The sequence below is a fragment of the Acinetobacter sp. V91_7 genome (assembly GCF_031799075.1).
Lineage (GTDB): Bacteria > Pseudomonadota > Gammaproteobacteria > Pseudomonadales > Moraxellaceae > Acinetobacter > Acinetobacter calcoaceticus.
Genome location: NZ_JAVQNT010000041.1, coordinates 57,672 through 148,912 on the forward strand (window position 1 = coordinate 57,672; position 91,241 = coordinate 148,912).

A 91,241-nucleotide genomic window follows, 5' to 3' on the forward strand; every position below is an offset into this window, starting at 1 on the left:
AGGCTCTAGCCACCGTATCGGAGGCAACTGTTGGTCGCACGGAATGGGTTCCAGCGGATTGTGAAGTTGCCAAGCTCTGCGATGATGACTGCGCAGCAGATACATTCTGCGAATCAGACGTTTTTTCCGGTTGGATGGGCGCAGACTTGTGTTCAGGTGCAGCCGGTTTTTGCGAATCATCTTCAAAATCGTCCCAACTAAGGATAGACATTTTTGTTCTCTCTTCGTTGTGTATATCTATATTTGACATCTCTTAAACGAAGATGTCCCTACTATACGCTTTTAATGTGTAAACAAAATTAAGTTTTATTGAGGTATGACCAAATTTTGGGCCTTTGGTCTCTACTCCCTACTACTTATTTTGCTTACGCTGTTGCTTACGTATTGTGAAAAATGCGTAAACCAGTGGCATATAAAAGAAAAGAAAGGCAAAGATTAAAACTCCAACACCAAGCATATAGTTATGGCTGAGATGAGAAAGCATAATCTTTACCTCTTGTAAAATTGCTCTTTAGTGAAAAAGAGCAATTTTATTGAATGTTATTGGCAAGCTTCACAATCAGGATTGTCGATTGAACAAGCCATTGGAACTGGAGCTGCTTGGGTAAAACCATCTTCTTCAACTGCTTCAGGCTTTTTCGCTTCTACAACAGGGGCAGCAACCGGAGCAGCTTCAACAGTCGCAGGTTTAACTGCGTTTAAAGCACCTGTGTTAATTGTAGATTTTTCAGCAGAAGTTGCACCTAAAGCTCGGAGGTAGTAAGTCGTCTTAAGACCACGTAACCATGCCATCTTATAAGTGATGTCAAGTTTCTTACCGTTTGCACCAGCAATGTAAAGGTTAAGCGACTGAGCTTGATCGATCCATTTTTGACGGCGTGATGCAGCATCAACGATCCAGCGTGTGTCTACTTCAAACGCAGTAGCAAAGATTGCTTTTAATTCTTCAGGAATACGAGCAATTTTTTGTACTGAACCTTCGAAGTGTTTCAAGTCATTAACCATCACTGTGTCCCAAAGACCACGTTCTTTTAATGCGCGAACGAGGTATGGGTTAATTACAGTGAATTCACCAGACAAGTTAGATTTCACATATAAGTTCTGGAATGTTGGCTCAATTGATTGAGAAACACCACAAATGTTAGAGATGGTTGCAGTAGGAGCAATCGCCATCACATTTGAGTTACGCATACCGTCTTTTTGAACTTTGGCACGTAAAGTGTCCCAGTCTAAACGTTGAGTACGGTCAACTTCGAACATACGCTCTGGACGAGATTTCGCAACAATTTCTAAAGAGTCGATTGGGAGGATACCTTGATCCCACAATGAACCTTTGAATGTTGAGTAAGCACCACGTTCAACAGCCAAGTTGCTTGAAGTTTCAATCGCGTAGTAGCTAATCACTTCCATTGATTCATCAGCAAAATCAATAGCAGCGTCTGAACCGTAAGCGATGTTCATTTCATATAGAGCATCTTGGAAGCCCATGATACCCATACCCACAGGGCGGTGTTTCAAGTTCGAGTTTTTCGCTTGTGGTACAGCGTAGTAGTTAATGTCGATAACGTTATCGAGCATGCGTACTGCTGTTTTAATTGTGCGAGCTAACTTCTCACGGTCTAACACACCACCTTGAACGTGTTGTACAAGGTTGATCGAGCCCAAGTTACATACTGCAATTTCGTCTTGATTTGTGTTCAAGGTAATTTCAGTACATAAGTTAGATGAGTGAACTACACCAACATGTTGTTGTGGTGAACGTAAGTTACATACATCTTTGAATGTAATCCACGGGTGACCAGTTTCAAACAACATAGAAAGCATTTTGCGCCATAAGTCTTTAGCACGTACTTTCTTGTGTAGCATGTTTGTTTCTTTGGCTACAGACTCATAGTAAGCATAACGCTCAGCAAATTCAGCACCAGTTAAGTCGTGCAAGTCTGGAGTTTCAGAAGGCGTAAATAATGTCCATTCACCATCTTCAAATACACGTTGCATAAACAAGTCTGGAACCCAGTTCGCAGTGTTCATGTCATGTGTACGGCGACGGTCATCACCTGTATTTTTACGAAGTTCTAAAAACTCTTCGATGTCTAAGTGCCAAGTTTCTAAGTATGCACACACTGCACCTTTACGCTTACCACCTTGGTTTACTGCAACAGCTGTATCGTTCGCAACTTTCAAGAATGGAACTACACCCTGAGACTTACCGTTTGTACCCTTAATGTAAGAGTTCAATGCGCGTACAGGTGTCCAGTCATTACCTAGACCGCCAGCCCATTTAGAAAGCATTGCGTTGTCACGCATTGCGCCATAAATGTCATAAAGGTCATCGCCAATCGTTGTTAAGTAACAACTAGAAAGCTGTGGACGTAACGTACCTGAGTTAAACAAGGTAGGCGTAGAAGCCATGTAGTCGAAGCTAGACAATAAGTTATAGAACTCGATTGCACGTTCTTCTTTATTTTGCTCATTTAACGTAAGACCCATCGACACACGCATAAAGAATAATTGCGGTAATTCGAAGCGAACGCCGTTTGAGTGAATGAAGTAACGGTCAAATAAAGTCTGTAAACCTAAATAGGTAAACTGATTAGAGCGTTCTGGTTGAATTGCTGCTGCAAGTTTCTCTAAATCGAAATCAAGCAAGTCTGGTGAAAGCAAATCAAGTTCTACACCTTTTTTCAAAAAGGCTTCGAGTGCAGTGTTTTCAGGAGTATCTGTAGGTAAGCCTAAGAACGCTAAACCGGTGCTCACTAATTCACTAGAAAGCAAACGTGCAGTCACGTAAGTATAGTTTGGTTCTTGTTCAATACGAGTACGTGTTGCCATCATCATCGTAGTGGCAATATCAGTCTCTTTTACGCCGTTATATAAGTTTTTAACGGTTTCATCGACAATAGCCTGAACGTCAATACCTTCCAAACCTTCGGCTGCTTTAGCTACAGTTGCTTGCAATGCACTTAAATCAAGTGGCTGAAGCTGACCGTTTGCATCGGTAACTTGTAACGTAGGATGGTGGTTTGAGTTCGTTTGCTGACGAGCAGTCGTACGTTGTTCGCGGTAAATTACGTAAGCGCGGGCAACTTTCTGTTCTCCAGTACGCATTAAAGCAAGCTCAACCTGATCTTGAATTTCTTCAATATGGATCGTACCGCCTGATGGTAAACGGCGAGTGAAAGTATTTAATACCATTTCCGTCAGTTGGGTAATACGGTCGTGAATACGGCTTGAATCCGAACTCTGTTGACCTTCCACAGCAAGAAAAGCTTTACCAATCGCAACAGAAATTTTCTCTGCATCAAATGCAGCAACATCTCCAGTGCGTTTGATCACCTGAATTTGACCGGGAGTCGAAGTAATTACGCTCATGCCAGCATAGCTCCATTGTCACTTTTGTTATGTTTATAGACCGTTTGAACCGAGCAAAAAGTATGCCACGATGTTTGAGGGATAAACACAAGACTTAGTAGTTAAAGTTTATTTTGAACACAAGATACGGGATTTTTCATAGCAGATCAATCTTGACTTTTTAGTAATTTTTTATCTGTATGATTTGATGGGAGATAGCATAGCAAAGCTATCAAAAAACACTTATAGATAACTTTGTGGATAACTCAAAAAACAAGCACTTAAATACAATTAAAGTAGTTAAAGAAATAATTTGTTTAATATTCATACATTGGAAATATGAATAGAATATGAAATTTAATAACAATAACTAAATGTTAAAAACACGAGAAAATTCAAAGGTTAATAAAATGCAACAAAACATGGTTGTCATGTATCAGTTTGGTGAACGCCTACTTGTTTACAATGTAAACGTGTGTATATTGCAAATGATAAACGAATGTATCTGCAAGATTTTTAAGATGCATGTAATGAGATTTATAGGGGCAATGATATGAGCCAAGAAGAAAAGTTACCAAAGATTCTGATCGTTGAAGACGACGAGCGTTTAGCACGATTAACTCAAGAGTATTTAATCCGCAACGGCTTGGAAGTTGGTGTAGAAACTGATGGTAACCGTGCAATTCGTCGTATTATTAGTGAACAACCAGATCTAGTGGTCTTGGATGTCATGTTGCCGGGTGCTGATGGCTTAACCGTTTGCCGTGAAGTTCGTCCACATTATCATCAACCGATTCTTATGTTGACTGCACGTACAGAAGATATGGATCAGGTACTTGGCCTTGAAATGGGAGCGGATGACTATGTCGCTAAACCAGTTCAGCCACGCGTACTTTTAGCGCGTATCCGTGCGTTATTACGTCGCACAGATAAAACTGTAGAAGACGAAGTTGCACAACGTATCGAGTTTGATGACCTTGTGATTGATAATGGCGGCCGTTCAGTAACGTTGCATGGTGAGCTTGTTGATTTCACTAGTGCAGAATATGACCTATTATGGTTGCTTGCATCAAATGCTGGCCGTATCTTATCGCGTGAAGATATCTTCGAACGTTTACGCGGTATTGAATACGATGGTCAGGACCGTTCAATCGATGTCCGTATCTCACGTATTCGTCCAAAAATTGGCGATGATCCTGAAAATCCAAAGCGTATTAAAACAGTACGTAGTAAAGGTTACTTGTTCGTTAAAGAAACCAATGGGTTATAAGATCTGCATAAACTTCCTATAAGGTTGGTCGAGTGTTTAAACACAGCATATTCCTGCGAATATATGCGGGACTGGTAATTCTTGTTGTTTTGGTTGCCGTTTTTGGTTATTTGCTTGTACAAATCATCAATTATCAACGGGCACAAGAATACCGAGAGTCTTTAACTGATGGTATTTCTTATGTCATTAGTGAGGGAGTCGCTCGACAACCGGGGAAGCAACAAAAAATAGACTGGGTTTCAGATGCATCGGATTTATTGGAACTTCCAATTTACTACACTGATGCGAGCAAGGTTGAGTTATCTCGTACCGAGAAAAAACGGATTGAAGCTCAAAAATCTGTTGTCCGTTACGATGCCAGTAATAGTATTGCGTATATTATTATTGGCTTGCGTGATGATCCTCAGCACTATTTATCCATAAAAGTTGACAAAATTAGTGAGCGCCAAATGAAGGCTCTCCCTATTTTTGTACTTGATTATCTAATGTTTTATCCGGGGCAAGAACAAGAATACCTTGCCAAGATTCAAAAACATTTTTCATATCCAATTAATATCTATAATATTCAAGATGTTAATCTGGATTCTGAGCAAATTGGCCGTTTACGCCAAGACCAAAGTGTCATGTTGTACAAAGATAGTGCAACAATGCGTGGCACGACCATTTCGATCGTATCTCCAATACCAAATCATCCTGCACAAGTTCTGGTTCTTGGGCCAGTTCCGATGTTTAACTGGATGCCTTTACAGCTTTCAGCAGGAATTACCTTATTTAGCCTATTCTTACTGAGTTTAGGTGTTTATGGTCTTATCTTGCCGTTAGAACGTAAAATTCGCCAAGTCCGTTATGCGTTAAACCGTATGAAGTCTGGTGATCTGTCATTGCGTGTTCCTATTGAAGGAAGTGACGAAATGGCAAACTTGGCATCAAGTTATAACAACATGTCTGATCATATTCAGCGTTTAATCGAGGCTCAGCGAGAGTTGATGAGAGCAGTATCTCATGAATTGAGAACACCAGTTGCCCGTATACGCTTTGGTACAGAAATGTTGGCAGAAGAAGACGATTACAACCATCGTATGCATCAGGTTGATATGATTGATAAAGATATTGAGGCGCTCAATACCTTAATTGATGAAATCATGACTTATGCAAAACTAGAGCAGGGTACACCTTCATTAGATTTTGCTGAAATTGCTCTATTCGATGTATTGGATCAGGTTGCGGTAGAAACCGAAGCTTTAAAAACGCAAAAAGAAATTGAACTTGTTGCTCCCCCTGTTTATTTGAAAGTAGATGCAGAGCGTCGTTATTTACATCGGGTTGTTCAAAACTTGGTAGGTAACGCTGTTCGTTATTGTGATAACAAAGTTCGAATTACAGGTGGTGTTCACAGCGACGGCATGGCCTTTGTTTGTGTTGAAGATGATGGCGCCGGAATTCCGGAACAAGATCGTCAAAGAGTGTTTGAAGCCTTTGCTCGTTTAGATGATAGCCGTACTCGTGCGTCGGGTGGCTATGGTTTAGGCTTGTCTATTGTCAGCCGTATTGCTTATTGGTTCGGTGGTGAAATTAAAGTAGATGAAAGTCCTACATTAGGTGGAGCTCGCTTTATCATGACATGGCCTGCAAAACGCTTTAAACAACCTCCTTTGAAAGCCAATAAAAAAGCACCTACATAAAGGTGCTTTTTTATTGCATTATTTATAATCGAGTTGCATCCGGTTCCAAAATAGGTTTTCCGCTTCTTAAGCTGCTCAACGCATCGGAATTAAAGTCGATCAGTAATGAATTATTTTTTGCATCGATCTGGTATTTTTGAATAAGAGGTTGATCTCCGTTAAGCGTTTCTATTTTATATTCATCCGCAATATGCAAAATACCTTCTAGGTTTGTTGTGGTTGACGCAAAATCCTGCCTAAATATTTCATAGACATCTCGCAAGTCAAAAATTGCATTGTTAGCATCTGGATGTTTGTGAATATAGCTTTCTATATGTCGCACAAGTAACTGCGCAAACAAGTAGTAGTTTGGTTTATGCGTATATTCTAGAGTCATGCATTTTTCTCCTTATTATCTGTTATTAGCATACATGGCAAAATATAGGATATTGTATAAAATTCATTACACTAGATGATTAAATGAAAACCTATAAAGATATAAAGACCCGATTACGCCCTTGGCGTTTTGCTTGATATAAAGCGTCATCTGCTTCTTTAAATAAATTTTCAATCGCTCTATGAGAAGATGGGGAATATAAACTTATGCCAATACTCACTTGAATGAAAATTGGTAATTTCCCATAAATATAAATCGGTTGCTGACTAATTTTAATTCGTATTTGCTCTGCAAGGTCAAAAGCACTCTCCTTGGTTGTATCTGCAATAAAAATTGCAAATTCTTCACCGCCAAAGCGGCCCAATAAGTCATGAGGATGCAAAATATTTTGAATAGTGGTGACACAAGTCTGTAGGGCACGGTCGCCTATTTGATGGCCGTAGTTGTCATTAACGTGTTTGAAATGGTCTACATCAAGCATGAAAAATGCTGAGGTTTTATTTTCCTTGTATACCTTTTCTTGAAGTAATCTGACCGACTGCAAAAACTGGCGTCGGGTGAGACTAGAGGTTAGCTCGTCATGTGCAATTGCATGTTGAAGCTTTTGAATTAACTCTGAATGCAAAACACTAATACTAGAGACGGTAAGAGGTGCAATCGTCATCATGATTAAACCAATACGAATTGAGATGGTATTGCTTAAATATTCGTTCGGATAGGGTAGGAGGTAATGTCCAGAGACATGATAGATAATATAGGCGCTGGTAAAGGTCGTAATGAGTGCAACAATAATAGGTTTATAGCGAATAGCGCACCAGATGAGTGCGGCAATCGGGTAGAGGAGCGAACCAGGGCCAGAATCATAATAACTGGCGGCAATAGAAATAATGACAGCCAAAAAAGGTAATAGGTCAATCGCTTGTAAGCCACGATTTCTCGAAAAGTAATGCTTTACCTGACTGTATTGAGGTAGGTTCAAGATGATAGGTAAAAGAAGTAGGGCATTTTGTAGTTCTGAAGTGAACCAGTAACCGAATTCATCCCACAAATTACCAAGCATAAATTTAGTATTAAACATAGGCACAAAAGTTGCTGCAAACAATGCGCCTGCTATGCTACCTATCCCACATAGACCAAATAAAAAGAGGTAGGAATAGCCTCGATAGGCCGCTTTAATATGCTGATTAAAAAACATATAGAGGGCAAGGGTAGTAACAACATAAATAAAATTTGACGTTGTTAAAACGAGTGTGAGAGCAAATGGAGTACCCTGAAATAGGTCAGCAATAACATAACCTATGTAGGCACCTAAAAACGTGCTGGGTCGACGTGTGCCCGGAAAGCGAATGAGTAGACCGAGCAAAACAGAATTGGCTGGCCAAAAGAACGCCAGAAAACTTAAAGGACGAGATGCGATGCCAATAAAACAACATACCGTAATAATGAAGCCAAACAGGAGAAAAAATTTTAAAGAAGAGGGAAATGAAAATTCACGAAGTGAGTCTGGCATCAGCTGCCCTTAATGATAAACACTCTTATCCAAGAGTAATAAAATATTATGTATGACTAAACATTCATCATAATTCAGAGGGGAAGTTGAATACAATAAAAAACAAACTAATATTATAAAAAAGTAAGTTATAAAAACTTAATGGTCGATGGACTATGTAATTATTCTAAAATTAAAAAATGAAAAAAATCATCATAAACAAAAAAACTATTAAATAAACCGATTATGCGTGGTGAAACCCCCCTTACAACCCATAGAAGAATAGTTTTGTTTAGAAAATCATCCGAAAGACTAAGACGCTTCAACTAGCATGCGAAATTAGAAATCAGGTACAATTGGCGGGATTAATTTTGTGTTTGGTGTATTTGAAGGCCAATACATACATTCTTTGTTAAATAATAGGCCTGCCAGGAGTTATCCCCGCATGAGTGCCATTACTCCATACGACTGGGCGATTATCGCCTTCGTGATCGGCGTTACATTTCTTTGCGTCTTTATGCTCACAGTTCCCTTACTCCTCGGGGGGAAATCGTGGGGGCGTGCTAAGCAAGAGCAGTTTGAATCGGGTGTCGTGAGTGCTGGTGGCGCTCGCATTCGCCTGTCTGCAAAGTTCTATTTAGTTGCAATTTTCTTTGTTGTCTTCGACTTAGAGGCACTTTACCTCTATGCATGGTCTACTTCTGTGCGTGAAGTAGGGTGGTTGGGATATACCACTGTCGTGATCTTTGTCGTTGATTTATTGATTGCGCTTGTTTATGCCTTCTCTGTAGGTGCTTTAAGTTGGTCACCAGCAGATCGCCGTAAATCAGCAGGTGAGGTGATTAAAATCGGTTCACCAACAATGAACATTGCTGAAATTACACGCTTTAACTCTATTGAAGAGCTCGTAACTGACCCTACAGGCCAGATTCCAGCTCAATCATCAGGTCGTGTTAAGTCAAAAACTACACCTGCATTGTCATCTGAAAAGGAGTAAGTCGGGATGAAATATACTCTGACCCGCGCGAATCCGGATGCTGATCAATACCCATTGCAAGAACGTCAAATCGTGACAGATCCACTAGAAGAGGAAGTGAATAAAAACGTATTCATGACTCGTTTAGAGGATGTCTTGCATACAGCAGTAAACTGGGGGCGTAAAAACTCCTTGTGGCCATTTAACTTTGGTACCTCATGTTGTTACGTTGAATATGCAACGACCTTAACAGGTGTGCATGACTTGTCACGTTTCGGCGCAGAGGTTATCCGTGCTTCACCTCGTCAAGCTGACTTGATGATTGTTGCCGGAACCTGTTTCGTAAAAATGGCACCAGTTATTCAGCGTCTATATGAACAGATGTTAGAGCCTAAATGGGTCATCTCGATGGGTGCTTGTGCAAACTCTGGAGGTATGTACGACATCTATTCAGTAGTACAAGGTGTAGACAAAATTATTCCTGTTGACGTGTACGTCCCAGGTTGTCCACCTCGTCCTGAAGCATTAATTCAAGCTTTAATGCTTTTACAAGACCAGATTCAATTAGAGCGACGCCCGCTTTCTGCCGTGATCGGTGATGATCTTCAGCCAGTGTATAAGCCAAAGATGATGCCAGAACGTGACCGTAAGAATGCGCAGCGTATTGCCGTTAAAAACTTACGCTCTATGGATGAGATTAAATAATTTTTTGACGGTGCTTTGACATATCTAACCGATATGTTCATCGAGAAAATTGACAGAATTTGTATTAAATAGGAAGCCAAGCCAATGGCTGAAACTGACATTGCTATGCCAGAGTCAACACCAGTTGATTCACGCCCAGCATTTGCAATCGTAGAAGAACTCAAAACCAAATTTGGTGAGAACTTTTACGTGCAGGCGACTTTTGAAGAGTTTCCAACAGTCTGGGTTGAGCGCGCACGCGTGCAAGAAGTCCTTATGTTCCTACGTAAAGTGGAACGTCCATATGTAATGCTGTTTGACTTATCTGCGATGGATGAGCGTTTACGTGTTCATCGTGATGGTTTACCAGCATCTGACTTCACTGTGTTCTATCATTTATTATCGCTTGAGCGTAATAGTGACATTCGTATCAAGGTTGCCTTGAACGAAAATGATCTTAACCTTCCGACAGCGACCAATATCTGGCCAAATGCCAACTGGTATGAACGTGAAGCTTACGATATGTTCGGTATCAATTTCGAAGGGCATCCAATGCTCCGTCGTATCTTGTTGCCAACGTACTGGGAAGGTCATCCGCTTCGTAAAGAATATTCAGCACGTGCGACAGAATATACGCCGTACATGCAAGACAAAGCGAAACAAGACTTTGAACAAGAGCACTTACGTTTTGTGCCAGAAGACTGGGGTCTTAAGCGTGGTAACGCTGACGAAGATTTCATGTTCTTGAACTTGGGTCCTAACCATCCATCTGCACATGGTGCGTTCCGTGTTGTATTGCAGTTAGATGGCGAAGAAGTGAAGGACTGTGTTCCTGATATCGGTTATCACCACCGTGGTGTGGAAAAGATGGCTGAACGTCAAACATGGCATTCTTTCATTCCTTATACAGACCGTGTGGACTACTTAGGTGGTTGTGCTCAGAACATGCCGTATGTGATGGCTGTAGAGCAAATGGCAGGAATCAAAGTTCCTGAACGTGCTCAAGTCATTCGTGTCATGTTGAACGAATTGTTCCGTATTAATAACCACTTGTTGTTCTGTGGTACAGCAATTCAGGATGCCGGTGGTATGACACCAGTATTCTATATGTTCGCAGACCGTCAAAAAGTTTACGACATTGTTGAAGCAATTACGGGTTACCGTATGCATCCAGCATGGTTCCGTATTGGTGGTACAGCGCACGATCTTCCAAATAACTGGCAAAAACTTGTTAAAGAATTGCTAGAGTGGATGCCTAAGCGCTTAAATGAGTACTACACAGCAGCATTGAAAAACTCTGTGTTTATTGGTCGTACGCGTAACGTTGCACAATACGATGCCAAGTCTGCACTCGCATGGGGTGTGACAGGTACTGGTTTACGTGCGACAGGTATCGATTTTGACGTTCGTAAATATCGTCCATACAGTGGCTATGAAAACTTCGATTTTGATGTGCCAGTTGAGTATGAAGGCGATGCATATGCACGTGTACTCGTTCACTTCCGTGAAATTACTGAGTCGTTAAAAATTATTCAACAGTGTTTGGATAACATGCCTTCTGGTCCATATAAAGCGGATCATCCATTGGCTGTTCCACCACCGAAAGATAAGACATTACAAGATATTGAAACCTTGATTACGCATTTCTTGAGCGTTTCATGGGGTCCTGTCATGCCAGCGGGCGAGTCATCATTTATGACTGAAGTGGTTAAAGGTGCAAGTACGTATTACTTGACTTCAGATAAATCGACGATGAGTTATCGTACTCGTATTCGTACACCGACGTTTACTCACTTACAGCAAATGCCTGCAGTGATTAACGGCAGTTTGGTATCTGACTTAATCATTTATCTGGCGACCATTGACGTGGTTATGGCTGACGTGGATCGCTAAGAGGTAACACATAATGATGATTTTGACTGATAAAAAGCCACGTGTGAATGTTGAAGGGATTTTGACTGCGGAAGAAATTCACGACATCGAACATCACATTGGTCACTATCCATACCCTCGTGCAGCCTCTTTGGATGCATTGAAGTGTGTACAACGCCGTAATGGTTGGGTAGATGACGCTCAAATGAATGCCATCGCACAGTTATTGTCGATGAGTGTTGCTGATTTGGAAGGTGTTGCAACATTTTACAACCGTATCTATCGCCACCCGGTAGGTCGTCACGTGATTTTGCTTTGTGACTCAATTGCTTGCTTCTTAATGGGTGCAGAAACACTTGCTGAAGCATTCCAGCGCGAATTAGGAATTCAGTATGGTCAAACGACACCAGACGGTCGTTTTACACTGCTTCCAATTTGCTGCTTAGGCAACTGCGACAAAGGCCCAACTTTAATGATTGATGAAGATACTCACGGTTTAGTCGAAGTGACATCAATTAAACAGTTATTGGAGAAGTATGTATGAATACTGAACCAAAACCAATTTATGGCGACGGTAATCCGGAAACTCATCCGCTCACTTGGCGTTTAAGTAAACGTGAAGAAGTTCGTGGTGCTGATGATTACGAAGCACTTGAAGGTTATGCTGGCTTTAAAAAAGCATTAGGCATGAAACCTGCTGAAGTGTTAGACGTCATTAAAGCTGCAACTGTAAAAGGTCGTGGTGGTGCGGGTTTCCCAGCGGGTATTAAATGGTCATTAATGGCACCAAATGATGGTGGTCCACGTTATTTGATCTGTAATGCCGACGAAATGGAGCCGGGTACTTTTAAAGACCGTTTGTTGATGGAAAAACTTCCACATCAATTGATCGAAGGTATGTTGATTGCGGGTTATACCTTAGAGGCAACTCAAGGTTATATCTTTATCCGTGGTGAATATATTGAGGCAGCTCAATACTTAAATGAAGCATTAGAACAGATTCGTGCTAAAGGTTATTTAGGCGAAAACATTTTAGGTTCTGGCTGGAATTTTGACTTGCATGTACATACGGGTGCAGGGCGTTATATCTGTGGTGAAGAAACTGCATTGATTAACTCGCTCGAAGGCCGTCGTGCAAACCCACGTACCAAGCCACCATTCCCGCAAGTTGCAGGGGCATGGGGTCGTCCAACAATTGTGAACAACGTTGAAACTTATAACAACTTGCCAGCAATTATGCTTCGTGGTCCAGAGTGGTATATCGGTTTATCAGCAGGTAAATCAAAAGATCCAGGCACTAAAATTTATGGTGCATCAGGTAAAGTAAAATTCCCGGGTCTTTGGGAATTGCCATTTGGTACAACTGCACGTGAAGTGATTGAAGATCATGCTGGTGGTATGCGTGAGGGCTTAAAGCTCAAAGCATGGTTACCGGGTGGTGCTTCAACTGACTTTTTACCGGCTGATACCATTGATTTACCAATGGATGCAGACACGATTATGAAAGCAGGTTCTCGTTTGGGAACATGTTTATTGATGGTGGTTGACGAAACTCAATGTATGGTATCGCTCACTCGTAACTTAGAAGAGTTCTTTGCGCGCGAATCATGTGGTTTCTGTACACCATGTCGTGATGGTTTGCCATGGGCTGTTAAAGCGCTTAAAGCACTTGAAGTAGGTGAAGGTAAGAAAGAAGATATCGATCATTTACAAGAATTGACTCGTAAATTATGGATTGGTAAAACTTTCTGTGCCCACGCACCAGGTGCGATGGAGCCGCTTATGGGCGCACTCAAACATTTCCGTGGTGAGTTTGAAGCGAAAGTGACGACTCGTCCTGTCGTGCAAACCAGCAACGTAGAACAAGCTTAAGGAATTCGACTTATGGCTACAATTCATGTCGATGGAAAATCGTATGAAGTCAACGGCTCGGAAAACTTGCTACAAGCATGTTTGAGTCTGGGCATCGACATCCCATATTTTTGTTGGCATCCATCCTTAGGTTCGGTTGGTTCTTGCCGTCAATGTGCTGTTACGCAATATGCGAATCCAGAAGATACGCGTGGTCGTTTGGTCATGTCATGCATGACACCAGCATCTGACAATACCTATATCTCGATTGAAGACAAAGAAGCAACAGATTTCCGTGCATCTATTGTTGAATTTTTGATGACGAATCACCCGCACGACTGTCCAGTCTGTGAAGAAGGTGGTCACTGTCATTTACAAGATATGACTGTGATGACTGGTCATGACCGTCGTCGCTACCGTTTTACAAAACGTACGCATTACAACCAAGAACTCGGCTCATTCATTGCACATGAAATGAACCGCTGTATTGCTTGTTACCGTTGTGTTCGTTACTACAACGACTATGCAGGTGGTACGGACTTTGGTGTGTATGCCAATGCATCTCGTGTTTACTTTGGTCGTCCAGAATCAGGTACTTTAGAATCTGAATTCTCGGGTAACTTGACTGAAGTATGTCCAACAGGTGTATTCACTGATAAGACTCATTCAGAGCGTTATAACCGTAAATGGGACATGCAGTATGCACCAAGCGTGTGTCAAGGCTGTTCTTCTGGTTGTAACATTTCTCCGGGTGAGCGTTATGGTGAAATCCGTCGTGTAGAAAACCGTTTCAATGGTTCGGTTAACCAATACTTCCTTTGTGACAAAGGTCGTTTTGGCACAGGTTATGTAAACCGTGCAGACCGTCCACGTCAGCCTCAGTTCCGTAACAGTGAAACTGTTGCAACTGTTTCTGTCGATCAAGCTTTAGATCAAACGATTGCGAAGCTTCAAGGCAAAAAAGTTTTGGGTATCGGTTCTCCGCGCGCAAGCTTGGAATCGAACTATGCATTACGTGAGCTTGTAGGTCAGGCAAATTACTCAACTGGTGTTGCACAAAAAGAGCAAAAACTTGTTGAACTTGCTGCATCTATCATGCAAACCGAGGGTATTTACAACCCGAACATGCGTGAAATCGAAAGCTATGATGCTGTCTTGATTTTAGGTGAAGACCTGACTCAAACTGCACCACGTATGGCCTTGTCAGTTCGTCAAGCTGCGAAAAACAAAGCTCGTGAAATGGCTGCAAAAACACGTACCCCAGACTGGTTAGCTGAGCCTGTACAACGTATTGGTCAAGAAGCAAAATCTCCGATCTATATCTTGGCTGCAACTCAAACTCGTCTTGCCGATGTTGCAACTGGTGAAGTTGTTGCTTCTCCAAATGACATTGCTCGTTTAGGTTTTGCAGTAGCTGCGGCAGTGAAAGGCGAAACAGTGAATGGTTTAGATGACGATGCAAAAGCATTTGCTCAAACCATTGCTGATACGTTAAAAGCAGCAAACAAGCCATTAATCATTGCGGGTACTAGCTTGCAAGATGCTTCTATTATGGAAGCTGCGGCTGAGTTGACTCAGAACTTAGGTTCTAAAGCTGGTTTAAGTCTTGTGGTTCCTGAAGTGAACTCGATGGGCTTGGCATTGTTTGGTGGCTTAAGCCTCGAACAAGCATTTGCTCAAGACTACGACACACTTGTTATTGTTGAAAATGACTTGTTCCGTCGCTTACCTGCTGTACAAGTGCAGGCTGCACTTGATAAAGCTGAAACAGTAATTGTGCTTGATCACAGTGAAACTGAAACTGTGAAACAGGCTGATATTGTACTTTCAGCAGCAAGCTTTGCGGAAGGTGACGGTACTGTTGTAAGCCAAGAAGGTCGTGCACAGCGTTTCTATCAAGTTTACGATCCAAGTTACTACAAACCTGAATATGCAATTAAAGAATCATGGCGTTGGTTACATGCCATTGAAACTGGCATTAAAGGTAAAGGCGTAGACTGGACATTGCTTGATGATGTGATTGAAAGCATCGTAAAAAATGTACCAGTACTTGAAGCTATTCAAGATGTGGCGCCTGATGCAGGTTACCGTGTACATGGTTTGAAAATTGCACGTGAACCACGTCGTTATTCAGGTCGTACAGCAATGCGTGCGCCGTTATCGGTTCATGAGCCTAAACAGCCTACAGATCTAGATTCAGCATTAACATTCTCAATGGAAGGTTATGTTGGTCCGCAAAAAGCATCATCATTAGTACCATTTGCATGGGCTCCGGGCTGGAACTCTCCACAATCTTGGAACAAATACCAAGATGAAGTGGGTGGTCACTTAAAAGGTGGTGATTCTGGTGTTCGTTTATTCGATCGCTTGGCAAAACGCCCTGCACGTAGCTATGTTGCTCCAGTAGCGGTAGTTGCAAACCCTGAAAGTTTCCGTTTAGTACCAATGCATCATATTTTTGGTTCTGGTGAATTCACTACTAAAACACCTGCAATGGAAACTCGTATTCCAGAAGCTATGTTTGCAGTGGGCGAACAAGATGCAAGTCGTTTGAACCTTCAAGAAGGTCAACGCATTACAGTAAAAGCAGGCGAAACCAGTGTGAGCTTGCCTGTACAAGTAATTGAATATTTACCTACAGGTTATATTGGTTACCCAGTTGGTTTAGCACCAATGGTGTCACTAGCTGAGCCTGTTTCAGTGGCTTTAGGAGTGTAATTCATGAATCAAGAAATTATACGTCAAACGCCACTTTGGGCTGAGAACTGGCCAATTGCTTATGCTGTAGTTCAAGCAGTTGTGATTTTGCTTGTGGTTGTTTTAGTTGCCGCGTTGATGTCTTTTATTGAACGTCGTTTGCTTGCCTTGTGGCAAGACCGTTATGGTCCAAACCGTGTTGGTCCTGGTGGTATGTTCCAGATCGTTGCCGACATGCTCAAGATCATGTTCAAAGAAGACTGGACACCAAAATTTGCTGACAAGCTTACATTCCGTTTAGCACCAGCTGTTGCAATGGCAACAGCGGTTCTTTCATTCATGGTTATCCCGGTGAGTCCTTCACTGGGTGTTGCCGACATGAGTATCGGTTTGTTGTTCTTCATGGCAATGGCTGGTATTGCAGTCTATGCAGTATTGTTTGGTGGCTGGGCTTCAAATAACAAATACTCATTGCTTGGTGGTTTACGTTCAGCTGCTCAAACCATTTCTTATGAAGTGTTCTTGGGTATCTCATTGATGGGTGTAGTTGCAATTGCAGGCTCATTTAACCTTCGTGAAATTGTTGAAGCACAACGCGATGTTTGGTTCGTCATTCCACAATTCTTAGGTTTCTTGATTTTTGTGGTTGCTGGTGTTGCGGTAACTCACCGTCATCCATTTGACCAACCAGAAGCAGAACAAGAATTGGCTGAAGGTTACCATGTTGAATATGGTGGTATGAAATGGGGTATGTTCTTCGTTGCTGAATATGTCAACGTGGTACTTATTTCTGCATTGATCGTAACTTTATTCTTCGGTGGCTGGTTAGCGCCATTCAATTTAGAAATTCCATTTGTTCCGCCAGTATTCTGGTTTGTGATTAAAACAGCATTCTTTGTAATGATGTTTGTTTTGGCTCGTGGTTCTTTAATGCGTCCACGTTATGACCAAGTCATGAACTTTGGTTGGAAAATTTGTTTGCCATTGGCGTTGGTCAACTTGTTAGTGACTGGTGCTGTGATTCTGATGAATCAGGCCTAGGACAGCAGGGAGTACAAAATGTATAAATTTCTAGCTGGATTCGGATCGATTGTACGTTCGTTATTTATGGTATTTAGCCATGTAACGCGTAAACGTGACACGATTTTATATCCAGAAGTACCGGCTGAACAGATTGTGCCGCCACGCTTTCGTGGTCGTATTGTGTTGACGCGCGACCCAGATGGCGAAGAGCGTTGTGTGGCATGTAACCTATGTGCGGTTGCGTGTCCAGTTGGCTGTATCTCATTACAAAAAGCAGAAACAGAAGATGGACGTTGGTATCCGGAATTTTTCCGTATCAACTTTTCACGCTGTATTTTCTGCGGTATGTGTGAAGAAGCTTGTCCAACAACTGCGATTCAGATGACACCAGATTTCGAACTTGGTGAATATGTACGTCAAGACTTGGTTTATGAGAAAGAAAACTTACTCATTTCAGGTCCGGGTAAATACCCAGACTACAACTTCTACCGTGTAGCTGGTATGGCGATTAACGGTAAAGAGAAAGGTCAGGCGCAAAAAGAAAGTGCACCAATCGATGTACGGAGTCTATTACCATGATGTGGCCGTTTTATTTGATGGCACTCGTGGCCATCGTTTCTACGGTTCGTGTAGTGACTAACACGAACCCTGTACACGCTTTACTTAGTCTAATTGTTTCATTGCTTGCTGTTGCTGGTATTTTCATGATCGTGGGGGCGCCTTTTGCAGGTGCTCTTGAAATCATTGTTTATGCCGGAGCAATTATGGTTCTGTTTGTCTTCGTGGTGATGATGCTAAATTTGGGTCAACACACTGTAGAACAAGAACGTAAATGGCTTTCTTCAGATGCTTGGGCATATCCAGCACTCATGAGTTTCTTACTCGGCTTGCTTTTGGTTTGGATGCTTGGTGGTGAATACACCACAATTTCAGCACCACTTGGGGCACAAGTGATTGGACCAAAAGTAGTTGGTCAAGCACTCTTTACTCACTATTTACTATTGGTTGAAGTTGCCGCGATGTTATTGCTAGCAGCCCTTGTTGCAGCATACCACTTAGGTAAACGTGAACCAGGTGCAGAAGAGGAAAAAGAATAATGGGCCAGATTCCTTTAGAACATGGTTTGATTGTTGCAACCATCCTTTTTGCACTCGGTTTTTACGGTGTAATGGTGCGACGCAACCTATTATTTATGTTAATGAGCCTTGAGGTCATGATGAATGCTGCTGCATTGGCATTTGTTCTTGCGGGTAGCGTATGGGCACAACCAGATGGACAAGTGATGTTCATTCTGATTTTGACCCTTGCAGCAGCAGAGGCATGTATCGGTCTTGCGATTGTCCTTCAGTTCTATCATCGCTTCCATCATTTGGATGTGGATGCTGCTAGTGAGATGCGCGGATGAGTTATTTATATCTAACAGTATTATTTCCGCTAATCGGTTTTATTTTATTGGCGGCAGGACGAGACAAACTCTCTGAAAATGTTGCAGCAATTATTGGTGTGGGTTCTGTAGGTTTATCTGCATTATTTGCATTGATTGCTGGAATGGCATTTACCACAAGTGGTCAGCAAGTTTTTGTTCAAAATCTGTGGACATGGTTCAATGTTGGCGGTTTTGCGCCGGGCATTAGCTTACATTTAGATGGCTTATCTTTACTCATGATGGGCATGGTTACGGGTGTTGGTTTCTTAATCCACATCTTTGCATCATGGTACATGCGTGGTGAAGAAGGTTATGCGCGCTTCTTCTCTTATTTCAACCTGTTTGTTGCCAGCATGCTTGTGCTTGTATTAGGCGACAACTTGGCGTTGTTATTCTTAGGGTGGGAAGGCGTAGGTCTTTGCTCTTATTTGCTTATCGGTTTCTATTATGCAAACCCTGCAAATGGTTGGGCTGCGATCAAAGCATTTACAGTTACCCGCGTAGGTGACGTATTCTTACTTATTGCTTTATTCTTGCTTTACCAACAATTTGGTACGTTGAATACTCAGTACATCGTTGAACACGCAGCAGAAGTAATGACGAAGAGTTCGTCACTTACGATCTGGACTGCATTAATGTTGTTCTTGGGTGCGGCTGGTAAATCTGCTCAAATTCCATTACAAACATGGTTGGCAGATGCAATGGCAGGTCCAACACCTGTTTCTGCATTAATCCACGCTGCAACAATGGTAACGGCTGGTGTGTATTTATGCTGCCGTCTATTCAGCGTATTTGAACTTGCGCCTGAAGTGATGCAATTCATTTCGGTAACAGGTGCCGTGACTTTGCTAGTTGCAGGTTTTGCCGCACTCGTTCAAACAGACATCAAACGTATCTTGGCTTACTCAACAATGAGTCAGCTTGGCTATATGTTTATGGCTGTAGGTGCTGAAGCTTATCAAGCTGGCTTGTTCCACATGTTGGCTCACGCATTCTTTAAGGCATTATTATTCTTGTCTTCTGGTGCGGTGATTCTGGCTTACCACCACGAGCAAAACATTTTCAAAATGGGTGGCTTGTTCAAACGTAACAAATTCCTGTTTGCTTGTTTCGCGATCGGTGGCGGTGCATTAGCAGCGATTCCATTCTTGACGATTGGCTTCTTCTCTAAAGATGCGATTCTTGGTGAAGTTTGGGTACAAGGCCAATCAGTTGCTTTATACCACACCTTATATTGGGTGGGTGTAGCAGGTGCATTCCTTACTTCGATTTATACATTCCGTTTAATCTGGGTTGTATTCTTTGGTCAAGAAAACACGCCTTACCATGAAATTAAAGGTGCAACGTACTGGGCTCCATTGGGCATTTTAGCTGTACTGTCTACTTTTGTTGGTGCCGTATTAAAAGCACCTGTAGCTGGTATTCTTAATACTGCAAAAATTCCTGAATTCCATGTGGCTGAACAATTTGTAGAAGGCATGCATGGGGCAGAGCATTTAGCAGTAGGCATTGCGCTAGTTGGTCTAGTTGTTGGTATAGCATTATTTACATTTGCTTATGGTGCCGTGAAATCATTTGCTCAAACAAGTTTGGGTGCAGGTCTGGCGCATATTTGCCGTACTGCTTTTGGTTTTGATGCATTGTATGACATCGTTTTTGTTAAACCTTATTTATTCTTCGCCAAAATCTTTGGCCGTGATCCGATTGACAGTTTGTGGCTAGTTCTTCCTGCACTTGTGAAAGGCGGAAATAGTTTTACAAGCTCACGTCAAACCGGTTCATTGCGTGAATACGCATCAAGTATGTCACTCGGTGTAGTGGTGTTATTGATGATCTTGATCGTTATTCAGGTAGTGGGGAAATAAAATGGAAAACAATTTAATTTTACCCGCGCTGATTCTTGTTCCGTTCATTGCTGGTTTTATTTGTTGGTTAGTCGATAAGCTCGACAAAACTTTGCCACGCTGGATTGCCTTAATTGGTATGCTCATTACTTTGGGCTTAGGTCTTGCACTTTGGCAAAGTGGAACTTATAGCTATGAGTTGGGTTCAAAAATCCCAACTTGGACTGCTGAGTTCTATTTACCGTGGATTCAATCACTCGGTATCGGCATTCACCTTGCTGTGGATGGCTTATCTTTACTCATGGTGTTATTAACAGCGTTACTTGGTGTACTGGCTGTTGGTTGTTCATGGGGCGAAATTCAAAAGAACGTTGGTTTCTTCCACTTAAACCTCTTATGGAGCTTAGGTGGCGTTATCGGTGTATTCTTAGCGATTGACCTGTTCTTGTTCTTCTTCTTCTGGGAGATGATGCTTGTACCAATCTACTTCTTGATTGCGTTATGGGGTCATAAAGGTTCAAACGGTCGTTCACGTGTTTACGCAGCTACCAAGTTCTTCCTTTATACACAAATCGCTGGTTTAGTGATGTTAATTGGTATCCTTGGTCTTGTAGTTTATGGCTACATGATGACAGGCATGATCGGTTTCGATTACAACTATTTATTAGCTGTAGCCAACCACTTACCTGCGAACCTAGCTTATGGTTTCATGATCTGTTTCTTCATTGGTTTTGCCGTGAAGTTACCAGTGTTTCCATTACATGGTTGGTTGCCAGATGCGCATGCTCAAGCTCCTACAGCAGGTTCTGTGGACTTAGCGGGTATCTTGATTAAAACAGCTGCGTATGGCTTGCTTCGTTTTGTAATTCCATTCTTCCCGACAGCTTCTGCTCAGTTTGCAGATATTGCGATTATTTTCGGTTTGATTGGTATTTTCTACGGCGCATGGTGTGCTTACCAGCAAACTGACATGAAACGTTTACTTGCGTATACGTCGATTTCACACATGGGCTTTATTTTACTTGCAATTTACGCAGGTAACATTTTGACCTTCCAAGGTCTAATGATCATGATGTTGGCACATGGTTTGTCATCAGCTGCATTGTTCATTATGTCTGGTCAGATCTACGAACGTTTACATACACGTGATTTACGTTTAATGGGTGGTCTTCGTGGCCAGCTTCAGTACTTGCCATTTTTCTTGATGTTCTTCGTAGCTGCTCTTGTAGGCGTGCCAGGTTTGGGTAACTTTATTGGTGAATTCCTGATCTTAATGGGTTCATTTAATAAATATCCTGTCTTCACGATTCTTGCTTCTATCAGCCTTGTATTTGCAGGCTTATATGGCTTGATCTTGATTCACCGTGCTTTATTTGGTGAACCAAACCCTGAACAAAAGCAACACTACACTAGTCCACTAAAAGACTTATCTGCTCGTGAAGTTGGTATTTTGATGATTTGTGCGATTGGTCTCGTTTGGCTTGGTATCTACCCACAAACATTCTTGGATATGTCTCATTCAAGCATGCAGTGGTTGGTCAATAGTTATATGCCAGTTCAAGAAGTCGTTGAAACTGTTCAGCAAACAGCTACTCAACTTGACCATGTGGAGATCCAATAATCATGAACTTCACAGTATCACTCTCTACGCTTATGCCTTTAGCTCCGGTGATGATTGTTGCTTTGACAACAATCGTCGTCATGCTGTTAATTTCTATTAAGCGTAATCATAATTTAATCGCAACAACTTCTGTTGTTGGTCTAAACCTCGCTGCACTTTATATTTTATTTGCAGTATTTGGCGGTAAGTTTGTACCGGCAAATGTGATGGGCATGTTTATGGTTGATCCATTTACCATGTTCTATCAATTTATGATTTTGATTGCGGCATTGGCTTGTTGTACTTTGTCTCATGCTTACATCGAAACTTATAAAGATAACCGTGAAGAACTATATCTTTTGTTACTTGCTTCAGTAGCAGGTGCAATGTTGATGGTTGCAAGTTCTCACTATGCATCGTTCTTCATTAGCCTTGAGTTAATGTCGATCCCTGTATATGGCTTACTTGCTTATACCTATCAACGTAGTAGTTCACTTGAAGCTGGTATTAAATATCTTGTACTTTCAGCGACAGCTTCTGCAATGTTGTTGATGGGTATGGCATATATCTATGCATATACTGGTTCGCTTTCATTCTATGATTCTGTACAGGCGTTATTTGGTGCAATCAAACAGCCAATGGTGTTATTAGGTTTAGCACTCATTATCTTTGCTGTTGCATTTAAATTATCGCTTGCGCCGTTCCATAAATGGACACCAGATGTCTATGCTGGTGCACCAGCGCCAATGGCAACTTTCTTGGCGACTGCTGCTAAAGTTGCAACAATTGGTTTGTTCGTACGCTATATGCTTGCTTCAGGCGCAATTATGGTGGACTCGTTAGTCACTATTTTGACAATCATTGCAGTATTGTCGATTTTAGTTGGTAACTTACTCGCTGTTCGTCAAGTTAACTTAAAACGTATTCTTGGTTATTCATCTATTGCTCATTTTGGTTATTTGTTAATTGCGTTAATTAGCATGACTTATGCGAGCTTGGGTAGCGTAACTGTATATGTGGTGTCTTATGTATTAACAACTATCGGTGCTTTTGGTGCGGTAGCGTTAATGTCTAGCCCATATAACAACGTAGATGAAGCACAAAGTCTTGCAGACTACCGTGGTTTGTTCTGGCGTCGTCCAGTACTTACAGCAACGTTAACAGTCATGATGTTATCTTTGGCTGGTATTCCATTAACAGCGGGCTTCATTGGTAAGTTCTTAGTGGTAATGGCTGCTGTAACAACTCAACACTGGTTCTTGGCTGCAATGATTATTGTGGGTAGTGGTATTGGTTTGTACTATTACTTACGTGTGATGGTTGTAATGTATATGACACCACCAGAAACTCCTCGTATTGATGCAGATGCTCATTGGGGTCAAAAAGTAGGTGGTTTAATGGTATTGGCTGCTGCTGCATTAGTTATTATTTTGGGTGTTTACCCAGATCCAATGATTAATTTGGCATTAAAAGCAGAAATTTTATCTCCATTACATTTCATGCTTTCACAACAACAATAATCCTAGTGTACAAAAAAGCCTCCAAATCTGGAGGCTTTTTTTTATTGGGCATTAAAAAAAGATTATAATAAATACGTTTTTATATTTTTAGGTAACATCTGTGGCCATTCAAGAAATTCGTCACCCACTTATTCGTCATAAATTAGGTTTGTTACGTCGTTCTGACATCAGTACTAAGAATTTCCGTGAGCTTGCTCAGGAAGTGACTATGTTATTGACGTATGAAGCAACAAAAGATTTACCAGTTGTGGATTGTGAAATTAATGGATGGGCCGGAACTGTTACTACTCAGCGTATTGCTGGTAAAAAAATAACGATTGTACCGATTTTACGTGCAGGAATTGGTATGCTGGATGGCGTACTTAATCTGATTCCAAGTGCAAAAGTTAGTGTTTTAGGTCTTGAACGTAATGAAGAAACATTAGAAGTTCGTACTTATTATAAAAAATTAGTTCCAGATGTTGCTAATCGTCTTGCAATGATTATCGATCCAATGTTGGCAACAGGTAACTCATTAGTTGCTGCAATTGATGTGTTAAAGGCGAGTGGCTGTAAAGATATACGTGTTATGGTATTAGTTGCTGCCCCAGAAGGTGTTGCTAAAGTTGAAGCAGCTCATCCAGATGTACAGATTTATACAGCATCTATTGATAATGGCTTAAATGAACAAGGCTATATTGTTCCTGGTTTAGGCGATGCGGGCGATAAAATTTTTGGTAGTGTCCAAAAAGACTAATTTTTGAAATAATGATAAAAAGAGACTTAATCAAACCGTAAAGTTTTGAGGGCGGATTGAAAGTCTCTTTTTAATTTTCTGCTGTAATAACAGTATTGAAAAAGTAGGGTAAAGATCATGAAGCAAGAGTTTTATACCGGAAAAGTTAAACAATATGATCCTGACAAAGGATTTGGTTTTATTGGAACGGCTGAAGGAGATATTTTCTTTCATATTTCGGATTTTCCTGCATCAGAAGGGGAGCCGAAAAGAAATGAAAAAGTGAAATTTCTCGCTGTAGATAATCAGGGGAAATTTAAGGCTATAAAGATTGAACGTATCGATCCTAATCCTTCTAAAACCAAAAAAACTCAAATCACCGATCATAATAAAGCGATTACAACAGAGTTGTTATCACATTTTCGACGCTAATAGTGTTCTCAATGCTCAAAGCTATCTTGGTGCAGAGTTTAGCTAAGAGCAGCAAAGAAGATTTTTGATCGTTTGTGGAACGAGTAAGTAATACAAAATTAAGGGAAGTGTTAACTTCCCTTAATTGTTTTAAGTAATAAATAATAAAATGAAAAGAATGGTGAGTTATTTGAGAACAACTCAAGATGGCACTAGAAGATCAGGTCTTAAACCTGCTCTTCACAGAATTGTAAGAATGCTTTGAGGCCAGGACCTTGGTATTTTTGACGGTGTACCAACATGTAAAGTGGGCGAGTAAGTTGCCAGAATGGCGTTTCTAAAATAACTAATTGTTCTTTTTCAATTAAAGGTTCAATAGCGAGTTTAGAGATACAAGACATTCCTAAACCACCAGCAACGATTTTCAAGATTGCTTCATTGTGACCTAGGGTTAGGCGAATATTAGCGTCTGGTAGATCTTGCAAAATAGCATTGTCAAACACTTCACGAGTTCCCGAACCTTCTTCACGTAAAATCCATTCAACTTGATAAAAATCATGTGCTGTTAAAGGACGATTTAAACGTGCTAGAGGGTGATTAGGGGAGCAACATACTGCAAGCTCGTCATCACGCCAGTGAATGCATTGAAGTTGAGGTAGGTGACACGAGCCTTCAATTAATGCTAAATCAAGCTGAAACTGATTGACAGCTTCAATCATTTGGCGTGTATTGCCCACCTGTAATTGCAAGTGTGCTTTGGGGTGATACTGTAAAAAGTTCGCCATTAAATCTGGCATGAGGTAATCACTGATCGTTAGAGTTGCCCCAATACGTAAGTCAATACTTTGTAACTCACCTTTTGCAGCTTGCTCAAAAGCTTCACAGCGACCTAATATCTCTAGTGCTTGTGGCAATAGAAAGCGACCAAGATCATTGAGTTGTAGTCGTTTACCTAAACGATCAAATAGAGGGGCACCAAGACCATCCTCTAAATCGGCTAAAGCCATACTTGCTGCACTTTGCGTCAGTCTGACCGCATCACTGGCTTTGGTGACAGTTCCTTCTTGAGCGACTGCTACAAAAACAGCCAACTGGCGTAATGTCATGCGCATGTTTAAAAAGCCTTAACGTTTAAAAGTATTCATTATTTCGACTGTCATGCTAACATGAGCGCACTATTTCATGCCACGTTGAAATCATGTCAATTGAAAAATTTAGCGTAGAAAAAGTTTTATCTGTACACCGCTGGACTCCAACTCTTTTTAGTTTCACCATGACTCGCCCTGCACATTTTAAATTTACTGCTGGGCAATTTGCACGTATTGGACTGAAAGTTGGAGAAGAACTTGTTGTTCGTGCCTATTCGGTGGTGTCTTCTCCATTTGATGAAACGCTAGAGTTTTTCTCGATTGTGGTACCTGAAGGCGCATTTACTTCAAATCTTCAACATTTGAAGGTAGGAGATGAGCTTTATTTAGAAAAAATACCTTATGGTTATCTTACTTTAGCTCGCTATCAACAGCCTTTACCGCATGAGTTATGGTTATTAGCAACAGGTACTGGCTTAGCTCCATTTTTATCGATGCTACAAGACTTCGATACATGGTCGAAATATCAAAAGATCAATTTGGTTTACAGTGTACGTACAGCTGCTGAATTAGCTTATGTCGATCGTATTCAAGAGATTGCTGAAACTTTTGGGGAAGGGCACGTCGGTTTTAAATTTATTTCAATTATTACTCGTGATCCATCAGCACAGTTACACGATCGTTTACCGGTTTTGATTGAAAACGGTGAATTAGAAAAAGCTGCTGGTATAGAATTGAGCCCCGAAACAAGCCATGTCATGCTTTGTGGAAACCCACAAATGGTGGATGACACGAAAGAAGCTTTAAAGCGCCGTGGTTTGACGATGAATCGTCGAGGTGAGGGAAATATTGCAGTAGAAAATTACTGGTAACAAACGACAATTAAAAGAACTTTAAAATTATTTTTATGGATATGTTTATTAATGGACAAACATATCCATAAATTCACGAATTTCGGAAATCGCACTGTCTACATCGCTTGAAAGCCAAGTAGGTTCAAAAAGGCCTGCATAATGTTCTAAACGGTCTTGGGGAACAACTAAGCGAACAGGACAGTCTTCTTCAAGTAAACGCCAAGGTAAAATCGGAACTTCATTGTCCAGAAAAATATTGATATTACGAATATCAACAATCATGGCGTTAATGCAGTCAGGAAATGGCATAACTGAAAATTCTTCAGTACGACGACGAAAATATTCCAGATCACCCCATTTGAGTTCATAACTTGGTTTATTAAATTCAATAATACCAATGAGATGTTCGTCTCTTGTCTGGTGGATATAACATTGATGTGTGACGTCAGTGTCGAGATCAAGAGTTACATTTTGCTGACGATACATCATAAAATAGGGAAGCTTTAAAACATGGGGGCTTATTATAGCCTATTTTCTAAAAAGTAAGCGTTAAAACATATTGTATTACAAATGGGACATAGACGAAGTTCGTAAATAATTAGATATTATTTTTAATTGCTTAAATTGATGTGTGCAAATTTTATACTATTTCTATTGTTTTAAAAGTAGAGTTTTGCAATCCCAGACACCTTCGCATAATGCTTTTTCACACAATGCAACAAAGCAAATTGCTATGATGAGTATAAGTTAATGATAATAGAAGAGGGGAAAGAAGATGCATGATTTTTCAAAACCACCTCATGTGACGAGTCCTGAAGAAACTGCGAAAAAAAGAAGATTACCAGTTTATATTTTAATTATTGTTGGGCTTTTTCTTCTTGCCCTTGTAGTTTATATGATAGCTGATCATAGCAAAGTGCCTAAAGAAGAAGGTGCTATGCAACATGAGCCTGTGCCACATGTCATTTCGAATGCTTCTAATTTAAAGACCTATATAGGTTAAAAAGAGGTAATAATTTAACCAGTATATCTTGATATCAAGCCTTTAGGTGAAGACCTAAAGGCTTTTTTGCAACCTTTTGCATCAATTTGTTGTATTTATGCAGAAGTGTGTTGATTAGAAAATATTCAAAACATAAGGTGAGATAGACCGCATTCATAGTCATTTTTACAACGAATGGTGTTTCCTAGAGATAACACTGAAAAGAACAGAACAATTGAGGACATAACAATATGAATGAATTTTTTGATGGGCCTCGCGGCGCTCAATTTGATGCGATGTATTACTGGGATCAGTTCCATCCTATTCTGGCTGCAATAGTGATCTTATTAGTGGGTTGGATAATTGCTTTATTGGTAGCGGCAGGTGTGAAAAAGCTACTACAAAAAGTAAATACCAATGCCAAACTATCTTCAGCCACTGGCCGAGCCCCAAATATTGAAGGCTTAATTTCCAAGGTCGTATTCTGGTTTATCTTAATCTTAGCTGTTGTTGCGGCTCTAAATGTACTTAACATTAGTGGAGTGAGTGGCCCGTTCAGCAATATGGTGAATCAGGTACTCGTCTATATTCCAAATATTATTGCTGCTGTGGTGGTGGGTTTTATTGGTTGGATCGTTGCTCGACTGGTGCGAGCAGGGGTTACCAATGTTTTATCCAGAACCCAGCTTGACGATAAGCTCAGTACAGAAGTTGGTGTAGGTGGAATTAGCCAAAATATCGGTGAAATTCTTTACTGGCTTGTATTGTTACTTTTCCTTCCGATTGTTCTTTCAATATTAGGACTAACAGGCTTACTGATTCCAGTTCAGAATATGGTAAATGAAGCAGTAGCCTTCTTACCTAATATCTTTATTGCTGGCGTTATCGTTTTTGTTGGGTATATCTTGGCAAAAATTGTACGCGGTATTGTTGAAGGTTTAATAAATAGCTTAGGTGTTCAGGCTCAAGCGGAAAAAATTGGTCTTTTCAAAAGCTCTAATGTAGGCAAATTCTTAGGTTCATTTGTTTTTGCCATCATTATTATTACGACATTGATTGTAGCGTTCGAAGCTTTAGGTATTGAGACAATTTCTCAGCCAGCGACAGCAATGCTGAATGAAATCTTGCAGGCAATTCCAAACATTATTGCGGCTGGTTTAATTTTACTGGTTGCTTATATTGTTTCTCGTTTTGTTGGGCGTTTGGTTGCAGAGTTAATCGCTGGGACTGGTGTCGATGAAATTCCTGCCAAATTAGATGTACAACGCTTTTTAGGTCAAACTAAAGTTTCTAGTGCTGTCGGTTGCCTAATCGTATTCTTCACCATGCTTTTTGCAGTATCTGAAGCAGCAGATCGTCTTGGTTTCGATCAAATCAGTGGTCTAATCGCAATGTTTATCCATTTCGGTGCAAACATTCTGTTAGGTGCTGTTATTTTGGTTATTGGCTTCTGGCTCGCAAATGTTGTGGCGAACGTGGTGCAACGTGGTGAATATAATAGCTCGCGTTGGTTAGCTAGCTTAGTTCGTGTCTTAATTATTGGTCTAGTACTTGCGCTTGGTTTAAGAGCCATGGGTATTGCAGATTCAATTGTTAATCTTGCATTCGGTTTGACTCTAGGTGCAGTTGCAGTTGCTTTCGCTCTTGCATTCGGTTTAGGTGGTCGCCAACCAGCAGAACGACTTTTAACTGATTTGTTAGATAAAGCTAAAAAAGAAGCGAATCAACCAAATCCTCTTTATCAGCCACCTTCTAGCACGAGTAGTGCGGCTCCAGCCACAACTACATCTGCGCCAACGACTCCACCATCTACAGTTTCATCTGATGCAAAACCAGCAGATTCTGCACAGGTGAATCCAGCAAAACCCCCAGTGAATAAACCGTTTGGCTCTACAGGTGAAAATGATGAAATTTAAGAAAGGTGAATTAAATTTCAGATAAACAGTACAAAAAATCTTTGATTTTTGTGATAAGTTCGACCACTCTATATTGAGTGGTCGTTCTTTTTGGCCGTTATAAAAACAAATAAGTGAGGAAAATACGATGAAGAAACCAGGTCGTTTTTTAGCACCAATTGTCATTGCCGGAATTACGGTAGGTTTTTTAGCGAGTGCTTATAAATTTGTATTTAGTAAGTCGGAAAGCTCGAAACAGACTACTTCTCAGCCGCAAGATTCACAGAACGCATCAAATAGTTCGAAAAACTCAAATTAGCTTATACGTATTGGGCAGCAGCATAGGCAGAAGACCACGCCCACTGGAAGTTATAACCTCCTAAATGGCCAGTTACATCGAGTACTTCGCCAACAAAAAACAATCCTTTCTGCTTTTTACTTTCCATAGTTTTGGAAGATACTTCTGTTGTATCTATTCCGCCTAAAGTAACTTCAGCGGTACGATATCCTTCTGTTCCAGACGGTTTAACTGCGAAGCCATGTAACTGCTCGGCAATATGATCTAGCTGTGCATCACTGATATTACCAATCGCTGTTTCGCTCTGCTCTGACCATATGAGTTGTTGTAACTCTTGGATGATACTTTTGGCAGTGAATTCATTAAGAAGAGTACGTAATAAAACTTTAGGCTGTGTTTTCTTTTTATCTTTTAAATAAGTCGCTAAATCTTGGCTTGGGAAAAAGTCAATTTTAAAACTTTCTCCTGAATTCCAATAGTTCGAAAGCTGTAAAGAACTTGGTCCACTCAAACCGCGATGGGTAAATAATAATGCTTCAGTAAAGCTATTCTTTGAGTTGCTTAACGTTACATCCAAAGCGTTACCACTTAAGCGTGTGGTGACTTCTTTAATATGATCTGAAAAAGTAAATGGAACTAGACCTGCGCGAGTTGGGAAAACCTGATGCCCAAATTTTTGTGCTAGTTCATAGCCAAAACCGGAACCGCCTAATGTTGGAATTGATAAGCCCCCAGTAGCAATCACTAAAGAATCACAAGTGTAATGTCCTTGATTGGTGTTTAGTGAAAACCCACCTTTTTCCAAGGGTGTAATTTGTCCAACTTCGCAATGGGTTTGAATATCTACATTTTTAGTTTTATTACACTCATTCACCAGCATTTCTAAAATTTCTTTAGCGCCGTTTAGCGTAAATAATTGCCCGTGTTTACGTTCTTCATAGGCAATTTTATAATCACATACCAAACCGATAAAGTCCCAGTTGCTATACCGTGACAGGGCAGAAATAACAAAGTGCGGATTATGAGAAATATAGTTATCAGGTTCTACATATAGGTTGGTGAAATTACACTTACCACCACCCGACATTAAAATCTTTTTACCAATTTTATTGGCTTTTTCTAAAATTAAAACCGAACGCCCGCGTTTAGCAGCATGTGCAGCCAACATGAGTCCAGAAGCACCTGCACCTAAGACAATGACATCGACATGACTGTTAGACATAAGAGATTCTCGATTAATCTTGAAAATTAAAAAGGGGCATATACTATCATGCCGACACTTGCTCGTGCTAAAGACATTTATTGGTATGAGGAGCAATATCTCCTAAAAATTAATGAATCAGTAGCTTAGCTTGTTTCTTATATCAGCCTGTAAACCGCCAGAATGAATTGCTAGAATACGAGTTCCTTCAGGGAAGTAATTATTTTTGATAAGGTCAAACAGACCGAACATCATTTTTCCCGTATAGATCGGTTCAAGAGGTACAGCGTATTGTTCTTCAAAATTTTGGATAAATGCGAATAGCTCAGGTGAAGTTTTAGCATAACCACCACAGCAGTAGGCATCTGTCAGTGACCAATTCTGTTTTTTAGTCCACTGCTGAATCTCTTGTTGTAGAAAGTTGCCTTTTAATGCTGAAAACCCTAGAACCTTTTGATGTGGTGCACTTCGTTCAATGAGCCCTGAAATCGTGCCTCCAGTTCCAACTGCACAGCAAATTACATCATAGTTTTGTAAATCGCTTTGACTGAGAATTTCCTGACATCCTTGTACTGCTAGCTCATTAGAGCCACCTTCAGGAATAATGAAAGTTTCAGGAAATTGATTGTGTAATTGTTGAAGATAGTTTGCATCATCTCTCAAACGATATTCAGTGCGCGAGAAAAAATGTAAATGCATTCCTAAACTTTGAGCTTTTTCTAAAGTAGGGTTAAGAGGTTTGCCAGCTAACTCTTCACCACGAATAATTCCAATACTTTTAAAACCCAAGAGATGAGCTGCATACGCAGTTGCAGCAATGTGATTTGAATAAGCCCCACCAAAAGTCAAAACGCGTGATAATTCTTGTTGCTGTGCCTCAAGTAGATTGTATTTTAGTTTGAAAAACTTATTACCTGAAATTTGAGGGTGAATTAGATCTAACCGCTTAATGTCGAGATGCAGGGGATAGGGTAGTTGAATATGTTGATAAGGAACCGATTGAGTAATGTGATCAAACATTAGAAATTGAGAAAATAATGATTGATCACATTGTAACTTTTTAAATAGAACTTTAAAAAGCTGTTTTACGAATTTGTATCGACAGAAGTAACCACTGACATACCAGGGCGTAAATGTTCCATTCCTTCCTGATTTGGGTCGATGGTTATACGCACGGCAATCCGTTGAACAACTTTAGTAAAGTTTCCTGTTGCATTGTCAGGTTTTAACACACTGAACTCAGAACCCGCAGCTGGTGAAATTTGTTCAACATGCCCTGTAAATTTTTTGTGTTTCATCGCATCGACTGTGAACCATGCCTTTTGTCCAATCCGCATATTGGCAATTTGGGTTTCTTTAAAGTTAGCAATTACCCAAGTTTGCTGTGGAATCAGGTAGAGTAACTGTGAGCCTGCGGCTACATATTGCCCAACACGAGGGTTAACTTCGCCAAGTTGACCATCCATCGGGGCAACAATAACGCTATAGTCTTTGGTGGTTTGTGCTTGGTCCAACTGTGCTTTAGCGCTTGAAACTTGTGCTTCTAAACCAGCTTCTGCGACTTGTGCTGTTTTAAGCGCTTCATTTGCAACTAATACATTAGCTTCTGCCTGTTTCAGTGCTGCAAGGTTATTTTCGGCATCTGCTGCGGCTTTATCTTGTTCAGATTTAGAGGCCGCGCCACTATTTCCTAACTGTTGATAGCGTCTAAGCTGTGCTAAAGAGAGTTCGTATTGAGCTTTTGCTTGATCTACTTTGGCTTGTGCCGCCACAATATCAGCTTGTTTCTGAGCAATGGATTGAGTTTGATTAGCTAAAGTATTTTTAGCTTGTTCAACCCCAGAAGCTGCTTGCGTTACTTTTTGGTCGTAAGTGCTTGCATCAATATGCATGAGCACTTGACCTTTTTTAACGTGGTCAAAGTCTTTAACGACTACATCTTTAACGTAACCATTAATTTGTGACGATAAAATCGTGGTTTTACCTTTGACATAACTGTTGTCAGTTTGCTGAACACTTGTTGCAAATGGTCCGATTCTCCATGCCCATAAAATTACTAAAATACCGACAATAAGAACACCTAACATCCATAATAGTGTTGAGCGTTTTGTCGGAATCAGTTTACTTGCAGGTGCAGGTGCAGGTGCAGGTGCAGGTGCAGGTGCCTGAGCAGGCGTTTGTTCCGGTTTATTTTGATCATCTGACATATATCAATCTCAATTTCTATTTCATCAAATACGAAAGCCGTTAAGGACGGCTAATTCCTCTGCGTTGTAGATATTTACTACGTGCAATATTAAATCCACCCCATAAGAGTAGGGCGACGGCAAAAATACCGTTTAAAGCAATAACATCATTGTAGGCACGTACTTGGGCTTCACGAGTGACCACTTGATTAAGTGAGCGCATGGATTGAGCTGTTTGTAATGCTGGGTCAGTAGTCGTGATTGATGCACTGCGTTGATAGGTAGAGAGCCTTTGAGCGACTAGAGGGTCTGCTTGTTCTAAATCTTTAATGATCTCTGCCTGATAGTTCTGCGTACGATGTTGTTGATAGGTCGAGAAGAAAGAAGACCCGACAAGACCACCGAAAGTTTGGGTGGCAGAGAACAACACAATAAAAGTCACTACATAAGAGGGACCTTTAGCAAGAGTTTGTGCAAACCCGATAAGAAGTAATGGACCAATAAATAAACCACCAGCAAAACCCACTAAGAATTGACTTGCAAAGAAGTTCACAGGTCGGACATCACTGGTTAAGTGATAATCTAGTCCACAGGCGACCAGAATCAAAAACTCTGCAAAAAGTAAGTGGAAGATAATTCGTTCGCGTGAAAAAGTAAGCGCACTAAAAAGTGTTCCGCTTAAAATTCCTATGAATATCACAACATAGAGTGGAACAAATTGATCAGGTCCCATTCCCATTGTTTTTAAGAAGTTAACAGCAGCATAGCTTTGTTCAGACATTAAAAGTCGAATAGCAAAAGCACCAAAAATGAAACGTAGGGTCGAAGAGGTGCCTAGCCAACGCGTCATAATTAATGGATTGGCGCGATAGTGTTCGTAGAGTAAACCGAGCACAACTAAGCTAAAACCTGCGATTAATATATAGGCAAGCCATTCGCTATTAAACCACCATAAAATTGGACCTTGCGTCAGCACGATACATAAACATGCAAAACCTGGAGCCAGTAAAGCAAAGGTGAAGAAATCTTGCTTCTCAAAAACATAAATTCTTAAGCTACGTGGTAATTTCAATGAAACGACCATGGCTAAACAACAAAGTGCTAAACCGAGCTCAAAGGTGTAAAGAACAGACCAACTGTCTGTACTTACAAGGAAAGGAGAAATAATCCAAGCCAAGGGTACGCCAAGTTGCTGAAAGCCGAAGGCGATATATATTCCTTTTGCCATATCTGCTTTTTTAAAGGCTTGCATGGTGTAATACATACCTAAAGAGCTTAGTGGTGCACCCGCTAAACCAGCCACAACCCGAGCAAATAGTGCCATTTCATAGGTATGCACAAAAATATGCAAAACAAGAACCGCAATAAAAATAACGAGTCCTATTTCTGAAAATACTCTCAGGCCATATTGTTGTCTGGCTTTAAACAAAATTAGATTTGAGCTGACATTTGCCATGACATAGGCCGCAGGCAGCCAAGCAGCTTCGGAAGGTGTAAGGCCGTATTCACCTTGGATTAACGGTAAGTTTGCCGTAATAAAACCATTACTTAAGCTTGCCGAAAGAGCGATAAATAAACCAATAAAAAAGTAAATAAACCGCTTAGGTACAGAGTGTGCAATAGCTGCTGGTGAACCAGGTAGAGTCGGTTGCTCTTCTGGTGTCCAGTCGGGCGGTGTTTCTAAATAACGAGGCGTTTTACTCATTCTATCCCTCGAATTTTTTGTATTTGAATACCATGAAATAGTAATTCAATTGCTCGTTTTGCTAAGCGAGTCTGTTCTTCTGGCTCATGTCCTTGAAATGAAGAACCTAACATTGCAGTAACCATTGCATAGTCATCGGCAGTTAGATCAGCTCGGCACAGTTTTTGTTCTATTGCTTTTTGAATCAGTGGATTAAGTGCATTATTTCGCCGTTCATAGATTTTTAACATAATTGGGTCTTGTCGATCAATTACTCTCCAAAAATCTTGCAAAATTGCGAGCTTGGGAAGTTGCCCAATGTGTCCTTCAATTAAACGAAATAAACCGTCTTCGAATTGTTGAAAATGAGCTGCTTTTTGCTCTAGCTGTGTAATCGCGCGTTCTAAAAGTGCGCTAATTAAAGCTTTGCGATCGCAAAAGTTACGATAGAACGTTGCTCGTCCTACACCAGCGTGGTCAATCACAACTTGTAAGGGGACATTAATGCCATGAATACGAAAACATTCTTCGGCTGCATTGAGTAATTCATCCCGATTATGGGCAGCAATTTTTTGACGTTTACTCATGTCATCGATTGGGGAGTTTTAAAGGTTATATATTTAACGGACATTTTTGTCCGTTGTGAAGATATAAATTGTAAAAACATGAAAATTCAATTTTCATCATTTATATTTTCTGCATTTTTATATGCGTCATAAAAAGCTGGTAGAATACCGCGCAATTGCGTAATGCTAGGTCAATACAATGTTTGAGTCCCTTATTCCTCTTTTTTCAATTGCGATGGCATTGATGCTTGGAGCAATAAGCCCTGGGCCAAGCTTTATTTATGTGGCACAAAATTCAATTTCTAAATCACGTAAACATGGTTTGTTCACGGCTTTAGGAACGGGGACAGGTGCGGCTCTGTTTGGCTTATTAGCTGTTATGGGATTACAAGCAGTTTTATTGGCTGTACCTTCTGCTTATTTAATTTTAAAAATTGGTGGTGGGCTTTATTTACTTTGGCTAGCTTTTAAAATTATTAAGCATGCCAAAGAACCAATTGCAATGGAAAATGATGCTAAATCGAAAATGACCTATAAACAGGCATATCGATATGGTTTGATTACTCAGTTAAGTAATCCAAAAATCGCAGTTGTATTAGCAAGTGTATTTACTGCTTTACTGCCGAAAGAAATCCCAAATTATTACTACGTTGCATTGCCAGTGATTTGTTTTATGATCGATGCGGGATGGTATTCATGTGTGGCAATGCTTCTATCTTCAGAGAAGCCTAGAAAAATGTATTTAAAGGCAAAAACTGGTGTTGACCGAGTTGCTGGAAGTATTGTGAGTCTATTGGGTTTAAAGCTAATTTTCTTCAAATGATAAGTCTTTAATTAAAATATCTAAAAAATCCAAAGCCAGATGTTTATAGTCTGGCTTTATTTTTGCGTAAAATATATACAATTTGAAATATCTTTTTTAGCACTTAAACATTTAAAAAGTGGTAACTTAATAAATAAAACAAAAAGAAATGAGGATCACGTTATGAAAAAACTAATGGTGAGCATTTCTGTAGTTTTTCTCATCTTAACTACAGGATGTGAGATGAGAACGATGAGTAAGCAACCACCAGCAAATGAGCGGACCATGAGTATTGTTGGTACCCCAGTTCATGAAAAGGATTATAAAATTTCCGATATCCAAGCGAATAATCATGAGCAATCCAACTATTAAGTTACTTGCAGGGTGTGCGACTTACTGTATTTTGAATATGGTCAATGCATGTGAACCTGCATCTCTAGATTGGGAGCTTTTTCAGGGAAAATATGATTTAAATCATGATGGAATGTACAGCCTAAAAGAGTTTCAACGTGTTGAGGATTTTTATCCTTATAACTGGCCGAGCGATAAACGTTTTCAAGGCGAAAACAAGCATATAGAGTTATTTCATTATTTAGATGAAAATAAGAACGGCTATTTAACAAATGAGGAGTTAGGAAACATACATGTTTTATTTAATAATCCTTGTGAAGGGTGGCCGTGGTCGTAATTTAAATTCACTTATTTATGTTTCTTCAGAACTCGAATTTTAAAAATAAAAAAAGCTTCCAATTTAGGAAGCTTTTTTATGAAGGCAGATTAAGAAACTTTATCGCCTGGTTTTGCACCGCTATCTGGTGAAATAATGAAAATACCTTCACCATTTCCAGCAGCAAGTACCATTCCGTTTGAAATACCAAAACGCATTTTACGTGGTGCAAGGTTAGCAACCATAACGACCAGTTTACCTTTTAAATCTTCTGGTGCATATTGGCTACGAATACCACTGAATACGTTACGTGTTTCAGCTTCACCAACGTCTAAAGTAAGTTGAAGTAATTTATCTGAACCTTCAACAGTACCTGCTTCAACGACCTGAGCAACGCGTAAGTCAACCTTTAAGAAGTCTTCAATCCCAATGATTTCTGCTTCACCAACTGCTGGAACAGGAGCCGCTTTTTTCTCGGCAGCTTTGTCCTTTTTCGCCGCTGCTTTAGTTGCTTCTGGGGCAGGAGTACCTAAAGACTCTTTAGATGCATCTACCATTGCTGCAACAGCTTTTGGATCAACACGTTGCATAAGCGGTTGGAACTGTGCAATCTCATGGCTTACAAGAATTTGTTTACGTGACTCGAAATTGAAGCTCTCAAGTTTTAAGAAACCTTGAACTTGCTCAGCCAAAGTTGGAAGAACTGGAGCTAAGTACACAGCTAATTGACGGAACAAGTTGATACCAACTGAGCATACATTAAGAACTTGTTGTTCTTGACCTTCTTGTTTAGCAAGTGCCCATGGCTTTTTCTCGTCAATATATTGGTTTGCACGATCAGCAAGCGCCATAATTTCACGAATAGCCATTGAGAATTCACGTGCTTCATATGCGCTAGCGATTGAATCACCTGCATCAATAAAACTTTGCACCAACTCAGATTCTGCACATTCAGCAGATAAAGTATTGTTAAAGTTACTGTTGATAAATTTAGCACAACGGCTAGCAATATTGACGACTTTACCGACTAAGTCAGAATTTACTTTTTGAATAAAATCATCAAGGTTTAAGTCAGAGTCTTCAACTTTATCTGAAAGTTTAGATGCAAAGTAGTAACGTAAATATTCTGGGTTTAGATGCTGTAAATAAGTCTCTGCTTTAATGAAAGTACCACGAGACTTAGACATTTTTTGTCCGTTCACAGTCAAGAAACCATTTACAAAAAGACCAGTTGGAGTGCGATAGTTTGCACCACCCAACATTGCAGGCCAGAACAATGCATGGAAATAAACAATGTCTTTACCAATGAAATGGTAAACATCATTTTGACTGTCTTTTTTCCAGAAATCATCAAAACTTAAATCTGGGCGCTTAGTTTTGATGTAATTTTCAAAACTCGACATATAACCAATTGGCGCATCTACCCAAACATAAAAGTATTTATTTGGCGCATCAGGAATTTCAAAACCGAAATAAGGTGCATCACGGGAAATATCCCAATCGGTTAAACCCGACTCAAACCATTCATCTAGCTTGTTTGCAATCGAAACAGGTAATCGACCTTCATCACGGGTCCATTTCTGTAAATATTCAGCAAAGTTCGGTAGTTTAAAGAAATAGTGATCTGAAGATTTTTCAACTGGTGTTGCACCACTTAAAGTTGAACGTGGGTTAAGTAATTCAGTTGCATTATAGGTCGTACCACAAACTTCACATGAGTCGCCGTATTGGTCTTCTGACTTACATTTCGGGCATGTGCCTTTAATGAAACGATCAGACAAGAACATGCCTTTTTCTGGGTCAAATAATTGAGTTACAGGGCGAACTGCAATATTTCCAGCTTCACGGTTTTTAATATAGATATCTGTTGAGCGGGCTTTGTTCGCATCGCTATGAGTAGAATCGTAATGATCGAAATGTACGCCAAAACCGTCAAAATCACGGATGTGTTCTTTTTGAACATTCGCAATTTGCTCTTCTGGGCTAATACCATTTGCTTCGGCACGTAGCATAATTGCTGTACCGTGAGCATCATCCGCACATACATAAGTCACATCATGACCCATTGCTCGCATGGCACGAACCCAGATATCTGCCTGGATGTAACCGAGTAAATGACCCATATGAATTGGACCATTAGCATAAGGGAGGGCATTAGTGACTAAAATTTTACGCACGGATTTCATTCTCTCATTCGTATTTATAAGGTGGAAGATTTTAACTGATGCAGGGAGATAAGCAAAGATTAATAATCTTTGGCTTGGTGCAAGAGGTTTCTATAAAAATGGGTTTTGGTTAGAGAGCGTTTCTCTTTAGAACAGATAAACAAATCAAAAAATATTTGAATCTTCCTGTATTGTCTTTGTTTCAAATTGCAGTTACGGTCAGAAAATAAGCCATAACGATGTATAACTAATAACTTATTCAGGTAATTTTTTAATTAACTACGAGGATAACAACGATGACTACTGAAAATAAATTAGATGAGTTAAAAGCAAAAGCGGCAGATGCAAAAGTACAAGGTGAAAAAGCTTTGGAAGATTTAAAGGAAAACGTAAAAGCTAAAGAAGCTGCTGGTAAAGAAGCTGTTGAAGATAAAGTAGATGAGTTAAAGGCCAAAGTGGCAGATGCAAAAGTTCAAGGTGAAAAAGCTTTGGATGATTTAAAGGAAAATGTAAAAGAGAAACAAGCTGCTGGCAAAGAGGCAGTTGAAGATAAAGCAAATGATTTGAAAGGCAAACTTGAGGATGCTCAGCATACCTTGCAAGATAAGTTCGATCATTTACGTACAGAAGCGGGTCATAAACTTGATGACGCCAAAGCCAAAGCAGTAGAGTTAAAAGATGAGGCTGCAACAAAATTTGATGAGTTAAAAACGCAAGCAACGGCGAAATTTGATGAGTTGAAGAAAACAGCAACAGATAAGTTAAATAAATTGAAGCATCATGATTCTGATGAATAAGTTTATTTAAACTAAAATCTGCACTCCTTACCTAAAAGATGGAAGCTTGAAAATTAGCAATTCTTCATCCTAAGGTGAGCGAGTGCGGATCAATACTGTTACACTATCTCCATTAAGCTGTAATGATCTGTTTTTGGAGTAAACAATATGTCTTGGCTTTCTTCATTAAAGTCTGTTTTTTCACCCGCACAAGAAGTGAAAGAAGATGAAATCCAAACGGTACTCCAAAATTATTTACTACCGCATTCAAAAGATGCTTTAAAAGAGCGCATTAGTCAGCTTCAAGTTCAAGGTCGAGTATTACAACTCACCATTAATACATTTCCTGATGAAAAAGAGCACTTGCAGCAAATTCATGATGATTTGGCTGGGGCTTTAGAAAAGTGTGGTATTGAAGAACTAAATCTACATGTGGTTCAACAAAAGCGCCCTGCACAAGAAAGTTCGAACTTACCTCCTGTGCTTGATGCTTCACCTAAATCAGAACCAGATCCGAATAATCCGCCTATCCAAAAAGCAGCTCCGCAACAAAGAGATGTTCCACTTCATCCTCGCATTAAGCATGTTATTTTAGTTTCGTCAGGTAAGGGTGGCGTTGGTAAATCGACAACTACTGTCAATTTAGCGCTTGCCTTGCAAAAAATGGGGCTGAAGGTTGGAGTGTTGGATGCCGATATCTATGGCCCAAGTATTCCGACTATGCTGGGAAATGCTGGCAAAACTCCTCTTATTGAAAGTGAAAATTTTGTGCCTTTAGATGCCTACGGCATGGCTGTGTTATCGATTGGACATTTAACTGGTGATAACAACACACCTGTTGCGTGGCGTGGACCGAAGGCAACGGGCGCTTTAATGCAATTATTTAATCAAACGCTTTGGCCTGATCTAGATGTATTGATGATTGATATGCCACCTGGTACTGGTGATATTCAACTCACGCTTGCGCAGCGTATCCCAGTTACTGGTTCAATCATTGTGACTACGCCACAAAATGTTGCCTTATTAGATGCTACTAAAGGTATCGAATTATTTAATAAAGTTGGAATTCCTGTATTAGGCGTCGTTGAAAATATGTCGACCCATATTTGCTCTAACTGTGGTCATGAGGAGCAAATTTTTGGTATTGGCGGTGGTGACAAGCTCTCTGAACAGTACCATATTCCATTATTAGGTCGCTTGCCTCTAAATGCTCAGATCCGTGAGCATGCTGATCAGGGCAAACCTAGTGTTGTAGCAATGGATGATGCAGCTGATAGTTATATTGATATTGCTAAGGCGATGTGGGAACAGATTGAAAAAATTCCTCAACGTACACGTGATGACAAACGTATCTTCTGATTTATTTAAACCCGACTTCAAGTCGGGTTTTTTATTATCTGGTTAAAATAAAAAATTAAACCACTGAATCTTAATAACAAAGCTAAACTTGAAATTGGCATATAGATTGCTACTTTACACTTTTTAAAAAGAAAGGGTAAAAAATGCAATTTAAATGTGCTTTTGGCGTAATCAGTTTATGTAGCGCTTTATTTTTAGTCGGATGCAATAATGACGAATCTTCTGTTTCACAAACACCTACAGTCCAGGAGCAAAAACAGAAATTACAGCCGATTATTATTCAGGGTGCTTTACCTGTAGAGTCGGAAAGAATGGCTTCAAAATTAGAGAATAAGACTGTTGAAACCATTGGTGGGTGGACATTCTGGAAGGGTACCTATAATGGTTATCCAATGATTATTTCTAAAACCCGTATGGGTATGAGTAACTCGGCTGCGGCAACTGCTTTAGCCATTGAACGTTATAAACCGATAGCAATTATTAATCAGGGAACATCTGGCGGGCACGACCCAGATCTACACGTTTACGATATTGTCTTAGGAAAATACGCAACCAATATTGGTGCATTTAGAACACCAAAGCAGCCAGTAGGTGGTGGGTCAAATTCACTCACATGGGTTGAGGCTTTTGATGTTTTACCAACAGATGAGTCTGACCCAGAACCTATTGCAATTCGTAAATTTGAAGGTGACCAAGAGTTATTAATGGCGGCACATAAAGTTCGTTATGATAAAGGTGAGGTGGTTGAAGGAACGATTGGTTCAGCAGATGTCTGGAATAATGAGCTTGATCGTATTCAATTCTTCCATCAACGCTATGGCACTTCAGTCGAAGAAATGGAAGCAGCATCTGTTGCACAAATTGCCAGCCAGTTTAATGTTCCTTTTTTAGGAGTTCGAATCTTATCTAATAATATTACGAATAATGGGGCTTACGACCCTGGTACAGGAGAGGCTTGCCAAGAGTATGTACTCAATGTAGCTGAAGAGTATATGAAATCAAAACTACCAAAATAATAATTTAAAACTAAGCAAGAAGATTGGAGTCTTTATAAAACTTCTTCTTCTTGCTTCTTATGGCGATGTCTACTTTTCCAGTTTTTAATGACCATCCAACGCCAGAAAATTTCTGTAGATAAATATAAAATGACAGCAAATACGAAAGCTTCTACAACAAGACCTGTCATCAAAATTTTCGCAAGACTAAAATCAATGTGCCCATGGCCGAAATGAGTAATCCAGCGGGAAATCTGGTGCAATACACCCAGCAGCATTTCTTTGTTGATCATATGCACATGAAAAATATGCGCACCAAACCAAAAACCAATATATAGAATAGGAACTAAAGTAAGAGGATTACTTAGCCAAGCTAGCATTAAGCTAATTGGTAAATTTACCTCAAATAGTAAGACTGCCATCACAATAAATACACTGTGAAAAGGGATAGGCAGTAAACCAAAAAAGGTTCCGACAAAAACAGCTCGGGTAATTGATTTTCGATTGACATACCAAAGCACAGGATTAAGGGTCTTTTTACCAAAAATCCTTAGAAATTTCATATTTGAAACTTTCTCGGGTGAGGGAAGCCAAGATTGAAAAAAGTGCTTTGCCATAATCATTAAGGTAGTAGAGCGCGGTGCTCTAAATAAAAAAATCAGAAACAATATATGAATTGAAACTTATTAAAAGCTTAAAATTTAAACTTACCATCACTATATATTTTTTATTATAAAGGCTTTTGATGGAAAAATAGACTTAAAATAAAAATACTTATGTTATTTAAGTACGAAATTATTTGAAAAGCATAACAACTGACCGTAAAGTTTTCTTTATTATTTTTTGTGGTAATTTTATAAGTATATGTTTTTAATATTTTTATTTTAAAATTAAAAGTGATCTAAAAAATTTTGTCTTACAATTAGCTTTTGCCATGTGACAGGATATCTATTAATCTGAGATGACTATATTATGAGGTCATTCAATGATTTCATGGCTTTTTATTGGCTTAGTAGCCACAATTTTACTTACACCTGGTCCGACTAACACTTTACTCGCTTCTTCAGGCGTGCAAGTAGGACTACGGAAGTCAGTAAAACTTATTCCGGCAGAAGTTTTGGGTTACGTGATCTCTATTTCTGCATGGGGAATGCTGATTGGGAAAGTGTCAACCACATTGCCATTGCTACCGCCTATTCTTAAGCTGTTGAGTGCTTGCTATATTATTTTCTTAGCCATTAAGTTATGGCATACGGCAAATCAAGAAATTGAATTAAATCAGCCTACGATCCGTACTCGTGAATTATTTTGTGCAACCTTATTGAATCCTAAAGCCTTGCTCTTTGCTTCAGCAATTTTTCCAGTAGCTGCATGGAGTGATTTTCACATTTATTTAATTCATATGATGGCTTACTTAGCGCTTATTACGCCAATTGCCTTATTCTGGATTTTCTTGGGATCACTTTTAGCTTCTAAGAAAGTTGCATGGCTAAATCAGACTAATTTGCAAAAAACAGCTTCACTCGTTTTAGTCAGCTTTTCAATTCCTATTAGCTATTCTGCTTTACTGAGCCTTTAAATGCACAGCTGAGCTATTCTTATCGAGAAGAGTAGCTCAAGCGTTGTTTTCATAATTGCTTTTTTACGTTAAAGTACGTCGCAATCAATGAAATTACCTTTTGGATAGAAAATACATGGCTATTAAGTCTGATCGTTGGATTCGCGAAATGAGCGAAAAACACGGCATGATTGAACCTTATGCAGAGAATCAAGTCCGTTTTGATGAAAATGGTGAAAAGTTGATTTCCTACGGGGTCTCTAGCTATGGCTATGATGTACGCTGTGCCCGTGAATTCAAGGTTTTTACTAACGTACATTCTGCAATTGTCGATCCAAAGAATTTTGATGACAAAAGTTTTATCGATATTGAGTCAGATGTTTGTATTATTCCGCCAAACTCATTTGCTCTAGCACGTACAATTGAATATTTCCGTATTCCTCGTAATGTGTTGACAGTATGCTTAGGCAAGTCGACTTATGCTCGTTGCGGTATCATTGTGAATGTGACTCCATTAGAACCTGAATGGGAAGGTCACGTAACTTTAGAATTTTCAAACACCACTAATTTACCTGCCCGTATTTATGCAGGGGAAGGTGTAGCACAGATGCTATTCTTTGAAAGTGATGAAGTATGTGAAACATCTTATAAAGACCGTGGCGGTAAATACCAAGGTCAAACAGGCGTTACACTTCCGAAAACATAATTTTTCTTAGATAAAGAAGAGTTTTAAAATAATGGGTCGCTTAGGTGGCCCAATTTTATGAATAAAATTTACATGAGGTGCGTTTATCGGAATAGTGATAAATGACAGTTTCCTTTTGTAAAAAATAATATAATATGATCAATAATTGATTTGTTTTTTTGTTCTGCATCACAGTATTAAAAAAACAAATATATCGGATATAGGTTGTCTTTTTGGTAGTAATTGTTTAGATATCTACTAAATTCAGACAGGCCAAATAAAAAGAAATTAAACAGGATTATGCCCCCACGGATACGGAGGTCGGCCATGCGACAGTTTACGTCTCTTCGAGTAGCACTTTTGACGCTCGGAAGCTTATGCTTTTCTTCAGCTTATGCTGCTTCTACATTAGTGCCTATGTCAGATGCTGAACTATCTGCGACTCGCGGGCAAGCCTTAATGGGTATGTCTTATATTGCACCTACAGATTCTGCAAGCAACTCAAGTTCAAATGGAAATATGGGGTTTTACCGACTCGCTCTAGATGCTCAATTAGAACTTAATGCCAATATTAAAAAATTACAGTTAGGTTGTGGTGGCGTAAATGGAGCGGGTGCCTGTGACATTGATATTGATTATCTGAGTTTAAGTGGTGGTACGGTAGATAGTACCAGTACTGAACGTGCCTCTTCCTCCGCTATTATTACTAATCCATTTTTAGAGTTCGCAGTTAAAAATCCAGACTCAGCTTCTACCCGTGAGATACAAGGTTTTAGATTGAGTGCTAAATCACTTTCGGGCTTACTTACTTTTGGTTTAGAAAATGGTGATGCGTCTAGTGGCATTAATTCATTAAGTGGATATATGGTAACTAAACCAACAGGAGGGACCGTAACTACGAATCCTTACTATGGCATTACTCAAGATGAAACAAATACGGCAATTACTGGTCGGGCAACTGTTTTAGGTAAGTTATATACTGTTCCATTTACATCTACTGGTTATAACTTGAATCTAGGAGCAGGTAGTGGAACTTTGTCCATGGGACAGCAAATTATTACGGGTAAACGTATTAATACTGCTAACTTGAATGCAACTGCGAAAGTGGGTGGACTTGCTATTACTGGAACTCTCGATGCTACAGCCTCTGTACTAGGACTTCCTATCCCTATTTCAGGTGATGTAACTGGAACAGTGAATAATCTTGATGTAAATGTAGCAATTAAGCAAAGCTTAGGTTACTTCCATGCTGCACAATTAAATGGATCTGCTGGTTATCTCTCTGTGCAGGGGGTAAATATTCTGTGGCCCGAGGCTGCATCTACAGCACAAACAGGATGGTGGCTAGAGCTTACAAACCCAATTGATATTGGACAAATTACTCCTGTAGGTAGTGTAGATATTGCTCTTTCAACAATTGTTGATGCTTTAGGGCAGGTAAGCGCATATTTAGACAAAAATCCTGTGGATTGTGGGCTTTTAGCAAGTAGCTGTTTAATAGCAGGAAATCTTCCTGTTGGTACAGTTGATTTAACCGGAAAAACACCAGCTTCTATGGGATTAACCAATGTTGTCTTACAAAAACAAAGTTTTTCGGCTAACTGTTATGGTTCTTTAAAATTTTGTTAATTAAGTTAAATAGCATTGCTATTTTTCATTTATCGGAAAAGTAATTTTTTACATGCTTTTTTTTGCATTTGTGCAAATATTCCGCATAATAGAAATGTGGAAAGATTGGCAATATCTTTTAGATTTGCCTCTTTGTCTAAGGTGAAAAGGATAGATTCACCTGGCATCAAGGATTGTTAAAGAAAAATAAATATGGTGCTTGGCATCGTATAAAACAGGAAGGTCAAGATGACTACACTTAATTATACGGTATGTTTTAAAAAAACCGTTTTGGCAAGTTTAATTGGACTTTTTTTAAGTCAGTCTAGCTTTGCTCTTGAAGAACTTTCCGACGCTGGTTTAAGTGAAACTACGGGTGAGGGTATTGCAATATTACCCCAAAATGCCTTTATGGTATTTCGCGGTGCTGGCCCAAATGAATCTGTAAATCAAATTATTACTGATCGTAGTAAAGATACGGGTTACATTAATTATGTGCCTGTTGGGCCTCTAAGTATTGCTGCAGCAGATACGAGTGGTAATGGTAGTGTTGGTCCAGAAGACCGTGCAGTCGGTAAAGCGGATATCTTTCTGTATGGCTTAGCACTATCTAAGTCGGATGGTGATGCAAATTCGCGTATTGCTAATACCTCAGCCGCAGCAGCGATTTCGAGTTGGGGTACAGGTGCCAATCCATGGATATTCAAAGTAAAAACTGCGACCAATATTCCTAATTTTAGTACCACAGATAGTTCTGTTTATCCAGTAACGTATTTATCTTTAGAGGCTCCTCTCTATCAACCAATAATTGATGGTGTCGAAGGTGCAGATGCATATAATTTAAAACTAGGTGTATGGGCAGATGCATTTGTACGAAATCCAAATGTTGTCGCTACAACGAATGGCTCTCCAGCCCAATTTCAATATGGTAATAGCAACGGATTAATTGGATCAAGTACTGATACAACTCGTGCTAACAGATTGCGATTACAAGGTATTTTAAATGGCTTTAGTTTAAATGGCAGCCAAATCAATTTGTTTCAGACCTTAGGAGGCGCCACGTCTGCTGGTGGAATGAGTCCTTTTTATAACAATACTTTGGGGATGTCTGGTCTAGTTCGTTTAAATACAGGCGATAGTAAAAATACCAGTATCGTCACTGAAAATGTTACGAGTCAAACACAGACATATGCAACAAGCAGTAATAATGGGTGGCAAACCGTACATGCAGGTGCAAATTCAACTTTAAGCACCAGTAGTACAGGAGATTGTGGTAATAGTGGAACAGGAAGTTTCAGTACGTCTCGTGGATGCCGTTACTATGTAGAAAATCGAACCAGAACAGATACAAAAACATCCAATAAAACACGAATTGCATTTAATGATACAAGTAAGGTATTACGATTTAGTACACGTGAAACCTCTGATTCACCAAATGCATCAAATAATTTATATACCCCTGCATTTGACTCTACTGGTGCTGTAGCACCAAAATTTGCTGATAGTGAGGGTTTATATCTCTACAACCCAAATATTAATTTGGTATTAGGTAATTTATATCAACCACTTGTTTTAGGTTCAGACGGTAAAAACTTTAGTATTGAAATTGCGCGAATTGCAAATAAACCAGAAATATATAAACAAATCTATACTGATTACACTGGTGCTGATAGTACTTATAAAGGTTCTACGTGTAACGTTTATTCGTGCGTTAACCCTACTCATAGTAGTATTACGATTGGTACCGTATATAGTCCTGACAATGGGAAAACATTGTTAGCAAATACAAGTGAAGGAGCAATTGGAGTCTCCTTTGGGCGTTTAATTTCAACCGGAACACAAGTTTCTGGAACTTCGGCTGGCAGTTTAGTATCACTCACCAATTCTGTATCTGGTACTACTTCTGCCACTATGACAGAAGTACGTTTTAAACAAAGACAACAGAATACTCAAATATGGAATCAAACATATAGCTGCGGATTGTTTAATTCGAACTGTGGTTATAAGACCGCTGGTTATTTATATCAGTGGGAATATAACAAAGGTATAGGCGCTTGGGTTATTACAAATCCAACAGCTAAACCAGCGGATGCAGCAACTTGTTCTGGTGCATTAGGATGTACGAGTACATCTGGTTCCACGCCAATGTACGGAGCTACTTCAAACCGTGATTGGAGTAATGCTGCTATTCCCTGGCTAACTTCAAGAAATGCTGTAGTCAATGATTTAATTGGTAGTAGTAATGGCACAACTGGCTATGTGATTCCAACTGCCAATCAAGCTCCAGCATTGTCCAACATTAGTCCTTTAAATAACTTGGGTTCTGCTTCAATTGACGGTGTTTTAATTCAGCATTTAAAACTGACAACTAAAGGATTATAAGAGGAGGATAATGATATGAAAAAATTAAGTACTTTGATCCTCGCTCTTTTTGCAACGGTTACTCACGCAGAGCTGCAAACTTTAGATAATGATGCTTTGCAGGCGATTAATGGACAGGCCGGTGCTGATTTATCTTTGATGCTCAATTTAAACCAGACAACTAACGGTATATTTGATAATGGGAGTGGCGGTGTCTGTGAGAACGTAGAGTTTTGTCATATTGGTTTGGCAATTAATAAACGTTTTGTACAGGCAGATGCGACGAAACCAAGTGGTTGGGCCGAAAATAGCGATAGTGGTAATAAACTTTGGTTGGTATTTAAAGGTGTACAAGGAACTTTAAATATTCAAAAAATGGGTTTGGATGGCGCTGATTTGAAGTATTTGGATCAAAACAATATAGAAATGATTAAGCCTGCTATTCAGCTGAGTTTTAGTGCAGCGCAGCCAATTTTAATTCGTAATTTTGGTTTCAATGCTTTATCGATTGAACAAGATAACTTTACGAGCTCAACAACAACGCAAGGGTCGAGTGCAAATATGTATGATTATGCATATTTCAAAAAGCCAACATATGCGGCGACTGCTAATAGTGCGAATCAGCAAGTTGCTACTGCAACACCATCGGCCTATGACCATGGGCGTGAAACTGGTTTTATGGGCTTAATGATGAACGGAAACTTGGCTATTCAAGGAAAAGTCATGGTCTTTAGCTGTGATGGTAGCCATCCTCGTTGTTAAGGGTTAATGTAGATTTCAAAGGAACTGAAGTGATGAAAAAAAATAAAGAAAATCACAGCTCAAAGTTTATTTTAAATACATTAACAACCAGCATGTTGTTAGTGAGTGGACAAATTTATGCTTTAGAAGCTTTAACAGATGCTGATTTGAGCGCCGTCAATGGACAAGATGGAATCTCGATTCAAACTACATTTAACGAAATTAATATTGATAATGCATATTGGGATGACCATGCAGGTACGCCTAGCAGTGCTGATCAGGTCTTAAGAGCTCAAGCGAGTGGCGTAAAAGTTCAAAAAAGTAATGCATCTAGCCAACCTTTAAGTACTAATTACCGTTTAGATGTTGGGAGTAACCCAACTACGGGTAAAACTGGACTCGACTTTTCTATGCAAAGTAGTCCATCACTTATTACTGTAAATAGTTTTAAAGTATGTAATAGTTCAGCTACATGTTCGCCAACTTTAGGGCAACTAGCAATTCAAACGACTTCTCCTTTAAATTTGGCAATTACTACCCAAGATGGTTTATTTAATGCAAATAGCCAGTCAAGCATGACGCTTGGTATTAATAATGCCAATATTTATCTAGGGCAAGTGGATGCTCGCAGCCAGTTAAATCAATTAATTTTAAGAAACTTTAATTTTAATTTTGTTGGTAAAGGGGCCATGTTGATTGATCCAACTCGTGGCTTAGTTTTACAGACAAATACAGGAACTAACGTTGCTGGTGTAGGACAAACTCCGAATACTACCTATGGCTATGTTGATTTTAACCGGGTAGCAGATTCAGCTTCTGGTTTAACTGCGGGTACGTATGTTGACAGTAGTGGCAAAGTAACCAATTCAGGCCTGAATATTGAGGTGATGCTCAGCTCGAATGTAGATAAAACTAACCCTTATGCTTTAGATGCAACTAATAGCCCACAAAATGCGAAAGGTTTGATTCGCTTAGGTGCTAGCGGACGTATGGTAAATAGTTATTTACAAGTCCGTGGTATGGATGGTACGGCGGATACCACCACTTTAGGCACTGCAAATACAGCTGCTGGTACAGGTTCAAGTAATAGTATTTTAGGTAATTCTGGCATTGCCTTTCGTATGAAAGGTGAATTCACTAAAGATAATGATTCAATGCTAGGTGCAGATGGTAAAGCAACCACTTTAGAAATTGGTGGAGCAGGTCTTAATGCTTACGGTTTCGAGTTTGGCAATTTAACAGGACTTAACTCTGCTACACGTGGTTATTTCGACAGCGGAAATATTTATTTAAATCTTGCTGATACAAAAACGTTATTAATGCCAAACAACGCGACTTTAAATGCAATTCGTTTAGGTAGTGGTACTTTAACAACAGCTGCTGATTATCAGCATAATATTCACCGTGATACGGTTACTAATCCGTTTAGCTTAATTCTTGCGATGCGTGGAGCAGAGTTTCAAGCATTTTCAAGACGTGGTCGTTTTACGACAAGTGCGAATGTCGCTCCTGCAAATCAGTTTGCAGACAATGGTGCAAACAACCAGTGGGGCTTAGCATTACCTTTTTATAACTTAAATGCTAATGCTGCTGTATATGGTTTAGATGCGCCGGCAAATAGTGCTTATTACTATACAAAAGATGCAAATGGTAAGCCTGTTCAGAATGTTGTTGCTACGTCTGGAACGACTTCTCGTTTAGGTTTTGGTATTGCTGCTGGAACTACAGGACGTGATGCGACTGGAACCAAAACAACCTCAATTTTATTAATTGATGGTTCTCCAAATGCTAATAATGGTGGTAGTCCTACTGATTATTACATGGGCTTACGTAATATCGATATGTTCCTCAAAGGCAATGGCAGTATCGGTTTAGAAAATGGCAGCCTCAATATTAGTTTAAAAGAGATGCTGCTTGCTTTATCAACAGAAATTGCAGCAGGTTATTTACCAGGGGCTAAATATAAAACTTGTCCAGCGACAGGTTCATGTACTTCACCTATTGATAATTTTGCCAAAAATAATGATGTCTTATTTGGTTTAAAACTACGTTTAGGTGGCGATCTTAACTTATCGATCGTGCCAAACAGTTCAATTGCTGATGGTAGTGCTCTAACTGTACTCGGCGATTTCACAATGCCTGCCACAGCAACTGGAAATACAGTTCAGATTAGTGATCCGATCGATGGTTCTGCAATTGGCTTTGATAATATTACTGGAAAGCTTGCGTTTAATACTGCTTTAGTTGTGGGTAAAGACACCGCAAGTGGTTTAGGTAAAGTTGGCGTAAATACGGCGGTTTATTTTAATCCTGGTAAGAGTATTGACGGTGCATTACGTGTTAAAGATATTAACTTCTATCCGCCATCAACTGGTGCAGGTGCACGTTTAGGCGAGCTTGCCATTACTGGTGGACGTTTAAATAGTAGTTTTAGTATTGTGCCTAGAAATGGTGCTTTTAATTAATCAATTAAAGTGACGATTATCGTCACTTTTTTATATAAATTTTATTTTAGTGTGATTGGATTTACATTCGTCGGGTTGTAGGGATAATTGCTTTGTACTTGAATATTATTCTGATAGTCTGAACAAATAATAAGCGTTTGTCTCTTAAGGATTAGAGCGACATGAAGAATAAAAATATAGGGTGCTGGTTGTTACTTGCCAGTAGTTCAAGTGTTTTTGCAATGCAGCCTTTGGATGATCAAAGTCTTGCGGCAACGACAGGCCAAAATGGCCTAACTTTAGGTATTCAGGCTGATAAAGTTAAATTTAACCAAGTTGCTCTGATTGATACAAATGGTATTGCCTCAACTTCGTATAATAGTAAGGCTGGCTTTGTTATTGCAGGGAATTCTACTAATCCAGTTCCTGGCATAGAGTTTATTAAAACTGCGGTATCTAGTAATCCTTCTTTTAATATCGTAATGGATACTGATGCAGGTGGTGGAAATCCCTTTTTAAATTTAGCTGTATCTATGGGGAGTGATGTAAACGGTATTCGACTTTTACCTTTTTCAGTTTATTTAGCCCCAAGTGCATCTTTATCTAGTCCATCCGATTATGCATTAACCAGTTATGCACCAAAATCAATTTTTAGTTCGGGAACGACAGTGAATACGGGTGTAAAAGAACTAATTCGTTCAACTGGAAATCTAGATATTAACTTTGTACAAACCAATAAACCTCGTTTAAATATCCAGCTTGGCCATGCTGCTCAATCAGTGATGGTTAAATTTGGTGGGGCAATTCAATCTATTTGTTCTGCTGCTGCGGGTTGTCCAATTACTTTAGTCTCGGATAATACGGGAGCTACATTTGGTTTTAAATTTGCTGGAACAAATACCTCGACAGGTTTTGTGCTTGATGGGTTTTATGCTGGCGTTGATCCAACGGGATTAACTTTTGGTAATAATGGCGTGTCGAGTAAGTTCGATGCTTCACTTAACAATGTCACTTTAGGAAATATGGGAACCCAAAGTACAACGACATTTAATAATTTACCGAATGGCTCAATGGGGAGTTTTGGTGTCACTGGCGTTTCTGTAACCGACTTTAAAATGAAAGTAAGTGGCTTTTAGAAAAAATAATAACTTAACCTGAAATACGAAAGAGGGCGGTTGTAAAAACAATCGCCCTCTTTTTATAACTATATTGAGTTAAATGTTTGCTGATCTGGTGTGTTCTAACTGTTGAACAATTTCATCCAAAGCTTTAATACGCTTAACTTGATCCCACAAGTTTTTAGCTTGTGGGTAGGCTTTAGTCATCATCCCTAACCATTGTTTATAACGACCAACCATACCAATTTCTGTTTTTGCTTGACCGTTTAAAAAGCGAATTTGTAAATCAACCAGTTGTTCCCAACTGAATAATGCCTCATTCATATTTTCACGAATACATTGTGTTAAATCTGGGGTAGTCACAGCACCGCGCCCAATCATTAAATCTTCGCAGCCAGATTGTTGCTGACAAGCTCTAGCATCAGCATTGCTCCAGATTTCACCGTTGGCAATTACATTAATTTTTAAAGCTTCTTTAATGGGCAGAATTTTTTCCCAATAAGCAGGTGGAGTGTAACCATCTGCTTTAGTACGAGCGTGAACTGTCAACCAACTTGCACCAGCATCTTCAACAGCATGGGCATTTTCCATGGTGTGATTTTCATCTAGATAACCTAAACGCATTTTTGCTGAAACAGGAATATGCGGAGGTACCGCATCTCTTACTGCTTTAATTAGCATATGTACAACATCAGGTTCATCAAGAAGAACTGAGCCGCCTCGGTGTCGGTTTACAGTTTTTGCGGGACAACCGAAATTTAGATCAATTGCTGGCGCACCAAGCTCAACAACTTTCGCTGCATTTGCTGCCAGCATATCTGGATTGTTACCTAAGAACTGGACATGGACAGGTGTCCCAGCCGCCGTTTTACCGTCATTTTTTAATTCTGGACAAAAACTATGGTAGATATGGTCTGGCAAAATGCTGTCTGTAACTCGAATAAACTCAGTCACACACCAGTCGAAATGACCAACAGATGTGAGTGTATCCCGCATGATCGGGTCAGTTAAACCTTCCATTGGAGCGAGTATGAGTTTCACAGTCTGTGTCACCTGAGCAAAAAGAAAACAGCGTTATACGGGATATGTATAACGCTGTCTAGTATCGATGAAATTTTAATTAATTTAGAGACCCAAAATCATTTCAAGCACAAATTTACTACCAATAAAACCAATGGCTAAAAGCACAAAGCCGATTAACGTAAAACGAATGGCCTTTTGTCCTCGCCATCCGAGTTTGTAGTGGCCAATCAATAATGATCCATAGATAAACCAGGAAATAATACTAAATACGGTTTTATGAGCGAGATGTTGGGCAAAGAAGCTATCGATAGTCAAGAAACCAAAAGCGAGTGCAATTGTTAATAGAATAAAACCAGTAATGATGAGGTCAAATAACAAAGACTCCATCGCCTGAATTGACGGGAGTAAATTGACCCAAAAGCGTTTTTTTTGTTTCTTTTTGAGTTCACGATTTTGGAACCACAGCAAAATAGCGTGAATGGTTGCCATCAGTAAAACTGCATAGGCAGATAAAGACAGAATGATATGGACATCAAGGCCTAGGGAATGCTGTTCAATAAATTGATCGGGTCGGCTGAATGCAAAACCTAAAATTAGGCCAATAGCCGCTACAGGAATGCCTAACAAGTTTAACGGTACAATGGGGCGGAAAATACTAAAAATTAAACTTAACAACAGCATAAGCCACGATGTAAAAGATACTAAATTAAAAACATCGTAGTTAATTCCGGCTGGTGTCAGCATGGCATGGCATAAAACTGTGCCATGCAACAGGAGTGCCAAAATTGCAACAACAGCAAATAACCATGGGTTTGGTTCACGTTTTGACATTAAACGAATAAACAGATACCAGAAAGAAGTGGTATATGCAATGAGTGCCAAAATTGTGTAAACCAAGGGGAGGCTAATCATGTCAAACCTTTTTCAGGATTAATTCATCTATATAAGATATAAATTCGCTGCGAACTAAAGTATCCTATAGCATTCTATGCATAAATTTTCTATTTCGAGAAAGATTTTTTTGCAACTAGCCATTTTAAGCGGATTTTGCAATGTTTGATACCTTAACAGAACGACTCACACAGAGTTTAAGAAATGTTACTGGCTCAGGGCAGCTGACCGAAGACAATATTAAAGATACCTTACGTGAAGTACGTATGGCACTTCTTGAAGCCGATGTCGCGTTACCTGTAACTCGTGAATTTATCGCGAAAGTTAAGGAAGAGGCATTGGGCCAGGAAGTGATGACTCAGTTATCGCCAGGCCAGGCATTTGTAAAAATTGTCTATGACGAACTCACCAAGATGATGGGCGAGGCGAATGAAACACTTGATTTAAGTGCTAAGCCTCCCGTTGTTGTATTACTTGCTGGTTTACAAGGTGCGGGTAAAACGACAACTGCCGCTAAGTTGGCACGTTTCTTAAAAGAGCGTCAAAAGAAAAAAGTAATGACGGTTTCTGCCGACGTTTACCGTCCAGCAGCGATTAAGCAGTTAGAAACTGTGTCAGCAGAAGTTGGTGCTGGTTTTATTCCTTCAGATGCTTCTGAAAAGCCAATTGATATCGTTAATCGTGCAATTGAACAGGCAAAAATCCAATTTGCTGATGTATTGATTGTCGATACCGCAGGTCGTTTACATGTCGATGCAGACATGATGGACGAAATTAAAGAATTACATGCTGCTGTTAAGCCAACTGAAACTTTGTTTGTGGTTGATGCCATGACAGGTCAGGATGCTGCAAATACAGCTAAAGCCTTTAATGATGCATTGGCACTTACAGGTGTGATTCTCACTAAAACTGATGGTGATGCACGTGGTGGTGCAGCGCTTTCTGTGCGTGCAATTACGGGTAAGCCAATCAAATTCTTGGGTATGGGGGAGAAGCTTGATGCTTTAGAACCATTCCATCCAGATCGTGTTGCTCAACGTATTTTAGGCATGGGTGACGTACTTTCTTTAGTCGAGGAAGTTGAACGTAAAATCGACAAAGAAAAAGCCGAAAAAATGGCTAAAAAATTGCAAAAAGGAGGCAGCTTCAACTTTGAAGATATGCTGATGCAATTTGAGCAAATGAAAAGTATGGGTGGCATGATGGGCTTCTTAGATAAGTTGCCTGGCATGAGCGGTGCAGGAATTCAGCAAGCGATTGAGCAAGCGAATCCTGAAAAACAGGTTAAGAAAATGGAAGCTATTATCCAGTCGATGACCGTTAAAGAACGCCGTAATCCAGACTTGATGAACCCAAGCCGTAAAAAACGTATTGCAGCTGGTTGTGGTATGGATGTTGCTGAAGTGAATAAACTCATTAAGCAACAAGCACAAATGGCTAAAATGATGAAGAAGTTTGCGAATCCATCTGGTATGAGCAAAATGATGCGTTCATTAGGCAATATGCAAAAACAATTTGGCGGCGGCGGTGGCGGCGGAATGGGACCACTCTTTGGCAACAACGACCAAAAGAAATAAGCTCATAAAATATAAAAGGCGCAATAAGCGCCTTTTATTTTGCCCTACATTTTAGTCTTTAGGATAATGAGCAATATATTGTTGTAAACCTTTAAGTAAAAGATCAGTTTCTACGACTGGATCATATTTTTTCAAGAACTTGGCAAATAGTTGTGCATCTCCACCGGTAAGGAGCAGTTTTTTCGGAGATTGCTGCATAATATTTTCGATAGTACTAATAAGGCCTAACAAAATACCGTGATGGACTGCATCGACTGTGTTATTGCCCGGGTTTAAATTATCAAAAGCTGAGTCTGGAATTTTAATGCCCTTAGTATTCTGAATGAGTGCATCGCGCTGTAAATAAAGATTTGGCAGAATATAACCGCCTAAATGCTGTTTACCTTGCGTTAAATCAATCGTTAAGGCTGTTCCACATCCAATAATGCAATAGTTTTCATTTGTCTGAGCTACAGCGAGTACTTGTAGCCAACGGTCAATCCCGAGCTGACTTGGTACGTCATAGCCACACTTTAATCCAGCATATTCAGCATGAACTTTTGCAAAAATAACAGGGATTTCAAGCCATTTTAGGATTTGTCTAATGCGCTGATTATTCTCGGCATCTAAGACAGATGATACCCCAATTCGGTGAAGCCCTTGATGCTTAAAATGTTGAATTAACCCAAGTAATAAATCGGCAGGGGACTGTAAATGCAGTTCTGCAGCATGTTCAATAGTTTGGTGATTTTCAGTAATCCAGTATTTTAAACGAGTGTTCCCGATATCGAGCCATAAACTTTTCATGGAGAAACACCTGTTTATTGATTGATCTGTGGTCTTAAACGACCTTGATAAAACTGCTTAGGTTCAGGAGTTTCAAGTATGACAGCTCCATCATTGGAAATTCCAACAAAACGGCCTTCTACTAATCCTTGGCTATGCTCAAACTGCACGAATTGATTAATCCATGCGGCATGATGATTAAAACGGCCAGCTAAGTTGTAGCAGCCATGATCGAACCAGCGAGCTGCATTTTGAATAGCCATATACAGCTCTGAAACTAACTCAAGACGGTTGTTTTGCTCTAAACCTAAATCTTCTAAAGAGGTAATCGGTTGATCACTATCAGTCACTGGTGGTGTTTTTAAATTAATGCCCACACCTACTATAGCCTGATGTTGTGAAAGGGGTTCAACTAAAATTCCACCCCATTTTCCTTGCGCACTATATAAATCATTTGGCCATTTTACTTGTAAGCTTAGAGGCTGTAATTGCGAGATTTGCAAAATATTTAGAGCAACTTCAAGTGCTAAGCGACCATCTAAGGGTGTTCGAGTTTGCACCAATGTGCTTAAATAAATGTTTCCTTCAGGTGAAATCCATTGCCGTTGATGTTGGCCTCGCCCTTGAGTTTGTTGAGCACTGCAAACCAAGCCTGTTGTAATGCCTTTTTGGGCAATTTCACGAATATCATCATTGGTCGAAGTTGTGGTTGCTTTTAATAAAACCACTTCTGGAAGCTGGTTTTTTGCGCTTAAAAGTTGTTGTAGTTGGCGAGTCTCTAAATCCATGTTGAATATGAGCAGAGTGGTAAAACATTTATGGAGTTAATCATATATTTACTCATTGGCGCAATTGCTGGTTTTACTGCCGGATTGTTTGGGGTTGGTGGTGGATTAATTATTGTACCAATCCTCTATGTCGTTTTTACCCAGTTACACTATGACCCTGCGGTAATCATGCATATTGCAGTAGGAACATCACTAGCAACGATTATCGTAACGTCTTTTAGTTCGGTGTCGGCTCACCATAAAAAAGGAGCTGTACTTTGGCCAGTTTTTCGTAATTTAGCGCCCGGGCTCATTATTGGTTCATTTTTGGGTGCTGGTATTGCTGACCTGATGTCTGGTCAACATTTGCAACTTCTTATTGGGATTTTTGCTGTTTCCATGGCTTGTCGCATGTTTAAAGGCGCCCATGTTGTAGTTGATCCAACACGTCAACTTCCTTCAGCATCTATGCAAGTGATGGCTGGTGGGGGAATTGGTGTTGCCTCTGCAATTTTTGGAATTGGGGGCGGTAGCTTAACTGTTCCGTATTTAAACCGTCATGGCGTGGTCATGCAAAAAGCAGTCGCGACTTCTGCTGCTTGTGGTTTACCCATCGCAATTGCGGGCGCAATTGGCTTCATGTGGTTTGGTGCTAAAGAACACATCTCTGTACCTAACACGATTGGTTATGTGCACATCTATGCTTTTATTGGCATTAGTGTTATGAGTTTTATTACAGCCAAGTTTGGAGCAAAAGTCGCTCATGCATTGTCACCGCAAATGTTAAAAAAATGCTTTGCCTGTTTGTTAGTCGTGGTAGGTAGTTATTTTATTTATAAAGGCATTATGCACTAGAGAATAAAATATTAATCTTGATAGAACTACGATGTAAGAGCTTGAATTTTTAGAAATTCGAGCTTTTTTTATTAAATAATATAAGAACATTCGGGGCTTTTATTCATCCGATTTTGGTGTTGTTTTTAAATGGGTTGGCTTAAAATGCAATGAAATTGTCAGACAATGACATAGTTTTTAATCGGTACGATCAGTTAAAAACAAGGATGCGAAAGAAAAGCATGGATTAATGCATATAAAAAGTAGCGGGTGATTTATGAATCTCGAAGAGACAGAAAGTCTTTCTGAGCAAATTGTCAAATATATTAGCGAACAGATCATTAGTGGCGAGCTGGTTGAAGGCGAACGTATTCAAGAACTACGTATTGCTAAAGAGCTTGACGTGAGCCGAGGGTCAGTTCGTGAAGCATTGTTATTATTAGAGCGTACTCATTTAATTGAGATATTTCCACGCCGTGGGGCAATTGTTTCAGAAATGTCTGCACAGCAGGTGAAAGCACTGTTTGACACAAACATGATGTTATTGGGGCATATTGTTCAGCGAATAAGTGAAACATGGCGGGCACATGAAGCAGATCAATTGCAGTTATTGTTAGAACAACTTCTTGAGCATGTAAAAGCAGGGGATATCGAGAAATTTTATGATGGTGTTTTCCAATATCTGGCTGAACAGCAAGATATGGTCGGAAATCCTTATCTAATGAAATTCTATAAAGAGTTATTGCCTTCATTACGTCGTAGTTATTTTTTGACCTTAAATACTTCTAAACGAGAACTACAAGAAGCATTTGCATTATTTAAACTCGTGATTGATGCAATTTTGATCCGAAAATCACAACAAGCCGCTTTATTTATGGAAGATTTTTGTCGACACTTACGTAACCTTGTGTTGGAATCGCTGACACGAATGAAACAGATTGAATTGGCCTGGGCAAGACGCTCACGCCGCTAGTTAGGGCATTATGCGTTTAAGCAGTTTAAAACTTTCCGGCTTTAAATCTTTTGCAGATAGTACAACTTTAAATTTTAAGGCTAACCGCACAGCAGTGGTTGGTCCAAATGGTTGTGGCAAATCAAATGTAATTGATGCCATTCGTTGGGTGATGGGTGAATCAAATGCTCGTCAACTGCGTGGTGGTAGCATGCAAGATGTTATTTTCACAGGAACCTCCAAACGTAAGCCAGTTGGTGTGGCGAGTGTTGAGCTACGTTTTGATAATACGTATGGCAAGTTAGGTGGATCCTATAATGCTTATAATGAGTTAGCTGTTCGTCGTCAGGTCACCCGTGAAGGCAAGTCCGAATATTTCTTAAATGGCACACGTTGTCGCCGTCGTGATATTACCGATATTTTCTTGGGAACAGGGTTGGGTCCACGTTCTTATGCGGTGATTGAACAGGGCATGATTAACCGTCTGGTTGATGCCAAGCCTGAAGAAATGCGTATTTTTATTGAAGAGGCAGCAGGTGTTTCACGCTATCAAGCTCGTCGACGCGAAACTTTGCAACATCTTGAACATACTGAGCAAAACCTTTCACGTTTAGAAGATATTGCTCTAGAGTTAAAATCGCAGCTTAAAACGCTTAAACGCCAATCCGAAGCGGCAGTTCAATATAAAACTTTAGAAGGTCAGATTCGTACCCTAAAAATTGAAATTTTGTCTTTTCAGGCAGATAAAAGCGTACGCTTACAAGAAGAATATACAGTTCAAATGAATGAACTGGGCGAAACTTTTAAATTGGTACGTTCAGAGCTAAGTACGATTGAACATGATTTAGAAGCAACCAGTGCTTTATTTCAGAGACTCATTCAGCAATCTTCTCCACTACAACACGAATGGCAGCAAGCTGAAAAAAAACTATCTGAACTGAAAATGACTCTGGAACAAAAACAGAGTTTATACCAGCAAAACAGTACGACTCTCGTTCAATTAGAACAGCAAAGATTCCAAACTAAAGAACGTTTACAGCTTTCTGAATTGCAACTTGAAACGTTGAATAATCAGTTAGATGAACAAACTGAAGCCTTAACTGCAATTGAGCATACTGCAACGGAAGCTGAACAAAACTTTGCTGATTTACAATCCCAGCAAAAACAAGCACAACAACAGTTTGAACAAGTAAAAGCTCAGGTTGAAAAACAACAGCAGCAAAAAATGCAAATGTCTGCCCAAATTGAGCAGTTAGGCAAAAATGTTCAACGCATTGAACAGCAAAAAGAAACGTTGCAACATCAAGCAAGTCAGATTCAATCGCATGTTCATGAAGATGAGCAGGGTGAGCTTGAGCAACTGCAACAGCAGCTTCGTCGTGAAATTGCGACACTTGAGACTGAAATTGAGCAGCTCTCACAGCGTTTAGAGCAGTCTCAACAGCAACATCAGTCAAGTAAAAATCAACAGCAAACGCTGAAAACAGAAATACAGGTTTTGTTATCTGAACAGAAGAATTTAAGCCAGCTTGTTGCTAAGCAAAGCCCAAAGCAACATCAAGATACTCTACGTTTAATGCAGGCTTTGAAATTAACAGAGCAGGGAAAACCGTATGCGCAGATTATTGAAAAGTTTTTAGCAAAATGGTTGCAAGCTCATATTCTGGAAGCTGAACAAGCTTTTCAAGAAGGAGTTTCTCGTCAGTTAAAACCTTCAGAGCAAACAAATCAATTTAAGCAAAACTTAGCTTGTTTAAATGACTGGATTGAATGTCCACAGCTATCAATCTTTTCGAATGTAGCGATTGCACAAGATTTGACTCATGCTTTAAATGAGCAAAAGCAACTGCAACATGGGCAGTCTATTTTGACTTTAGATGGTTATCATGTTGGGCAGGATTGGGTCATTGCTCTTATGTATGATGACGAGAGTCAAAGTGCACAAGGTATGCTCAGTCATCGCATTCGTCTAGATGAAATTGAACAAGTTCTTGAAAAGCAACAACCCGAATTACAAGCATTAGATCAAATTGTAGTTCAGCAAAAAGATGAACTAGGGCAGTTGCAGTCTGATGTGCAACAGAAACAGCAAGTTGTTAAACAAAAACAAAAAGAATTACAACAGCTTGATGTGCAAATTGCTAAACAGCAAACTGCGGCACAGGCATTTTTACTGCAAAAACAGCAATTGAAAGATCAACTCAGTCAGTTAGATATGCAGCTTGAAGAAGATGCAATGCAAAAAGATGATCTGGAGATTGATTTGCATGCACTAGCAATCAAGCTTGAAACCATTTTACCTGACTATAAAACATTGCAATTTCGGGTAGAGGAGTTAACAGAGCAACTTGAGGAACAACAACAAGCTCTGCATCAGCAACAACAAGAACGTGAAATTTTACGTCGTAACAGCACGCAAACGACTCAACAGATAGAGTTGCTTGAAAAAGATATTTCGTTCTTGCAGAGCCAATATCAGCAAATTAATGCTCAAATGGAACAGGCGAAAAAATTTGTTGATCCAATTCAGTTAGAGTTGCCAAATCTTGAGTCCGAATTTCAGCAACAATTTGCTCAAACTGAAAAGTTGCAAAAGAACTGGAATGAATGGCAGCTTGAATTAAATAGTGTGCAGGAAAAACAACAAACCCTGACAGATCAGCGTCATCAATATCAACAAAAAGATGAGCAGCTCAGAGAACAACTTGAAGCGAAACGTTTGGCATGGCAAGCAGCTAAGTCAGATCGTGAACATTACCAAGAACAGCTTAAAGAGCTAAATGCCGAGCTCCAAAAGGGCTTACAAATCGATTTAACCGAGCACCAGCAAAAACTGGAAAAAGTACAGAAACAGTTTGAAAAAATCGGTGCGGTTAACCTTGCCGCTTCACAAGAGTTTGAAGAAGTTTCCCAACGTTTTGATGAGTTGAGCCACCAGATTCAAGATCTAGAAAATACGGTAACTCAACTAAAAGATGCAATGAAAAGCATTGATCAGGAAACCCGTAAGTTGTTTATGACAACGTTTGATCAGATTAATCAAGAGTTGCAAAATCTGTTTCCAAAGGTCTTTAATGGTGGTGAAGCAAGTTTAAGTCTTGAAGATGACTGGCAATCTGGTGTTAAACTGATGGCAAGACCACCGGGTAAGAAAAATAGTTCTCTAGCATTACTTTCCGGTGGAGAAAAGGCTTTAACAGCTTTAGCATTAGTATTTGCGATTTTTAGATTGAATCCGGCACCGTTTTGTGTGTTAGATGAAGTGGACGCACCACTTGATGATGCGAATGTTCAGAGATATTGTAATTTGGTAAAAGAGCTTTCTGAACATGTACAATTCATTTACATTACACATAATAAGCTGGCGATGACCATGGCAACTGATTTGTTGGGTGTGACCATGCCTGAACCGGGTACATCAAAATTAGTCACTGTCGATTTAGAACAGGCAAAAGAATACGGGTTAGTTTCGGAGTCATAGAATGGAAATCAATACGATTATTGGCATCGTTGTCGCCATTATTATTATGCTAATTGGCTTAAAAATGATTTTAAAAAAGTCAAACCATGCCGAACCCTCATTAGACAGTGATTTGCATATTAATCCTGATAGTAATCAGCCGGTTATACCTAGGCATGTGAGAGATCAGCTTGAGCAAGCTGAAGCCGAGGGAATATCGACGACTAGCGCAGAGCGAGTAGAACCGACTTTAAATGCGGCGTCACAAGTCAGTGAAACAAAACAAACAGAAACTTTGGCTGTAGAACCTACTAAATCAATTTCGGCCGAACAAATTCAACCAGTTGTTGAAACTTCTCCAGATGAAATTAAATCTGAAGAAACTGTAAAAAACTCTACCATTAATGCAGATAGTTCAGTTGAGTTGGTTGATACGGTTTCTGTTAAATCAGGAGAAAGCTTGGAACCAGAAGGCGAAAAGGCTGAGCCTGAGTTGAGTTTGAATCCAAATATTGAAACTGCCGAAATTGCTGAATTTGAAGGTGAGAGTAATATTCTGGATGTGCACTTGCATGAACAGCAGCGCTATGATGATGAAAGTGCATTAGCGATGGCTGAACAGATTATTGCATTAAATGTCTATCCAAACCCTCGTCGCGCGTTGTCTGGCGATAAAGCACTTAAAGTACTGCTGAAATATGGGTTACGTTATGGCGAAATGTCATGTTTCCATCGCTATGAAAATACTGATGAGCCGAGCGTACTTATGTTTTCAGTACTGCGTATGACTGACAATGGACCAGCTGGGTTTGATCTTGAAACCTTATCTACTGAACAAGTCCAAGGTTTGGCATTTTTCCTTGCACTTCCAAATAGTAAAGCTGTAACTGGTTTTGACATGATGGCGAGTATTGCAGGTTTAATTGCTCGTGAAATTGATGGCAAAGTTTATGATGAGAATAATCTTGAATTTACACCACAGTTAAAAGAGCACTGGCGTCATCATGTGATTGATTATCGTCCGGCACAGGCGACTGCCTAGTTTTAATTTTTTACGTTCGTTGCGATAATTGCAACATATCTAGTCGCAGTTCAGGGTGGAGAAATTTCCACCCTTTTTTATGGTGAATAACATAATGGCAACAACTTCCGTGATCGAACAGATGCGTCAGCTTATTCAACTGATTGCAAAGCATAACCATGCATATTATGTGATGGATCAGCCGACAATCTCGGACAGTGAATATGATCATTTATTTCACCAGTTAAAAGCTTTAGAAGAGCAATATCCAGAACGGATTCAATCAGATTCTCCAACTACAAAAGTAGGTGGACAAGCACTCTCTAAATTTCAAAGTGTGACCCATGTGGTTCCTATGCTTTCTTTGGGGAATGTTTTTAATCAGGAAGACTTGTTTGCATTTGCACGCCGTGTCGAAGAGCGTTTGCCCAATCAAAAAGTACAATATGAAGTAGAACTAAAACTCGATGGTCTTGCGATTTCGCTTTGGTATGAAAACGGTGTGTTAATACGTGGGGTTACACGTGGTGACGGAGAAACCGGAGAAGACATTACCCAGAACGTTAAAACGATTCGCAACTTGCCTAAAGTGTTGCATTCGGATCATTTTGAAATTCCACGACTGCTTGAAGTACGCGGTGAAGTGCTCATGCCAAAGTCTGGCTTTGAAAAACTCAATGCCGATCAGGAAGCAAAAGGCGATAAAACATTCGCAAATCCTCGTAATGCAGCAGCTGGTAGTTTAAGACAGCTCGATCCGAATATTGCTGCTGGCAGACCGTTAGCGTTTTATGCGTATGGTATTGCTCAGTGCGAACCAAATCATGGCTTAACCACGATGCATGATAGCCTACAGTGGCTAACGAAACTTGGATTTGAAATTGCTGAACGTCAATATCTATGTAATTCAATTCAAGAAGTACAACAACGCTATGAGCAAATTCAGCAAGAACGACCAGATCTACAAGTTGAAATTGATGGAATGGTCGTAAAGGTTGATGACTTAAAACAACAGCAACAACTTGGTTTTTTAAGTCGTGAGCCACGTTGGGCAACGGCCTATAAATTCCCTGCACAAGCTGCATTAACTACAGTTGATCAGATTGATTGGCAAGTAGGTCGTACAGGTACTTTAACCCCTGTAGCACGCTTAAACCCTGTATTTGTGGGGGGGGTTACGGTTTCCAATGTAACTTTACACAACATTGGTGAAATCCATCGTCTTGATGTACGTGTTGGCGATACGGTTAGTGTTTACCGTACCGGCGATGTTATTCCTAAAGTCGAAAAAGTCTGGCCAGAATTCCGTTCGGCTGAAGCTGAAATTGTACATTTACCTGAAAGCTGTCCTGTTTGTGCTTCACCTGTTGTGATGCCTGAAGGGGAAGCCTTAGCGCGTTGTTCTGGTGGTCTTTATTGTGCTGCTCAGCGAATTGAAGCCATTCGTCATTTCGTGTCACGTAAGGCTCTCGATATTGAAGGTTTGGGCGATCGTTGGGTAGAGTCTTTATTACATCTCGATTTGCTTAAAGATGTTGCCGATATCTATCATTTACATGAGCACCGAGAAACTTTACTTGGCATTGAAAAAATGGGAGAAAAGTCAGTACAAAATCTGATTGATGCCATCGAAGCCAGTAAAAAGACAACTCTTGCTCGTTTTATTTATGCTTTAGGAATTCGTGGGGTAGGTGAAACTACTGCCAGAATGCTAGCGAATACATTCCAAACTTTAGAAGCCCTAAAAACTGCTGATGTTGAAGCTTTAAAGAAAACACCAGATGTCGGCGATATTACCGCAGAATGGATTGCTGACTTTTTCTTGGCGCCTCATAACATTGAAGTGCTTGATCGCTTAATTGCAGCAGGAATTCATTGGGATGCGCCGACTGCACCAACACGCCAGCCATTAAATGGCGAGAGTTGGGTTTTAACAGGCACATTAGAGCAAATGACCCGTGATCAAGCGACCCAGATGCTACAAGCATTAGGCGCGCGCGTGAGCGGTAGTGTGTCAAGTAAAACCAAATGTGTTGTTGCTGGTGAAAAAGCAGGTTCAAAATTAGAAAAAGCAGCAAAACTTGGTATTGTCGTTATGAATGAGACTGATTTCTTATCTCTTATGGCGAGCTATGGGCAGACCTTAAGCGAATAAACCTACCGAAATAAGAACCATTGATTTTAGTTACAAAATAATAAATTGATGGTTTATGTCATATTTTAACGCTTGTCTGGATGTATAAATCGGACAAGCGTTTCTTTTTGCAGAGAAAATTTAATTAACTTAAACTGCAAATGCGTATGTTTCTCATTTTAATTTGATAAAAATCATAAACTTAACTATTTTTTACTTTGCAATCATTTTTAAGATTGCCCATAATAGTTCTCATACGATAGGAGATTTATTATGCGTGGCAATCCAGAAGTCATAGACTATTTAAATATGCTCATTGGCGGAGAATTGGCTGCCCGTGATCAATATTTAATCCATTCTCGTATGTATGAAGATTGGGGTTTAAATAAAATTTATGAACGTATTGATCATGAGATGCAAGAAGAAGCTTCTCATGCTGATGCGATCATTCGCCGTGTATTGTTTTTAGGTGCTAAACCAAACATGCACCGTGAAGATATTAATGTCGGTACAGACGTTGTTTCTTGTTTAAAAGCAGATTTAGCACTTGAATATCATGTTCGTGAAAAATTAGCGACAGGTATCAAAATCTGTGAAGAGAAAGGCGATTACATTAGCCGTGATATGTTACGTCAACAATTATCTGATACTGAAGAAGACCATACCTACTGGTTAGAAAAGCAATTACGTTTAATTGAGTTGATTGGCTTACAAAACTATATTCAATCTCAAATTTAATAAAAAACCCAGCTGATGCTGGGTTTTTTATCGCCTGATTTTTAGCTTTAATAAAATAGAAATAAAAAAGTATTTTTCTCAAATTTAATATATTCAAAGCCTTAGTATATAAGGCTTTGGTAGTTACAAAAAAGTCAGAAAAATTGTATCACACCCCCTGTTTTTTTTATGAAATTGTATATAATTTCGCCAACAAAACCCTTGCCTAGAAACTTCATGAGGCAAGGGTTTTTCTATGGAAAATCGGTTGGTATGGATCGCCAATGATTTTATGGTGAGTTCGCGAAATATGTTATTTACCAAACCTGCTGTTTTAGATACAGCTACTCTCTTAAGCACGCAGCGTCTTGCAACGCGACTAAGCTTTTTTAGCTTAGGTTTTGCGACCGCAGCTTGGGCACCACTGATTCCTTTTGCCCAGCAGCGTTTAAACCTCAATCATGCCGATTTTGGTTTGCTGCTCTTGTGTATGGGTATTGGCTCAATGATTGCAATGCCTGCGACTGGCGCTTTAGTCAAGCGTTGGGGATGTCGGCCATTAATTGCGTTGGCATTGATGCTGTTAATGGTGTTATTACCTAGCCTAACGATGTGGAACAGCATTGTGATGATGGCTGTAGCATTATTTGTGTTTGGGTCGGCAGCAGGCTGTCTTGGGGTAGCTATAAATTTACAGGCAGTGGTTGTTGAAAAACATAGCCTGCGAGCTCTGATGTCTAGCTTCCATGGAATGTGCAGCCTTGGCGGCTTAACTGGGGCTATGCTGGTGACTGCATTATTGGCAGTAGGTCTTTCTCCATTAATGAGTACTTTGTCTGTTGTAATGATTTTGCTCGTTATTGGTGCAGTTGCTATTCCTCCTTGTTTAACGTCTTTTGAACAGGATGAAAAGCCACATCAAGAAGCCGATACGCCTAAAAAACTCTATCGGCCTAACGGCATTATTCTGCTTATTGGTATGATGTGTTTTATTGCCTTTTTATCAGAAGGTGCAGCAATGGATTGGGGTGGTATTTATTTAACAAGTAAGTATGAACTTAACCCAGCCTTTGCTGGTCTTGCTTATACTTTTTTTGCTCTGAGCATGACGACTGGACGTTTTACGGGCCATATCTTGCTAAAGCAATGGGGTGAAAAAAATGTTGTAACTTATAGTGCCATTGGTGCAGCCATTGGTATGGTTGTTATTGTGACTGCACCCGTATGGCAAGTGGTTGTATTAGGCTATGCACTTTTAGGATTAGGCTGTTCCAATATTGTGCCAGTGATGTTTTCTCGCGTAGGGCGACAAAACGATATGCCTAAAGCAGCAGCACTTTCTTTAGTATCAACGATTGCCTATACCGGTTCCTTAAGTGGGCCAGCTTTAATTGGTTTAATTGGTGAATGGACTGGTTTAAGTACAGTTTTAATAGGTGTAGCAGTATTGCTATTTATTATTGCTTTACTTAACCGCTTTACGCTCGCAAAGGCGAATTAATTTATAAATAATAGAAATAATCTAAAGAACATCGAGAATTTAATTTCTCGATGTTCTTTTATTTAGATTTATAAAACCTGATAGATAGATTGATAATTGTCTTGTAATAAGCGCTGAGGTTTCATCAGTAAAGTTGGTGTTTTTTCTAAATCATCTAAGAAATCGTTTCTCCAATGAGTAAGATCAGATGCTGATAAACCCTCTATCAATTGTTGATAACGATTAATACGCTCAGCTTTAGACATTTCTAAAGCCATTTTTAAAGCATCCATCATTGCCGCTCTATCTTGCGGATCAACAATCAAGGCTTGAGACATCTGCTCAGCAGCACCCGCATATTTAGATAAAATTAGTACGCCAGGATTCTCTGGATCTTGAGCTGCAATATATTCTTTAGCGACTAGGTTCATACCATCGCGTAGTGAACTAATCCAGCAAATATCGGAGTGACGATAAATATGCATGAGATTATGGTGTTGAACTGGATCATAGCAACAATCTACAGGTCTCCAGTCTTCATGTGCAAACTCTTCATTGATCAATTCCAACTTGGTCTTAAAACGTTCGTATAAACGTTGATAAACTGCAATATCAGTACGTGACGGTGTTGCAACTTGCAGATGTCGGACTAAGCCATGATATTCAGGATTAGTTTCTAAGAAGGTTGCAAATGCATTAAAACGCTCAAGTAAACCTTTTGAATAATCAATTCGGTCAACCCCAATGATTGTTTTTTGACGAGGTATTTCTTCAAAATTAAACACACAAGGGCTTGGCAAATCTTGTTGTGCTTGTTTTTGAATAAGCTCCGGCTGAACGCCAATCGGGTACGATTTAATTAGTATTTGACGTTTTTTGTAGCTAATACTGTCGCGGTGAATTTTTTGAGCTTCAAGTAAACTTAAACATGTTTGCATACATGCATTTTGATCAATCTGGGTTTGTAAACCAATTACATCATACTGGCTCAAGTCTTGAATTAACTCTCGGGCCACGGGAATTTTGAGCCAGATGTTCAGGCTAGCAAAAGGGATATGTAGAAAGAAACCAATTTTATTTTGCATGCCTAATTCACGGCAGTAACGGGCTACACTAAAAAAATGATAATCATGTATCCAGATTATATCTTCAGGCTGAGCCAGCTGTTTTAACTTTTCAGCGAATAATCGATTGACCTTTTGATAGGTATTATATTCTTGCGAATCATATTCAATAAGATCCTCTCGGTCATGCATCGCTGGCCACAGAACCTTATTTGCAAAACCACAGTAATATTGCGCGTATTGTTGATGGGTGAGAGGGCAGGTGATGTAGTCAATTCCCTGAGAATAGGCCTGCTCAAATTCTGGCGCTTCGCTATCGGTAATTTGCTGACCATTCCAGCCTAACCAAATACCATTGCTATCATTCAATGCATCTTGTACAGCTACAGCAAGGCCACCTGCTGAAGCCTTACCAGATGGCATACTTATTCGGTTCGATAATACGATTAATTTAGACATATTTTTTCTCCATTCTGATTTCGGCTATTTTTGACATATAAGTTTTTTATTCTGTTTTGAAATAAAAAAAGGAAATTAGCGACGTCATCGATATCTTTTAATCTATATTTGGCATGTGTTTCACCAGAGCCTACTTTAATAGTGAGGCCGGATTGCTGATTAATACAAATAAAACCAGATTCATCTGTTAAATCATCTCCTATAAAAATAGGTAGCACTGAGGTTAAATTAAGATGATTTAATATAGTTTGAATTGCTTTACCTTTATCAGCATGGTGAGGGATTAATTCAACAACAAATTTTCCCTTATTTATTTTTAATTGGGGGTAAAAGGATTTAATCTGTTGCATTATATTAAATGCATGATTTTCTAAGTTAGGATTTTTGCGATAATGTAAAGCAATAGAATATCCTTTATCTTCAATTAATAGTTCAGGATATTTCTCACAAGATTTTATAATATCTTGTTTTAATTTTTTAAAATTAATACTGCTTAAATCTGGTCGAATATAATTATCTGAACCAAAATAAATATCTAAACCATGCAAGCCTGCGATAGGAACTTCAATAGGGTGTAGCAGCTTGCCTGCTGTATCTATATCACGACCTGTTACAGCAATAACGGGAATATTTAATTCAATAATATCTTTTATAATTTCTAATGTGGTTTTTGGAATAAAACTTTGCTCAGGATTAATTTGAAAAGGTGCTAATGTTCCATCAATATCTAAAAATAAGCAGTAATTTTTATCTAAGGGTAAAGTATTTATAATATCATTGGATGTAACAAAATATGTGTTTTCCTCTCTCCCATTAGATATTGTACTTTGACTGTTCATATTAGCCTTCCCAATATTTTCTTGATCAATAATTAATCTTCTAACATTAAAATGAATTGATGAGTCATTTCTTTTAATAAAAAAACATAAGTATTAACATTAATTACATTGCATAATGGATTTATAGGCGAAGTGTGGAGTATGTTGTTTTTTGATGGGCTTCAATGTTTAGATAATTAAATTTTTGTATGTTTCCTATTAATAATGCGCGTTTTATTTATCAATATATTTCAGAATATTAATGGGTTTTAATGTGTGATCTAAAATCAATATTTTTAAATTTTATGGCTGATTTTAAAAGATATTTTTTGAAATATTAATATATAATTTTCATCAAATAAGCTTTGGGTAAGAATATGAAGTTACAAAATAAAATTTTATTGATTACAGGGTGGGGAGTAGGAATTGAACCTTTGGAATCATTAAAATTGCATTTGCAGCAGAAGGGTTTTGATGTACAACTTATTAATATATTTGATGTTTTAACTAGCAGTTTCCAAAAACAGCTTAATTTATTGAATGATGTCGATACTGTAATTGGGTGGTCTTTAGGCGGACAGTTAGCAGCTTATTTAGTTGATTCTTTTTATAAAAGCACTGGTCTAACTAAAACTTTAATTACGCTTGCTTCTAATCCATGTTTTGTTGCCAATAGCACTTGGCAGACTGCAATGGCTGCTGATGTGTTCAGTCAATTTAAAACTTCTTTTTTGCAAAACCAACAAGCCATTTTAAAGCGCTTTTATTATTTAATTACTCAAGGATCAGCACAAGCTAAAAAAGATTGGCTAAACATGCAAAATATAGCAAATCCACCCTCTTATGAGTTGTTATTACAAGGGTTAGAAATGTTAGAGCATCTAAACTTGGTAGATAACTTAAAAAATTACTCAGGTCCACAGCTTCATTTATTTGCAGAGCAAGATGGTGTCATTCCTTGCAAAATTGAAGAAAATTTTGCACATATCGCGACAGAAAAGATGAAATACAAAGTATTAAATGAAGCTACTCATGCTTTTCCATATCTACAAGTAGAACGAACAATTGAAGAAATCTGCCAATTTTTAACAATTCATCAGCAAAGTTAATCAGCTTTGATTGATATCGCAATTTTCTTTCATTCTTAACAGGTTTAACATGTGTTTAATGAAAGATTTGAACGCTGTAAAAGGGTAAATAGGATGACCGATAATTTTGATTTGGAACATATTTGGCATCCTTATACTTCAATGACCCAACCTTTACCAACATTTAAAGTTAAACGTGCTTATGGCGCGACTATTGAGTTAGATGATGGTAGGACTTTAATTGATGGTATGTCATCTTGGTGGTGTGCGATTCACGGCTATAACCACCCTGAACTCAATCAGGCAGTGACCGATCAATTACAAAACATGTCTCACATCATGTTTGGCGGGTTAACTCATGATCCTGCTATTGAGCTTGGGAAAATTCTTTTAAAAATTACCCCGCCAAGTCTCGATAAAATTTTCTATGCAGATTCCGGTTCTGTTGCCGTTGAAGTTGCTTTGAAAATGGCAGTGCAGTTTTGGACTGCTCAAGATAAACCGCAAAAAACAAATTTTATTACAACGCGTTCTGGCTACCATGGGGATACATGGAATGCGATGTCGGTGTGTGATCCAGTTACAGGCATGCATCAAATTTTTGGTACAAGCTTACCAAATCGTCTTTTTGTTGCAGCACCGCAAACCAAATTTCATGAAGAATGGAATCCACAAGATATTGCAGAATTAGAACAAGCGATTAAGCAAAATCATGAGCATCTTGCAGCCTTAATTATCGAGCCGATTGTACAGGGTGCAGGCGGCATGCGTTTTTATCATCCTGAATATCTACGTCAAGCCAAAGCACTTTGTGAACAATATAATCTGTTATTAATTTTTGACGAAATTGCCACTGGCTTTGGGCGTACTGGTAAGCTCTTTGCGTGGGAACATGCACAAGTCGAGCCAGATATTATGTGCATAGGTAAAGGGCTAACAGGTGGTTATATGACATTGTCCGCTACCTTAACGACGAAGCATGTTGCCGAGACCATCAGTCGCAGTGAGGCTGGCGTATTTATGCATGGTCCAACCTTTATGGCGAACCCGCTTGCTTGTGCTGTTGCCTTAAAAAGTACGCAATTATTAATTGAGCAAGATTGGCAAGCCAATATTGAGCGAATTGAACAACAACTTACTCAATACTTAACACCACTCAATCAGCTTGACTATGTTGCTGATGTGAGAGTATTGGGGGCAATAGGGGTAGTTGAACTCACTGTGAATGTTGATATGAAAACGTTACAGCAGCAGTTTGTTGATCGTGGAATTTGGATTCGTCCGTTTGGTAAATTGGTGTATGTAATGCCACCTTATGTGATTACCAGTCAGGAATTAAGCTATTTGCTTGAGCAGTTGGTTGAGGTTGTTAAAACCATGCAGGGAGTGCATTGAAATGTCGTTGCTTGATCATTTTGCTATCCAATTAGATGAACTAAAACAACACGGCAATTTCAGACAGTTCACTCAAAATGTACAGCATGAGCGTTTTATTACGATTCAAAATAAAACGATGCTGAACCTAGCTTCAAACGATTATCTTGGCCTAGCTGCAGATGTAAAACTTCGTGAAGAGTTTTTAGAAAATTTTCCAGTCGAACGTAGCTATTTTAGTTCTTCGTCATCACGTTTATTAACGGGTAATTTTGAAGAGTATGAAAAATTAGAAAATAGCCTAAGCCAAGCATTCGGTGGTCGGGCAGCACTATTATTTAATAGTGGCTACCATATGAATATTGGTATTTTGCCAGCTGTTGCTGATGGGAAAACTTTAATTTTGGCTGATAAGCTGGTTCATGCGAGCATGATCGACGGTATACGTTTATCGGGTGCGCAGTATGTGCGTTATCGCCATAATGATTTGCAGCACCTAGAGCAACTTTTGCAAAAATATCATGATGATGACAAGATTGAGCGGATCATTGTGGTGACTGAAAGTATTTTTAGTATGGATGGTGATGAAACTGATTTAGCCGCTTTAGTGCAGCTAAAAAAACGCTTTGCCAAAACTATGCTCTATGTTGATGAAGCACATTCAATTGGTGTGCGTGGCGAACAAGGTTTAGGGTGTGCTGAACAATACAATGTCATTCAAGATATCGATTTTTTAGTGGGGACATTAGGTAAAGCACTAGCAGCAGTGGGGGGATACATTATTTGTCACCCAATTATTAAAGACTATTTAATTAATAAAATGCGTCCGCTTATTTTCAGTACGGCTCAACCGCCGATTGTGATGGCTTGGGCAGACTTTATTTTTCAAAAAGTATTAGCTGCTCAATCTCAGCGTGAACATTTAAAAAATATTAGCCAATATCTTCAACAAGCTGTTGTGCAAAAGGGTTATGTAAGTCCATCGACCAGCCATATTATTCCAGTCATTGTGGGAGAAAGTCAGGCTGCTATCGATAAGGCAAAGCAGGTTCAGCAAAGTGGTTTTTATGCCATGCCTGTGCGTCCACCAACAGTACCTAAAAATAGTTCGCGTTTGCGTATTTCTTTAACGTCAATGGTACAGCAACATGAGCTTGAAGAATTGGTGAGTTTTCTGTGAGTCTGAATAAAAACTTGGTTGCCCAGCGTTTTGCCAAAGCGGGGCAAAGCTATTCAGAGCATGCAACTGTTCAAAAACAAATTTGCCAAAATTTAACGGTTTTACTCCAGCAGTTTTGCCCTACAACGATGTCACGTATCTTTGAAATTGGTTGTGGTTCTGGCAATTTAACTCGTCTTATTGCTGCATCTTTTCAGATTGAAGAGTTAATTTTGAATGACTTGTATGCAGATGTGCAACAGCACTTTAACCATCAAGAAAATTTGAAATGGTTGATTGGTGATATTGAAGCTTTAGATTTTCCGCAGCAGCTCGACATGATCGTTTCTGGTTCGGCTTTGCAGTGGATGCAAGATTTACCTCGTGTACTTCAACATTGTCATACTGCTTTAAATGAAAAAGGCTGGTTATGTTTTTCAACTTTTGGGCCAAGAAACTTAATCGAGATTAAAGAATTAACAGGGCAAGGTTTAAGTTATTGGTCTATTGAAAATTGGAACAATGCCTTAACTTTGGCGGGTTTTGAAGTTCTGCATTTGTCTGAGTCAGAAGCCCAGCTCTATTTCGATACACCTAAAGCTGTATTGCAGCATTTAAAAGCAACAGGTGTGACTGCAACTGCTCAGCATCGTTGGACTAAGCAAACTTTACAACAGTTTTATCAAGATTATGATCGGTTTAAGCATACTGAGGGATATTCCTTAACATATCATCCGATCTATTGTATTGCCCGGAGAATGAAGTAAATGAGTGGTCAGATCTATTTTGTGAGTGGGATTGATACCGAAATTGGTAAGACCTACGCTACAGGCTTTTTAGCAAAATTATGGACTGAGCAGGGTAAAAAAGTGATTACCCAAAAACTCATTCAGACGGGTAATGCTGATATTTCTGAAGATATTGAAAAGCATCGTGAAATTATGGGGCAGGGTTGGTTTCAAGAAGATCATGAAAAGCTCACCATGCCGGAAATTTTTAGTTATCCTGCTTCGCCTCATCTGGCAACACGCCTAGATAACCGAGAAATTGACTTTCAAAAAATTGAAAATGCAACACAAAAATTAGCTGAGCGTTTTGAGATTGTTTTACTCGAAGGTGCTGGTGGATTAATGGTGCCATTAACTACAAGTTTACTCACCATTGATTATATTGCTCAGCACCAGTTCCCCGTTATTTTAGTAACATCGGGTCGTTTAGGAAGCATTAACCATACTTTACTTAGTCTTGAAGCACTTAAGTCTCGTGGTCTGAAATTGCACGCTTTAGTATATAACTTAAAAGATGAATCAAAAGATCCATTAATTTCTCAAGATACGTCAAATTACTTGAAAGACTATTTAGCAATTCATTTTCCTGAAGCTGAGTGGATTGAGTTGGCAAAAATGAATTAATTTAAAATAGGCTATAAAAAAACCGCTCTTATAAGAGCGGTTTTTTTATACATTATTTAATATTTTAGAATTTCTTAGAACCACGGTTAAAACCAGTCGATTTGCGTTGGTTACCAGTATTCACAGGAGCTTCTTTTTCATCATCGCGACGTTGTTGACGCAAGAAACCGCCACGACGAGCTGCCATTGGTTTTTCAGTCATACGGTCAGTACGACGTTTTGCCATACCAAATAAACCTGTACCTTGACGTGGTTTTAATTCAACTGATTTCGCTAGATTGTCGATGTCAGTTTTATCGAGTTCCATCCAGCGGCCTGTACGTAATTCGCGTGGTAAAATAACTGTACCGTAGCGCGTACGCAATAAGCGGCTTACTTTAAGTTCTTGTGATTCAAAAATACGACGAACCTCACGGTTACGACCTTCTTTCACCACTACTTGGTACCAGCGGTTAATACCTTCACCACCAATTTCCGAGAAAGACTCAAATTTAGCTGGACCATCTTCAAGCTCTACACCAGTTACCATTTTTTGGCGTATTTTAGGCGTTACTTCACCCATAACTCGAACAGCATATTCACGTTCAATTTCATTTGATGGGTGCATTAAGCGGTTAGCAAGCTCACCATCATTTGTAAACAACAATAAACCAGTACTGTTAATATCTAGACGACCTACCATTACCCAGCGGTCATTTGCAATTTGTGGTAAATGATCAAATACGGTTGGGCGTTTTTCAGGATCATTACGTGAACAGATTTCGCCCTCTGGCTTATAGTAAATCAATACACGACGACGAATTTCGTCTTCAATTTGAAACTGAACTTTACGGCCATCAATGCGTAATTCATCGCCTGGTTCAATGCGCTCACCCACTTGGGCAACACGGCCGTTCACACTCACGCGTCCTGCGGCAATAACCTCTTCCATATATCGGCGGGAACCTAATCCGATCCGCGCTAATACTTTTTGCAATTTTTCACTCATGACAGCACAACCTTAGACATAATGATCAACAGTCCACCTCTTTATGATTTCGGTGCATTTGCATCGAGAGCCATAAAGGCTTCCTTGGCGTTCTGTAGGGGAGGCAATTGGCCTAGCGAAGCTAGACCAAAAGCATTCAGAAACTGAGGCGTTGTAATTAGCAACGCAGGTCTTCCGGGTAAATCTCTAAAACCGGCTTCTTTAATCCAGTTCCAGTCAAATAGTGTTCTAAGAATCTGACTATTATTAGACACACCACGAATTTGTTCAATATCAGCACGGGTAACCGGTTGATGATAAGCAATGACAGCCAGTGTTTCTAGTAATGAAGGCGACAGTTTTGTTGGTCGCTCTGGCCATATTTGCGCAATAATACTACGATATTTAGATCTTACCTGAAAGCGAAACCCTTGCGCTGTTTCAATCAACTCAATAGATCGACCATGTTGTAATAGCGCGAGCTGTTGTAAAAGTTGACGAAGCTGTTGTTTATTATACTGATTATTAAATGCTTCTTTTAAACGGGCAATTGAAACAGGTGCTTCACTGGCAAAAATAATTGCTTCAAGTTGTAATAAGACTTCGTGATGAATGTCAGCTAATGACAAATCACTATTATTTTGTTCAAAGCTCATATTGAAGATCCTTGAATTGCTAGGGGAGCTTCAATACCAGATGCAATAATTTTAACTCGCTGTTGTCGGGTTAACTCTAAAACAGCCATAAAAGTCACAACCATTCCCATGCGACCTTGCACAGGATTGAGTAATTCTTTAAAACTTAACACGTCACCAGACTCTAATTTCTCTTCAATATATGCAATGCGTTCTTCTAGTAATACAGGCTCTTGAGCCACGACATGAATAACGGGTTCTGGGCGATTAAATACACAGAACAACGCATCATGTAATGCTGAAATATCATAGCCTTCATAAACAGGAGCAATATGACCTAAGCTTACATTTGCACTGAATGTATCACGCTCAAGAATTGGCATTTGACCTAAACGCTCAGCCGCTTGCTTAATGCGTAGATAGGTTTCAAGTCGATCAATAAGTTCCTGTTTAGGATCTTTTTCAATACTTATAATCGTAGGTTTTGGCAAAAGTAGACGAGATTTCAGGTCAGCCAATAAAGCTGCCATCACCATATAATCAGCGGTTAGCTCAATATTTAACGACTTCATACTATCCATATAGGTTAAATATTGAGTTGCTATGGGAGCAATATCGACTTGAATTAAATCAAAACCGTTTTTTTGAATCAGATAAATTAAAAAATCTAGTGGACCTTCAAACTGTTCGAGCAAAATCTCAAATGCAGCAGGAGGTATATAGAGATCTTCAGGAATTTTGTCATGCCACTCATCTAAAACACGGATGTGTGGAGCGTCTTCCATGGATTGATGAAGTGATTGATTCATTACGATTATAAGCCACGCGAATTTTCAAAAGCATGAGACTTGTTATTCAAGTCAAAGAGAGCTGTAAATAGAAGAACAGCAGATAGTGGAAATCATTCTAAATGAATTGTGCCTTTTAATAAATTACTTAACGACTAAAGTGTAAAAAAAATCCAAAATAAATAAAGAGTATTTTTTTGAGTGATAATACTTTTTTTAAAACTATTGGTAAAAAATGTAAGTGCTTATTCAAAAGCACTTACATCGCCAATACCACGGCGAATAATTTCAGGATGTTCACCCGATAAATCAACAATACTTGTGCTTGTTAAAGTACCAAAACCACCATCAATAAATACATCAATTCGTTTATCTAATTGATTTTCAATATCGTATGGATCGTCTAGGGGATCTTCTTGTCCTGGTAAAATTAATGTACTGGTGAGTAGCGGTTCACCAAGTTCTTTTAATAGAGCCTGACAAATTGGGTTACTTGGAATACGTAAGCCGATGGTTTTCTTTTTAGGGTGCATTAACCTACGAGGAACTTCACTGGTTGCAGGTAAAATGAAAGTCGTAATGGCTGGGGTATTTGCTTTCAATAAACGATAAGTTGCATTATCAACTTTTGCATAAGTTGCAATATCAGATAAATCACAGCACATAATGGCATATTGGTGCTTCGGCCCTAAACCGCGAATCTGCGCAATACGTTCCATAGCATTTTTATTACCGATTTGACAGCCAATTGCGTAGGCAGCATCGGTAGGGTAAACCACAACATCTCCGGCACGAATGCGTTCAACCGCTTGGCTAATGAGGCGTTGCTGTGGATTTTCAGGATGTACATGTAAATGCATCATATTTTGGAGACTCCATCACGCCAGTGTTAAAAATAATTATTAGGCTTTTTAAATGAACTAGACAAGTAGTGAACGTAGTTTTTTTGTCAATTAATCAAGGAGTTCACGTTTGAATTCATTTAATTGTAATGGTGTACCCGAACGTGTACATTGGCAAATAAAACCAATAAATGCTGCTGCATCACGTGGCAACTTAGCCTCACTTGAAAAGTAACGTTGTACTTGAGCATAAACATTATCTTTAAATATTTTGCCATCTCCGCCATCACCTGTCAGGTTGTCAAGCGAAACTCTAAACTTTCTACCAAACGACTGAGAGAACAACCATTCAATTGCCTGCGGTTTAATTTCTACTTGTTCAAATAAACTTTGTTGCTCTTGAGTCCGACCATCAGGTGCATACCAATATCCTAAATCAGGTAATAGGCGGCGTTTTTCACCAGCAATCGACCAATGACTGATTTCGTGAAGGGCGCTATTAAAAAAACCATGGGCGAATTGGATTTTAGCTGGACCCTGATTTGTTGCCGGGAAATATTCTGGTTCAAAATCTCCACGAACTAATGTCACATTATGGTGGGAAAACCAGTGATTAAAGTGTAAAATAAGCCAATCGACTTGCTCAGACTCTGATTTTGAGCTTGACCATGGTGAGAGTTGCACCGTGTCAGGTACAAGTGTTGTCTGGTCAGTTGAATGGGTGCAAACGAGTAATGAAGAGTTAACTTCAGGTTGCGGCTGCAACAGGTGCATTGCTTAATTTACCCCGAGTTCTGTCTAAAGAAGTGCAAAATTGTATCTTAATCTTTGACAGAGTACCGATGAATTTGTAGAATTGCCGCCTTAATTATGTCAGCAAATACCTTTCCGGCACAGATTGAGCCGTTTAAATGGGCTGAACAAGGCTTTACATGGTCAGGTAAACTGCCCCTGTCTCGCTTTGCTCGTATCGCTCGTGAAGCTGTTGGATCAATTGATAACCAATTGATCAACATAGACTGTAAGCTATCAATGGATGCATATCATCGCATTGTGTGGATGGATGGTCATATGGACACGAAAGTTCCAATGGAGTGCCAACGTTGTTTGGAACCTGTTGAAATGCCTCTTGTCTTAGACTTTCATATTGCATTAATGGATGATGAGTCACTGATAGAGCGCTTGGATGAGGATGCTGATTTCATCGTTTTAGGTGAAAGTGAGTTTACGACGAAAGGTGATTATGATACGCCAGCCTCGATTAACTTGCTCGCACTACTAGAAGATGAACTGTTATTGTTGGTGCCTTTATCTCCCAAGCATGATGCTTGTGAAAATAAACATCAACCTACCATTCAAAATGTTGTTGAAGAAAAACGGGATAATCCGTTTGATGTTTTGGCAGGTTTGAAGGGTAAACTTAACTCATAATTTGTGATATAATTGTGAGATAAGACAACTGAATTTGTTCTGATCCATTTTTTCGATCTTTGTAAGGAGCCATCATGGCCGTTCAGCAAAACCGTAAAAGTCGCTCTCGCCGTGACATGCGCCGTTCACATGACGCTTTAACCGAGAATGCATTAACAGTAGACCAAGCAACTGGTGAGACTCATCGTCGTCACCACGTTACTAAAGACGGTTTCTACCGTGGTCGTCAATTATTCGCTAAAGCAGCTGATGCTGAATAATTGTATGATATGCATTAAGCGTGATGCTTAAGTATAGAAAAAATGGGAGCGAAAGCTCCCTTTTTTTGTTGTTTTTCGCAATTATAAAAATATAAATAACATGTTAAATTTCCGCTCCAGAAATGAGTGAAAACCCAAAAAAGGATTTCTTATGTCTGCTAAACGTCTTGAACAAGTAGCTTTAGCCACAAAAACTGCGTTTGTGTTTCCAGGTCAAGGTTCACAAAAAGTCGGTATGCTTGCTGAACTAGCAGAACAGTTTAGTGGGGTTGGGCAAACCTTTGCTGAAGCTTCAGATGCGCTTGGATTCGATCTGTGGCATATTGCGCAAAGTGGTGAAGGCCTCAACCAAACAGAAAATACCCAACCTGTGTTATTAACTGCCAGTATCGCTCTATGGCGTGTATGGCTTGATTTAGGCGGTCTGGCACCTAAGTATCTTGCAGGACATTCTCTAGGTGAATACAGTGCTTTGGTTGCTGCAGAATCTATGAGCTTGGCAGATGCAGTGAAACTAGTGAATTTGCGTGGGAAACTCATGCAAAGTGCTGTTCCTCAAGGGGAAGGGGCTATGGCTGCAATCCTTGGTTTGGCTGATGAAAAAGTGGTTGAACTTTGCCAAATCGTGAATGCAGAAGGTCAAGGTTCAGTAGAAGCTGCAAACTATAATTCACAAGGCCAAGTCGTGATTGCTGGAAGTACAGCATCTGTACAACAAGTGATGGCTTTGGCAAAAGAGCAGTCTGCTAAAGCAATTGCTTTACCTGTGTCGGTTCCTTCGCATTGTTCATTGATGAAACCTGCTGCTGAAAAATTTGCAGAAGCTTTGGAACAAACTGCCATTGAGCTGCCTACCATTCCTGTAATACAAAATGTCAACGCGGGAATAGCTACCGATGTTGCTCAATTGCGTCAGGCGTTAACTGCTCAATTGTACCAATCTGTACAATGGACAGACACGATGCAGTTTTTACAAGACCAAGGTATTCACTACGTTGTTGAGTGTGGGCCTGGTACAGTATTGAGTAATCTCGCGAAGCGTTTACCAAATATAGAAAAAGCTTTTGCTATTGATAGCAAGAGTAAAATGGAAGATGCCCTAAATGCTGTTTTAGTGGCAGAAGGAAAAATTGCATGACACAAGAACGCAAAGTTGCATTAGTAACGGGCGCGAGTCGGGGCATTGGCGCTGCAATTGCCCAGCAACTTATTCAAGACGGTTATTTTGTTGTAGGTACTGCGACATCTGAATCTGGTGCACAAAAGTTAAGTGAAAGCTTTGGTGAGCAAGGTGCAGGTTTAGCTCTCGATGTGCGTAATCTCGATGAGATTGAAGCAGTCGTTTCTCATATTGAACAGAACTATGGCCCTGTGCTTATTTTGGTTAATAATGCGGGTATCACGAAAGACAATTTATTGCTACGTATGTCAGAAGATGATTGGGATGACATTCTCAACATTCACCTTAAAGCTGTATATCGTTTATCTAAACGTGTGCTTAAAGGTATGACAAAAGCGCGCTTTGGCCGCATTATTAATATTAGTTCTGTTGTTGCGCATTTTGCAAACCCAGGTCAGGCGAACTACTCTGCTGCAAAAGCAGGTATTGAAGCGTTTAGCCGTAGTCTTGCAAAAGAGATGGGTAGCCGCCAAATCACTGTGAACAGTGTGGCACCAGGCTTCATTGCAACAGAAATGACAGATGCACTTAGTGAAGAAATTCGCAAAAAAATGAGTGATCAAGTGGCTTTAAATCGCTTAGGTGAGCCACAAGATATCGCAAATGTGGTGAGTTTCCTTGCAAGTGATAAAGCAGGTTACATTACCGGTACGGTATTACATGTAAATGGTGGTTTATACATGGCCTAGGGCTAATGTATAACTTTTAAAAATTTTTATATTCAATTAAACTAGTGGCAAATCAAACGCCACGAGCAATGAGGAGAATTCCTGTGAGCGATATCGAACTACGCGTTAAGCAAGCAGTTGCAGAACAACTTGGTCTTAAAGCTGAAGAGATTAAAAACGAAGCATCTTTTATGGATGACTTAGGTGCTGACTCTTTAGATTTAGTTGAACTTGTAATGTCTTTCGAAAACGACTTCGACATCACTATCCCTGATGAAGATTCAAACGAAATCACTACAGTTCAATCTGCAATTGACTATGTAACTAAAAAACTTGGTTAATTCGCATATTGCTGAATAAAAAGAAGGCCACCGTAAGGTGGCTTTTTTTATTTGAGTAAAATAAAAGAGATACATATTTTTACAAGATCAACCTCAATTGATAGCAGAGGCTTATCTTTTTTGAAGTATAACAATAAGGGTCAGTTTAATGACTTTACTATAAACAATAATATGAGGACTAAAAGATGGGTCTTTTTGATTTTGTAAAAGGTATTGGTAAGAAAAATACCGCACCAGCAGAACCACAACCAGCTCCGGCAACACCAGCAGAACCTTCTGCACAAGAAATCGCAAATAAATTATTAGGATTAATTAAAAGCTTAGGCCTAGGGGTAGAGGGCTTATCTGTAACGTATAATGGTGCAACTGATACCGCAATCATTAAAGGACAGGTAAAAAGCCAAGCGGATAAAGAGAAAATTATTCTTATTGTTGGGAATATTGATCATGTTGCACAAGTAGATGATCAAATGACCGTTGAAACTCCTGAACCAGAAAGTAAATTCTACACAGTAAAATCTGGTGATAACCTTTCAAAAATTGCGAAAGAATTTTACGGTGATGCAAATCAGTATCCAAAAATCTTTGAAGCAAACAAACCAATGCTTAAAGATCCAGATGAAATCTTCCCAGGACAGGTTTTACGTATTCCTCAATAATTGAGGGGAATAAAAAAGGCGCTTTTAGCGCCTTTTTTTCTTTTTAGAATCTTTTTGGTATTTTTTGCCCATTTGCTACCGGAGTCTCGGCGTTCTTTAAAACACCAAATAACCATGTTTCGGCATGCTGTACCGCAATTTTTAAAGAATCACCTAAAGCCAAACGACCAGCAATAAAACTGGCTAAAGAACAACCTGAACCGTGATACTCACCGTCTAAGCGGGGGCAACTACTACTCGCTGCAAGTTCACCATTAATATATAAACTATTTTTAATATAATCTGGTGTATCTTCGTGTCCACCTTTGACTAAAACAGCTTTTGCGCCCATTTCAAATAGCTTTTGCGTTGCTTGTTCTAAGTCATCGATGCCCGTGAGAGCACGTAATTCGACTGTATTTGGAGTAATAATAGTGGCTAGGGGAATAAGCTCAACGAAAGCTTTGACAAGAGTTGCTTGATCACCTAAAGAACCCCCGCTGTTTGCCACCAAAACAGGATCGAGTACATATTGATATTCTGGATGGGCGCGAAGAAATTCAGCGAGAGCAGCAATGTTATCTGTGGTGCCAAGCATGCCTGACTTAACGCATTTAATGGGCAAATCATCTACAACTGCATTTGCTTGAGCTAATAATAGTTCTTTTGAGGTTGCTTCGAAGCCAAATACTTGTTGTGAGTTTTGTATGGTGAGGGCTGTACATGTAATGGCTGCATGAGCACCACTTTGTCCAATCGCTTCAATATCAGCTTGTAAACCTGCACCACCTGAAGGGTCTAAACCCGAGAAACAAAGTACGGTTGGACGCACGGTTATTTCCTTTTCAATTTAAATTTACGTTAGTATAAGAGAGTTTGATTAAACTCTCGACTAATTGAATTAAATACTTTACTGGGTTAATGATTGAATGGCTATAAAACATATTTTGATTGATTTGGATGGAACACTAACAGACCCAAAAGTTGGTATTCATACTTCAATTCGTTATGCAATGGATAAGTTGGGCTTTCCATTGGCTGCCGATTTAAATATTGACTGGACAATTGGGCCTCCTTTAAAAGCCTCATTAGCAAAACTATTAGCCACTCAAGATGATGCTTTGGCTGAACAAGCTTTACTTGCTTATCGTGAGCGTTTTTCAGTTACAGGTTTATTTGAAAATGAAGTATATCCATCAGTTGCGCAAACACTTAATGCATTGAAAGAAGATGGGTATCGTTTATTCGTCGCAACCGCTAAACCAACTATTTATGCGAAACGTATCTTAGATCATTTTGATTTAAGCCAATATTTTGTAAATATTTATGGTAGTGAGTTAACCGGGGAACGTACCAATAAAGCTGAACTTATTCATTATATTCTTGAACGTGAGCAATTAAACTCAGAAGAATGCTTAATGGTAGGTGACCGTCAATATGATGTTTTAGGTGCTCGCCACAATGGTATTGAGGCGGTCGTTGTGACTTATGGTTACGGAACACCAGAGGAACTTAAGCAAGTACAACCTAAAGCAATGATTACGCAATTTTCTGAACTTTTGAAATACGTCGAAGATCAGGCAACACAAAAGAAAGTATCTTAAATATTAGTAAATTTTAATTTGAAGGTTTGGCTTTTATCTAAAGCCAAACCTTTTTTATTTAAATACCGTGTTGTTGGCGGTATTGAACAAGTTCTTCAATTGTAATCACGGTTAAATGATGAGTTTGGGCATATGCCAAAACTTGAATACCTGATGCCATCGTGCCATCTGGGTTAGTTAATTCACATAACACACCAGCAGGTTTAAGCCCTGCTAGTCTTGCTAGATCAATTGTTCCCTCAGTATGACCTCGGCGAGTCAGTACTCCTCCAGTACGTGCACGTAAAGGAAAAACATGGCCCGGACGGTTAAGATCACTTGGAACAGCACCATCTTTAATTGCAGTTTGAATGGTAGTAACGCGGTCTTTAGCCGAAACACCAGTCGTAACACCTTGAGCTGCTTCAATAGTCACTGTAAAAGCGGTATGAAACTGGCTTGAGTTTTGAGAAACCATTGGTGGAAGTTCTAAATGATCTGCTAACTCTTCTGTCAGGCATAAACATACAATACCTGAGCCATCACGAATCATACGTGCCATTGTTTCAACAGTTAGAGTTTCGGCTGCAACAATTAAATCTGCTTCATTTTCACGATCGAAGTCATCCATAACCAAGACAGGTTTGCCTTGACGGATATCTTCTAATGCTTGTTGAATGCGTTGTTCAGCAGGAGAGAGGGCTGAGAAAAAAAGTTCTGGTTGAATTAAGCTAGACATAATGAAACGCTCTCGTAAAAATACGGTTGAACATTTCAGGACTGATGTAAAAACAGGCTGGCACTGAAATAAAACGGATTTATCCCAGTTCGTCGTCTTCTTTCATCCGGACTATACCGTCGGCTTTGGAGTTTCACCAAATCTGCTCAAATTATAAAATTTAAGCTCGTGGGCTTGTTAATCTATCAATAAAAATTAACTTTACCACCGGTGGGGAATTACACCCCGCCCTGAAGCGATGGGTTTTATTATAGCGCGCTGGATAAAATTGACTAGATGCTTTTGTAGAATGCTAAGTTTCTTTATGAATAAGTATTTTCATAAATGGAAATAAGCTTTTTAACAAGAGCTTACTTGTTGATATGAAAATGGAATGCTATGTTTTTTATAGAAAATTATAAATAAAATAGGTGTTTCATGCAGATAAGAGATGATTATCCCCTTAGGAATACTTTATTTATTCAGCATCTCCATATTTTTAGTTATGTATTTATGGCGGTCAGTATTCTTTATTTAATTGCTGCTAATTGGTTAATGCTTCCAGACAGCATTCAGCTAGCCATCCCACCACTTATATTACTTGTGACAGCATGGATCAGCGTAAAAGATACCTTAAGTGAAGGAGTTAGGCAGACTTTACATGGTATTTGCGGCTTGATGGTAGGCTTAAGTTTGGCTGTAATCGGCCAGGTCTATCAAACTGGAGCAGACAGTTATTTACTTTTCCTGATTTGGACATTGCTGTTATTACCTTGGCTATATCGACCCAATATTGGAATCTTTGCTTTAATTTGTATTACTAGCCAACTTACACTTTTTTTATTTTTTAAGCAGACCTTTTGGTTAGAAAAGTTTCCTTATTTATATCTGTTTGCTTTAAATTTATTAAGCCTTATAGAATTTTGGGTATGTATCAAGAAGTATCGTGCTTTACGTTTCATCTTTATCGCTTGGTTTGCAGTCATTTCAATCATTGGAATGATCCAATATTTATCTGGTGAAAATATTCCTTATCTGATCTCGGCTTTCTTTTCAGGAATAATCGGTTTTTATTATTTCTTCAAAAAAGATGATCAATTATGTGCCAGCTTGATGGCCGCTGTTCTTGGTGTGACTGCAACAATATGGCTTGTAGATAGGATCAATGACTTATTTAAAGATTCAAATGAGTTCATTTTTTTATTCATTGCAGGCATTATTTTTATCTGGTTTGCGCTGATTAGTTATTTTTTAATAAAAATTTTTCGTCAAAGCCGCTTTTATATAATTCCTTTAGCTATTGGAGCTTGGCTTGCTGGCCTAGCACTCGCGGCTTTTACATTAGTATTTTGGGAGGCTGTTTCTTTAATTATTGGAGTTATTTTTGTTTGTATAGCTTCTATTTTATTGAAAAAATCTCAACACTACTTTTTTCGGCAATTTGCCTATTGTTTATTCATAAGTGGTCAGACTGCTTTTTTGTTTCATCTAGAGTCTGAAACAGATCAGATGTTATGGGTGCTAATAGCACAGATTTTTATTCTCTGTATAAGTTATTTTTTTAAACCCCATTGGTTCTTTATTTTAATTCAAATGCTCGCTACTTATGGCATAGCATTTATTTACTTACTACAAATGGACCATTCATTATGGTCAGTAAACTCCACTCAGACTTATTTAAATTTAACCCTGCTCAGCTATTTTGTTTTTAGTTTGGTGTTCTTGCCAAAGGCTAAATCGATAGTTCAATATGAGCGTAGTATCTATTTATGTGTGCTTGCGGTAGTTGTGGTAGCTTCTTTCTTTGATACTTTTATGGGACTGGTTCTAGATAGTTCGGAAGATCGGCAGATATGGATTTTCTATTTATTACCTAGTCTTTGGTTGCTTTGCTTTAGTATTTTTTATTTGTATAAGCAGTTGCATGGAGTAGTGTTTTTCGCATTCTTGCTTTTTGGTGTATTGCTCATTGCACTTGGCTATTTTGAAGTTTTCATTTTATTTATCATTCTAACATGGGCGATAAAAAAGAAAGATTATATTGTTTATGGTGTCACTCTAGTAGTATTTGTTTTATTACTTTGGCAGCTTTATTACAACTTACAAATAACTTTTTTGGCAAAGAGTGCATCGATTTTGATTTCTGGTCTTGTTCTATGGGCTTTATATTGGTTGCTCCACCAAGAAAATCAACGCAATCTTATTGAAGGAGAAAAATAATGAAGAAATATTTTTCTCTTATTCTGGCTATAGCTACCACATTATTTTTTGTGGGATTGATAGCGAAAAATGAATGGCATCTGCATCATAGTAAAAGTATTTTCATTGAGCTTAAGCCAGTTGATCCACGTTCAATTTTACAAGGTGACTATATGGCATTGGCTTATGAGTTAAATTTGCAAACTCCTAAACCTCTTGCTGAAAAAGAAAATGAAACTCTAAATCAGAGAATCTTTAATTATGCATCTATTCACGCAAAAGTTAGTTTGGATTCACACAATAAAGTAATCCGTACTATTTTAGAACCTAACAATTTATCTGCTGAGCAGAGCATAATTTTAAAAAATCCTGAAAACCGATATCAAGCTTTATATCCTGCATCTCGGAGTTTCTTATTTGCCGAAGGTCTAGCTCAATGCTATCAGAAAGCAAAATATGCTGAATTTAAGGTAAATACAAAAGGAGAGGCGATTCTGTTTGATTTACGAGGAGAGCAGCTTCAACCATTAAATTGCAAACAGCAAAAGAATTGGTGGGACGGAACGATTTAGGATTTATAAAATTATAAAAGCCCGTCAATGCGGGCTTTTTTTATTCTTAGAATAAATTAGGCAACTTGAACAGGAATACAATTCGCTGTGTGGTTGACTGTATTATTTGGATTAGCATAGACCAAACGTGGCTTATGAATATTTGCTTCAGCTTCAGTAAAATCACCAAATGTAGCAATAATCACTAAATCACCGACATCTGCTTGATGTGCAGCGCCACCATTTACTGAAATAATTCCAGAATTATCTTCACCACGAATCGCATAGGTCGTGAAGCGTTTGCCATTGGTTACATTCCAAACATGAATTTCTTCATATTCACGAATACCAGCTAAGTCCATCAATACGCCATCAATTGCACAAGAACCTTCATAGTGAAGTTCAGCATGGGTTACAACTGCGCGGTGAATTTTGCATTTTAATAAACGAGATAGCATGGCTAGCGTCTCCTGAGTAGACCTAAGAGTAAGATCTTATGGTGAAATCTTTAGCTTTTGCTGTTGGCAAAGTGGCTGATGCGCATTTTGCTCCTAAAAAAGCAAGATAGCAAGCTTGATTGTTCAACAATTTAAGTTGGTTTATACGCATTAATTTGATTCATGGCCTGTGGAACTTGTCCTTGAACAAGTAATTTTACTTTAGAAAGGGCATGATCAATTGCTGCATCCATCAGACTTTGTTCACTACTTGGTGCTTTCCCAAGTACATGACCTGAAACTCGCTCTTTTGAGCCAGGATGTCCGATACCAATACGTAAACGATGAAAATTTGGACCAATATGAGGGACAATGTCACGTAAACCGTTATGACCACCATGTCCTCCGCCTGTTTTTAGACGAATTACACCAGGGTTCATATCAAGTTCATCATGAGCAATCAAAATTGCTTCAGGAGCAATTTGATAAAATTTTGCAAATGGAACTACACTTTGTCCAGAACGGTTCATAAATGTAGTGGGTAGAAGTAGACGGACATCGTGTCCTTCTATATTACCACGTCCGCTGATTCCGTGAAATTTTGGATCATTTTTTAATGTAATGCCATATTTATTAGCAAGCTGTTCAATGAACCAAAAGCCTGCATTATGGCGGGTTTGGGCATATTCTGAACCAGGATTGCCCAAACCAACAATTAGCGAAATATTTGACACTAATCTACGCCTTTCAACACTTATGCGCGTTTGAAGTCAGCGTGCATAGGAGTGTTTTTAGCTGGGTGACGTTGTAACGCTTGGATTTTAACGTTTTCAACTTTGTCGCCAACTTGGATTTCTATAACTTCTTCAAAGAAAGCATTGTTTTCTAAAGCTTTTACAAGCTGACGAAGTTCTAAAGTAATAGCTACAGGCTCAGCATTGCCACCATAAATGATAGCTGGAATTAATGCTTCGTGACGAAGGCGGCGGCTCGCACCTTTCCCTTGTTTGTCTTCAGCACGCGCTTGAGCGTTTAATACGAAGTTTGACATGAGTAAATCCTCATTAAAGTTAAATAGACTAAACTTGCGACCAGTTTAGTGATAGAAAACCCCAGCCAAGGCCAGGGTTCATAAAAGCTGCGGTATTATAAACTATCGAACATCGCACTGATAGATTCTTCGTTATTAATACGACGAATCGTTTCAGCAACCATGCTAGCAACAGAAACCTGACGGATTTTGCCCAAGGTTAATGCTTCTTCAGAAAGAGGAATAGTGTCAGTGACAACTAATTCATCAATAACTGAATTACGTAAGTTTTCAATAGCCTTGCCAGAAAGTACAGGGTGAGTTGCGTATGCAACTACACGGCGTGCACCAAATTGCTTAAGCGCATCAGCTGCTTTACACAATGTACCGGCAGTATCAACCATGTCATCTACGATAACGCAATCACGATCTTTTACGTCACCAATTAAATGCATAACTTGCGATTCATTGGCTTTTTGACGACGTTTATCAATAATTGCTAAATCGATGTCACCCATCTGTTTGGCAACAGCACGAGCACGTACTACGCCACCAACGTCAGGAGAAACCACCATAAGGTTATCATGCGATTGTTGACGTAAGTCAGCAAGCAAAGCAGGAGTACCATAGATGTTGTCGACTGGAATATCGAAGAAACCCTGAATTTGGTCAGCATGTAAGTCAATCATTACGACACGATCAATACCAACAGTGGTAAGCATGTCTGCAACAACTTTAGCTGTAATCGGCACACGTGCAGAACGTGGGCGACGGTCTTGGCGAGCATAACCAAAATACGGGATAACGGCTGTAATACGACCAGCACTTGCACGACGCAAAGCATCTGCCATAACCAAGATTTCCATAAGGTTATCATTGGTAGGGGCACAAGTAGGCTGAACGATAAATACGTCTTTACCACGAACATTTTCAGTAATTTCTACTGAAATTTCTCCATCAGAAAAGTGACCGACTGATGCAGCACCTAGAGGGATATGTAAGTGACTTACGACTTTTTGAGCGAACTGTGGATGAGCATTTCCACTAAAAACGACAAGATTGGGCATGAAGCACCCTTGGCGGTTGGTATGTAATTAAATAGATGGCAGGGGCGGCTGGATTCGAACCAACGGATGCCGAGATCAAAACCCGGTGCCT

General features: G+C 39.4%; 88 protein-coding genes and 1 riboswitch (1 of these 89 only partly in view). Of the genes, 57 read left to right on the forward strand and 31 right to left on the reverse strand.

The genetic code is table 11. The annotated features are described in order from the left end of the window. From RMB03_RS13790 to RMB03_RS13800, 3 genes are all read right to left on the reverse strand, one after another. A protein-coding gene (locus tag RMB03_RS13790) for a ribonucleotide-diphosphate reductase subunit beta (RefSeq protein ID WP_311076642.1) crosses the window boundary here: on the reverse strand, nucleotides 1-211 show its 5' portion. Its footprint begins 1,073 nt before the window's first position; 211 of the gene's 1,284 nt are visible here — the first part of the coding sequence; the start codon lies at nucleotides 209-211; its stop codon lies off the left edge, out of view. 141 nt (nucleotides 212-352) lie between these two features. Further along, nucleotides 353-484 (reverse strand): hypothetical protein, encoded by a 132-nt coding sequence (locus RMB03_RS13795; RefSeq protein WP_003653490.1) that lies wholly within the window; start codon nucleotides 482-484, stop codon nucleotides 353-355. Between the two features lie 56 nt (nucleotides 485-540). After that, entirely contained in the window at nucleotides 541-3,372 is a 2,832-nt protein-coding gene (locus tag RMB03_RS13800; protein WP_005042869.1) for a ribonucleoside-diphosphate reductase subunit alpha, read from the reverse strand. Nucleotides 3,373-3,725: 353 nt separating this feature from the next. Between RMB03_RS13800 and RMB03_RS13805 the strand changes: the two genes are divergently transcribed. From RMB03_RS13805 to bfmS, 3 genes are read left to right on the forward strand one after another with little or no spacing between them, the layout of a single operon-like run. Then, entirely contained in the window at nucleotides 3,726-3,908 is a 183-nt protein-coding gene (locus RMB03_RS13805; protein ID WP_016801725.1) for a hypothetical protein, read from the forward strand. Further along, on the forward strand, nucleotides 3,905-4,621 hold the full coding sequence (gene bfmR, locus RMB03_RS13810; RefSeq protein WP_003653488.1) for a response regulator transcription factor BfmR: 717 nt from the start codon (nucleotides 3,905-3,907) through the stop codon (nucleotides 4,619-4,621). The genes RMB03_RS13805 and bfmR overlap by 4 nt, the downstream gene beginning before the upstream one ends. Before the next feature lie 32 nt (nucleotides 4,622-4,653). After that, nucleotides 4,654-6,303 (forward strand): sensor histidine kinase BfmS, encoded by a 1,650-nt coding sequence (bfmS, locus tag RMB03_RS13815; RefSeq protein WP_005042856.1) that lies wholly within the window; start codon nucleotides 4,654-4,656, stop codon nucleotides 6,301-6,303. Nucleotides 6,304-6,325: 22 nt separating this feature from the next. Here bfmS and RMB03_RS13820 read toward each other — a convergent pair whose 3' ends face one another. Beyond that, on the reverse strand, nucleotides 6,326-6,679 hold the full coding sequence (locus tag RMB03_RS13820; RefSeq protein ID WP_003653485.1) for a hypothetical protein: 354 nt from the start codon (nucleotides 6,677-6,679) through the stop codon (nucleotides 6,326-6,328). 91 nt (nucleotides 6,680-6,770) lie between these two features. Next, a complete protein-coding gene (locus tag RMB03_RS13825; RefSeq protein ID WP_311076643.1) occupies nucleotides 6,771-8,189 on the reverse strand; it encodes a diguanylate cyclase in 1,419 nt (472 codons plus the stop codon). Between the two features lie 424 nt (nucleotides 8,190-8,613). On the opposite strand from RMB03_RS13825, the gene ndhC reads away from it, so the two are divergent. The 15 genes from ndhC to RMB03_RS13900 all read left to right on the forward strand — a co-directional run bounded on the left by ndhC (nucleotide 8,614) and on the right by RMB03_RS13900 (nucleotide 24,808). Further along, the gene (ndhC, locus tag RMB03_RS13830) at nucleotides 8,614-9,165 is read left to right on the forward strand and encodes an NADH-quinone oxidoreductase subunit A (protein WP_311076644.1); all 552 of its coding nucleotides are present in this window, start codon (nucleotides 8,614-8,616) and stop codon (nucleotides 9,163-9,165) included. A 6-nt stretch (nucleotides 9,166-9,171) separates the two neighbouring features. Beyond that, a complete protein-coding gene (locus tag RMB03_RS13835; protein ID WP_002050353.1) occupies nucleotides 9,172-9,849 on the forward strand; it encodes an NADH-quinone oxidoreductase subunit B family protein in 678 nt (225 codons plus the stop codon). A gap of 84 nt (nucleotides 9,850-9,933) precedes the next feature. Next, on the forward strand, nucleotides 9,934-11,721 hold the full coding sequence (gene nuoC, locus RMB03_RS13840) for an NADH-quinone oxidoreductase subunit C/D (RefSeq protein WP_016139137.1): 1,788 nt from the start codon (nucleotides 9,934-9,936) through the stop codon (nucleotides 11,719-11,721). A 13-nt stretch (nucleotides 11,722-11,734) separates the two neighbouring features. Beyond that, the gene (gene nuoE / locus RMB03_RS13845) at nucleotides 11,735-12,244 is read left to right on the forward strand and encodes an NADH-quinone oxidoreductase subunit NuoE (RefSeq protein WP_003653477.1); all 510 of its coding nucleotides are present in this window, start codon (nucleotides 11,735-11,737) and stop codon (nucleotides 12,242-12,244) included. After that, complete coding sequence (nuoF, locus tag RMB03_RS13850; protein ID WP_003653475.1) at nucleotides 12,241-13,572, forward strand: NADH-quinone oxidoreductase subunit NuoF; 1,332 nt, start codon at nucleotides 12,241-12,243, stop codon at nucleotides 13,570-13,572. The genes nuoE and nuoF overlap by 4 nt, the downstream gene beginning before the upstream one ends. A 12-nt stretch (nucleotides 13,573-13,584) precedes the next feature. Next, a complete protein-coding gene (gene nuoG / locus RMB03_RS13855; protein ID WP_311076645.1) occupies nucleotides 13,585-16,269 on the forward strand; it encodes an NADH-quinone oxidoreductase subunit NuoG in 2,685 nt (894 codons plus the stop codon). 3 nt (nucleotides 16,270-16,272) lie between these two features. Continuing rightward, nucleotides 16,273-17,289, forward strand: coding sequence for an NADH-quinone oxidoreductase subunit NuoH (gene nuoH, locus RMB03_RS13860; protein WP_003653472.1), 1,017 nt, complete (start codon nucleotides 16,273-16,275; stop codon nucleotides 17,287-17,289). 18 nt (nucleotides 17,290-17,307) lie between these two features. Then, a complete protein-coding gene (nuoI, locus tag RMB03_RS13865; RefSeq protein WP_003653469.1) occupies nucleotides 17,308-17,850 on the forward strand; it encodes an NADH-quinone oxidoreductase subunit NuoI in 543 nt (180 codons plus the stop codon). Continuing rightward, nucleotides 17,850-18,368, forward strand: coding sequence for an NADH-quinone oxidoreductase subunit J (nuoJ, locus tag RMB03_RS13870; RefSeq protein ID WP_014205902.1), 519 nt, complete (start codon nucleotides 17,850-17,852; stop codon nucleotides 18,366-18,368). Before nuoI ends, nuoJ begins: the two co-directional genes overlap by 1 nt. Further along, a complete protein-coding gene (gene nuoK, locus RMB03_RS13875; protein ID WP_003653467.1) occupies nucleotides 18,368-18,676 on the forward strand; it encodes an NADH-quinone oxidoreductase subunit NuoK in 309 nt (102 codons plus the stop codon). Before nuoJ ends, nuoK begins: the two co-directional genes overlap by 1 nt. After that, nucleotides 18,673-20,562, forward strand: a complete 1,890-nt coding sequence (gene nuoL / locus RMB03_RS13880) for an NADH-quinone oxidoreductase subunit L (RefSeq protein ID WP_003653465.1) — start codon at nucleotides 18,673-18,675, stop codon at nucleotides 20,560-20,562. The genes nuoK and nuoL overlap by 4 nt, the downstream gene beginning before the upstream one ends. A 1-nt stretch (nucleotide 20,563) precedes the next feature. Further along, the gene (gene nuoM, locus RMB03_RS13885) at nucleotides 20,564-22,162 is read left to right on the forward strand and encodes an NADH-quinone oxidoreductase subunit M (protein WP_003653463.1); all 1,599 of its coding nucleotides are present in this window, start codon (nucleotides 20,564-20,566) and stop codon (nucleotides 22,160-22,162) included. 2 nt (nucleotides 22,163-22,164) lie between these two features. Then, on the forward strand, nucleotides 22,165-23,661 hold the full coding sequence (gene nuoN / locus RMB03_RS13890; protein WP_003653461.1) for an NADH-quinone oxidoreductase subunit NuoN: 1,497 nt from the start codon (nucleotides 22,165-22,167) through the stop codon (nucleotides 23,659-23,661). A gap of 100 nt (nucleotides 23,662-23,761) precedes the next feature. Then, on the forward strand, nucleotides 23,762-24,397 hold the full coding sequence (gene upp / locus RMB03_RS13895) for a uracil phosphoribosyltransferase (protein ID WP_003653460.1): 636 nt from the start codon (nucleotides 23,762-23,764) through the stop codon (nucleotides 24,395-24,397). Between the two features lie 117 nt (nucleotides 24,398-24,514). Continuing rightward, nucleotides 24,515-24,808 carry a cold shock domain-containing protein gene (locus RMB03_RS13900; RefSeq protein ID WP_005042841.1) on the forward strand — a complete coding sequence of 98 codons (294 nt, stop codon included), beginning with the start codon at nucleotides 24,515-24,517 and terminating at the stop codon, nucleotides 24,806-24,808. Between the two features lie 206 nt (nucleotides 24,809-25,014). On the opposite strand, the gene gigC is transcribed toward RMB03_RS13900, so the two are convergent. Continuing rightward, a complete protein-coding gene (gigC, locus tag RMB03_RS13905) occupies nucleotides 25,015-25,899 on the reverse strand; it encodes a LysR family transcriptional regulator GigC (protein WP_005042839.1) in 885 nt (294 codons plus the stop codon). An 86-nt stretch (nucleotides 25,900-25,985) separates the two neighbouring features. Between gigC and RMB03_RS13910 the strand changes: the two genes are divergently transcribed. Further along, on the forward strand, nucleotides 25,986-26,747 hold the full coding sequence (locus RMB03_RS13910) for a ferredoxin--NADP reductase (RefSeq protein WP_311076646.1): 762 nt from the start codon (nucleotides 25,986-25,988) through the stop codon (nucleotides 26,745-26,747). 48 nt (nucleotides 26,748-26,795) lie between these two features. Here RMB03_RS13910 and RMB03_RS13915 read toward each other — a convergent pair whose 3' ends face one another. Continuing rightward, complete coding sequence (locus tag RMB03_RS13915; protein WP_171056780.1) at nucleotides 26,796-27,215, reverse strand: hypothetical protein; 420 nt, start codon at nucleotides 27,213-27,215, stop codon at nucleotides 26,796-26,798. 289 nt (nucleotides 27,216-27,504) lie between these two features. On the opposite strand from RMB03_RS13915, the gene RMB03_RS13920 reads away from it, so the two are divergent. From RMB03_RS13920 to RMB03_RS13930, 3 genes are all read left to right on the forward strand, one after another. After that, a complete protein-coding gene (locus tag RMB03_RS13920) occupies nucleotides 27,505-27,732 on the forward strand; it encodes a hypothetical protein (RefSeq protein WP_005042834.1) in 228 nt (75 codons plus the stop codon). Nucleotides 27,733-27,962: 230 nt separating this feature from the next. After that, nucleotides 27,963-29,627, forward strand: coding sequence for a mechanosensitive ion channel (locus tag RMB03_RS13925; protein ID WP_311076647.1), 1,665 nt, complete (start codon nucleotides 27,963-27,965; stop codon nucleotides 29,625-29,627). A 127-nt stretch (nucleotides 29,628-29,754) separates the two neighbouring features. Then, the gene (locus RMB03_RS13930) at nucleotides 29,755-29,925 is read left to right on the forward strand and encodes a hypothetical protein (protein WP_005042827.1); all 171 of its coding nucleotides are present in this window, start codon (nucleotides 29,755-29,757) and stop codon (nucleotides 29,923-29,925) included. A 1-nt stretch (nucleotide 29,926) separates the two neighbouring features. Here the strand turns inward: RMB03_RS13930 and RMB03_RS13935 are convergent, their stop codons facing one another. The 5 genes from RMB03_RS13935 to RMB03_RS13955 all read right to left on the reverse strand — a co-directional run bounded on the left by RMB03_RS13935 (nucleotide 29,927) and on the right by RMB03_RS13955 (nucleotide 35,562). Beyond that, on the reverse strand, nucleotides 29,927-31,126 hold the full coding sequence (locus RMB03_RS13935) for an NAD(P)/FAD-dependent oxidoreductase (RefSeq protein ID WP_311076648.1): 1,200 nt from the start codon (nucleotides 31,124-31,126) through the stop codon (nucleotides 29,927-29,929). Nucleotides 31,127-31,243: 117 nt separating this feature from the next. Beyond that, on the reverse strand, nucleotides 31,244-32,125 hold the full coding sequence (locus RMB03_RS13940; protein WP_311076649.1) for a pyridoxal-phosphate dependent enzyme: 882 nt from the start codon (nucleotides 32,123-32,125) through the stop codon (nucleotides 31,244-31,246). Between the two features lie 65 nt (nucleotides 32,126-32,190). Beyond that, entirely contained in the window at nucleotides 32,191-33,312 is a 1,122-nt protein-coding gene (locus RMB03_RS13945; RefSeq protein ID WP_311076650.1) for an HlyD family secretion protein, read from the reverse strand. A 40-nt stretch (nucleotides 33,313-33,352) separates the two neighbouring features. After that, nucleotides 33,353-34,996: an MFS transporter gene (locus RMB03_RS13950; protein WP_311076651.1), complete on the reverse strand. Its 1,644-nt coding sequence runs from the start codon at nucleotides 34,994-34,996 to the stop codon at nucleotides 33,353-33,355. After that, nucleotides 34,993-35,562, reverse strand: a complete 570-nt coding sequence (locus RMB03_RS13955) for a TetR/AcrR family transcriptional regulator (RefSeq protein WP_017392313.1) — start codon at nucleotides 35,560-35,562, stop codon at nucleotides 34,993-34,995. The genes RMB03_RS13950 and RMB03_RS13955 overlap by 4 nt, the downstream gene beginning before the upstream one ends. Before the next feature lie 178 nt (nucleotides 35,563-35,740). Between RMB03_RS13955 and RMB03_RS13960 the strand changes: the two genes are divergently transcribed. The 3 genes from RMB03_RS13960 (at nucleotide 35,741) to RMB03_RS13970 (ending at nucleotide 37,031) form a co-directional block, all read left to right on the forward strand. Continuing rightward, nucleotides 35,741-36,364 carry a LysE family translocator gene (locus RMB03_RS13960; RefSeq protein ID WP_005048727.1) on the forward strand — a complete coding sequence of 208 codons (624 nt, stop codon included), beginning with the start codon at nucleotides 35,741-35,743 and terminating at the stop codon, nucleotides 36,362-36,364. A 162-nt stretch (nucleotides 36,365-36,526) separates the two neighbouring features. Continuing rightward, on the forward strand, nucleotides 36,527-36,715 hold the full coding sequence (locus RMB03_RS13965) for an NF038215 family lipoprotein (RefSeq protein WP_003653431.1): 189 nt from the start codon (nucleotides 36,527-36,529) through the stop codon (nucleotides 36,713-36,715). Next, complete coding sequence (locus RMB03_RS13970) at nucleotides 36,696-37,031, forward strand: calcium-binding protein (RefSeq protein WP_311076652.1); 336 nt, start codon at nucleotides 36,696-36,698, stop codon at nucleotides 37,029-37,031. Before RMB03_RS13965 ends, RMB03_RS13970 begins: the two co-directional genes overlap by 20 nt. Nucleotides 37,032-37,120: 89 nt before the next feature. On the opposite strand, the gene metG is transcribed toward RMB03_RS13970, so the two are convergent. Further along, the gene (gene metG / locus RMB03_RS13975; RefSeq protein WP_311076653.1) at nucleotides 37,121-39,187 is read right to left on the reverse strand and encodes a methionine--tRNA ligase; all 2,067 of its coding nucleotides are present in this window, start codon (nucleotides 39,185-39,187) and stop codon (nucleotides 37,121-37,123) included. A gap of 284 nt (nucleotides 39,188-39,471) precedes the next feature. On the opposite strand from metG, the gene RMB03_RS13980 reads away from it, so the two are divergent. The 3 genes from RMB03_RS13980 (at nucleotide 39,472) to RMB03_RS13990 (ending at nucleotide 42,326) form a co-directional block, all read left to right on the forward strand. Then, complete coding sequence (locus tag RMB03_RS13980) at nucleotides 39,472-39,972, forward strand: hypothetical protein (RefSeq protein WP_311076654.1); 501 nt, start codon at nucleotides 39,472-39,474, stop codon at nucleotides 39,970-39,972. 147 nt (nucleotides 39,973-40,119) lie between these two features. Further along, nucleotides 40,120-41,310 carry an iron-sulfur cluster carrier protein ApbC gene (gene apbC / locus RMB03_RS13985; protein ID WP_003653423.1) on the forward strand — a complete coding sequence of 397 codons (1,191 nt, stop codon included), beginning with the start codon at nucleotides 40,120-40,122 and terminating at the stop codon, nucleotides 41,308-41,310. A gap of 143 nt (nucleotides 41,311-41,453) precedes the next feature. Further along, nucleotides 41,454-42,326 (forward strand): 5'-methylthioadenosine/S-adenosylhomocysteine nucleosidase, encoded by an 873-nt coding sequence (locus RMB03_RS13990; protein WP_311076655.1) that lies wholly within the window; start codon nucleotides 41,454-41,456, stop codon nucleotides 42,324-42,326. A gap of 32 nt (nucleotides 42,327-42,358) precedes the next feature. Here RMB03_RS13990 and RMB03_RS13995 read toward each other — a convergent pair whose 3' ends face one another. Further along, a complete protein-coding gene (locus tag RMB03_RS13995; RefSeq protein WP_003653419.1) occupies nucleotides 42,359-42,928 on the reverse strand; it encodes a DUF2062 domain-containing protein in 570 nt (189 codons plus the stop codon). Between the two features lie 362 nt (nucleotides 42,929-43,290). Here RMB03_RS13995 and RMB03_RS14000 point away from each other — a divergent pair, with 362 nt between their 5' ends. The 7 genes from RMB03_RS14000 (at nucleotide 43,291) to RMB03_RS14030 (ending at nucleotide 52,838) form a co-directional block, all read left to right on the forward strand. Beyond that, nucleotides 43,291-43,884, forward strand: coding sequence for a LysE family translocator (locus tag RMB03_RS14000; RefSeq protein WP_004641512.1), 594 nt, complete (start codon nucleotides 43,291-43,293; stop codon nucleotides 43,882-43,884). A 115-nt stretch (nucleotides 43,885-43,999) separates the two neighbouring features. Further along, nucleotides 44,000-44,569: a dCTP deaminase gene (gene dcd, locus RMB03_RS14005; protein WP_003653416.1), complete on the forward strand. Its 570-nt coding sequence runs from the start codon at nucleotides 44,000-44,002 to the stop codon at nucleotides 44,567-44,569. A gap of 306 nt (nucleotides 44,570-44,875) precedes the next feature. Next, complete coding sequence (locus RMB03_RS14010; RefSeq protein ID WP_311076656.1) at nucleotides 44,876-46,177, forward strand: hypothetical protein; 1,302 nt, start codon at nucleotides 44,876-44,878, stop codon at nucleotides 46,175-46,177. 228 nt (nucleotides 46,178-46,405) lie between these two features. Continuing rightward, complete coding sequence (locus RMB03_RS14015) at nucleotides 46,406-48,538, forward strand: hypothetical protein (protein WP_311076657.1); 2,133 nt, start codon at nucleotides 46,406-46,408, stop codon at nucleotides 48,536-48,538. Between the two features lie 15 nt (nucleotides 48,539-48,553). After that, a complete protein-coding gene (locus RMB03_RS14020; protein WP_311076658.1) occupies nucleotides 48,554-49,279 on the forward strand; it encodes a DUF6160 family protein in 726 nt (241 codons plus the stop codon). Nucleotides 49,280-49,311: 32 nt separating this feature from the next. After that, nucleotides 49,312-51,723 (forward strand): DUF6160 family protein, encoded by a 2,412-nt coding sequence (locus tag RMB03_RS14025; protein WP_311076659.1) that lies wholly within the window; start codon nucleotides 49,312-49,314, stop codon nucleotides 51,721-51,723. Between the two features lie 161 nt (nucleotides 51,724-51,884). Further along, nucleotides 51,885-52,838 (forward strand): DUF6160 family protein, encoded by a 954-nt coding sequence (locus tag RMB03_RS14030; protein WP_311076660.1) that lies wholly within the window; start codon nucleotides 51,885-51,887, stop codon nucleotides 52,836-52,838. Between the two features lie 78 nt (nucleotides 52,839-52,916). Here the strand turns inward: RMB03_RS14030 and RMB03_RS14035 are convergent, their stop codons facing one another. Continuing rightward, nucleotides 52,917-53,861 carry a tRNA-dihydrouridine synthase gene (locus RMB03_RS14035; RefSeq protein ID WP_155120858.1) on the reverse strand — a complete coding sequence of 315 codons (945 nt, stop codon included), beginning with the start codon at nucleotides 53,859-53,861 and terminating at the stop codon, nucleotides 52,917-52,919. An 84-nt stretch (nucleotides 53,862-53,945) separates the two neighbouring features. After that, on the reverse strand, nucleotides 53,946-54,755 hold the full coding sequence (locus tag RMB03_RS14040; RefSeq protein WP_017388838.1) for an inner membrane protein YpjD: 810 nt from the start codon (nucleotides 54,753-54,755) through the stop codon (nucleotides 53,946-53,948). Between the two features lie 140 nt (nucleotides 54,756-54,895). On the opposite strand from RMB03_RS14040, the gene ffh reads away from it, so the two are divergent. Next, nucleotides 54,896-56,311 (forward strand): signal recognition particle protein, encoded by a 1,416-nt coding sequence (gene ffh / locus RMB03_RS14045; protein WP_004641529.1) that lies wholly within the window; start codon nucleotides 54,896-54,898, stop codon nucleotides 56,309-56,311. Between the two features lie 51 nt (nucleotides 56,312-56,362). Here ffh and RMB03_RS14050 read toward each other — a convergent pair whose 3' ends face one another. Further along, the gene (locus tag RMB03_RS14050) at nucleotides 56,363-57,097 is read right to left on the reverse strand and encodes a pantothenate kinase (RefSeq protein ID WP_311076661.1); all 735 of its coding nucleotides are present in this window, start codon (nucleotides 57,095-57,097) and stop codon (nucleotides 56,363-56,365) included. Between the two features lie 14 nt (nucleotides 57,098-57,111). Beyond that, nucleotides 57,112-57,864: a biotin--[acetyl-CoA-carboxylase] ligase gene (locus RMB03_RS14055; protein WP_311076662.1), complete on the reverse strand. Its 753-nt coding sequence runs from the start codon at nucleotides 57,862-57,864 to the stop codon at nucleotides 57,112-57,114. 30 nt (nucleotides 57,865-57,894) lie between these two features. On the opposite strand from RMB03_RS14055, the gene RMB03_RS14060 reads away from it, so the two are divergent. From RMB03_RS14060 to RMB03_RS14090, 7 genes are all read left to right on the forward strand, one after another. Then, complete coding sequence (locus RMB03_RS14060; RefSeq protein WP_311076663.1) at nucleotides 57,895-58,698, forward strand: sulfite exporter TauE/SafE family protein; 804 nt, start codon at nucleotides 57,895-57,897, stop codon at nucleotides 58,696-58,698. A 256-nt stretch (nucleotides 58,699-58,954) separates the two neighbouring features. After that, entirely contained in the window at nucleotides 58,955-59,650 is a 696-nt protein-coding gene (locus RMB03_RS14065) for a GntR family transcriptional regulator (protein WP_003653383.1), read from the forward strand. Between the two features lie 10 nt (nucleotides 59,651-59,660). Then, nucleotides 59,661-63,110 (forward strand): chromosome segregation protein SMC, encoded by a 3,450-nt coding sequence (smc, locus tag RMB03_RS14070; protein WP_311076664.1) that lies wholly within the window; start codon nucleotides 59,661-59,663, stop codon nucleotides 63,108-63,110. Nucleotide 63,111: 1 nt separating this feature from the next. After that, nucleotides 63,112-64,131, forward strand: a complete 1,020-nt coding sequence (locus RMB03_RS14075) for a cell division protein ZipA C-terminal FtsZ-binding domain-containing protein (protein WP_311076665.1) — start codon at nucleotides 63,112-63,114, stop codon at nucleotides 64,129-64,131. A 94-nt stretch (nucleotides 64,132-64,225) separates the two neighbouring features. Continuing rightward, a complete protein-coding gene (gene ligA, locus RMB03_RS14080; protein WP_311076666.1) occupies nucleotides 64,226-66,265 on the forward strand; it encodes an NAD-dependent DNA ligase LigA in 2,040 nt (679 codons plus the stop codon). Nucleotides 66,266-66,517: 252 nt separating this feature from the next. Beyond that, nucleotides 66,518-66,982 carry a bacterioferritin gene (bfr, locus tag RMB03_RS14085; protein ID WP_311076667.1) on the forward strand — a complete coding sequence of 155 codons (465 nt, stop codon included), beginning with the start codon at nucleotides 66,518-66,520 and terminating at the stop codon, nucleotides 66,980-66,982. A gap of 289 nt (nucleotides 66,983-67,271) precedes the next feature. After that, a complete protein-coding gene (locus tag RMB03_RS14090; RefSeq protein ID WP_311076682.1) occupies nucleotides 67,272-68,462 on the forward strand; it encodes an MFS transporter in 1,191 nt (396 codons plus the stop codon). A 68-nt stretch (nucleotides 68,463-68,530) separates the two neighbouring features. Here the strand turns inward: RMB03_RS14090 and RMB03_RS14095 are convergent, their stop codons facing one another. Further along, nucleotides 68,531-69,964 (reverse strand): trehalose-6-phosphate synthase, encoded by a 1,434-nt coding sequence (locus RMB03_RS14095; protein ID WP_198497053.1) that lies wholly within the window; start codon nucleotides 69,962-69,964, stop codon nucleotides 68,531-68,533. After that, the gene (gene otsB, locus RMB03_RS14100) at nucleotides 69,952-70,803 is read right to left on the reverse strand and encodes a trehalose-phosphatase (RefSeq protein ID WP_311076668.1); all 852 of its coding nucleotides are present in this window, start codon (nucleotides 70,801-70,803) and stop codon (nucleotides 69,952-69,954) included. Before otsB ends, RMB03_RS14095 begins: the two co-directional genes overlap by 13 nt. A 356-nt stretch (nucleotides 70,804-71,159) precedes the next feature. On the opposite strand from otsB, the gene RMB03_RS14105 reads away from it, so the two are divergent. From RMB03_RS14105 to bioD, 5 genes are all read left to right on the forward strand, one after another. Then, the gene (locus tag RMB03_RS14105) at nucleotides 71,160-71,891 is read left to right on the forward strand and encodes a hydrolase (protein WP_311076669.1); all 732 of its coding nucleotides are present in this window, start codon (nucleotides 71,160-71,162) and stop codon (nucleotides 71,889-71,891) included. Between the two features lie 93 nt (nucleotides 71,892-71,984). Next, a complete protein-coding gene (bioA, locus tag RMB03_RS14110; protein WP_311076670.1) occupies nucleotides 71,985-73,265 on the forward strand; it encodes an adenosylmethionine--8-amino-7-oxononanoate transaminase in 1,281 nt (426 codons plus the stop codon). 1 nt (nucleotide 73,266) lies between these two features. Further along, on the forward strand, nucleotides 73,267-74,424 hold the full coding sequence (locus RMB03_RS14115; RefSeq protein WP_311076671.1) for an 8-amino-7-oxononanoate synthase: 1,158 nt from the start codon (nucleotides 73,267-73,269) through the stop codon (nucleotides 74,422-74,424). After that, on the forward strand, nucleotides 74,421-75,170 hold the full coding sequence (bioC, locus tag RMB03_RS14120) for a malonyl-ACP O-methyltransferase BioC (RefSeq protein WP_311076672.1): 750 nt from the start codon (nucleotides 74,421-74,423) through the stop codon (nucleotides 75,168-75,170). Before RMB03_RS14115 ends, bioC begins: the two co-directional genes overlap by 4 nt. After that, nucleotides 75,171-75,815, forward strand: coding sequence for a dethiobiotin synthase (bioD, locus tag RMB03_RS14125; RefSeq protein WP_311076673.1), 645 nt, complete (start codon nucleotides 75,171-75,173; stop codon nucleotides 75,813-75,815). A gap of 64 nt (nucleotides 75,816-75,879) precedes the next feature. Here the strand turns inward: bioD and rluB are convergent, their stop codons facing one another. From rluB to RMB03_RS14150, 5 genes are all read right to left on the reverse strand, one after another. Beyond that, nucleotides 75,880-76,803 (reverse strand): 23S rRNA pseudouridine(2605) synthase RluB, encoded by a 924-nt coding sequence (gene rluB, locus RMB03_RS14130; RefSeq protein ID WP_003653361.1) that lies wholly within the window; start codon nucleotides 76,801-76,803, stop codon nucleotides 75,880-75,882. 41 nt (nucleotides 76,804-76,844) lie between these two features. After that, on the reverse strand, nucleotides 76,845-77,438 hold the full coding sequence (gene scpB, locus RMB03_RS14135) for an SMC-Scp complex subunit ScpB (RefSeq protein WP_004641560.1): 594 nt from the start codon (nucleotides 77,436-77,438) through the stop codon (nucleotides 76,845-76,847). Continuing rightward, nucleotides 77,435-78,226: a segregation/condensation protein A gene (locus tag RMB03_RS14140; RefSeq protein ID WP_311076674.1), complete on the reverse strand. Its 792-nt coding sequence runs from the start codon at nucleotides 78,224-78,226 to the stop codon at nucleotides 77,435-77,437. The genes scpB and RMB03_RS14140 overlap by 4 nt, the downstream gene beginning before the upstream one ends. Nucleotides 78,227-78,450: 224 nt before the next feature. Continuing rightward, nucleotides 78,451-79,068: an L-threonylcarbamoyladenylate synthase gene (locus tag RMB03_RS14145; RefSeq protein WP_003653356.1), complete on the reverse strand. Its 618-nt coding sequence runs from the start codon at nucleotides 79,066-79,068 to the stop codon at nucleotides 78,451-78,453. Nucleotides 79,069-79,158: 90 nt separating this feature from the next. Next, nucleotides 79,159-79,821, reverse strand: coding sequence for an elongation factor P hydroxylase (locus RMB03_RS14150; protein ID WP_311076675.1), 663 nt, complete (start codon nucleotides 79,819-79,821; stop codon nucleotides 79,159-79,161). A gap of 96 nt (nucleotides 79,822-79,917) precedes the next feature. Between RMB03_RS14150 and RMB03_RS14155 the strand changes: the two genes are divergently transcribed. The 6 genes from RMB03_RS14155 (at nucleotide 79,918) to lysM (ending at nucleotide 83,586) form a co-directional block, all read left to right on the forward strand. Next, entirely contained in the window at nucleotides 79,918-80,478 is a 561-nt protein-coding gene (locus tag RMB03_RS14155; RefSeq protein ID WP_003653352.1) for a DUF177 domain-containing protein, read from the forward strand. 74 nt (nucleotides 80,479-80,552) lie between these two features. Continuing rightward, nucleotides 80,553-80,738, forward strand: coding sequence for a 50S ribosomal protein L32 (gene rpmF, locus RMB03_RS14160; protein ID WP_000290730.1), 186 nt, complete (start codon nucleotides 80,553-80,555; stop codon nucleotides 80,736-80,738). A 151-nt stretch (nucleotides 80,739-80,889) separates the two neighbouring features. Next, nucleotides 80,890-81,876, forward strand: coding sequence for an ACP S-malonyltransferase (fabD, locus tag RMB03_RS14165; RefSeq protein WP_005042715.1), 987 nt, complete (start codon nucleotides 80,890-80,892; stop codon nucleotides 81,874-81,876). Next, nucleotides 81,873-82,607: a 3-oxoacyl-ACP reductase FabG gene (gene fabG, locus RMB03_RS14170; RefSeq protein WP_311076676.1), complete on the forward strand. Its 735-nt coding sequence runs from the start codon at nucleotides 81,873-81,875 to the stop codon at nucleotides 82,605-82,607. The genes fabD and fabG overlap by 4 nt, the downstream gene beginning before the upstream one ends. Nucleotides 82,608-82,690: 83 nt before the next feature. Beyond that, nucleotides 82,691-82,927: an acyl carrier protein gene (acpP, locus tag RMB03_RS14175; RefSeq protein WP_004641570.1), complete on the forward strand. Its 237-nt coding sequence runs from the start codon at nucleotides 82,691-82,693 to the stop codon at nucleotides 82,925-82,927. Between the two features lie 185 nt (nucleotides 82,928-83,112). Beyond that, nucleotides 83,113-83,586 (forward strand): peptidoglycan-binding protein LysM, encoded by a 474-nt coding sequence (gene lysM / locus RMB03_RS14180; RefSeq protein WP_311076677.1) that lies wholly within the window; start codon nucleotides 83,113-83,115, stop codon nucleotides 83,584-83,586. Nucleotides 83,587-83,629: 43 nt separating this feature from the next. Here lysM and RMB03_RS14185 read toward each other — a convergent pair whose 3' ends face one another. Then, complete coding sequence (locus tag RMB03_RS14185; protein ID WP_311076678.1) at nucleotides 83,630-84,397, reverse strand: hydroxymethylpyrimidine/phosphomethylpyrimidine kinase; 768 nt, start codon at nucleotides 84,395-84,397, stop codon at nucleotides 83,630-83,632. Between the two features lie 97 nt (nucleotides 84,398-84,494). Here RMB03_RS14185 and RMB03_RS14190 point away from each other — a divergent pair, with 97 nt between their 5' ends. Beyond that, nucleotides 84,495-85,169, forward strand: a complete 675-nt coding sequence (locus RMB03_RS14190; protein WP_311076679.1) for an HAD-IA family hydrolase — start codon at nucleotides 84,495-84,497, stop codon at nucleotides 85,167-85,169. 58 nt (nucleotides 85,170-85,227) lie between these two features. Here the strand turns inward: RMB03_RS14190 and ribB are convergent, their stop codons facing one another. Continuing rightward, a complete protein-coding gene (gene ribB, locus RMB03_RS14195) occupies nucleotides 85,228-85,887 on the reverse strand; it encodes a 3,4-dihydroxy-2-butanone-4-phosphate synthase (RefSeq protein ID WP_017392282.1) in 660 nt (219 codons plus the stop codon). 90 nt (nucleotides 85,888-85,977) lie between these two features. Beyond that, a riboswitch (FMN riboswitch) is annotated at nucleotides 85,978-86,128 on the reverse strand. Nucleotides 86,129-86,304: 176 nt separating this feature from the next. Between ribB and RMB03_RS14200 the strand changes: the two genes are divergently transcribed. Both RMB03_RS14200 and RMB03_RS14205 read left to right on the forward strand, forming a co-directional pair. Further along, complete coding sequence (locus RMB03_RS14200; protein WP_311076680.1) at nucleotides 86,305-88,086, forward strand: DUF2157 domain-containing protein; 1,782 nt, start codon at nucleotides 86,305-86,307, stop codon at nucleotides 88,084-88,086. Then, nucleotides 88,086-88,637 (forward strand): GDYXXLXY domain-containing protein, encoded by a 552-nt coding sequence (locus tag RMB03_RS14205; RefSeq protein ID WP_311076681.1) that lies wholly within the window; start codon nucleotides 88,086-88,088, stop codon nucleotides 88,635-88,637. The genes RMB03_RS14200 and RMB03_RS14205 overlap by 1 nt, the downstream gene beginning before the upstream one ends. A 56-nt stretch (nucleotides 88,638-88,693) precedes the next feature. On the opposite strand, the gene panD is transcribed toward RMB03_RS14205, so the two are convergent. From panD to RMB03_RS14225, 4 genes are all read right to left on the reverse strand, one after another. Further along, nucleotides 88,694-89,074, reverse strand: a complete 381-nt coding sequence (gene panD, locus RMB03_RS14210) for an aspartate 1-decarboxylase (RefSeq protein WP_002120296.1) — start codon at nucleotides 89,072-89,074, stop codon at nucleotides 88,694-88,696. 131 nt (nucleotides 89,075-89,205) lie between these two features. Beyond that, nucleotides 89,206-89,787: an aminoacyl-tRNA hydrolase gene (gene pth / locus RMB03_RS14215; RefSeq protein ID WP_003653332.1), complete on the reverse strand. Its 582-nt coding sequence runs from the start codon at nucleotides 89,785-89,787 to the stop codon at nucleotides 89,206-89,208. Between the two features lie 20 nt (nucleotides 89,788-89,807). Continuing rightward, on the reverse strand, nucleotides 89,808-90,104 hold the full coding sequence (gene rplY, locus RMB03_RS14220) for a 50S ribosomal protein L25 (RefSeq protein ID WP_004641581.1): 297 nt from the start codon (nucleotides 90,102-90,104) through the stop codon (nucleotides 89,808-89,810). A 95-nt stretch (nucleotides 90,105-90,199) separates the two neighbouring features. Next, the gene (locus RMB03_RS14225) at nucleotides 90,200-91,150 is read right to left on the reverse strand and encodes a ribose-phosphate pyrophosphokinase (RefSeq protein WP_003653329.1); all 951 of its coding nucleotides are present in this window, start codon (nucleotides 91,148-91,150) and stop codon (nucleotides 90,200-90,202) included. Nucleotides 91,151-91,241 lie beyond the last annotated feature (91 nt).

Bases quoted from the DNA above. Each gene is read 5' to 3' on its own strand.
- RMB03_RS14075 (WP_311076665.1), top strand. From the start codon at position 63,112: ATGGAAATCAATACGATTATTGGCATCGTTGTCGCCATTATTATTATG.
- RMB03_RS13805 (WP_016801725.1), top strand. From the start codon at position 3,726: ATGTTAAAAACACGAGAAAATTCAAAGGTTAATAAAATGCAACAAAAC.
- RMB03_RS13965 (WP_003653431.1), top strand. From the start codon at position 36,527: ATGAAAAAACTAATGGTGAGCATTTCTGTAGTTTTTCTCATCTTAACT.
- RMB03_RS13955 (WP_017392313.1), bottom strand. From the start codon at position 35,562: ATGAGTAAACGTCAAAAAATTGCTGCCCATAATCGGGATGAATTACTC.
- bfr (WP_311076667.1), top strand. From the start codon at position 66,518: ATGCGTGGCAATCCAGAAGTCATAGACTATTTAAATATGCTCATTGGC.
- ligA (WP_311076666.1), top strand. From the start codon at position 64,226: ATGGCAACAACTTCCGTGATCGAACAGATGCGTCAGCTTATTCAACTG.
- RMB03_RS13925 (WP_311076647.1), top strand. From the start codon at position 27,963: ATGAATGAATTTTTTGATGGGCCTCGCGGCGCTCAATTTGATGCGATG.
- otsB (WP_311076668.1), bottom strand. From the start codon at position 70,803: ATGAACAGTCAAAGTACAATATCTAATGGGAGAGAGGAAAACACATAT.
- RMB03_RS14025 (WP_311076659.1), top strand. From the start codon at position 49,312: ATGAAAAAAAATAAAGAAAATCACAGCTCAAAGTTTATTTTAAATACA.
- RMB03_RS14205 (WP_311076681.1), top strand. From the start codon at position 88,086: ATGAAGAAATATTTTTCTCTTATTCTGGCTATAGCTACCACATTATTT.
- RMB03_RS14010 (WP_311076656.1), top strand. From the start codon at position 44,876: ATGCGACAGTTTACGTCTCTTCGAGTAGCACTTTTGACGCTCGGAAGC.
- RMB03_RS14095 (WP_198497053.1), bottom strand. From the start codon at position 69,964: ATGTCTAAATTAATCGTATTATCGAACCGAATAAGTATGCCATCTGGT.
- RMB03_RS14000 (WP_004641512.1), top strand. From the start codon at position 43,291: ATGATTTCATGGCTTTTTATTGGCTTAGTAGCCACAATTTTACTTACA.
- dcd (WP_003653416.1), top strand. From the start codon at position 44,000: ATGGCTATTAAGTCTGATCGTTGGATTCGCGAAATGAGCGAAAAACAC.
- RMB03_RS14140 (WP_311076674.1), bottom strand. From the start codon at position 78,226: ATGAATCAATCACTTCATCAATCCATGGAAGACGCTCCACACATCCGT.
- nuoJ (WP_014205902.1), top strand. From the start codon at position 17,850: ATGTGGCCGTTTTATTTGATGGCACTCGTGGCCATCGTTTCTACGGTT.
- nuoK (WP_003653467.1), top strand. From the start codon at position 18,368: ATGGGCCAGATTCCTTTAGAACATGGTTTGATTGTTGCAACCATCCTT.
- RMB03_RS13800 (WP_005042869.1), bottom strand. From the start codon at position 3,372: ATGAGCGTAATTACTTCGACTCCCGGTCAAATTCAGGTGATCAAACGC.
- RMB03_RS13935 (WP_311076648.1), bottom strand. From the start codon at position 31,126: ATGTCTAACAGTCATGTCGATGTCATTGTCTTAGGTGCAGGTGCTTCT.
- RMB03_RS13950 (WP_311076651.1), bottom strand. From the start codon at position 34,996: ATGAGTAAAACGCCTCGTTATTTAGAAACACCGCCCGACTGGACACCA.
- RMB03_RS14225 (WP_003653329.1), bottom strand. From the start codon at position 91,150: ATGCCCAATCTTGTCGTTTTTAGTGGAAATGCTCATCCACAGTTCGCT.
- RMB03_RS14200 (WP_311076680.1), top strand. From the start codon at position 86,305: ATGCAGATAAGAGATGATTATCCCCTTAGGAATACTTTATTTATTCAG.
- RMB03_RS13820 (WP_003653485.1), bottom strand. From the start codon at position 6,679: ATGACTCTAGAATATACGCATAAACCAAACTACTACTTGTTTGCGCAG.
- RMB03_RS13900 (WP_005042841.1), top strand. From the start codon at position 24,515: ATGAAGCAAGAGTTTTATACCGGAAAAGTTAAACAATATGATCCTGAC.
- nuoE (WP_003653477.1), top strand. From the start codon at position 11,735: ATGATGATTTTGACTGATAAAAAGCCACGTGTGAATGTTGAAGGGATT.
- RMB03_RS13990 (WP_311076655.1), top strand. From the start codon at position 41,454: ATGCAATTTAAATGTGCTTTTGGCGTAATCAGTTTATGTAGCGCTTTA.
- smc (WP_311076664.1), top strand. From the start codon at position 59,661: ATGCGTTTAAGCAGTTTAAAACTTTCCGGCTTTAAATCTTTTGCAGAT.
- RMB03_RS13980 (WP_311076654.1), top strand. From the start codon at position 39,472: ATGACTACTGAAAATAAATTAGATGAGTTAAAAGCAAAAGCGGCAGAT.
- RMB03_RS13910 (WP_311076646.1), top strand. From the start codon at position 25,986: ATGTCAATTGAAAAATTTAGCGTAGAAAAAGTTTTATCTGTACACCGC.
- nuoM (WP_003653463.1), top strand. From the start codon at position 20,564: ATGGAAAACAATTTAATTTTACCCGCGCTGATTCTTGTTCCGTTCATT.
- nuoH (WP_003653472.1), top strand. From the start codon at position 16,273: ATGAATCAAGAAATTATACGTCAAACGCCACTTTGGGCTGAGAACTGG.
- rluB (WP_003653361.1), bottom strand. From the start codon at position 76,803: ATGAGTGAAAAATTGCAAAAAGTATTAGCGCGGATCGGATTAGGTTCC.
- nuoG (WP_311076645.1), top strand. From the start codon at position 13,585: ATGGCTACAATTCATGTCGATGGAAAATCGTATGAAGTCAACGGCTCG.
- ndhC (WP_311076644.1), top strand. From the start codon at position 8,614: ATGAGTGCCATTACTCCATACGACTGGGCGATTATCGCCTTCGTGATC.
- bioD (WP_311076673.1), top strand. From the start codon at position 75,171: ATGAGTGGTCAGATCTATTTTGTGAGTGGGATTGATACCGAAATTGGT.
- RMB03_RS13795 (WP_003653490.1), bottom strand. From the start codon at position 484: ATGCTTTCTCATCTCAGCCATAACTATATGCTTGGTGTTGGAGTTTTA.
- rplY (WP_004641581.1), bottom strand. From the start codon at position 90,104: ATGTCAAACTTCGTATTAAACGCTCAAGCGCGTGCTGAAGACAAACAA.
- apbC (WP_003653423.1), top strand. From the start codon at position 40,120: ATGTCTTGGCTTTCTTCATTAAAGTCTGTTTTTTCACCCGCACAAGAA.
- RMB03_RS14115 (WP_311076671.1), top strand. From the start codon at position 73,267: ATGTCGTTGCTTGATCATTTTGCTATCCAATTAGATGAACTAAAACAA.
- RMB03_RS13945 (WP_311076650.1), bottom strand. From the start codon at position 33,312: ATGTCAGATGATCAAAATAAACCGGAACAAACGCCTGCTCAGGCACCT.
- gigC (WP_005042839.1), bottom strand. From the start codon at position 25,899: ATGCGCATGACATTACGCCAGTTGGCTGTTTTTGTAGCAGTCGCTCAA.
- nuoL (WP_003653465.1), top strand. From the start codon at position 18,673: ATGAGTTATTTATATCTAACAGTATTATTTCCGCTAATCGGTTTTATT.
- ribB (WP_017392282.1), bottom strand. From the start codon at position 85,887: ATGTCTAGCTTAATTCAACCAGAACTTTTTTTCTCAGCCCTCTCTCCT.
- RMB03_RS13995 (WP_003653419.1), bottom strand. From the start codon at position 42,928: ATGATTATGGCAAAGCACTTTTTTCAATCTTGGCTTCCCTCACCCGAG.
- RMB03_RS14105 (WP_311076669.1), top strand. From the start codon at position 71,160: ATGAAGTTACAAAATAAAATTTTATTGATTACAGGGTGGGGAGTAGGA.
- nuoF (WP_003653475.1), top strand. From the start codon at position 12,241: ATGAATACTGAACCAAAACCAATTTATGGCGACGGTAATCCGGAAACT.
- bioA (WP_311076670.1), top strand. From the start codon at position 71,985: ATGACCGATAATTTTGATTTGGAACATATTTGGCATCCTTATACTTCA.
- RMB03_RS14040 (WP_017388838.1), bottom strand. From the start codon at position 54,755: ATGATTAGCCTCCCCTTGGTTTACACAATTTTGGCACTCATTGCATAT.
- ffh (WP_004641529.1), top strand. From the start codon at position 54,896: ATGTTTGATACCTTAACAGAACGACTCACACAGAGTTTAAGAAATGTT.
- RMB03_RS14050 (WP_311076661.1), bottom strand. From the start codon at position 57,097: ATGAAAAGTTTATGGCTCGATATCGGGAACACTCGTTTAAAATACTGG.
- RMB03_RS14030 (WP_311076660.1), top strand. From the start codon at position 51,885: ATGAAGAATAAAAATATAGGGTGCTGGTTGTTACTTGCCAGTAGTTCA.
- bfmR (WP_003653488.1), top strand. From the start codon at position 3,905: ATGAGCCAAGAAGAAAAGTTACCAAAGATTCTGATCGTTGAAGACGAC.
- RMB03_RS14155 (WP_003653352.1), top strand. From the start codon at position 79,918: ATGTCAGCAAATACCTTTCCGGCACAGATTGAGCCGTTTAAATGGGCT.
- RMB03_RS14190 (WP_311076679.1), top strand. From the start codon at position 84,495: ATGGCTATAAAACATATTTTGATTGATTTGGATGGAACACTAACAGAC.
- RMB03_RS13970 (WP_311076652.1), top strand. From the start codon at position 36,696: ATGAGCAATCCAACTATTAAGTTACTTGCAGGGTGTGCGACTTACTGT.
- lysM (WP_311076677.1), top strand. From the start codon at position 83,113: ATGGGTCTTTTTGATTTTGTAAAAGGTATTGGTAAGAAAAATACCGCA.
- RMB03_RS13915 (WP_171056780.1), bottom strand. From the start codon at position 27,215: ATGTATCGTCAGCAAAATGTAACTCTTGATCTCGACACTGACGTCACA.
- RMB03_RS14090 (WP_311076682.1), top strand. From the start codon at position 67,272: ATGTTATTTACCAAACCTGCTGTTTTAGATACAGCTACTCTCTTAAGC.
- nuoC (WP_016139137.1), top strand. From the start codon at position 9,934: ATGGCTGAAACTGACATTGCTATGCCAGAGTCAACACCAGTTGATTCA.
- RMB03_RS13930 (WP_005042827.1), top strand. From the start codon at position 29,755: ATGAAGAAACCAGGTCGTTTTTTAGCACCAATTGTCATTGCCGGAATT.
- RMB03_RS14060 (WP_311076663.1), top strand. From the start codon at position 57,895: ATGGAGTTAATCATATATTTACTCATTGGCGCAATTGCTGGTTTTACT.
- RMB03_RS14150 (WP_311076675.1), bottom strand. From the start codon at position 79,821: ATGCACCTGTTGCAGCCGCAACCTGAAGTTAACTCTTCATTACTCGTT.
- RMB03_RS13825 (WP_311076643.1), bottom strand. From the start codon at position 8,189: ATGCCAGACTCACTTCGTGAATTTTCATTTCCCTCTTCTTTAAAATTT.
- RMB03_RS14015 (WP_311076657.1), top strand. From the start codon at position 46,406: ATGACTACACTTAATTATACGGTATGTTTTAAAAAAACCGTTTTGGCA.
- fabD (WP_005042715.1), top strand. From the start codon at position 80,890: ATGTCTGCTAAACGTCTTGAACAAGTAGCTTTAGCCACAAAAACTGCG.
- nuoI (WP_003653469.1), top strand. From the start codon at position 17,308: ATGTATAAATTTCTAGCTGGATTCGGATCGATTGTACGTTCGTTATTT.
- panD (WP_002120296.1), bottom strand. From the start codon at position 89,074: ATGCTATCTCGTTTATTAAAATGCAAAATTCACCGCGCAGTTGTAACC.
- RMB03_RS14145 (WP_003653356.1), bottom strand. From the start codon at position 79,068: ATGATGCATTTACATGTACATCCTGAAAATCCACAGCAACGCCTCATT.
- RMB03_RS13960 (WP_005048727.1), top strand. From the start codon at position 35,741: ATGTTTGAGTCCCTTATTCCTCTTTTTTCAATTGCGATGGCATTGATG.
- rpmF (WP_000290730.1), top strand. From the start codon at position 80,553: ATGGCCGTTCAGCAAAACCGTAAAAGTCGCTCTCGCCGTGACATGCGC.
- RMB03_RS14055 (WP_311076662.1), bottom strand. From the start codon at position 57,864: ATGGATTTAGAGACTCGCCAACTACAACAACTTTTAAGCGCAAAAAAC.
- RMB03_RS13920 (WP_005042834.1), top strand. From the start codon at position 27,505: ATGCATGATTTTTCAAAACCACCTCATGTGACGAGTCCTGAAGAAACT.
- scpB (WP_004641560.1), bottom strand. From the start codon at position 77,438: ATGAGCTTTGAACAAAATAATAGTGATTTGTCATTAGCTGACATTCAT.
- fabG (WP_311076676.1), top strand. From the start codon at position 81,873: ATGACACAAGAACGCAAAGTTGCATTAGTAACGGGCGCGAGTCGGGGC.
- nuoN (WP_003653461.1), top strand. From the start codon at position 22,165: ATGAACTTCACAGTATCACTCTCTACGCTTATGCCTTTAGCTCCGGTG.
- RMB03_RS14065 (WP_003653383.1), top strand. From the start codon at position 58,955: ATGAATCTCGAAGAGACAGAAAGTCTTTCTGAGCAAATTGTCAAATAT.
- RMB03_RS13835 (WP_002050353.1), top strand. From the start codon at position 9,172: ATGAAATATACTCTGACCCGCGCGAATCCGGATGCTGATCAATACCCA.
- RMB03_RS13940 (WP_311076649.1), bottom strand. From the start codon at position 32,125: ATGTTTGATCACATTACTCAATCGGTTCCTTATCAACATATTCAACTA.
- RMB03_RS14020 (WP_311076658.1), top strand. From the start codon at position 48,554: ATGAAAAAATTAAGTACTTTGATCCTCGCTCTTTTTGCAACGGTTACT.